Here is a 115,343-nt window from a genome sequence, read left to right as displayed (position 1 = left end):
ATAAGGATACCGACCTCTTTTTAGTAACAGGTTCGCTCTATTTTATTTCTGAAGTGAGAAAATTCTTAAAAAAATAATATTTATGTAGGAACAATTGTTGGTATAATGAAAGAAAAATAGTACTTTTGAAGGGGGGGAGGAGTGAGTGATACAGAGAAAAAACGCTTTCATGTTCTTTGGTTTCGTCATTATTCTCTTTAGTTTGTTTTTTAGCAATGGAAATACGGTTTTAGGAAGTAGTTCGGATAACGCTTCCTTAGTCTTTGATGTAACACCTTCACAAAATGAATACGCTAAGCCGGCAAATGAAGACGCTCAAGGAAGGTTAGACGTGACGTTAACCCCCCAAGGAAAAATTACCAGCATTGTCCGTCCGCCTATTGATGTTGTCTTTGTTTTTGACGTGTCAGGATCGATGGATGAATTAGGAACAAATCCGATGAAATTTCAAAGTGCCAAACAAGCGCTCAGCTCAGCCGTAGACTATTTCAAGGCCAATGCGAATTCTAGTGACCGATTTGCCCTTGTTCCTTTTTCTAGTGATGTTCAATACAATAAAGTCGTTCCGTTCCCTAGTGGAACGTATGATGTCAAACAGCATTTAGATAAGATTTTACAAACGGCTAATAGCCTCGTTGCAAATGGTGGAACTAACTACAAGCAAGCTTTGCAGCAAGCTCAATCGTTTTTCAACGATCCGACCCGCAAAAAATATATTATCTTTTTAACGGATGGGGTGCCAACGGTTTCTAAAGCGAAAGAGCCGGTTACGTATGAAGTTTGTGAAGGAATATGGCCGTGGAAAAAATGCAAACAAGTAACAGAAGATTTAGATGTCGAATATGTACTATACTCTGATGGAAGAACAGCGGATCGAACTATTTATTATCCAAGTGGTAAGCAAACAGCCACATACCGTAGTTATACAACTTACAAAAATTTCGAAGAAATAATCCGTACTCATGGAATTAATGTGGCAAAAGATCTTGGAATGAATAATATTACGCTTTATTCCATTGGCTTTGGTGACAATAAAGACGTCGATATGGATTATTTAGAGAAGCTATCATCGACAACAGGCGGGCAAGCGAAGCAAGGAACAGCTCAAAACTTAACGGAGATTTTCCAACAATTTTCGAAACTAGCAACCGACCCGGTATTAAGCGGAACGGTAAAAATTCCGTTAAAAGCGTTTAACGGAAAAGTACAGATTGTGGAAAATGAAAACGTTTGGCTTGACGATGCGAAAGAAAATGCATATATAACCTTTAACATCAGTTATAAAGTCGGGCAGCCGGCACCGCCACCCGTTAATATTTCGATTCCGGTCTTATTTAAAGAAAAAGGAACATATACATTTAATTTGGAACTAACGTATCGTGATGTGTATGGAGTGCTGCAGCCAGCAAAGACAAAATCGGTGACGGTAGTCGTGAAAGATGAAGTTCCCCCTTCATTTACAGGCAATGTTCGTTTACAAGGAATTTCAAGAAATGTTAGTGACTTAATCAAATACGGAAACAATAACAGCGACTCCAATCGGTTTACCGCCCAATATTCATTAACCGCCGTTGGATATGTGGGAAGCGGTGTGACGGGTAACTTGAGCAATATTAAAATTATTCAGCCTCTTCCTGAAGGAATTACCGTTGTTCCTTCACCCAATGTGAATGTTTATAGCAATAATGATGTAACGTATGCCGAAATCGATTTTCCGAACACCAATATTGATTATACAAAATTAAATAGCGCCAATCTTACAGCTAGTTTAACGTTGCAAGCGAACTGGGCGATGGAAGGGGTGCAATTGCCAATCGCAACTGTTTCGTTTACAGATAGTAAATATGGTGCGCGTACTTCAACATTGCCGGTAGCCCCGCAATTCATCAGCATGAAAGTGCGGCTATTAGAATTTCCTGACATTTATTATGAAGGAGATAGTCGCGGGCTTGTTTCAAAGTGGCAATCGTTAGCTGCATCTACTAATTTGCTTGCGACGACAAAACATCCGAACGACTATGGTCTGTTGATGTTACCAATCAAATCGATGGAATTTAAGCCAAATAGCAGTGACCTTGTCATCATCGTTACGTACAAAAATGATGAAATCGTTGAATTAAACCTAGCCCCTCGATTGAAAATTTTTAAAGAGAACGGTCAAGAAGTGGCGAGTGGCTCCGTTGTCACAGAACCGACAAAAGTGCGTGTAGTCGGCTTAGTGGCAGGAGAAGGGGTATCGTATGAATATCGAGTGGAAAATGCCAAACAAGATGCAAGTTGGAAACCGTTAAATGATCCTTATGAAATACCGATTACCTTCGATGGATATTCTGTTATTTCCGTCAAATCAAAAGGCGGTTTTACAAAAGGAGACGGCATTGCCACTGTATCTTTAACCTATAAAAAATTGATTAGCCAATTACAATTAGGAACGTATCAATCAACGATGAATGTGGGAGCCACCCAAACGATTCCGGTAACGATTGTACCGAATGACGCAACGGACCAATCACTTCAATGGACTTCAAGCGATCCGAACGTAGCAACGGTCAACGAAGGCCAAGTGGTTGCTGTTCATCCAGGTGTAGTCGATATTACTGTTAAAGCGCAAGACGGCAGCAATGTCACAGCTACAGCGAGAATAACGGTTATCGATCCAGTAATCCCGCTTGAAGCAATTCAATTCAAACAGCCGATTTTGTATGTTACAGTAGGAGAGCAAATAGAAATTAACTCAAAAATCACATTTATCCCAAGCAACGCGACAAACCAAAAAATTAAGTCTGTTCAATCTAGCGCTCCGGAATATGTTGAAGTGCGTTCGCAGAATGGAAAATGGTATATTGTTGCCAAAGATATCGGATATGCGACGATTACCGCAGTCGCTGACGAAAAAAACCCGCTCGGTCAGGACATTGATGATTCGATGATGGTCATCGTTCAAGAAAAAACATCTTCGGACGGTGAAAATGGAAAGAATAGATGGTAATAAAACGACATAGGGCACACCCTATGTCGTTTTTATTTCACTGTGAGCTTATCAACGATGACATCTAGTTTTTTTACAAATGGAAGTCCTAAGCCACGGTCGATAAACACAGATTTATCATGGCGAATGACAAAACGAGCTTGTTCTTTTTTGTCTAACGATGAAGGAGGAGTGAATGAAATCGTGCCATTTTGTTTTGTCGCTGAACCGCGATATGTGTTAATAACAAGACCGGATGTATCCGCATCCGTAACTGTTTCGTTTTCGTTTCCGCGGGCAAACAATCCACCTTTAATATTAATGTAAGACCCTACTGTGTAAAGAACGGCGTTGCTATCTGTATAAAAATATCCTTTGAGATTTGATTTATCAAATGAAAAAGAGTTATTAAACTCATTGATACGAGCGATTTCTAGAGGTCCTTTTGATAACAAAACAACTTGTTTGTCGTCCCAACCAGAAATGTTCGCGTTGTAAATAAACGTACGATTAAGAACGTAAATGGTTGAATCAAGTTGTACATTTCCGCTAATGGTTAGATTGCCAAAAACGAGAATATTTCCTCGCACTTTCACTGGTTTGTTTACGCTATTTCCTAAAAATAAATCACCGTTCACAACAAGCCATTTGTCTTTTAAGTTAATCTCTCCACTATCAATAAAAAATGATGGAAGCTCATTGGACTCAAGAAGGATGGATTGATTTGATGTTTCTGATAAGCCACTTTTAAGAGAATGGGCATTATCGAAAATAGTAAATTGTTTTTTAAACTCATTGAGTAGTTGCTCGCTACTTTTATCAATGTTTGCTTCATACTGTTGACTAAACGTTTCAATCCCTGCCGCATTCAGAAGTTTGTCTTTGAATGTCCAATCAAAATCGACATCGATAAATTCGTCTTGCTCTTTTTGTACGGAAGGTCCTTGAGATTGAAAATGGACATCGTTTGAATAGTTCGATAAAACACGTTCAAAGCGATTGTTCCTAATATCGTAGCAAGAATCTGCCCCATTCTTGTTGTCACAAGAGTAATGGCTACCGTTCACAAACAATATACTCGTTTCACTTGTTGTTGGAAACGAGGTTTGTTCGATATATTTTTGTGAGTTGTCAATGTAATTAGCAACATTTGTGACATAAAAATCCTTTCCTGCATAAATATTTCCGTCAATATATGCTCCGCCATTTAATGTAACATCCTCGTTTGAGCCGATAGCGTATTTTAAAAAGCTTGGTGTATTGGTTAAAATGACTTGCCGCGAGACGGTTTTTGCACCGGATGATTTCGAAATGATGTAGACGCGTGTAAATAGCTTTGTACGGTTGATTTGCTTATCATTCGTTATATCTTGAATCGTTACTTTATATTTTTCTTGTAAGGCTGGGAGAAATGTGGCCAAGTCCGCATCGAGCTGGAGGGGAGTTGACAGCTCTAGCTTCTCTATTTCAACTTTCATTTCCGCAATCGTTTCTTCAATCGCTTGCGTCGCTTCATGAAGCGATTCGACGTCCTGCACGCGCACTTCAGTGAATTTTGCCTGATAAATGGAGGCGGATAAAATAGTCAAGCCGAGAATGAAAAAAATCGTGATAATCAGCAAGGTGACTACTAAACTATATCCTTTATCATTCATGAGTCCACTTCCTTTAAAATCCGAATTCCGTTTTTAATGTAAATGGTTTTATATACAGGAAGTCACTTGGTGTTTCATGGTCACGGTCTTGGACGGTGAGCATGAACGTGACAATCCCGCTTTGACAAACGCTGCCTTCTTGTCTAACGCAGCTGTACGAAAGTTTCGATTGATTAGAAAGAATTTTTAAGTGATCTGAGTTTAATTTTTCATCGTTAATGAATACCGCATCGTTTTGTAATTCAATAGACAATGTTTCAGTAGCTGTCTCTTTTTCTTCGACAAGTCCAACAGATGGGTTAATGACTTTTTGTTTGTTTTTGATAAACTGAATTCGTTCATTCGTCGTTCCTTCCATATCAATCCCATCCGGCGAAAATTGATAAAGCCTATTCATGATTGTTGCGACCACATAATCCGCCTCGCTGCGCAGCTGATTTTCAATGCCGATTCGCTTATACGCATTTATGCCGCTTAGAAACACGCCGTAGATCGAAGCGAGTATGAAAGAAGAAATAGTAATCGCCGCTAATAGTTCGACGAGCGAGATTCCTTTCTCGTTATTAACGAATTGTTTCATTTGCGATCACACCTTCCAGCCATTCCGCGTCCTCCTCTTTATCTCCCCAGCGGACGATAACATAGATTTTAAGCAAGTAGTTTTGTAAGTTTGGATCTGTATTTTTGATACTTTCTCCTTTGATTTTTTGTTTCAGAGATGATGGAAATTCCGGCGGGGGAGAATTCTGTAATTTATTCCATGTTTCGGTATCGTTATAAGGAACGAGGAATAAGTGAACGCGCTTTTCGTCGTAGGTAACATTATTAATGGTCGGCCGAAGGAGCGCCTCGCAAACTTGTTGGTTCTCAAACAATGATGAGCTGCAGTGGGAGGCGTCAATCCGCGCAAACGGTTCGTCTGTGTTATGTATTTGTTCGTCGACATATTGCTTCAATGCTGTAAAATCGCGGTGTTCCATATATGCTAATATACCGCGGGCGATGTTGATGGCGACTGTTTTCCCTTGGTTGTATGTCGTGTATTTCATCGCGTTCGTAAAAAAGGAAAACATTCCTATTGCAACAGCGGACAAAATAACAATAGACGCTAATATTTCGATCAATGTAAATCCGGTTGAAGCATGGAGTGCAAAAAATTTCTTCCGCTCCATTTCGCATACCCTTCTTTCAAAATAGATAACTTTATTATACAATATGTTAGAGTCAAGTATTGTTTTATTTTTAGGAAATTTGTCTGATATTGTGTCGGGAAACGGGGTGAAACATTGAAACCGGTTTTATTTACGCTTGTTGCTCTTATGACTGTCATTCCTTTTTTATTCATGTTGCCCCTTGGGCTGAGCCGGCGTGGGAAAATCGTTGCACTTGTGGTTTCGTTATTGTTATCACTACTTGCAGTGATGGCGAAATCAGTTTTTCCACTTTGGCAGCTTGGACTGCTTTTATTGCTGCTCGCAATGGCAATGACGTATTTGCTCGATCGTCAACTTGGCCATGTTCTTTACGCGGCTGCGAAGGAAGAAGAGGACGAAGATGACTATGATCCTTTTTTATTTCATGTACAAAACGAAACGAACGCAGCAGCTGAAGAGCAGGAAGTTGTTCCCAGACATGATGATGTCATTTTACCGACTGAGTCAATGGTCCCGGTTGAAGAGCAGCCATCGATCGAGCCGTTAGAAAAAGAAGAAATTTTAAAAGAGCCTCTTCTATCTAACGATGAGACGAATGCAGAATTACTAGAAAATGATGATGACATTCAATTTCTTGAACATCGTTTTGAGTTGTTGGATGACATCGTCAAAGATGAAACAAAGCAGGAGAAACATGATTCATTTGCTGGAGAGGAGCCGTTTTTTGTTGAAGCAGAAGCGGCATCTTTATTGGAAGTAGACGAAATCGAGGATAAAGCTTTTCCAGAACAGGAAATGATGGAGCCATTACCGAACGATGAATGGCTTTCTGAATGGCATCCTGTCGACGAGCAGGCGGAAGAGGCAATGGCCGTTGAAGCGCTTCCCGACATCGAGATTGTTCAACATACCGCTGCTGGTAATAAGTCACCACTTCAAAAGCAACTGTTACATACGGTCATTACTGAGCTTCAGTTGAGCCGAAAGCATCTTGAAAAGGCGGAGTATGAACGCTGTATCCATCAATGTCTCCACCCTCATTTACCTGATGATGATTATTATGCGTTTGCGCGTTTGTTAATCGAGCATTATCTTTTAGAAAAAGATCATGACAAACTTGCTTTATGGCTTGCTCATTTGCAAGAAAAGTTCGCTCATTATCCGATTCTATTAAAAGAAATCCAGTTTCTTCATCATACATTGATGAAATCATAACAGACAGGTGTGGTGAAAGTATGAAAAATAGTGCGCAAATTGTAGGACTTCCGATTATTAGTATTTCTGACGGAGTGCAAATTGGAAAAGTGAACACATTAGTCATTAACCCGGAAAAAGGTTCGATTGACTTTTTAACCATTGAACAAGAAGATGCTCAATTAAGTTTAAAAGCGATTCCTTTTAAAAAAGTTGTCGGAATCGGTGAATTTGCTGTAACGGTCGAAAGTGAAAACGCTGTGATAGACTTAGCTGAAATCCCGATTGCCAATCAATTGGTCAACAAACAAATTCGTATTAAAAATACAAAAGCGATGACAAGAAAAGGGCAGTTGCTTGGCGAAGTGACCGAGTTTTTTGTGGATGAGGAAACAGGAGAAATTATAGGAATTGAGTTACATACGAATGGACGCCAAGTTGTGTTATCATCTGAATTTGTGCTGACATATGGAAAAGATATTCTCATTGTCAATGAAAATGCTTCTTCATCTTTGCTCGATGAAGCAAGTGCGCTCACTCAAAAAGAAGACGAACAAGAGGATGATATTCCGGAAAAAGGGCCGGAAAAAGGGAAAGAGGAGACAGCGGTTTCTGTCGATATCGAACATCGCGAGCGGCTTTCGGACATGGCAACCATCGAAGAAGAAGCGGAAGACGACGAAGCATTGCAAGCTTTGCGAAAAAAGCAAATTGAACTATTGCAAGGAAAACGAGTGACAAAAGATATTCTTGACCAAAATGGCAATGTGTTGATTGAAGCAGGGACAATTTTAACAGTGGAACATATTACAAAAGCACAAGAGGAAGGGCCGAGCGTCATTGTCGATGTATCGATGAACGTTGAGGCGTAGGCAAAGGGGGCTTTTGCTTGTGAGGCAAGCAGCTGCGGTAAGATTGTTCGTTGTCATTATCATTTGCACCGTCTATCTTATTAGTTTCTCACAAATCGGCGCCTTTGCTTATCAATCATTTTTCGAGGAGCCGAACCGCTTTGCTGAAGGAACAATGATTGGCACCGTTTCTGTATCAAAGCAATCAAACGACGAAGCAGTTCATGTTGTTCAAGAAAAGGTGAACCAATGGAAAGAGTCAGCAGCCATACAATTAATCTATCAGGAAAACAAAGAGACGATTCCTGCACAACTGTTTACCTTTCAAGTCGAACGAAGCGTCAAACAAGCCGTTAATGGGCAGCGCTCGTTGCTCATTGTTCAATTGGATGAACCGACGCTCATAAAACGTCTCAAAGAAATGCTTCCCCCATCAATATTCTCTTCTATTAATCTCGAAAAATTAAAACAAGATATGACAGCAATGGCTGCCAACTTGGTGGGGAAACAGTCGATTGATTTAGCCAACTACGTTGTCAGTCAGCCGACAGAACAACCAATTAGTGCGGCGACAATAGAAAATTTAGGGGAAAGCCGCGCGGAGATCATCGCATGGGTATCGAATCATCCAACGATTGAACTGAAAGGGAAAAGTGTTTTTTCGCTATCGGCTTATTTCCGCCAAACAAATGAACCGCTTTCTTCCGAAGCAATGAGCCTTATTGCTTCGGCTGTGTACGAAGCGGTTTTACCGACGAATTTTACGGTACTTGAGCGTCATACGAGCCGTGAGTTGCCGGATGGCATCCGACTCGGCTATGAAGCAAGTGTAGACCAAGACAAGCGCGATTTTTGCTTTTACAATCCGAACACAAGTACCTATACATTGCAGTTGAAGGCCGTTAATAACGGCTTCAGCGTCACGCTAACGGGACTTCCATTGATTCATAAATATGTAGTGAGCGTTGACGGAATTGAATACTTTTCTCCAAAAACGATTGTGCAATATAGTTCGCTGTTACAGCCAAATGAACGGCGGGTAAAACAAGAGGGCAAACAAGGCATGCTTGCAAAAGTAAAAAAAGAAATCTATGACGGAAACCATCATCTGCTCAAAACGGAAGTAGTGGCGGAAGATTTTTATCCGCCGGTGCCTGCTATTGAGGTTCGCGGATTAAAGCTTGGGATTGATACATCAAATAACGCAACAACTCCGACCTCTGGCACAAACGAGGAACAGCCTCCATCAGAACAAAACAGCCAACAAAGTGAGACCGAGACTACCACAGCGGTACCGCCAACACCTTCCAATCTTGATCAGTACGAAAAGTAGGGATGATCATGATGAAAAAACAAGAACGAAAGCGATTGGGTGATTTATTAGTCGAGGCTGGACTGATTACAGAAGAGCAGCTGCAAGAGGCGTTACGAGAAAAAGCTCCCGGACAAAAGCTGGGAGATGCGCTCTTGCAGCGCGGGTATATTACGGAACAACAATTAATTGAAGTGCTGGAATTCCAATTAGGAATTCCGCATGTCAGTCTATATCGTTATCCGATTGACCCGAAATTGACGAATCTTGTTCCAAAAGAATTTGCCAAGCGTCATATGGTCATGCCGTTAAAAGCGGAAGGGGATCGCTTGCTTGTCGCGATGGCGGATCCGATGGATTTTTTTGTGATCGACGATTTACGTCTTTCGACAGGGTTTCATATTGAAACTGCCATCGCTTCGAAAGATGATATTTTGCGAGCGATTAATAAATATTATGACATCGACGAGTCGATGGAAGATTTTTTACGCATGACTCCGACGCCCGAGACGGTGGAAGAAGAACGAGTGACCGAAGAAGATTCACCGATTGTTCGACTTGTCAACCAAATTTTACAATTGGCAGTCGAGCAACGGGCGAGCGATATTCATATTGATCCGCAAGAAACGAAAGTGTTGGTTCGTTATCGCATTGACGGCGTGTTGCGCACAGACCGCGCGCTGCCCAAGCATATGCAAAGTGTATTAACAGCGAGAATTAAAATTTTAGCAAATATGGATATAACTGAACATCGCATTCCGCAAGATGGTCGGATTAAAATGAATATAGACTTCCATCCAGTTGATTTGCGTGTTTCGACGTTGCCGACGGTATACGGGGAAAAAATTGTGATGCGTGTCCTTGATTTAGGAGCGGCGCTTAATGATATTCACAAATTGGGATTTAATAAATTAAATTTGCAGCGATTTATTGAACTCATTGAAAAGCCAACGGGAATTGTATTAATTACCGGACCAACTGGCTCTGGAAAATCGTCGACACTGTATGCCGCGTTAAACCGTTTAAATAGCGAAGAAGTGAATATTATTACAATTGAAGACCCGGTCGAGTATCAACTAGAGGGAGTTAACCAGATTCAAGTCAATCCGAACGTCGGGTTAACGTTTGCGCAAGGGTTGCGCTCGATTTTGCGCCAAGATCCGAACATCATTATGGTCGGGGAAATTCGCGACCGGGAAACGGCGGAAGTGGCAATTCGCGCGTCTCTGACAGGGCATTTAGTATTAAGCACGCTACATACGAATGATGCATTAAGCACGATTACGCGCCTCATAGATATGGGAATCGAGCCGTTTCTTGTTGCAACGTCATTAACGGGGGTTGTTTCGCAGCGGCTTGTTCGCCGCGTCTGCCGCGATTGTCAACAAGAACAAGAACCGACGAAACGAGAAATCGAAATTTTCGCCCGGCGCGGTATGAAAATCGAAAAATTAGTTCGCGGGCGCGGTTGCCCAACATGCAATATGACAGGCTATAAAGGGAGAATTGCTCTTCACGAATTGCTTGTGATGACGGACGAAATGCGGCGCGTCATTTTAAATCACGAACCGTTTTCGAAGTTGCGTGAGTTAGCGATCAAAAATAAAATGATCTTTTTAATTGATGATGGATTATTAAAGGTAAAGCAAGGGATTACGACATTAGAAGAAGTGCTGAAAGTGGCGATTTTAAGCTAAAGGTGAGGGCCATGAAACAAAGATTAGACCAGCTTTTACGCGCAGCATTTGAACACAAAGCTTCCGACGTCCATGTAACGGTTGGCGTACCGCCGATTATGCGTATTAACGGCGAACTCAAAAAATACGGTCAAGATGCATTACGGCCGGAAGATACGGAAGCGATGGCAAGATCGGTTATGCCTGATAGGTTGTGGAAGGAATTTCAAGAAAAAGGGGAGCATGACTTTTCATACGGCATTCCCGGTGTGTCCCGTTTCCGCATAAACGTGTATAAGCAGCGTTCCTGTATTTCGCTCGCCATTCGCGTTGTGCCGACAATGATCCCGACGATTGAAGAGCTGCGCCTGCCAGAAGTGTTAAAGAGGATTGCCGAAAAGCCACAAGGACTTGTGCTTGTGACAGGTCCGACGGGAAGCGGGAAATCGACAACTCTTGCGGCGATGATCGACTATATGAACAAAACGATGCGCAAACATATTATTACGCTTGAAGATCCGATTGAATATTTGCATAAACACGGCCAATGCATTATTGACCAACGCGAGGTCGGCTTTGATACGAACAATTTTGCCAACGGTTTGCGCGCCGCGTTACGGCAAGACCCGGATGTCATTTTAGTTGGAGAAATGCGCGATTTGGAGACGATTCATACAGCGATTACGGCGGCGGAAACAGGGCATCTTGTTCTTGGAACGTTGCACACGGCAAGCGCCCCAGCGACGATTGACCGGATTATCGACGTGTTTCCGCCCGCCCAACAATCGCAAATTCGTATTCAATTAGCGTCGGTGTTAGTGGCGATTATTTCGCAACGTCTGTTTCCGAACGCGCAAAAAACAGGGCGGGTCGCAGCCACAGAAATTTTGTTGAATAACGCGGCGGTGGCGAACTTAATTCGAAACGAAAAAATTCACCAAATTATCAATGTCATGCAAACGAGCCGCGCACTTGGGATGCATACGTTAACAACAAGCATTAAAGAGCTAGTACAAGCCGGGCTTATTGCGAAAGAAGCCGCTATGCCTTATCTCACTCAGGAGCGGGTGGACTGATATGCCGCAATTTAAATACGAAGGCCGCAATATAAAAGGGCGAAGACAAACAGGAACGGTCACAAGCACATCGAAGCGGGAAGCGATTCTCAAATTGCGGCAAAAAGGTATTAAAGTGCTCGACATTCATGAGGTGCCAGAGACGCTGCTAAACAAAGAAATTACGTTTGGCAACACCGTAAAATTACAAGATTTCGTCATTTATTTGCGCCAGTTTGCGACATTGTTAAAGGCCGGCGTGTCCGTTGTCGATTCAACGCGCATTTTAGCGAGTCAGACGGAAAGCAAGGCGCTCAAAAAAGCGCTTTTCGATGTCGAAGAAGAGTTGCGTGCGGGAAATCCATTATCCGCCGCAAGCGCCAAACATCCGCGCGTGTTTCCCCCGATGTTCGTCAACATGATGAAAGCTGGGGAAGCGGCGGGAAACATGGATGAAACGCTCGAAAGACTAGCCGATCATTTTGAAAAAATTCATCGCACACGGCAAAAGATCGTCTCTGCACTTGCCTATCCAATCGCTGTCGCCATCATTACCATAGCTGTCGTCATCTTCTTGCTCATTGGCGTCGTTCCGACCTTTGTACAAATGTTTGCTGACTTTCATGCGGAATTGCCGGCGATCACGAAATTCGTTCTCCGAGCAAGCGAGATCATGCAACGATATTGGTGGCTTGTTGTAATCATGCTTGTCGGAACGTATGCCCTATTTTCGATTATGAAAAAGCAAAAACAAACGAAATATTACATCGACTATATGATGTTGCGCATTCCGATTTTCGGGAAATTGCTGCAAAAGGCGGTGCTGGCGCGGATGACGAGAACATTAAGCTCGTTATTTTCAAGCTCCGTGCCGATTTTACAGGCGCTGTCGATCGTCGAAAACGTCGTCGAAAACGAAGTTATCGCCAAGGTGATGAAACAAGCGCGCGATGCACTCGAGCACGGACAATCGCTCACCGAACCGATGAAACGTCATTGGGCGTTTCCGCCGCTTGTCACGCAAATGATTGCAATCGGAGAAGAAACGGGATCGCTTGATGCGATGCTTGCCAAAGTCGCCGACTTTTACGAAGCGGAAGTCGAAACGGGCACCGATCGCCTTAAGTCGCTCATCGAACCGTTCATGATCGTTCTTTTGGCCGGTGTTGTTGGAACGATCGTGACGTCTATCATCGTTCCAATGTATGATATTTTTAATCATATTCAGCAATGATATTAAGAATTTATTTTCAAAAAAATGAAAAATATTGTAAAATAATAGATAAAAAGACTTATAAATACAGGAAAAAGGAGAGGAAATTATGTTAAAGCGCTTGTTGAAAAACGAACGGGGACTCACATTGATTGAATTGCTTGCGGTCATTGTCATTTTAGGAATTATCGCGGCGATTGCGATTCCAGCGATTGGCGGACTTATTGACAACTCGAAAAAAGATGCACATGTATCTAACGCACAGCAAATGATTAATGCAGCAAAAATCGCGGTAACGTCTGATAAAGATTTGCTTCCTCCTAGCGGCCAAACTAAACAAATTACATTGGAAAATTTAGAGAATGATGGATATTTAGAAACAGTGAAGGATCCAGATAAAACTAGTAACGGTTATGATGAAAGAGGATCTTATGTTGAAATTGAGAATACAAATAACAAATTATCATATAGCGTTAAGTTGGTTAATTCGGAACGAGGCGTCCAAACTGATTCTGGTGGGCCTGTTGATGAAGATGATTTAAAGCGTTCTGCAGTACGTCCGTAATGGTTTGATTTAGAATGAAACAAGTATTCATTTTTATATACTCCCTCCTCCTCGGCTCCTTTTTCAACGTCGTTGGACTTCGGGTGCCGATGGGAGAGTCGATTGTCAAGCCTCGTTCGCATTGCCCACGCTGTCAGCGTACGCTGACAGCGTGGGAATTAATTCCTGTCGTTTCTTATGTCATTCAAGGCGGGAAGTGTCGCGGGTGCGGTGTGCGTATTTCGCCGCTTTATCCGTTTGTTGAGCTTTCGACCGCGATTCTTTTTACGATTTCGCCGCTCGTGGTGGGATGGTCAAAAGAATTGATCGTTGGTTGGACGCTCATTTCGTTATTGATGATTATCGTTGTTTCTGATCTTCGCTATATGGTCATTCCTGATCGGGTGTTACTCGCTTTTGCCGCCATATTGATTCCAGAACGAATGTTTGTTCCTTTGTCGCCATGGTGGGATTCGCTCGTTGGTGCAGGTGTCGGTTTTTCTCTTTTGCTGCTTATTGCCGTCATTAGTAAAGGCGGCATGGGCGGCGGAGATATTAAATTGTTTGCGCTTCTCGGCTTCGTGTTAGGATGGAAGATGGTATTGCTTTCTTTCTTTCTTTCGACGCTTTACGGAACGATTTTTGGACTTGTCGGCATGGCGTTTGGCAGTGTTCGCCGCGGAGAGCCGATGCCGTTTGCCCCTTACATTGTATTGGGAACGTTAACCACTTATTTTTTCGGACAAGCGTTCATAGAGTGGTATAAGCAATTTATCTTGTTTTAGTACGAGGGGAACTGAATATGCTCAATATTGTAAAACCGCGACATAAAATAGCCAATCTTGTGATAAAAGACCATGTGATTCGCTATGTTGAGGTCAAGCCTCATGACCCGTTTTCGATTCATAAATACGGAGAGCGGGAGTTGCCGAGCGGAGTCATTCATGATGGGAAAATCCTCGATCGCGAAACACTTGAAATTATTTTGGAAGAATGCGTAAGTGAATGGAAGCTGAAACATCGTCGTATTCGTTTTATCGTTCCTGACTCGGTTGTTGTCATTCGGCAAATTCCACTTCCAAACGATTTAGAAGAAGATGAGATTCGCGGGTACTTGTTTATGGAATTAGGAGCGACGATTCATTTGCCGTTTGAAGATGCCGTTTTTGATTACGTTATTTTAGAAAAAACGGAGGAGAAGTTGACGATTTTATTGTTTGCTGCTCCGGAACAAGCCGTGATGAGCTATGCTGATGTATTGGATGTGGTAAAGCTGCGTCCAATTGCTGCTGACGTGTCGCCGTTATGCTTATATCGTTTATATTATGCGGCTGACCAAGTGAAAAAAGATGATCACTTATTGCTCGTACAGATGGATGTATCAGCGGTGAATGTGAGCGCATTTTATCAACATAAACCTGTTTTTATGCGCCACCTTTTGATGGAATGGCAGAGAGAGCAGCATGACATGAAACAGCTTGAAGAACTGCTTCAACCATTTGAAGACGTTTATAAAGAAATCGAGCGGATGATGAGCTTTTATCGCTTTTCTATTCATCAAGGAAACGAACAAATTAAGCGCGTGCTGTTAACGGGGGATCATCCTCATTTGTCATCGATTTATCAATCGATGCAAGAACGGTTTGATGTCCCGATTGAACGCCTTTCCGACAAAATAGCAAGCGTCATTGATTCGCGCTACCATTTAGCATGGGGACTAGGACTAAAAGAGGGAATTCATCATGTTCGTCGACATTAACTTACTGCCAAAAAAAGAGCCGAAAAATGTTGTTTTCCTTGTTAGCATAGCGATTGTATTGCTGTTTGCTGGGGCAATGGCTTTTGTTTTTTACATGTCGGTGCAAAAAACGGAAACGACCATTCATTCGCTCACACAAGAGTTAAAGAAAATCCGTGCGTTACAGGCAGTCCAACAAGAAAAATTAGTGAACGCTCAATCGTTGAAAGAAGTGCAAGAGTTAGAAAAAACGGTCAAATGGGCTGAACAATACCCGATGAAAACGGTTCTTCTTCTTCGCAGTATGACAAAGCTTTTGCCGGAAAGAGGCTTTATCATGAATTTTTCCTATGCAGAAAACGGAACGGTAAGCGTCACCGTACAGTTTGATACGAGCGAAGAAGCGGCATATTATTTAAAAAGGTTATCCGATGCTGATTTTGTGGCCGATGTACAATTGAAAAGCCTTACGACTGCGGAAGAAAAAAGCGATGAGGAAAAAGACGAGGAAAACATAGAACATATATTGCCGCGCTATATCGCTCAATATGAATTGCACGTGAACAAAAACGCTTTAAAAGAAGAAAAGGAGAAGAAACAATGACCGTCCGTTTTTCCAAACGCCAACTCGTTTTCCTTTTCACTTTTCTTATTGTCATCGCTGCTTTTTTTGCCGTTCTTTATGTTTATACACTCAAGCCGCTTTATAACCGGATGGATGAGCTAAGCGCGACCGTTGATAGTGAGAAACAGCTATTAGCAGCGACAAAAGCCCAAGTCAGTCAACAACAAACACAAAACACCGAAAGTGTCGTTGAACTAGAAAAAAAGGTACCAGTCAAACCGCTTGTCGAACAGCTTTTGCTTGATTTAGAGAAAGCAGAAGTCATTTCGGACAGCTTCATTTCGAACATGACATTTAATGAGGAAGCCGAAATCAATTCGTCTGAACAATCATCAACAACGAACGAAACGAATGAGCAAAAAGAAACGAAGTCGTCGACATCATCGAGTGAGTCATCTCTCTCATTGCCAAGCGGTCTTAAAAAAATTTCTGTTCAACTAACGGTCCAGTCACCGTCGTACTATCAGTTAGAACGATTTTTACAAACGTTAGAGGAATTGCCGCGTATCGTTTCTGTTGAATCGCTGTCATTTACCGGGAACCCAGAATTGACATCGATCGATACAGAAGTCAAGCCATTAACCTATTCACTCACGATTAGCGCGTTTTATCATCCGGGTTTAGCCCATTTACAAAATGAACTGCCGCCGCTTGACGTTCCTCCGCCGAGCGAGAAGCGGAACCCGTTAACAGAAATCACCCCGAATGACTCGCCAAAAGAAGAAATGTCACCGGGGCGGTAACATTGAAACGGAGAGGGATCGCATGCTGTTGCGCACAAATAGAGGGATGACGCTCATTGAACTATTAGCGGTCATTGTCATTTTCGGGGTGGTTTCCCTTATTGCAGTGATCGCTGTCCTTCACATCATTGAAAAGTCAAGAGAGCAAGCGTTTGTTTCCAATGCTTACGCGCTATATGAAGCAGCTCGTCTCCATGTCGGCGCAGAAAAAGTCGAGTTTCTTTCTCCCCGCTCGTCGGAAACATTAACGTACAAGCAACTTGTGGAGGACGGCATGCTCGAACCTATGCAAGACCCGTTCACAGGAAATGTGTTATCACCTGAGAATAATTCATCGTATGTGTTAGTAAAAAAACGCGAAGACGGTAACCTAGAATATTCTGTTTGTTTAAAAGGAGAAACGAAACAACTTTGTACGTACTCTGAACAGTCTCCTGAAGTGCCTATTGATGCCTTGTCAGTGAAAGAAATTCGCGATCAATAAGGAGCGAAATTTGACGAAAACCTTCGAGAACAAGACGACAAATGTCTTGTTCTTTTTTTCTTTCTTTATGATAGGATGAACGGAGAACGAAGGAAACGGGGATGATGAAAAGATGGACAAGCAAGGAAAAGAGATTTCGATTAAAATTAACGGTAAAGAACGGCCGTTTACAACAGAAACATCAACGTATATAGAAGCGGAAATAAGTGCGGCGAAGGAAGAAGAACCGCTCGCCTTGGAAGCTCCGCCGCTCGTTTCGTTTCCATCCGAAACAACGCCATCAAAGAAGCGGCCGAAGGTGAACAGGATGATAAAAACGCGCGTGAAATCCGCCGTTTTTTCGATTTTTATGGCTGTGATTATTGGGACAAGCTTCGGCTTTATTGTTCTCAATGTCATTCCGGAGAAAAAAGAGCCTATGTCTCTTCAGAAGGACCGCTCGCTTTCGGCGATTTCGCCAGCATCGTCGTCGAAAACAGCAAATGTTCCCCCGTCTTCAGCCGCTGAAGGAAACACAGAGTCAGCGTTTACCGTCAGTGTCATTCAAGCAGGTGTATTTAGCGATGAGAAAGCAGCAAAAACTTATGCAAAACAATTGCAGAATTCCGGAATTCCGATTGTAGTGGCGGTTGGCCAACAGCCGATATCATTATTCATCGCGGTGGGTGCCGATAAGGAAACGCTGCAGCCACTAAACGATTGGTACAAGCAAAAAGGACAAAGTACGTATATGAAATCACTATCTTTAGGGACCGTTAATGATCGGCAACTCCAAGATTTCCTAACCGCTAGCGAATCTTTATATGAAAAAGTTGCTGTCTTATCTGCTCGCTTGTTAGGAAAAGGAGAAGTAAAACCAAATGAGTGGGCATCTTTAAAAAATGCGTATAAGCAATTTGAATCACAATCACCTTCAAATAATCAGGCCAAGCAATACGTTCGACACTTAAAAAATGCTTATTTATCATTGGACGCTTATCAAGAAGAAGAGGATGATGCATTGCTGTGGAAAGCCCAACAAGAACTTCTTGAAGCATTAAACGATTATATTTCATTAACCTCGTGAAGAAGCGAATTTAGCTTCTTTTTTTTTGGAGAATTTTGTCGCATTTAAAAATTGTGTCTAAACGTGAGATTTGGTACGATACAATTGTATCTTCCAATTTGAAACGAATTGCAAAGGGTGATGTCAATGAAACGATTACTATTAGCTTCTAGTTCTCCTCGTCGCAAACAACTGCTTGAAATGGCGAACCTCTGCTTTGAAATCCTCCCTAGTCATATTGATGAACAATTTCAAGAAGACGAATCCCCTGAACAAATCGTTCAATCGCTTGCTTATCAAAAAGCAAAAGCAGTGGCTAGTACTAATCCTGACGCATACGTCATTGGTGCGGATACAGTCGTTGTTTACAACGGACACATTTTAGGAAAGCCGAAAACGAAACAAGAAGCAGCCAATATGTTATGCCTCTTATCTGGAAATACTCACGAGGTGCTAACAGGAGTAGCCATTGTCACACCGGACCAGGAAACAGTGTTTGTTGAACGGACAGCAGTAACCTTTTGGGACTTAACGGAGGAGGACATTTCCGCGTACATTGCCACTGGCGAACCAATGGATAAAGCGGGGGCATACGGCATCCAAGGACAAGCGGCACTATTTGTCAAACGAATTGAGGGAGACTACTTTTCCGTCGTCGGCTTACCGTTATCGCGTACTGTTCGTGAACTAAAGCGACTTGGTTGGTAAAAGATCATAAGGATTTGTTGTCTTAAGTTGTCTGGAAAAAAGCATGCTTTTGAAAAGGAATTTCGTCTGCAAGCTGGCTGTTGAAAAGTGCCAAAGCCAAAAAGGGGGTATTCATTCTGAAAACGATGTCGTTAATGATTCGAGATGTGCCAAAAGAGTCCCGTCCGCGTGAACGTCTCGTTATGAATGGACCAGAAAGTTTAGCGGACCATGAGCTGCTTGCAATTTTATTGCGGACAGGGACAAAAGAGGAATCAGCGTTGCAGCTTGCTCATCGTCTGCTTCATCATTTTGAAGGATTACGGCAGCTAAAAGATGCAACGATTGAAGAAATGACAAGTTTAAAAGGGATCGGTACAGCCAAAGCGATCCAAATTTTAGCGGCGCTTGAATTGGGACGGCGCATTAGTCGCCTTAGTTACCATGAACGATATGTGATTCGTTCTCCCGAAGATGGGGCAAAATATGTGATGAACGACATGCGTTTTTTGTCTCAAGAACATTTTGTTGCTATTTATTTAAATACGAAAAATCAAGTTATTCATCGTAAAACGGTGTTTATCGGTAGTTTAAACGCCTCTATTGTTCACCCGCGTGAAGTGTTTAAAGAAGCGATTAAGCGATCTGCTGCCTCTATCATTTGCGCTCACAATCATCCTTCAGGTGATCCGACCCCGAGCCGCGAAGATCTCGAAGTTACGAAACGACTCGTCGAATGCGGTCGAATGATCGGAATTGAAGTGTTAGACCATCTCATTATCGGTGATCAAAAATTTATCAGTTTGAAAGAAAAAGGATATATGTAGTAGTTCTCTTTTTTTGTCGAATAAGTTATAATAACAGTTATGAGTTTTTCATAGCCTTTTCTTAGGGCGGTGCTGTACAAAAACATATGAAAAATCGACAAAATTAGCGAATTTTTATAAAAAAGTATTCGTTTCAGAAAGGAAGATACGGACTATGTTTGGATTGGGGACAAGAGATCTTGGAATCGATTTAGGAACGGCCAATACTCTTGTATATGTGAAAGGAAAAGGAATTGTTGTCAGAGAACCATCAGTAGTTGCTTTGCAAAAAGATACGAAACAAATTGTTGCAGTTGGAAATGAAGCGAAAAATATGATTGGGCGGACACCGGGAAATGTAGTTGCGTTACGCCCAATGAAAGATGGCGTCATTGCTGATTATGAAACAACTGCGATTATGATGAAATACTACATTAATCAAGCAACGAAAAACAAAGGATTGTTTGCTGGTAAGCCATATGTGATGGTATGCGTACCGTATGGCATTACAGCAGTAGAAGAGCGTGCGGTCATCGATGCCACACGTCAAGCTGGTGCACGCGATGCGTATACGATTGAAGAGCCGTTTGCGGCAGCGATTGGTGCCAACTTGCCTGTATGGGAGCCAACAGGGAGCATGGTTGTCGATATCGGTGGCGGTACGACAGAAGTTGCCGTCATTTCTCTTGGCGGCATCGTTACAAGCCAGTCAATTCGCATTGCTGGCGACGAAATGGATGAATCGATTATTCAATACATTCGCAAAACGTATAACTTAATGATTGGGGAGCGTACAGCTGAAGCAATCAAAGTCGAAATCGGTTCTGCTGGAGACCCTGAAGGAATTGGTACAATGGAAATTCGTGGCCGCGACTTATTAACGGGGCTGCCAAAAACGATTGAAATTAGTGCAGAAGAAATTGCCGAAGCGTTACGTGACACCGTCTATGCGATCGTGGATTCCGTGAAAAATACCTTAGAAAAAACGCCACCGGAATTAGCGGCGGACATTATGGATCGCGGCATTGTCTTAACAGGTGGCGGCGCGCTCTTGCGCAATCTCGATAAAGTCATCAGTAAAGAAACGGACATGCCTGTGATTGTTGCGGAAAACCCGCTTGACTGCGTGGCGATCGGCACAGGTAAAGCATTAGACCATATTCATTTGTTTAAAAACAAGGCGAGGGACCATCGCTAATGGTAAGAGGGTGTCGACATCATGCCACAGTTCTTTTTGAATAAGCGATTAATTTTGTTACTCGTCAGCATCATTTTTCTCGTGGCATTGATTGGTTTTTCCTTAAAAGAACGGACAGAGCTCACATGGCCAGAACAGTTTATTAAAGATACAACTGGTTTTGTACAGCTTATCTTTCATAAGCCCGCACAACTTGTTGCGGGCTTCTTTGAGAATATTCAAGACATCAAAAATACATACAAAGAAAACAAGTTACTCAAAGAACGTCTTGATGAATATGTAACCTTAGAGGCACAGCTTCAAACGTTAAAAAAAGAAAATGCCGAGCTTCGGGCGATTTTGAAGAAAAAGGAAAGTTTGCGTGATTTTGTACCGATTCAAGCAACGGTGATCGGACGAAATCCGGATCGTTGGCAAGAAATTATCATTGTCAATAAAGGAGAACAAAACGGCGTTAAAAAAGACATGGCGGTCATTACGCCAGAGGGATTGGTCGGGAAAGTGCAACATGCTTCTCAATTTACATCAACTGTTCAGTTATTGAGCGCACTCGACCAAAAAAATCGCATTTCCGCTTATGTGCAAGGCAAAGAAAATGTATTTGGATTAATTGAAGGATACGATGAAAAGCGGAAGGCATTGCTTTTAAAGGAAATTCCGTTTGATGCCAAAATTGAGAAAAAGCAACTCGTCGTAACGTCTGGTCTTGGCGGTATTTTCCCAAAAGGGTTACCTATTGGGGAAGTCATGGAGGTTGTACCAGATCAGTACGGATTAACAAAAATGGTCTATGTGAAGCCGGCTGCCAATCTTTATGATATTGACGATGTCATTATTGTGAAACGAAAAATTGGTGAGACGTTACAAGAAAAGGAGGAAGCAAAGTGAAAAAACTCTTTCTTCCTTTTCTTGCAACAGTATTTTTCATGAGCGAAAGCATTTTTATTGATCTTTGGCCAAAAGATGAGTTGTACCAGCAGTATGTATTTGTGCCTCGCTTTTTACTTATTTTCCTTATTTTCCTGACTGTTTATGTCACGCAAACGCATGGAATGGTATATGGGTTGATTTTTGGCATGTTATATGACATCGTCTATACAGAAGTTCTTGGTATATATATGTTTTCATTTACCCTTATTGCTTATATGATGGCAAAAGCGATGAAAATATTTCATAATCATCTTTTTATTACTTGTTTTCTTAGTATGATGGCTGTCTCTGTTCTTGAGTTTTATGTGTACGGAATTCAGTTGCTTATTGGAAAAACCAACATGTCTTTTCACGATTTTTATTCACATCGCCTGCTGCCGACGCTGGTGTTAAATGTTATATTTATTATTTTATGTTCTTACCCATTAAAGCAGTGGTTAGTAAAAATCGGACGTCGCGAGCGGGAAGAATGAAAAAGGAAAACGGACGGGGTTTGTAGAATTATTCGTTGAGGTGAACGTTGTGAATAGGCAAAAACAATCATATGTAACGATTAAGGGAACGAAAGATGGGCTGACGTTACATCTCGATGATACGTGTTCCTATGATGACTTAATTGCCGAATTGGAAGAAAAGTTAACGGTGAATGAACCGAAGGAATCAGACGGTCCGCTCGTTTCTGTTCATCTCAAAGTTGGAAATCGTTACTTAACACCGAAACAGGAAGAAGAGCTTCGCGCGTTAATTCGAGGGAAAAACAATTTAGTCGTTCAATCCATTGACAGCAATGTCATCACGAAAGAGGAAGCGCTTCAATGGAAACGGAAAACCGAAATTGTGTCAGTGTCTAAAATTGTTCGTTCAGGTCAAGTGTTGCATGTGCAAGGCGATCTTTTATTAATTGGTGATGTGAATCCTGGAGGAACGGTTATTGCCGGGGGAAACATTTTCATTCTTGGTGCATTACGGGGAATTGCCCATGCGGGGTATTATGGAAATAAGGATGCGGTCATCGCAGCCTCGATTATGAAGCCGATGCAGTTAAGAATTAGCGACGTGATGAGCCGTGCTCCCGATTATAAAACAGATGAGCGGAATGAGATGGAATGTGCGTATATTGATGATGATAACCAAATTGTCGTTGACCGCTTGCAGTTACTTACGCATCTACGACCGAATTTGTCACGGTAAGAAAGGAGAATGTAGCAGTGGGAGAAGCTATCGTCATTACATCAGGAAAAGGCGGCGTCGGAAAAACGACAACGACCGCTAACGTAGGAACAGCGCTTGCGTTGTTAGGAAAGCGTGTCTGCCTTGTTGATACGGACATTGGCTTACGCAATCTTGATGTTGTCATGGGGCTTGAGAATCGTATCATTTACGACTTGGTTGATGTCGTAGAAGGTCGCTGCACCATTCAAAAAGCGCTAGTGAAAGATAAGCGTTTTGACGACCAACTTTATTTATTGCCGGCAGCGCAAACAAGCGATAAAACAGCGGTCACGCCGGAACAAATGAAACGTTTGGTTGAAGAGCTGAAACAAGATTATGATTATGTGCTGATTGATTGCCCAGCTGGAATTGAGCAGGGCTATAAAAATGCTGTGGCGGGAGCGGATGCAGCAATTGTCGTGACAACGCCGGAAGTGTCAGCGGTGCGTGATGCTGATCGAATTATTGGTTTACTAGAAAAAGAGGAACATATTAAGCCGCCTCGCTTGGTGATTAATCGGATCCGCGGTCATATGGTGAAAAACGGAGATATGCTCGATATTGACGAAATTGTCATGCACTTATCGATTGATTTATTGGGAATTATTGCCGATGATGAAAATGTCATTAAAGCGTCCAATAACGGGGAGCCGATCGTCCTTGACCCGAGCAGCAGAGCCTCCATCTCTTATCGCAATATCGCCAGAAGAATTCTTGGTGAATCTGTACCGTTACAACCATTAGAAGAGGAACAAAAAGGTCTCTTTGCAAAAATTAAAAAACTTTTTAGTGTGCGTTAACCCCTGCTAACTAGGTTAGTAGGGGTTTTTATCATATATTCATAGGTTGTCTAATAAACTAGTACAAACTACGTTGTAAGGGAATGGTGAGAGATGGATGAATAAGCGTGCTCGAGAGATTCGCAAGCGAATCGAAAAACGAAGACGAGATCGGCAGAATCATTATGAAGCACCACGACAAGCCCTATTTGATGTAACGGATGAAGAGCGATACGGACAACCGGTCATTACATATGACCGTTACTCGTTGGATGAAAAGCACCCTCTGTTTCGAAAAGAAGTATTTCTTTTCAAAACGCTTTTCTCTGTTTGTCTTGTATTAGTGACGGCAATTTTATTTAAACATCCATCAACAACGCTAGAACCGGCAAGAGATTTTGTTAAAAAGACGATGGAACAAGAATTTCAATTTGCTGCTGTGTCCCATTGGTATGAAAAACAATTCGGGGAGCCGCTGGCATTATTTCCAACGGAAAAAAAAGACACAAACGCCTCAAAAACGAAACAGTATGCGGTTCCTGCTTTAGGACGTGTGCTTGAAAACTTCCAAAAAAACGGTCAGGGGGTTATGGTGGAAACGACAAGTAACGCAAAGGTTGAAGCAATGAACGAAGGCATTGTGGTTTTTGCCGGAACAAAAGACAAGATTGGCAAAACCGTCATTATTCAGCATGCTGACGGAAGCGAATCATGGTACGGCAACTTAGGAAAGATTGCCGTGAAACTCTATGATTTCGTGGAAACGGGGAAAGAAGTCGGAACAGCGATGAATAATGCCGACAATACAAAAGGGGTATTTTACTTTGCGATTAAAAAAGGGGATCACTTTATTGATCCAATTCAGGTGATTTCCTTTGAATAAGTATGTATCGGTACTGACAAAAATCCATATTCATCCGCTGCTATGGCTCATGAGCGGAATTGCCGTTGTGACTGCCCATTTTCAACAATTGTTTCTGCTATTTTTCATTGTCTTTATTCATGAGCTCGGTCACGCTGTTGCCGCTCTTTTTTTTTCATGGCGCCTGAAACAAATATTGTTGTTACCGTTTGGCGGTGTTGCCGAAGTGGAAGAGCACGGGAATCGTCCGTTTCACGAAGAGTTGGTTGTCACTCTTGCCGGCCCGGTACAGCATATTTGGCTTTTAGGAGCTGCCTTTCTTCTATGGAAAAGCGGCATGATCACAACCGAGGGATGGAGGATGTTTGTCCATGATAACATCGCTGTACTTCTCATCAATTTATTACCGATTTGGCCATTGGATGGTGGAAAGCTATTGTTTCTTGCATTGGCGCGCCATCTCCCATTTAGTGAAGCGCATGAAAAAATGGTTTTTTGTTCGTTTGGGGTACTGGCTATTTTGGTAATAGCAATTGTTTTTATTGAACCGTCCCAACTCGATCTCTGGGTTATTGTTCTCTTTCTCATGGTCTCTTTATGGAAGGAATGGCGTCATCGTCACTATGTTGTCATGCGCTTTTTACTTGAGCGCTATTATGGAAAAAGAGGTGACTATATGAAATTGCAGGCGATTACCGTTGACGAAACAGAACCGATTCTACATGTGCTGCAAAAATTTTATCGCGGTCAAAAACATTCGATTGTCGTTGTGAAAAATAACAAAAAGCAAGCGACCCTTGATGAAAATGAACTTCTTCATGCTTTTTTTACCGAACGGCAAACCGACGAACAGGTAGGAAACCTTATATATAATATATGAGCCGGTTGGCTAATATATAGGAAAATTTTATAATATCAATGTCAATGAGAGCAGTCAAACATATTGACAGCTCTCGTTTAGTTATGGTACTATTTCTCGTGTTGTAGAAAATTTTGTACCGTTCAGCTAAACGGACAAAAAAGGCGGTGCAAAGGTTCGTCTTTGCAGCACCCGTACTACAACCGCTCAGCGCAGGTTCCAAGCTTTCGCAATCGCGAAACGCCTCGTTGCTGGCGAGTCTGAGTCTATGTTAGGAGGTGCAATGATGTACGCAATTATTGAAACTGGCGGTAAACAAATTAAAGTTCAAGAAGGTCAAGAAATTTACATCGAAAAAATCGACGTAGCAGAAGGCGAAACCGTGACATTCGACAAAGTGTTATTCGTAGGTGGCGAGACTGTAAAAGTTGGAAATCCTACGGTCGAAGGGGCAACGGTAACGGCGAAAGTGCAAAAACATGGTCGTCAAAAGAAGATCATCGTTTTCAAATATAAGCCGAAAAAGAACTATCGTCGTAAACAAGGTCACCGTCAACCTTACACAAAAGTAGTCATCGAAAAAATTAACGCGTAAGACACTAGCGATGATAAAGGTAGAAATTGAACGCACAGACGAAGGAAAAATCCAAGCGTTTACGATGAAAGGTCACGCGAATTTCGCGGAACGTGGACAAGATATCGTTTGTGCTGGAGCATCGGCCGTTTCGTTTGGCGCGGTGAATTCCATCATTGCGCTGGCGAACGTTCAACCGCGTATCATGCAAGGGGAGGAAGGCGGCTATCTTCGTTGCGAGCTTCCTGTTATTGAAGACCCGGCAATCGAAGAAAAAGTCCAGCTTCTCCTTGAAGCGATGCTCGTTTCTTTACAAACGATTGAGAGAGATTACGGGAAATATATTCGCATTATTCAACGATAACAGGAGGTGACATACATGTTAAGACTTGATCTTCAATTTTTCGCATCGAAAAAAGGTGTAGGTTCTACAAAAAACGGTCGTGATTCTATCGCGAAACGCCTTGGCGCAAAACGCGCTGACGGCCAATTCGTCACAGGCGGTTCCATCCTTTACCGTCAACGTGGTACAAAAATTTACCCAGGTGTAAACGTTGGTCGTGGTGGCGATGACACACTTTATGCGAAAGTCGACGGTATCGTTCGCTTTGAACGTCTTGGCCGTGACCGCAAAAAAGTGAGCGTTTATCCTGTCACACAAGAAGCATAAGTGAGCGTTGGGAAACTCTAACCTTTTGGTTAGGGTTTTCTTTTTGTCTAGCTTCAGCACTTCAGCAGCCAGCTTTCTTTTGCCCGATAACCTTCTTCTCGAGGCGGGAAACATTTCAGCTGAATTCGAGGAAATTAGGAAGGTGCATTTTTCCGCCACCTACAGGATGTGAACAGCTTTTAAGCAAAACTGGCCCGCCTCTTCTTTTCTTAAAATGCAAGCACTTCTCGGTCAGAAGAACATTTCTTTACGGCATTAGATACTCTCCTCCGCTCTTCTTTACTAGCCGTTTTATTTATCATTTGGTATAATTTTGCTAAAAACGAATGAGTAGGGGCGCCACACATGGAGAAACAATGGAGTATATTGGATGTGCTACGCCATTCCCGACATGATTGGTTAAATAAAATTCAGCTCATTAAAGGGAATTTGGCACTCAACAAGGTCGAACGGGTCAATGACATTATTGAAGAAATCGTTCGTGATATGCAACATGAAACGAAACTAACAAATTTAAAAGCGGCGCGCTTTGCTGAGATGCTAATGACATACAATTGGGAAGCGCGATGTGTTGTACTAGAATACGAAGTGATCGGGGATGAATGTGATTTATCCTCCCATGATGCGGAGTTAACACAATGGTGCCGCTCGTTTTTTGCTGTTATTGAGCAACAAGCGGATATAAATAGGGAAAATTATTTAGAGATTTCTATTGAAGTTGCCAAGAGAGAAATCAGATTGTTTTTTGATTACAATGGAACAATAAAGAATATGAACGCAGTTAAGGAATGGCTTGAAGAGCATAAAAAAGGAATCGCGATTCATATTGATCATTTTCATATACATAATGAAGAAATGACCGTGCTCATAAAGATTGACTTGTAAGCATCAAGAATAGATCGGAGGAAAAAGCATGTTTGTCGATCAAGTAAAAATTTATGTCAAAGGTGGCGACGGCGGAAACGGAATGGTGGCGTTCCGCCGCGAAAAATATGTGCCAAAAGGCGGTCCAGCCGGCGGTGATGGTGGAAAAGGCGGCGATGTCGTATTTGTCGTCGATGAAGGGTTACGGACGCTGATGGATTTTCGCTACCAGCGCCATTTTAAAGCGGCAAAAGGCGAAAATGGGATGTCGAAAAATCAGCATGGGAGAAATGCCGAAGATTTAATTGTCAAAGTTCCGCCGGGAACCGTCGTTATTGATGACGAAACGAAACAAGTCATTGCCGATTTGACAGAAAACGGCCAGCGTTTTGTCGTTGCTAAGGGAGGCCGTGGTGGACGTGGAAATACAAGGTTTGCGACACCGGCCAATCCGGCTCCGGAAATTGCCGAAAATGGGGAACCGGGAGAAGAACGTTATGTCATTCTTGAATTAAAGCTGCTAGCTGATGTCGGGTTAGTTGGTTTTCCAAGCGTCGGAAAATCAACGCTTCTTTCTGTCGTTTCCGCAGCGAAGCCAAAAATTGCGGATTATCATTTTACGACGCTCGTTCCTAATTTAGGGGTCGTCGAAACGGAAGATGGCCGCAGCTTTGTCATGGCCGATTTACCGGGACTAATCGAAGGAGCTCACCAAGGTGTTGGGCTTGGTCACCAATTTTTGCGTCATATTGAGCGAACACGTGTCATTGTTCACGTTATTGATATGGCGGCGATCGAAGGACGCGATCCGTATGAAGACTATTTAGTGATTAACGAGGAACTAAAGCAATATAATTTGCGTTTAACAGAGCGGCCGCAAATTATTGTCGCCAACAAGATGGACATGCCAAATGCCGAAGAAAATTTAAAGGCTTTTAAAGAAAAACTGCAAGAAGACGTACCGATTTTCCCGATTTCTGCCATTACAAGACAAGGACTGCGTGATTTGTTGTTTGCCATTGCTGATCTTCTTGAGACAACGCCGGAGTTTCCGCTTCATGAGGTGGAAGAACCAGCTGTGCAGCGCGTGGTGTATAAACTGGAAAAAGAAGCGCCAGCGTTTACAATCACGCGTGATAGTGATGGAACGTTTATCGTGTCGGGAGAAAAGGTCGAAAAATTGTTTAAGATGACCGATTTTTCAAGAGAAGAATCCATTCGTCGTTTTGCACGGCAATTGCGGGCGATGGGAGTCGATGATGCGTTGCGGGAACGCGGGGCAAAAGACGGCGATATTGTCAAATTGTTGGACTACGAATTTGAATTTATCGATTAATTCAGCGGGGAGGGGACGCGGTCTGTTGGATAAAAAATTTTATTTAGTGCGGGAAGACGTATTGCCAGAAGCGATGCGAAAAGTATTACAGGCAAAAGAATTGTTAGAACGAAAAAAAGTTGATTCCGTTGCCGAAGCAGTGCAAAGAGTGGATGTAAGCCGCAGCGTGTTTTACAAATATCGCGATGCGGTATTTCCCTTTCAAGCAGTTGTTAAAGAAAGCATTGTGACGTTATTTTTCCATTTGGAAGACCGTTCCGGTACGTTGTCGAAGCTGCTTGCTGTTGTCGCGGGGGCTGGATGCAACGTGTTAACCATTCATCAAACGATTCCGCTTCAAGGCCGCGCGAATGTAACTTTGTCCATTAGCACAAGCGATATGCAAGAGGACATTGACGACCTATTAGCAAAATTGCGCTGTCTAGAATTCGTCGAAAAGGTAGAAATCGTTGGTTCAGGGGCGTACTAAGTTAAGGGAGAGGCAAATGATGAAAATTGGTTATTTAGGACCGAAAGCAACATTTACCGATTTAGCAGTCACAACGATGTTTCCACAGGCAGAAAAAATTTCGTACGATACGATTCCCGAATGTATTGATGCTGTGAGTCATGGGAAAGTGGAATTAGGGGTGGTACCGCTTGAGAATGCGCTGGAAGGCTCAGTCAATTTAACGATCGACTACCTTATTCATGAGCAATCATTGCCGATTGTCGGGGAAATTATCGCCCCGATTCAACAACATTTAATGGTGCACCCTTATCATGTGAACGGTTGGAAAGACGTGCAAGAAATTTATTCACATTCTCATGCTATTGCGCAATGCCATAAATTTTTACATACCCATTTTAAAAAAGCGAAGTATGTGTATATGACTTCAACAAGCGCAGCCGCTAAGTTTGTTAGTGAACACCCTCACCTTCATATCGCCGCGATTGCCAATCGGCTAGCGGCGGAAGAATACGGCTTGACGATTGTTCGTGAAAATATTCACGATTACGATTATAACCATACACGATTTATTATTGTCCGTAGACAAAATGAGGAGTTAACGATTGATTCGCCGCTATATGCTGGTGATAAAACGACTTTGATGATCACGCTTCCGAAAGACCAAGCTGGAGCTCTTCATCAAGTGCTGTCTGCGTTTGCATGGCGAAAATTAAACCTAACAAAAATCGAATCCCGTCCCGCTAAAACCGGATTAGGCAACTACTTCTTTATCATTGACATTGATCAAAAAATGGACGACGTACTCATCCCCGGAGCGATTGCTGAACTCGAAGCACTTGACTGCACCGTTCAAGTGTTAGGGAGTTATCCATACTATATTGTTTAAAAACGTTCATAAACGGCAAACATCTTTGAAATCAAAGTGCTGTTTGTTTTGCCAAAAAGGTGAACAGCGAAACATGGATGTGTAAAGATAGTTTTTATCGTGGGTACAAAATCGGTCATAGCTTCAGATGAAAGGAAATCCCCGGCTGTGAAAATAATCACGGCTGCGGGGATGTTTTTACATGTTTGTATAAAATGCGCTGATGGCTCTGTACCATTTGTTTTGGGAGTTGCTCGACATGAAAAAAGCGAAGATCCAATGATTCGTTAGGGTCCATGTGCAGATCTCCGAGAAATTCGTTCGTTTCGTACACTATGGTGACCATATAGAATTCGTCTCCATTGGCTGCCTTCACGTAGTTATTAGCTCCTGAAATAACATCGATCATTTTGCATTTTCCTATTGTCAGCCCAGTTTCTTCTAACACTTCACGCCGTGCCGTTTCTTCTGTGGATTCCCCCAATTCCATCAATCCACCCGGAAGTCCCCAGAAGCCATGCGGATGTTTTCGTTGTTGTAACAATATTTCATCGTTTTTATTTTTGATAATCACCAATGAACCGACTAAGATTAATGGCCGATGTCCGACAAGGGAGCGAAGTTCTTCAATGTATCCCATTTCGTTCTCCTTTCCATTGGTTTAACAAATAAGGCCCTTACTATAAAGGTAAGGGACTTCGTTTCATGATTCAATCAGAAACCCAGCCTTTTTGAGGGCAAGGCAGGCCGCGTCGAGCTTGGCGATGGAGTCCGCTTCCAGCGTATGAAGGTGGGTACCGTCGGTAAGCTGTAATAAGTAAGAGGAATTTGTTTCCTCAATTTTTTGAATGAATTGTTCCACTTCCAGACGGTTGCTGACCATGACGGAAGCGGTTAAATCACCGTAAACGGGATGTTCGATTTTCACATCTTTGACAGTAACGCCGTGATCGACAATAAGCTGCAATTCTTCTTTTGTCTGTTCCGGAGCATGATAGCAAGCAACGACACGAGTATATGTTTCGTGTGGGACGTTGGTTGGAAGGTATAAATAGCCTTGGCTTGTCGCAATAATCGGCTCATTACGCGCTTTCAACAACGAAATGTCCTGCACAATCACTTGACGGCTGACATTTGTTTTCGCTGCCAATTCCGCTCCTGTTAATGGCTGTTCACTTTCTTTGAGCCACTGCAAAATGAGCTTGCGCCGCTGTTCTCCTAAAATTTTCTTCTCCTCTTTCAATCGTTTCTACCCCTTTCTATGTTGACAAATCTCTTCTAGTACGGCCACAAGTCGATCGATTTCCGCAACAGTTGTAAATCTTCCAAAGGAAATGCGCACAAACTGCTTTGCTTCTTCTTTTTCTTTTCCAATCGCCAACATTGTTCGAGAAGGTGCCTGTTTTCCTATTTGGCAAGCACTTCCGGTAGAAATTGCAATGCCATGGCGGTTGCACTCCAACATCGTATATTGTCCTTCGATTCCTTGGACAGAAAGACCGATAATATTCGGTAAATGGGCTTCTGGATGCCCTTCGATTGTAATGGGCAATCTTTTTTCATGAATCAGAGAAATAAAGTATTGCCGCAATTGTTCGAGCCTTGTTTGTTCGTTGATGAGATCGGCACAAATATGTTGCGCCGCTGTGACGAACGATGCGATTCCCGGAACATTGACCGTTCCCGGGCGAAAGCCGTATTCGTGCGTGGCGTTTGGAAAGCAAGCATTCCATTTTATGCGCGGATCGATGTAAACGGCTCCGACTCCTTTTGGACCGTAAATTTTATGAGCAGAAATCGAAAGACTGTCGATACACATTGCTTGGACATCTACATGTATTTTACCAAAGGTTTGGACGCAATCGCTATGAAAGATGACCCCATGTTGGCGCAATCGTTTTCCGATTTCTTGAATTGGCTGAACGGTTCCGATTTCGGGATTAGCATGATGAATTGAGGCGAAAATTGTTCTTGGGGTAATCGCATGTTCGAGTTCCTCGATATCGATCAGTCCAAACCGGTCAACCGGTAAATACGTTACGTCATATCCTTCTGTTTCTAGCTGTTGGAACAAATGATACAACGAGGCATGCTCAGTCGCGGTTGTAATAAGATGGTTCCCTTTATGACGATGTGCTTGAATGATCGAATGAACGGCGAGAATGTTGGACTCGGTACCCCCGCTTGTAAAATAAATTCCACGCTCGTCACCATGAATGAGTGCTGCGAGTTCTTTTCGGCAAATGTCTAACAAGCGATTCGCGGCGCTGCCAATATCGTGTAAGCTGCTCGAATTGCCAAAGTAGGATGTTGCTGCTTCGGTATAAGCGTGCAGCGCTTCTTTGCTCATTGGTGTTGTTGCGGCGTAATCGAAATAAATCATTAAAATCATTCCTTTTTAAAATGATTAAGAAAACTCTTGTCATCAGTTTAAATATATGTCAATATATGTGTCAAGACAGTTGAAAAATAGGAGGCACCTGTATGCCGAAAGAACATGTCATTATTGTCGGAAGCGGTATAGCCGCTTTAGTGACTGCATGGCACTTACATGAATATCGAAATGTGATAATTTTCACAAAATCCAAAAAGGAAGAAAGTAACTCGTGGTTGGCTCAAGGGGGAGTGGCCGCGGCTTTTTCCAAGCAAGATGACTGGCGGTTTCATTATGAAGATACGATGATCGCGGGTGGTTACCATAACGACGAGCGAGCAGTTGAGACGCTCGTTAAAGAAGGTCCGAAACGGATTCGCGAACTGATTGCTGCTGGCTTACAATTCGACACTGATAAAGATGGACGATTTCATCTTGGGAACGAAGGGGCACATCGGCACAGAAGAATTTTGCATGCAGGAGGCGACCAAACAGGGCGAGCGCTTGTTTCGTTTCTGTTGGAGCAGCTGCGCGGGAACGTGACGATCATTGAAGACGAATGTGTCATTGAGTTACTTGTTCATAACGGCCGCTGTATCGGAGTAAAAACGAAAAATCACTCTGGGATTATAGCGGCTCATTACGCGAGTGCCGTCGTTCTTTCGACGGGGGGATGTACGGGGATGTACGAATTTTCTTCGAACGCTTCGACCGTTACTGGTGACGGCATTGCTTTAGCCTATCGCGCAGGTGCGGTTATTACGGATATGGAGTTTATTCAATTTCATCCAACGATGCTTTGTGTTGACGGAAAAGCGGTCGGCCTTATTTCAGAAGCGGTGCGCGGGGAAGGAGCGGTGCTAGTCACCGAAGATGGAACAAGACTGATGGAACATGTCCATCCACAACAGGATTTAGCTCCTCGCGATATTGTTGCCAGAACGATTCATGGGGAGATCATCAAAGGAAATCGCGTATATTTAGACATTTCTAAGATCGCTAATTTTTCGGAGCGATTTCCGGCCATTACGAAGCTATGCAAATCTTATGGAATCAACATTGAGACAGGAAAGCTTCCTGTGGTACCGGGGGCCCATTTTCTCATGGGCGGCATTCAAGTTGATAGTCGCGGGCAAACGTCTATACCGGGCTTGTATGCAGTAGGGGAAGCGGCTTGTACAGGAGTTCACGGTGCGAACCGTTTAGCGAGCAACTCGCTGCTTGAAGGAATCGTCTTTGGCGCACGGGTAGCAGAAACGTTACGGCGGCATGAGCAAAATACGATCACATACGAGCATCTGGAAAATCGATTTGTGAAAAAAAGCAGAAAATTACTGCCAACGAAACAGCAAATTCAAACAATCATGATGCACTATGTCGGAATCGTCAGAGACGAACAACGTTTAACATATGCAAAACAATGGTTTGAGCAATTTTCAATTCCCGATTTCGTCAACACAAATGTCGACGACTTCAAGTTAGAAGAAATCACGATCATCCATATGCTCATTACAGGATGGTTAATCACAACTTCTGCGTTGCAGCGAACAGAAAGCCGCGGAGGGCATTATCGGCATGATTATCCACATGCAGATGAAAATTGGCAACAACGGCGCATTTTGCGGGTAAAACAGGAACTTATGGCCAAAGTGTGGGGGGAAAAATGATGAATACGATGAAATTACAGCAAATGTTGCAGCAATTTTTTCTAGAAGATATCGGTGATCGTGATGTGACAAGCGAAACGATTTTTCCGAACAAAAAACGAGCAACAGGGGAGTTTCTGGCGAAAGAGGAAGGAGTTTTAGCCGGAACGGACATCATCGCAACAGGCTATCATCTGTTAGACCGGGAGATAGAAATCACTTTGCACAAGAAGGACGGCGAACAGGTGAAAAAAGGAGAACTCATCGCTACGGTTTCTGGTCCGATTGCACCATTACTAACCGGCGAGCGTGTCATTTTAAACTTATTACAGCGAATGAGCGGAATCGCAACATTAACCCATCGCGCTGTTACGACTTTAAATAGCGCACACACACGCATTTGCGATACAAGAAAAACAACGCCAGGGTTACGAATGTTAGAAAAATATGCAGTCACATGTGGAGGCGGCTATAATCATCGCTTCGGTCTGTATGATGGAGTGATGATTAAAGATAATCATATTGCCTTTTGCGGCTCGATTACAAAAGCGGTAGAAGCCGTTCGCGGCAAGCTTGGCCATATGATCAAAATCGAAGTAGAAACAGAAACGAAAGAACAAGTGCTAGAAGCGGTTGAAGCGGGCGTCGATGTGATTATGTTTGATAATCGTACTCCAGAGGAAGTGTGTGAGTTTGTCCAGCTTGTTCCTAAACAGATTATTACGGAAGCGTCTGGAGGAATTACGTTAGAAAATCTTGCGCAATACGGAAATACGGGTGTTGATTATATTTCGTTAGGAATATTAACCCATTCAGCGAAAGCATTAGATATTAGCTTTAATATTGAAGGATGGAAATAGGGGGAGAGAAACGATGAATGTGTTAGAAATGATGAAACAGCATGATGACATGCCACAAGACTATAAAACGATGAGTGTCGGGGAAATGGAAGCGCGTGTCCGTGCCATTAAAGAAAAATTTGGAGAACGGTTGTTTATTCCGGGACATCATTATCAAAAGGATGAGGTCATTCAATTTGCCGATGCGACCGGAGATTCATTGCAGCTTGCACAAGTCGCAGCGAAAAACGATAGAGCGGAATATATTGTATTTTGCGGTGTTCATTTTATGGCAGAAACAGCGGATATATTAACAGGGGATCATCAAAAGGTGATTTTACCTGATATGCGAGCAGGCTGTTCGATGGCCGATATGGCGGATTTGGCACAAGTCGAGCGGGCATGGCCGATTTTGCAGGAGCTATTTGGGGATACGATTTTGCCATTAACATACGTAAACTCAACAGCGGCTATTAAAGCGTTTGTCGGGTGTCATGGCGGAGCCACTGTTACATCGTCCAATGCAGAAAAAATGGTTGCTTGGGCATTGACGCAAAAAGAGAGGATCTTTTTCTTGCCGGATCAACATTTAGGAAGAAACACTGCGTATAAGCTAGGAATCGGTCTCGATGAAATGGCTGTGTGGAATCCGCTCACCGACTCACTTGAATATAAAGGAGATGTGAAACGAATCAAGGTGATTCTTTGGAAAGGGCATTGCTCTGTTCATGAAAATTTCACTGTTAAAACTATTGAATACATTCGCCAAACAAAGCCAGATATGAACATTATCGTTCATCCGGAATGCAGCTGGGAGGTTGTTCAGCAGTCGGATTACGCAGGTTCTACGAAATATATTATTGAAACAATTCGAAACGCACCAGCGGGAAGCAAATGGGCGATCGGAACAGAAATGAATTTAGTCAACCGGCTCATTCAACAACATCCAGACAAAGAGATCATTTCGTTAAATCCTTATATGTGTCCATGTCTAACGATGAATCGCATCGATTTGCCGCATTTACTTTGGGCGTTAGAATCATTAGAACAAGGCAAAATCGTCAACCAAATTACCGTTCCATCTTCCATCGCCAAAGATGCCGTTCAAGCGCTTGAACGAATGTTAGCCCATGCATAAGAAAAGCGGAAGTGCTACGAATCGCTCTCAAAGCCAAATGTTCTCCAAGCAAGAGAATGGATTTCATGAATTTCTCTTACCCTATGCTTCGCTTTAAGGAGTTAAAGTAAAACAAGGTCTGATGGAGCATTTCCATCAAGCCTTGTTAATTTTTTATCATAAAATCATCGTTTCGTTCATAAGTTGTGTTGAAGGATCATGGTGACAACAAGCTGAAGCTGAAATACAATGCAAAGAGTTTGGGTGTAGGAGGGGAACGGAGTGAAAATCCATATCGTACAAAAAGGCGACACGCTTTGGAAGATTGCGCAAAAATATGGGGTCGACTTTGAACAATTGAAGAAAATGAACGGTCATTTAAGCAATCCGGATATGATTATGCCGGGGATGAAAATTAAAGTGCCGACAGCAGGAGTCCCTGTCAAAAAAGAAATGCAAAAGAAAGAGACAAAAATTAATATCGCTCCGAAGAAAGAAGTGCCGAATATAGAACATCCATATGCCAATGTGAAACCATTTGTTTCGTTTGACATCGAAGCGGAGGTCTCTCCGAATATTAACGTCAATCCGCCAACCCAAGTAACACCAAAAGAAACGCCGAAAGAAGCAGTGAATAAGATACCGAAAGAAAACATCAAAGAGACACCAAAATCAGTAATAAACGAGGAACCGAAAGAAACGCCAAAAGAAGCAGTGAACAAAGTACCAAAAGAAAATATCAACGAGATACCAAAGGAAAACAAAGTCGTCAATGAAAGTCCATCGAAAATCACTAATGAAGCGCCAAAACCATTAGAAACGAATAAAGAACCTCAAAAAGATTTGGAAAAAATAGTGAATGTATCACCGCTCACGCATACGATTCCACCAGTATCTCCTCAAGCAAATGTCAATTTTTCGAATGTCATACCGAATTTGCCGCCCCTTCCGCCAAAGCCAGCAAATATTTTACCAGGCATTATGAAGCATGATACAGAATTAGAAAGTCCGGAGGAAATAAAAGCAGAAAAAGAAAAAGATATAGATCATGAACAGCCGCCGGAGTTGCCAAAAATTCCTTATGTTCCGGTAATGCCGCAACAAACGTCACCGCAATATGGGATACCGGTACAGCCGAATGTTCAATTGCAAGAACCACCATGCGTTCCGGTTACTCCTGTTTTACCGGGGCACGGATTTTATTATTCGCCAATCTCACCAATAGGAGGATATCCGCCGTATCCACAGCCGCCGATGCCGGGATTGATGGAAAGCAGTTCACATCAGTTTCCGGGTATTCATGAAAGCAGCAGTGAATCGTCGGAGTTCGTACCACCAATGCCTAATGTAGCAGCACCCAATATATCACCAAATATATCACCGAATATACCACCGATGCCCAATGTAGCAGCACCGAATATAAGCCCAGAGACAAAAGAAAATGTACCGCCACAAGTACAGAGTCCTGTACCGTTGCCTTATCCAACAACACCGTGCGTACCTGTTACACCGATTATGCCTGGGTATGGATGGTATCCGCCAGCTTATCAAGGGCCGTATATGCCGGCTGCTCCATCTCATTATCCTGTCCCAACATATCCGGTACAACCGTTTCCTGTTTATCCAACACAACAGCAACCATCTATATATCCCGTTACACAAGCGCCGGGGCAACCGTATTTTCCACCAGCTCCACAGCAATTATTTATGATGCCCGAATATGGAGAGAGCAGCGAACATGACTAATAGAAACGGGAGAGACGATACCATTGATCGTCTCTCTTTTCTTCTTGAGGCGGAATATGGGTTGCATCTCGAGAAACTTACTGTTTTAAAGCCGCGAGTATGGCTCGTTCATACGGATGAAGGGAAGTGGATATTAAAGGGATATCAAACATTTTCAGAAGCGGCTCGGCAGCTGTTATTTCTTCATTCATTAAATCAAGCGGGGTTTTCCAACGCTCCCTCGATACGAACGACGACATTTCAGAACGGAATTTTTACGTTTCAACAAGCGTACTGGATATTACAAACCTACATTCCCCATGTGAAACGATTATCGTTCACTTATGAAAGTGATATTCGTGACGGTCTGACTTTATTGATGAAGTATCATACGTTTACTGAGCAATTAGTCAACATTCCGTTTTTTCGAGCTACGCTTCCTCATTATCATTTGTACGAGAAATGGTGGCAGCGTTATCATTATTTCTATTCTCATTTGCCGTTCATCGAACGAGTGATGGACAAGGAAGAGCTTGCTTTTATTCTTGAATGCGCCCAATATTTCCTGCATTCTTTTTCGCGATTTGCTCCTTCTCTAGCAGAAGAAGCGGTGACCATTATCCACGGAGATGTTGCGTCCCACAATTTTTTACGGACAGAGGAAGGAACGGTATACTTAATTGACTATGATTTAATTGTTATTGCGCCGTCAAGTATTGATTATTTGCAGTACGCGAGTCGCATTTTACCGCATTTACAATGGTCAATGGATCGTTTGCAGGAATTTCCGCCGTTTTCCTTATGGTTAACAAAGCCATGGTTTTTGCATGCACTTCTTTTTCCTGCAGATATTATGCGGGAATGGCGAATTATTTTACAAAACAACAGGCTGTGGACGATTCCCTATTTTCATGAACGTAAACAGTTTGTCCAAAAAATCGTTCATATGATAAGATAACGTATATGTCATTTTTCGTGAAAGGAAGTCGAATGATGGAAGAGAAAATTCAAAAACTGATTGAATGGCTTCGTGAACAAGTGGCAAATGCAGGGCTTAACGGCGCGATTGTCGGAATTAGTGGCGGAATCGATTCCGCAGTTGTAGCTCATCTCATTAAGCGAGCATTTCCTGACAACTCGTTAGGATTAATTATGCCGTGTAAAAGCAATCCGAAAGATAAGGAAGATGCCTTAAAAGTTGTTGAAAGTTGCGGAATTAAGCATTTTGTCATTGATTTAACGGAAACGCATCAAACGTTATTTCGCGAAATTGAAAAGCAGTTAAAAGAAAAAGGCGAGTGGAACGAAGAAGCAGCACGGTTAGGTGATGCGAATACGCGAGCACGCTTAAGAATGACAACATTGTATGCTGTTGCCAATAATTATGGTTACATCGTTGTCGGAACCGACAATGCGGCGGAGTGGCATACAGGATATTTTACAAAATATGGTGATGGCGGAGTCGATTTAGTGCCGCTCGTTCATTTTACTAAAGGAGAAGTTCGCGAAATGGCACGCATTCTTGGCGTTCCTGAAGAAATTATTACGAAAGCGCCAAGCGCAGGATTATGGGAAGGACAAACAGATGAGAGTGAAATGGGAACAACATATGAGATGATCGATAAATATTTAAAAGGCGAAGAAATCCCTGAAAAGGACCGACAAATTATTGAACGCCTACATAACCGCTCTCATCATAAACGTCAATTAGCGATTGCGCCGCCAAAATTCTAGTCTTACCGCTAACTAACAGCGATAAAATCCCCGCTTATTTGCCAAGCTAAGGATAGGTCAAAGGAAGTTTCTTTGACCTCGTTCGAAGGCAAATAAGGGGGGTTTTTTCCGTTGAGAAGAGTAATGACAGCAATTGGGATGGTTTGCCTTGCCGGAGGACTCGCTGCGTGTGCAAATTATGCAGACAATGACAATACGCGATATAACGATACGACCCGCCCGATCGGGTATTATTCCACTGACCGCTTAAACGATCAATATCGCTACGGCCGTTACGGAACGAACCGTGAAAATTATGATAATGCTTATATATTGAATGGTCAAAGCGGCCCAATAACGGATTTTCTAGGTACGGATAACAACCGCACGCGTATTCCAGGTCTCACTCGATTTGATACAGAAACACCAGCTCTTCCGCTTGATGATGATTTCGGTGATGCAGACCGAAATTATCATGGACATTTAAACTCAATGAACGCGAAAACGCATCCATCGTATTATAAACATTATGATGGACGACTAGCAGAAACAGTAGCTCGCCGCGCTGCTACGGTAAAGGAAGTTGGGGATGCGCGTGCCCTTGTCTATAACGACCATGTGTTAGTCGCCATTACAACGAACGAAAAAGACACGAATCGTGTTGAACGATTAGTGTCCAAAGCGATTGCGCCATATACAAAGGGAAAACATGTGCGTGTTGTGTCAAATCCAAGCATGTACAATCGCGTTCGGGTGATTGATAATAACATTCGCTATGGACGTCCGTCTGAAGAAATTGAACGGGATTTAAAAACAATTTTCTATAACGGGCAAATTATTGAGCGTCCAGCTAACCATCGATAAAATCATATAAGGGATGCCACTTGTTATAGGGCATCCCTTCTTGATGAAATTTTACCGTTTCGTGTTTTTTTGGTATAGTAATATCGGAAATTTCGTGTGATGAGAGGAGAAATTTAGAATGGCTGGACATTCTAAGTGGAAGAATATTCAACGCCGAAAAAATGCGCAAGATGCAAAGCGCGGAAAGCTGTTTATGAAGTTAGCGAAAGAGATTTATGTCGCTGCAAAAATGGGCGGAGGTGACCCGAGCACTAATCCGAGCTTACGCCTTGTCATCGAAAAAGCGAAAGCGGCCAATATGCCGAATGAAAACATTGAGCGCGCTATAAAAAAAGCAACAGGAAATCAAGACAATACGAACTATGAAGAGATTCGCTATGAAGGATATGGTCCGGGTGGCGTTGCAGTCATGGTTGTCTGCTTAACTGATAATAAAAATCGGACTGCCTCTAACGTGCGTGTAGCGTTTTCGAAAAACGGCGGCAACCTAGGTGAAACAGGCTGCGTATCCTACTTGTTCGACCGAAAAGGATTGCTTGTCATCGCGAGAGAAGGACTTGACATTGATGAAGACGAAATGCTTCTTCAAGCGATCGAAGCAGGCGCGGAAGAAATGGAAACAACTGAGGACTCATTTGAAATTTATACAGCGCCAGAAACGTTCGAAGACGTCAAAAATCAGCTGGAAGCGAACGGTTTTACATTTGTGAGTGCGGAAATTACCATGATTCCGCAAACATACACGACGCTAACCGGCGACGATTTAACGAAAATGCTCAAACTCATCGACACGCTTGAAGACGACGATGACGTGCAGGAAGTATATCATAATTTAGATGAGTCAGGGATTGAGTAATGATTGTTGATATATCAACGTGTTATGTCCTTATTTCCGCTTAAAACATCCAAAAAATCTGATGGATGATGACATACATTCTAAAAATCATCATCCCGCGTTACGATATCCATCCAATGCATAAGAAATTTACTTTTTATGCAAAGGATGGATTTTTTATGCTTTTACATGAGGTGTTGCAGGGATTTCTTTATTACATCCAAGTCAAGAATTACACAGGGCAAACGATAAAAACAATAATAAGGCATTTATTAAGTATCTACAGAACGAGTGGCAATTTGAAGAAGTTGAAGAGGTCAAGTCATCACATATTAAAGCGTATATGATGTATCTAAAAAACAAAGGCAGAAAAGAAACATACATCAACAGTATTTGCGCTCCCTATTTAATTACTGTGTAGAAGAAGGGGATCTTTCTCCAAAGGAAAATCCTTGTACACATGTAAAGAAGTTTAAATTTGATGTTGAGCACGGATGGTTTAAGTTTCTTTGATTGGGAGCGCTTAGCTATGGAGAAATTAAGCGAAAAGTGACTGAAAAGATTAGAAGGGAATGGATAAAACCTCTTTTATTGGTGAAAATAGAAGTAGATTTTATTTTTACCTTGAAAGAGGGGAAGAGATGGTGCGAGTTCATTCCATTTATGCTATGGCGATGATCGTATGGCTGCTTTCCACATCAAATGTTTTCGCGGAGCCGTCCCCCGTGAAAATGAATGTAATTTTAGAACGAATGTATTTAGATGGGGAAGTCAGTGAAGAAATTAGAGAAGAAACAGTTGTCTCTATGAAAGATATATGGAAAAAATATGAAGGATGGCAGCTTGTCGATATGGATGACGAGCAAATTGTCTTTCAAAAAACGATCAATGACATTTCGCCTCTTTTAAAAGCGAATGGGTATTTTGGGCTGACGAAAAATGGAACGCTGTCCATTTTTGAAGGAAAGCCCAATAAATCATCGCGCGTCATTCAATCGTTTTTCCAAATTGACATCAAAAAGTTAGAAAGCCGGCAACATGAACAATTAAAAAAAGGGATTCGCGTCATTTCGAAATCGCAGTATAAAGATATTATTGAAACATACCGGCATTTTGCGCTGATGCCGTAAAAAGACTTATCGCTACGATAGGTCTTTTTGTTTTGGACAAAGAGGAATATACATTCGCTTTTTTCTCATTGTATGGTACAATGAAAAGCAGTGAGAAAAAGGAGAGGAGTACGGTCTTGATTGAGTTTATCCGTGGATATATCGATTATGTTTGTCCTGAATATATTGTTGTTGAAAGCAATGGAGTAGGGTATCAAATTTTCACTCCAAATCCGTTTTCGTTTCACAAAAGTCATGATACAATCGTGACGGTCTATACATATCAATATGTGCGGGAAGATGCGATCGCCTTATACGGATTTCGCACGCGCGAAGAACGAACATTGTTTGCGAAACTTTTGCAAGTCTCTGGCATCGGGCCAAAAGGGGGACTGGCGATTTTAGCGGCTGGGCAGCCGCGGCAGCTTGTTGAGGCGATTGAACAGGAAGATGAAAAGTTTTTATGCAAATTTCCGGGTGTCGGCAAAAAAACGGCACGGCAAATGATTCTTGATTTAAAAGGTAAGCTGCAATCGGTCGTTCCAGACGCTTTTCCAGATTTGTTTACTTCACACGAAGAGTCGCTTTCTCCGCAATTATCGGCGCTTGAGGAAGCGATTGAGGCGTTAAAAGTGCTCGGATATGCAGAACGGGAAATTCAAAAAGTGATGCCGTCATTAATGAAAGAAAATCTGTCCACCGATCAATATATTAAGCTAGCGCTCCAAAAATTATTAAAATAGGGAGGGGAGGAGAATGGAAGAGCGTCTTGTCTCCAGTGATGCTCATCGCGAAGACGTTTCACTTGAATATAGTCTCCGCCCGAAATTTTTACACGAATATATTGGACAAGATGGAGTAAAAGATAATTTAAAAGTATTTATTGAAGCAGCGAAAATGCGCGGGGAAACACTTGACCATGTGCTTTTATACGGTCCGCCAGGGCTTGGGAAAACGACGCTGGCAACGATTATTGCTAATGAAATGGGAGGTAACATCCGTACTACCGCTGGCCCGGCGATTGAGCGTCCCGGTGATTTAGCGGCGATTTTAACTTCCCTTGAGCCCGGCGATGTGTTGTTTATTGACGAAATTCATCGCCTGCAACGCTCAGTAGAAGAGGTGCTGTATCCGGCGATGGAAGACTATTGTTTAGATATTGTTATCGGCAAAGGGCAAACGGCGCGTTCAGTTCGCATTGATCTTCCGCCGTTTACACTCGTTGGTGCCACGACGAGAGCAGGGGCATTATCGGCTCCGCTTCGTGATCGCTTTGGCGTGTTAAGCCGTTTGGAATATTACGCCCCAGCGCAATTGGCGCAAATTGTCAAACGAACTGCCGATATTCTTGAGGTAGGCATCGAAGAAGAGGCGGCATTTGAAATTGCACGGCGTTCGCGAGGAACACCGCGCATTGCCAATCGCTTATTGCGGCGCGTTCGCGATTTTGCCCAAGTGCGCGGCGATGGAACGATTACGTTTGCGTTAGCCCAAGAAGCGCTTGAGCTATTGCAAGTCGATCGACTCGGATTAGACCATATTGACCATAAATTATTAAAAGCGATTATGGAAAAATTCATGGGCGGGCCGGTTGGGCTCGACACGATTGCCGCTACGATCGGCGAAGAGGCACAGACAATCGAGGATGTGTATGAACCGTATTTGCTGCAAATCGGCTTTTTACAGCGAACATCACGCGGGCGCATCGTAACAAGTCTTGCTTATGAGCATTTTGGAATGGAGGTTCCCGAAAAATGAATAACCTTCCAAAAACAATTATGGTGATCGGGGTTGTATTGATTATCATTGGGTTTCTTATGCAGTTTATTAAACTAGGTCGACTTCCTGGAGATATTATTATTCGAAAAGGAAATACGACATTTTATTTTCCGGTTGTCACGTCGATTGTGTTAAGCGTCGTGTTATCATTCATTTTTTACGCGCTTAGTCGGTTTCGTTGAACATAACTGCAAAAAAGAGGTGAGCTACTGTGAAAGTAGACTTATTTGATTTTGATTTACCAGAAGAATTAATTGCGCAAACACCGCTTCCGAATCGCGAAGCGTCAAGATTGATGGTACTTGATAAACAAACGGGCGCGATCAAACATGAAACCTTTCGTGCGATTTTATCGTATTTACGTGAGGGAGATTGTCTTGTATTAAATGATACGCGCGTATTACCTGCGCGCCTTTATGGAGAAAAAGAAGATACAGGGGCAAACATTGAAGTGCTGTTATTAAAACAAGTGAAAGGTGATCGCTGGGAAACGTTAGTGAAGCCTGCGAAACGTGTGAAGATAGGAACGACGATTTTGTTTGGTGACGGGCGGTTAAGAGCGACATGTGTCGATACGCTCGAACATGGGGGGCGTGTGCTTGAGTTTGAATATGAAGGAATTTTTTATGAAGTGCTAGAGTCGCTTGGAGAAATGCCGCTCCCGCCTTACATTAAAGAGCAGTTAGACGACCGCGAACGTTATCAAACTGTGTATGCTCGAGAACGGGGCTCAGCGGCGGCACCGACCGCAGGACTTCACTTTACCGAACAGCTTCTTGACGATATTCGTGCCAAAGGAGTACATATCGCGTTTATTACGCTTCATGTCGGTCTCGGCACATTCCGCCCTGTTAATGTCGAAAATGTTGAAGAGCATGATATGCACGCCGAATTTTATCAAATGACAGAGGGAACGGCGAGATTGTTAAATGAAGTGAGACAGCAAGGCGGACGTATTATTGCTGTCGGCACGACGACGACGCGCACGTTAGAAACGATTGCTTCAAGACATAACGGTACTTTTGTCGCTGAAAGCGGCTGGACGAGCATATTCATTTATCCGGGCTATGAGTTTAAGGCGATTGATGGCATGGTGACGAATTTTCATTTGCCAAAATCGACGTTGATTATGCTTGTCAGCGCGCTCGCCGGGCGAGAAAACGTCTTGCATGCTTATGAAGAGGCAGTAAAAGAACGCTATCGTTTCTTTAGTTTTGGTGATGCCATGTTGATTATTTAAGAGAAGCGGAGGTGAGCCGCCTCCCCACCGAAAGGCGTTAGAGGATTAGCAAGGAGGCTCAATTCGGCTCTTGCTACGTCCTGTGATCCGCCGAGTGATAGACAATTGTATCCTCCCGCAGCGGGGACAAAGCGTCGCAAATCGCTCTCAAAACCAAATGTTTTTCGAGTATGGAAATGTTTGTAATTTAGAGACGGGAAGATAGAGAATTTGCATTTTTACTTTCCTACCTTTTTAGAAAGGAGATACTCATTTGACAGCAATTCGATATGAATTAATCAAAACATGTAAGCAAACCGGAGCACGGCTTGGGATCATTCATACTCCACACGGTTCCTTTGAAACGCCGATGTTTATGCCGGTTGGCACGCTGGCAACGGTGAAAACTTTGTCGCCGGAAGAATTAAAGGAAATGGGCGCAGGGATTATTTTAAGCAATACGTACCATTTATGGCTTCGTCCGGGGCATGACATTGTCAAAGAAGCCGGTGGGCTTCATTCGTTTATGAACTGGGATCGCGGTATTTTGACCGATTCCGGCGGCTTTCAAGTGTTTAGTTTAAGCGAATTCCGAAGAATTGAGGAAGAAGGAGTGTATTTCCGAAATCATTTAAACGGGGATAAGCTCTTCCTTTCTCCAGAAAAAGCAATGGAGATTCAAAATGCGCTCGGTTCGGATATTATGATGGCGTTTGACGAATGCCCGCCATATCCGGCAACATATGAATATATGAAGCAGTCGGTGGAGCGGACGAGCCGTTGGGCGGAGCGCTGTTTAAAAGCACATCAACGCCCGCATGACCAAGGATTGTTTGGTATTGTTCAAGGCGGTGAATTTGAAGATCTTCGAAAACAAAGTGCACAAGACTTAGTATCGCTTGATTTTCCTGGATATGCCGTAGGTGGATTGTCCGTTGGTGAACCAAAAGAAGTAATGAACCGCGTTTTAGAATTTACAACTCCGCTTTTACCGGCGAATAAACCTCGCTATCTAATGGGGGTAGGTTCTCCGGATTCGCTCATTGACGGAGTGATCCGCGGCATCGATATGTTTGACTGCGTCTTGCCGACACGCATTGGTCGCAACGGAACGGTCATGACAAGCGAAGGACGCGTCGTTATTAAAAACGCGCAATACGCGAGAGACTTTACACCGCTTGATCCAAATTGTGACTGTTACACATGCCGCAACTATACACGTGCGTACATTCGACATTTAATAAAATGTGATGAAACGTTCGGAATTCGTTTAACTTCTTATCATAATGTGTATTTTCTGATAAAATTGATGGAGCAAGTGAGACAAGCTATTCGTGACGATCGTCTTGGCGACTTCCGCGAAGAGTTTTTTGAACGATATGGGTTTAACAAACCGAATGCGAAAAACTTTTAATTCCATTGCTTAGAAAGGGGTGAAATCGATGGCAACGCTAGTCAATTTATTACCAATTCTTTTATTTTTCGTGATTTTCTACTTTCTGTTACTTCGTCCGCAGCAAAAACGCCAGCGTGCGATTCAACAAATGCAGGCGAACTTAAAGAAAGGGGATAAAATCGTCACGATTGGTGGATTGCACGGCATTATCGACTCAGTTGATGAAGATAAAATCGTGATCCGTGCTGGTGACGGTACTCGCCTTACATACGATCGCTCAGCGGTGCGTGAAGTAGTTGCAGAAAATAAGTAAACGAATAAGGCTGCTTCTTCATTTGAAGAAGCAGCCTTTGTTTTTTACATTTAACTTCGTGATGCGGTTATGTTCACTCCAAGAACTCCTCCAAGCATAGCTGCTGCTAAAAAGCCGAGATGGTAGAGCCATTGCTTAAGCGAGAATGATTGCTCTAGTCCTAAAAACTGGAACAAAAGGACAATCACTGTGAATAGTACACCCGTAGCCCCACCCATAAGCCAGCCTTTTTCTTTCCCTTTTCCACCGGCGACAAATCCTCCAATAAACATTGATAAAAGGGAGCTTGTGAAAATCATCCATGTCAATGACGACTCTTCGATACTTGTAAATTTCATCATTAAAGATAAAAAGAAACTGACGATAGCGGCAAGTAAAAAAATCGTCACAATTCCATAGACAATCGCTTTCCCTAACCTTGTCATTTTTTCTCCCCCCTCGTCCTATGGATGTTTTTAGCAAAAGTATATTCGCCGCAGGACATGTTTAGAAGTGGGCTTGATTATTTTTTTATCAGGAAAAAGACACGGAGAAACGGAATTCGCATCAATTCTTCACGTTTAATGAGCTTGAAGATGATTAAAAGCAACATGTAAACGATGGTAGTAATGATGATAGCAGCAGTCGTTCGTACATTGAGCGGAAATGTCGCAAAAGAATGGGAGAACGTCATATAGCCGACGATGCCAGCGATCAGCATTGTGATGGAAGCCTTGATATATTCTGTGACATAGACGGAATAGGACACAACTTTGACCATCGTTGCAAAATGAAGAAGTGTGACTAACACGGTGCCGATGGCGATCGCTAATGCGGCTCCCATAATTCCTAAACTTGGTCGCGTCGCTAATGCAAAAATACATACTGTTTTTACAACCGCTCCAATAAGGCTGTTCGTCATGGCTGCTTTAGCTAGATCAAGACCTTGTAAAACTGCTTGTAATGGACCTTGAAAGTAATAGAATAGGAAAAACGGCGCCATTACTTTTACGAAAATGGATGCCTCGCTTGTACCGTACATGAGTTGCATAAGTGGATCGGCGAATACGTATAAGACGATGACCGACAGCCCGCCTGTAACGAGGGAAAGACGCATTGCTTGTTGGATTCGATGTTCAATAAGAATCATTTGCTGTTGGGCAGCCGCTTCGCTAATCGCAGGAACGAGAGACGTCGATAACGAATATGTAATAAACGACGGCAGCATCAGCAAAGGAAGTGCATATCCTGTGAGTTCTCCGTATTGTTTTGTCGCAAGAGAGGTAGCGACTCCGGCAATCGCTAAACTGTTGGCGACGACAATTGGTTCAAAAAACCAAGCAATTGAACCGATGAGGCGGCTCCCGGTTGTCGGTAACGCGATGCGCATTAAGCTCACAAATGTTTCTTTTCCCGCTTTGACATGTTTAAAAAACTGCGTTCGTACTTTCATTCGCTTTTTCAGTTTAAACATATACAATAAATAAACGAGAGAAACGAATTCCCCGATTACGGAAGAAAGCATTGCTCCGGCAGCTGCGTACTCAATTCCGTATGGTAAAAAGGCTTTCGTGCAAACAGCGATTAAACTGATGCGAACGATTTGCTCAATCAATTGAGAATATGCGTACGGTTTCATTTGTTGTTTTCCTTGGAAATAACCACGCAATACGGAGGAGATAGCGACAATAGGAACAACTGGTGAAATCGCCAATAATGGATAATACGTGCGCGGATCAGTGAATAATGTTGTTGACAAAGTCGGAGCAAGCAAAATCATCGCCGGGAAAAAGATGATGCTTAGCCCTCCGGTGGTCGCTAAAGAAACGACAAGAATTTTCTTTACTTTCCGTTGGTCGCCGACCGCCTCTGCCTCGGCAACCAGCTTGGAAATCGCCACAGGAAGCCCCATTTGGGTAATCGTAATTGCTAATACGAGCGTCGGAACAGCCATCATGTACAAGCCGACGCCCTCTCCTCCAATAACACGTGCCACAACAATTCGATTGACAAATCCAAGAACTCTTGTAACGAGGCCGGCAACGATTAATATGAGCGTTCCTTTTAAAAATTTAGACATATCATCTCCCTACCTTCTCAAACGCGGTAATCTTTTATACAATTAACTATATGCATACCATGTGAACAAGCATGACAAGTACTGCCGTTCAATAAAAGGGGAGAAGGGGTCGATCATGGATAAAGAGAAAATAGAAGAGTTGCGCGAACAACTTATGCCGGTGTTAGAATGCAAATACGATGAGTTTCGGTTGCTTGGCTATGAACAAGTGGAGATCGAACAAATTTGGGAGTGTTTATTTTATAAAAAATGGAAAAAATTAAATGAGAAAAAAAAATTATTTGAGCTAGTTGAAGACATTCTGTCGCTTCGTATCGGTGATTATATGGCGTTTTTAACCATGAAAACGTATCAGCAACAGCGTTCGGCAGACGGTAACGACTTAGAGGTGGCGTTGAAAGAATTATTGTAATAATGTTTTGGCATTTGACAGCTCTCGGAAACTGTTTCATAATGGGAATATTGAGAGAACTCTGGCTCTTTTAGCCGGATTCTTTTATGTCGTAAGGAGGATTTTTTATTATGGTAAAAAGAAGTCGCATCGTTGCGTTTTTCCTGTTGCTCCTGCTTTTAGGTGGAACAATGGGAACAACCATTCAAGGAATTTTACATAATATGAAACTAGGGCTTGATTTACAGGGCGGCTTTGAAGTGCTCTATGAAGTAAAGCCGGCGAAAAAAGGAGATAAGGTTGACAAACATGCACTTGTGAGTACAGTGAGTGCCTTAAACAAACGGGTGAACGTACTGGGAGTGAGCGAACCGAACATTCAAATTGAGGGAAACAATCGCATTCGCGTTCAGCTCGCTGGTATAAAAGATCAAAACAAAGCGCGTGAAATTCTTTCTACTCAGGCGAAACTGACGTTCCGTGATGTTCACGATCATGTATTGATGGATGGCAGTGACTTAGTCCAAGGAGGGGCGAAACTTTCTTTTGACGAAAACGGAAAGCCAAGTGTGTCCATTAAGCTGAAAGATGCGGATAAATTTAAGAAAGTGACTGAAAAAGTGTACAAGATGGGCGCCCCGAATAACTTATTAGTCATTTGGCTTGATTTTAAGGACGGGGTTGATTCTTACGCGAAAGAGGCGGGAAAAGCAAAACCAAAATTTATTTCCGCCGCAGCAGTCAATCAAGTGTTTGACCAAACGGACGTCTCTATCGTTGGCAATTTTACTGTTAATGAAGCGAAACAATTGGCTGACTTATTAAATGCCGGTGCGTTGCCAGTTGAATTAAAAGAAATTTACTCCACATCTGTTGGTGCACAGTTTGGAGAAAACGCATTACAAAAAACAGTTTTTGCTGGAATCGTTGGCATTGCTGCAATTTTCTTGTTTATGATTTTGTTTTATCGCTTACCAGGTGTTATCGCTGTCATTACGTTATCAGCCTACTTGTATCTAACTATGCTTATTTTTGATTGGATGAATGGCGTTTTAACATTGCCGGGAATTGCTGCCCTTATTTTGGGGGCTGGAATGGCGGTCGATGCGAACATTATTACATATGAGCGAATTAAAGAGGAAATCAAGCTCGGCAAGTCGATTATGTCGGCATATCGCACGGGAATTAAAGGTTCGTTTGCGACGATTTTTGACGCGAACATTACGACGATTATCGCTGGGGTTGTGCTATTTATTTATGGGACAAGCTCTGTTAAAGGGTTTGCAACTACGCTCATTATTAGCATTTTAGTAAGCTTTATTACCGCTGTCTACGGGACGCGTTTATTGCTTAGTTTATTAGTGTACAGCCGCGTTCTTAATAACAAGCCGGGCTATTTCGGTGTCAAAAAATCGGAAATCTTAAATATTGCCGAAACGAACGAGCATACGGAAGTACCGACGAAGTTTGACCGTCTCGATTTCGTCAAACATAGCAAAAAGTTTTTCCTTCTTTCTGGAGCGCTTACCGTGCTCGGAATTGTTGCCCTGTTAACGATGAAATTAAATCCTAGCATTGATTTTGCTAGCGGAACGCGAGTCGAAGTGATGAGTCATTCGCCATTGAACGTGCAGCAGTTAGAGGATGAATTTAAAAAGCTCAATCTTGAGCCAAAGGACATTGTGTTGTCAGGGAACAAGAAGCAAATAGGCGTTGCTCGTTTTATTGGTGTTTTAAACAAAAAAGAAATTTCTGAGCTAAAAAGTCATTTTAAACAACAATATGGATTTGAACCGAACGTCAGCACTGTATCGCCGACAGTAGGTAAAGAATTGGCAAGAAATGCGTTTATTGCCGTGCTTATTTCATCGATCGGGATCATTATTTACGTCACGATTCGCTTTGAAATGTATATGGCGCTTGCTGCGATTATTGCTTTATTGCATGATGCGTTTATTATCATTACATTTTTCAGTTTAACGCGTTTGGAAGTTGATTTAACGTTTATTGCCGCGGTATTAACGATCATCGGTTATTCGATTAACGATACGATCGTCACATTTGACCGAATTCGGGATCTAATGAAAAAGCGGAAAGTCAAAACAGTGGACGATTTAAAATATATTGTGAACCGTGCATTGCAACAAACGCTTACCCGTTCGATTAACACCGTCTTAACGGTCATTTTCACTGTTGTTGCCTTGTTGATATTCGGAAGCGAGGCAATTCGTAACTTTAACTTAGCGTTATTAGTCGGTTTAGTGTCCGGTGTCTACTCTTCCTTATGCATTGCTTCGCAACTATGGATTATTTGGAAAGGAAAACAATTGAAAAAAGGAAAAGTCAAAAAAAGAACCGAAAAAGATTTAGAACCGCAAGTGTAAAGGCAGGGATGCTCCATGAAGAATGGGGCATCCTTTTTTAGTAGTGAGGAAGGGGAAATCGGATAAACTAACGATAAATAACGTTTCACGAAAGGAAGAGAATAGTGAAAAAGGAAGAGCGTTTTAAACAAGCGGAATTTGCAGCAATGGTGGGGATTGTCGGCAATATAGCGCTAGCGATTGTAAAATGGGTGGCGGGGACTGTTGGGAATAGTAAAGCTCTTATCGCGGATGCAGCACACTCGGCATCCGATGTCGCTGGCTCGCTTGCAGTATGGATTGGATTGCGCGCGGCGAAACAACCGCCTGATGAGGATCATCCGTACGGGCATGGCAAGGCCGAACCGATTGCCGCCATTATTGTAGCGGTTTTATTGTTCATGGTGGGGATAGAGATTGGCCGCTCTTCTGTTCAAGCGTTTTTTCAACCGCTCGAACCGCCGGGAATGATTACAGTATATGTCGTGATCTTTTCAATTATCGTGAAGGAAGCGATGTTTCGTTATAAATATCAGTTAGGAAAAAAAGTAAAGAGTAACGCTATCATTGTGAATGCTTACGAGCACCGCTCCGACGTCTTTTCATCGATTGCAGCACTAATCGGAATCGGAGCGGCGATTGCCGGAGGAGCATGGGGAGTGGAGTGGCTTGTTTATGCTGACCCGGTGGCGGGATTGTTCGTTTCTCTTCTCGTTTTGAAAATGGCGTGGACGTTAGGGAAAGAATCCATTCATGCGACGCTTGACCACGTGCTGCATGATGAAGAAACAATCCATCTCCGCGAGGCGGTTTTGTCGTTTCCAGACGTAAAGCAAATTCATGAACTGCATGCACGGGAGCATGGCCATTATGTTATTGTTGATTTAAAAATTGCTGTTGACCCATCGATTACCGTTGAGGAAGGGCATAGAATCGGAAAAAAGGTTAAAGAGAAACTGCTGACATTGCCTCACGTTCATAATGTCATGGTACATATTAATCCATATTATCCAGAAAAAGCGAAGTAAAGTCATTGACCGGATATTTGAAAAAACGGAATGATTTCATTGCCCACCCTTTTTTCCTTTTGTATAATAGGGAGAGTTGAGGTGGGAGACATGTTAACCGCGAAAACTCGCTGGGATGTAAAACATCCTGATGTTGATAAAAGCAATGAATTGGCAAAACAATTAAATATCGCTCCACTTGTTGCTTCATTGCTTGTAAATCGAGGGGTAGATACGGTAAAAGAAGCAGAGGTATTTTTATCTCCGATGAAACAACCGTTTCATGATCCGTTTTTACTTGATGGAATGGAGCAAGCAGTGGCGCGTATTCAGCAAGCGGTCCAAAGCAATGAGCGCATTCTTGTCTTTGGCGATTACGATGCCGATGGTGTGAGCAGCACAACCGTAATGGTCAGTGCTCTTAAAGAAATCGGTGCTATCGTTGATTTTTATATTCCGAATCGCTTTACGGAAGGGTACGGACCGAATAAAAAAGCGTTCTGTTGGGCGAAAGAACAAGGATTTTCTTTAATCATTACAGTCGATACGGGTATTGCCGCAATTGATGAAGTCGCATTAGCGAACGAGCTTGGAATTGATGTAATCATTACCGATCACCATGAACCCGGACCAACGTTACCGGATGCGTATGCGATTATTCATCCGAAAAAACCCGGAAGTACATATCCATTTCGTGAACTGGCAGGCGTTGGAGTCGCCTTCAAGGTCGCGCACGCGTTACTTGGGGATGTGCCTCGTCATTTACTCGATGTTGTCGCTATCGGCACTATAGCCGATCTCGTTTCTCTTACGGGAGAAAATCGTCTATTAGTCGCACAAGGGTTAGAGCAGTTACAGGCAACGACACGTATCGGGTTGCAGGCGTTATTGAAACAGTGCGGCATTCAAACGAAGGAATTAAATGAAGAGACAATCGGGTTTGTCATTGCTCCGCGCATTAATGCGGTCGGACGGTTAGGGGGAGCCGATCCCGCTGTACGGCTGTTGATGACAGAAGATCAGGACGAAGCACGAATGCTAGCGAAGGAAATGGACGAGCTGAATCGAGAGAGGCAGCGACTTGTGGCGGAAATGGCAGAAGAAGCAGCACAAATGGTCAACGAACAATTTCCACCTTCGGAACATAAAGTGCTTGTAGTGGCGAAGGAAGGTTGGAATCCAGGAGTTGTCGGTATCGTCGCTTCGCGGCTTGTTGAGCAGTTTTATCGTCCAACCATCGTCCTTAGTCTTGATCCTGAAAAAGGAATTGCGAAGGGCTCTGCGCGAAGCATTCATGGATTTGATATATTCACTCAGCTATCGGCATGTCGTGATATTTTACCGCACTTCGGCGGGCATCCGATGGCGGCCGGAATGACGTTATCGATTGAGCATGTGGATGAGCTGCGTCAGCGCCTCAATACATTAGCGAACGACATATTGACAGACGATGATTTTATTCCAATGACGACCATTGATGTTAAATGCTCGGTATCCGATTTGACGCTCACAGCGGCTGAGCAGTTGCAAAAGCTCGCGCCATTTGGAGTCGACAATCCGAAGCCGCTCATTTTAATTGAAGATGTCTCCATCCAAACGATTCGCCGCATCGGTGCCGATCAGTCGCACGTAAAAGCCGTATTTGAACAGGATGGCGCAACGATTGAAAGCGTGGGTTTTGGCTACGGCTATTTGTATGACGAAATTGCTCCTGATGCGAAAGTATCCGTCGTTGGAGAACTATCCATTAATGAATGGAACCATATTCGTAAACCGCAACTGATGCTATGTGATGTTGCTGTACATGAATGTCAACTGTTTGACATTCGCGGCATGCGTCATGTACATCCGCTGTTTTCCTCTCTTCCGCGGGAAAAGAGGCTGTTTATTGCTTTTCATGAGGAGACAATAGAAGCTTTACAGTTACACGATTATCGTGAAGAAATATGCTATCTTTCTTCGCTGAAAGAAGCAGAGCAGCTTCACATTGCTGATCGCTATGTCGTACTGCTAGACTTACCTCCATCGCTAGAAATGATGAAAGTTTTATTATGTTCTAGTTTACCTGCGCGCATTTATGCGTTATTCTATCAAAGGGAGACTCATTTTTTTAGCACGTTGCCCACGCGCGACCATTTTAAATGGTTTTATGCGTTTTTACGGAAGCGCGGGATTTTTGATTTAGCCAAATATGGCGATGAATTGGCGCGGGCACGCGGCTGGACAAAGGAAACGGTTCATTTTATGGTAAAAGTGTTTTTGGAACTAGAATTTATTACACTAAAAGATGGAATGGTTTCTCTTGTTCATGAGCCGGCTAAACGCGATTTAACTGAGTCACCTACATATCGTTTGAAACAAGCTCAATTCGAGCTGGAAAAACTCTTTTTATACTCATCGTATCAACAATTAAAGCGTTTCCTTTTCGAGATGAAAGGTTCGCGAACATATGAGGAGGCAAACGTGTAATGGACTTGAAACAATATGTGACGATCGTTCCTGATTTCCCAAAACCAGGAATCATGTTCAAAGATATTACAACACTTATGGATAAGGGAGAAGTATATAAGTACGCGACTGACCAAATCGTGCAATATGCGCGAGAAAAGAAAGTTGATATCGTCGTCGGTCCGGAAGCGCGCGGCTTCATTATCGGCTGCCCGGTTGCCTACGCGCTTGGTGTAGGATTTGCTCCGGTGCGCAAAGAAGGAAAGCTTCCGCGCGAAGTCGTTCGTGTCGAATACGGATTAGAATACGGAAAAGATGTGTTAACGATGCACAAAGATGCCATTAAGCCGGGCCAACGTGTATTAATTACGGACGATTTACTTGCGACAGGTGGAACGATCGAAGCCACAGTTAAACTTGTCGAACAGCTCGGCGGCGTTGTTGCAGGGATTGCATTTCTTATCGAGCTCACCTATTTAGAAGGACGTAAAAAATTGGAAGGATACGACATTTTAGCGCTTATGCAATTCTAACCATCGACATATGTCTGTCATTTCGCTAAAATAGTCATAAGAGATGTTTTCGCAGAGGGCACTCAAATGGGTGCTCTTTCTTATTAGTTTCACTATAACCCTTTACATCTGAAAAATTTTTCATGATAATAGTATCAATACGTTATTTTATTACACGCAAAGGTGATCCCATGGCCAATGAACAGGTGTTAACGGCGGAACAAGTCATCGAACAGGCAAGTCGATATTTGTCGGAAAAAGATGTTGAATTTATAAAAAAAGCATATGAATTTGCAAGCGACGCTCATCGCGAACAGTATCGCAAGTCGGGAGAACCGTATATTATTCATCCGATTCAAGTGGCGGGCATTTTAGTTGATTTAAAAATGGACCCGGCGACGATTGCCGCTGGATTTTTGCACGATGTCGTTGAAGATACGGACGCGACAAAAGAAGATTTGGAGCGAGAGTTCGGCAATGAAGTCGCGATGCTTGTTGACGGTGTGACGAAGCTTGGAAAAATTAAATATAAATCACATGAAGAACAGCAGGCGGAAAACCATCGAAAAATGTTTTTGGCAATGGCGCAAGATATTCGCGTCATTTTAATTAAATTAGCGGACCGTCTTCATAACATGCGAACATTAAAACATTTGCCGCTGGAAAAACAGCGAAGAATCGCCAATGAAACGTTGGAAATTTTCGCTCCGCTGGCACACCGGCTTGGAATCTCGAAAATTAAATGGGAATTGGAAGATACAGCACTTCGTTATTTAAACCCGCAACAGTATTATCGGATTGTCAACTTAATGAAGAAGAAGCGGGCAGAACGAGAACAGTATTTAGAAGAAGTCATTCAAGAGGTGCGCGAACGCCTAAATGAAGTGTCGATTAAAGGCGAAATTTCTGGAAGACCAAAACATATTTACAGCATTTATCGCAAAATGGTGCTGCAAAATAAACAATTTAATGAAATTTATGATTTGCTGGCGGTTCGCATTATCGTCAACAGTATCAAAGACTGCTATGCGGTATTAGGCATTATTCATACATGTTGGAAGCCAATGCCGGGACGGTTTAAAGATTACATTGCCATGCCGAAACCAAATATGTATCAGTCGCTTCATACGACCGTTATCGGTCCAAAAGGTGAACCTCTTGAAGTGCAAATTCGTACATTCGAAATGCATCAAATTGCCGAGTTCGGAATCGCTGCCCATTGGGCATATAAAGAAGGAAAAACGATCAAACCGAATTCATTCGAGGAAAAGCTATCATGGTTTCGTGAGATTTTAGAATGGCAAAACGATGCGAGCAACGCCGAAGAGTTTATGGAAACGTTAAAGATGGATTTATTTTCTGACATGGTGTTCGTATTTACACCGAAAGGCGATGTCATTGAGCTGCCAGCCGGCTCGGTGCCGATTGATTTCGCATACCGTATTCACTCCGAAATCGGAAATAAGACGATTGGCGCAAAAGTGAACGGGAAGATGGTTCCGCTTGATTATAAGTTAAAAACAGGCGACATCGTGGAAATTTTAACATCGAAACATTCCTACGGTCCAAGTCAAGATTGGTTAAAACTCGCACAAACGTCTCATGCGAAAAATAAAATTCGCCAATTTTTCAAAAAACAACGCCGCGAAGAAAATATTGAAAAAGGAAAAGAATTAGTTGAAAAAGAAATTCGCAACCTCGGTTTTGATGTCAAAGAAATTTTAACAGTAGAAAATGTGAAACGCGTTGCAGAAAAATTTAATTTTTCTAACGAGGAAGATATGTACGCAGCGGTCGGTTATCATGGTATTACCGCTGCGCAAATCGCCCACCGCTTAACAGACAAGTGGCGGAAGCAGCGCGATTTAGAAGAACAACAAAAGAAATTAGCAGAAACGATGCATGAAACAAAAATGCCGGTTGTCAAAAAACGAGACTATGGCATTCGTGTACAAGGGATGGATAATTTACTCATCCGCTTGTCGCGCTGCTGTAATCCGGTTCCCGGCGATGAAATTATCGGGTTTATTACGAGAGGGCGCGGTGTTTCTGTTCATCGATCCGATTGTCCAAATGTTCAGTCCGAAGAAGCAGAAGATCGCTTAATTTCCGTCGAATGGGAAAGTAATGCTAAGACGAACCGGGAATATAATGTGGAAATTGAAATTTCCGGCTTTGACCGGCGTGGATTATTAAACGAAGTGTTACAAGCGGTCAATGAAACGAAAACAGATATTTCCGCTGTTTCCGGACGGTCGGATCATCGAAATAAAATTGCTACAATCCATATGACGATCGCGATTCAAAATGTAAGTCACTTGCAAAAAGTGGTTGAACGAATTAAGCAAATTCCTGATATTTATTCCGTGCAGAGAATCATGAATAATTAGAAAGGAACACGTATATGAGAGTAGTTGTCCAACGAGCTAAAGAGGCAAAAGTGACAGTCAACGGGGAAGTGGTTGGCCGCATTGAATTCGGCCTTGTTCTTCTTGTCGGTGTGACGCACCGCGATACAGTAGAAGATGCGGTCTTTGTCGCTGATAAAATCGCTCATTTGCGCATTTTTGAAGATGATTCCGGCAAAATGAATTTATCCTTATTAGATGTCGGAGGCGCGGTTTTATCCGTATCGCAATTTACGCTGTATGGCGACTGTCGAAAAGGAAGACGACCAAACTTCATGGAAGCGGCAAAGCCGGATCATGCGTTGCCGATTTATGAGGCCTTGAACGATGAGTTGCGGAAAAAAGGGATTCAAGTGGAAACCGGTCAATTCGGAGCGATGATGGAAGTACAGTTGACGAATGACGGTCCGGTGACACTCATTGTCGAAAGTAAGGAAAAAAGCGAGTAACGAACATGTTGCTCGCTTTTTCTTTTTAAAATTAAAAAGGTCAGCTACTGAAAATAACTCCTTAAGCCGCTAGCGATTGCTTCTGTAATTTGCTGTTGATATTTGTTCGAAGCAACGATATTGACTTCAGCAGGATTGCTGATATATCCGAGTTCGAATAAAACAGATGGCAAGTCCGTTTCGCGAATGACGTGAAAATCTCCAAAGCGAATCCCGCGATACGGGACGGAAGTAATGCTAGATAACGGACCGGCAAACGACAATGCAAGCGGATAATCCGCAAGCGAGTCATAATAATAAATCGTCATCCCTCTTGTCCGCGAATCCGATGAGCTATCATAATGAATGCTGATAAAGGCATCGGCATGATAGCGATGAGCGATTTGCACGCGATCCGGTAAGGATACGTATTTATCGGTTGTTCGAGTGAGAATGACATTGGCACCGGCCTCTTTCAACCGTTGCTGTAACAATTGCGCCGTTTTTAACGTGAGCATTTTTTCCATTATTCCATTTTTGCCGATCGTGCCACTATCTTTTCCACCATGACCGGCATCAATGACAATCGTTTTATTGTACAGCGCATTTTTTGGATTTTGCTGAACAGCTGATACGAGCCAACTAGCAATATATCCGCTTCCCTTTCCCGGAACTTCGATTTTGTACCAATTTTCTATGCTTGTTATTATGCGATATTGTTGTCCACGATGTGCCGTTGCTTGTACTTTTGCTTGAAGCGATGGCATTGAGCGGATGTTGACTCCATCGTACAATACCTTGACATAAGAAGGAGATACGGATATGTATGCGCGAGAAACCCATCCGGTAAGTCCGCTATTGGTCGTAATTTGATACCATTGATCATTTTCAGCCATAATGCGAACTTGTTGACCGTGAGTTATTTTTCCGAGAACGTTTGCTTGTTGGGACGGCTGAGTTCGCACGTTTAACGTATCGGCTGTCACTATACCAGCCTGAATACTTGAATGAACATGTTCTTCATTGCCATTTGTAAGATAAGTGGATGACACCCATCCTGTAAGCGACGCCGTTTTCACTTTTGTCCAACCGTTTTTTGTCTCTATCGCCTCGACAGATTGTCCACGCTGCAAATAGCCAATGACGCTTGCTTGGCTATTTGGGGAGGAACGAACGCGCAGTTGATCGACGGTCGATATCATGCGTCGCTTTACTTCTGATACGTACTGCTTTGCCACCCAACCTGTTTCTGTCGCACTTAATTGTAACTGTACCCAACCGTTTGTTTCTGTAATGGCCGTATACGTTTCTCCCTTGTTTAGCATCTTTTTAACACGATAATGAGTACCTGGTCCTTCCCTCACATTGAGGCGATCTACTTGTGTGATCACTGTTTTTGTTTCCGCCCATGCTGTGGAAAAGTGAATCGAAAGTAGAAATATAGCGGTAATAAACAAATAAACCGCTTTTTTTGCCTTAAAACGGAACAACCAACCACCCTCCTTTCGATAAAATCCGAGAGATTATAGGAATTCTACAAAAGGGGAAAAAATCCTTTTATTTTTTCTGCAAACGGGAAAGATAGGTAATAAGGCTGAACGAGGGAAGGAAGGTTATGATGAGAAACAGTGCAAAAGGAGAGTTTGCGCAACGAAAGGCGAGCGAATTATTTCATGTCGACTTCCATGAATTTATGAGAAAGGAAGCGAACCATACGGCATTTGAGTTAGCGTCTGAATTTGGTTTAACATTAAAAGATGTGCAAAAATTAAAAAAACAATTATCCCGTTCATAAACATGCGTTCACTTCTTGACAAAATACGTGTTCATTCGTAAGATAAGTAGTAAAAATTGTTACATACGAAAACCAATGATGGAGAAGAGTAGTTAAGAGTACACATGGCCAGAGAGGAAATGCCGTAGGCTGAAAGCATTTCTCCATGATGACTTAACGAACGAACACTCCGTAGGTTTCTCTTTGAACGCGAACGCTAGTAGGAGAGAACGCAAGCCGGGCGTTATCGGTGAAAAGTGGAAGCACGTCAGCTTCAATTAGGGTGGCACCACGGGAACAACGCTCTCGTCCCTATGTTTTATAGGGGAAGAGAGCTTTTTATTTTTTCATAGGGAGGTTGGCACATGTCGTTTCAAATTCCAAGAGGAACACAAGATATACTGCCGGGTGAAACAGAAAAATGGCAATATATTGAACAAACTGCACGAGACCTTTGTCGTCGTTATAACTATAAGGAAATTCGCACACCGATTTTCGAGCATACGGAATTGTTTTTGCGAAGTGTAGGTGATACAACGGATATCGTGCAAAAAGAAATGTATACGTTTGAGGATCGCGGTGGCAGAAGCATCACTCTTCGTCCAGAGGGAACGGCATCGGTCGTCCGTTCGTTTGTAGAGAATAAAATGTATGGCGATCCGAATCAACCAATCAAACTTTATTACGTAGGACCGATGTTTCGCTATGAGCGTCCGCAGGCGGGACGATTCCGTCAATTTGTCCAATTTGGTGTCGAGGTGCTTGGAAGCCATGACCCAGCGATCGATGCCGAAGTGATTGCGCTAGCAATGGAAATTTATCGATCACTAGGATTGCAGAAATTAAAGCTTGTCATCAATAGCCTTGGGGATGCAGAAAGCCGAAAAGCGCATCGGGAAGCGCTCATCAACCATTTTAAACAGCGAATTGGCGAGTTTTGTGAAGATTGTCAAGCTCGTCTCGAAAAAAATCCGCTTCGCATTTTAGACTGTAAAAAAGATCGCGACCATGAATTAATGATGACGGCTCCATCCATTCTTGACTATTTAAATGATGAATCTCGGCGTTATTTTGAAAAAGTACAAATGTACTTAACGAATTTGGGAATAGAGTTTGAAGTCGATTCCCGTCTTGTTCGCGGGCTTGATTATTACCATCATACCACCTTTGAAATCATGAGCAATGCTGAAGGATTTGGAGCGATTACAACATTATGCGGGGGCGGTCGCTACAATCGATTAGTACAGGAAATCGGTGGACCGGAAACGCCAGGAATTGGTTTTGCGTTAAGTATTGAACGGCTGCTTGCTGCACTTGAAGCTGAGAACATTTCATTGCCAGTCGGCAAAGGAATTGATTGCTACGTCGCTGCATTAGGAGAAAAAGCGAAAGACGAATCTGTGATTATTGTGAACCAGTTGCGCAAAGCAGGGATTGTCGCAGACAAGGATTATCAAGACCGAAAAGTAAAGGCGCAATTGAAAGCGGCCGATCGCTTACAAGCAAAATATGTAGCCATTCTCGGGGATGATGAGCTGGATAGAAAGGTCATTAATGTAAAAGACATGAACACAGGCGAGCAAACAGAAGTGCCGCTTCATTCGCTAGTCGAATATTTGAAAGAAAGGTTACGATAGGAGGGACCGATGAATGTTTGGAAGGACGTACTATTGTGGTGAAATCACAGAGCAAGCAATTGGGGAAAAAGTAACATTAAAAGGTTGGGTGCAAAAACGCCGCGATCTTGGCGGACTCATTTTCATTGATCTTCGTGACCGAACTGGTATCGTTCAGGTGGTCGTAAATCCGGAAGTGTCCGAAGAAGCGTTAAAAGTGGCAGAAGCGGTGCGCAACGAATATGTGCTTGACGTAGAAGGAACTGTGGTTGCTCGTGGAGAAGGAACGATCAATCCGAACATTCCGACAGGAAAAATTGAAATCCAAGCAGAGCACGTTACGATTATTAACGAAGCAAAAACACCGCCGTTTGTCATTGCTGATCAAACCGATGTGGCGGAAGATGTGCGTCTAAAGTATCGTTATTTAGATTTGCGTCGTCCTGTCATGTTTCAGACATTAAAATTAAGACATCAAGTGACGAAAGCGATTCGTGACTTTTTAGACGAAGAAGGATTTTTAGAAGTAGAAACGCCGATTTTAACGAAAAGCACGCCAGAAGGAGCGCGCGACTATTTAGTGCCAAGCCGCGTTCATCAGGGGGAATTTTACGCTCTTCCGCAATCGCCGCAAATTTTTAAACAGCTATTGATGGTGGCTGGATTGGAACGCTATTATCAAATTGCTCGCTGTTTTCGCGATGAGGATTTGCGCGCTGACCGCCAGCCGGAGTTTACTCAGGTCGACATTGAAACATCGTTTATGAGTCAAGAAGAGATTATGGAAATGGTCGAGCGTATGATGGCTCGCGTTATGAAAGAGGCAAAAGGCGTCGATGTTGCTCTTCCATTTCCACGCATGTCTTACGATGAAGCGATGAACCGCTACGGTTCAGATAAGCCAGACACACGCTTTGGCTTAGAGCTTGTCGATGTATCTGAACAAGTGAAGGACTCTGGTTTTAAAGTATTTGCCAGCGCGGTAGAAAACGGTGGACAAGTCAAGGCGATTAACGTAAAAGGAGCGGCGGACAAGTATTCCCGAAAAGATATTGATGCGTTAACGGAATTTGTTGCTCGCTACGGAGCAAAAGGGCTTGCGTGGCTCAAAGTCGAGGAAGACGGTCTCAAGGGGCCGATTGCGAAGTTTTTTACAGAAGAAGAACAAAGCGGCTTAATAAAAACGTTGGAGGCAGAAACAGGGGATTTATTGCTGTTTGTCGCTGACAAGAAGACCGTTGTCGCTAGTGCGCTTGGGGCATTACGGTTAAAACTTGGCAAAGACTTAAAGATGATTGATGAAACGAAATTTAATTTCCTATGGGTTACAGATTGGCCGCTATTAGAGTATGACGAAGAAGAAGGGCGTTACTACGCGGCACATCATCCGTTTACGATGCCGGTGCGTGAGGATTTATCGCGATTAGAAACAGAGCCGGACAAAGTTCGTGCTCAAGCGTATGACCTTGTGTTAAACGGCTATGAACTCGGTGGCGGATCACTTCGCATTTTTGAGCGCGATGTGCAAGAAAAAATGTTTAAAGTGCTAGGATTTACCGAAGAGGAAGCGCGCGAACAGTTTGGCTTCTTATTGGAGGCGTTCGAATATGGTACTCCGCCGCATGGAGGAATCGCGTTAGGACTAGACCGTCTTGTTATGTTGCTGGCTGGTCGTTCAAACCTTCGCGATACGATTGCCTTTCCAAAAACGGCCAGTGCGAGCTGCTTGTTAACCGAAGCGCCAAGTCCAGTCAGTGACAAACAACTGGAAGAACTACATTTAGCGGTTGTTTTGGAAAAAAATGAGTAATTTCCGACTATTCCCTTCTTGAAAAGGCTTTAAAAGTGTGCTATCATACATTCAAAAGCCGGCAGTCCTGATGTGTTCGTCGTATAACCTATTGTTTTGACCGAACAATATGTTATACGGGAGCCCGGGGTTTTCAAGCGGCGTACATGCCTCTTGGACCGGAGGACGTGCAAACCTTGGAACAGGGCACCCACCTGCTGAGGGCGGGTTTCAAAACGAAGGCATCGACGGCACGATTGGGACTTACATATGAGTTATCAATTCCCTATGTAAAGCCAATGCTTTACATAGGGTTTTTGTTGTGTACAATAATCAAAAAACGATGAGATTGTTACTGGAGGATGAACATGCTACATCAGTTCTCACGCAATGAATTAGCGATTGGAAAAGAAGGATTAGCAAAGCTAAAAAATGCTACTGTCGCCGTTTTAGGGGTGGGCGGAGTTGGTTCCTTTGCCGTTGAGGCATTAGCGCGATCCGGAGTAGGACGGCTCGTTCTTGTGGACAAGGATGATGTTGATATTACGAATATTAACCGACAAATTCATGCACTTCTTTCAACGATTGGTCGCTCGAAAGTGGAACTCATGAAAGAGCGGATTGCGGATATTAACCCAGAGTGTGAAGTCATTGCTTTGCAAATGTTTTATACAGAAGAGACGTATGAACAATTCTTTAGTTACGGACTCGATTTTGTCATTGACGCTTCTGATACGATTACGTATAAAATTCATTTGATGAAGGAATGCTTAAAACGCAATATTCCAATTATTTCGAGTATGGGAGCGGCCAATAAAATGGATCCTACCCGTTTTCGCATTGCCGATATCTCCAAAACGCATACCGATCCGATTGCGAAAGTCATTCGTACCAAATTGAGAAAAGAAGGAATTCGCAAGGGGATTCCAGTTGTCTTCTCCGATGAAAAGCCAATTATTATCCGTGAAGATGTTCGCAAAGAGGTAGGCAATGACCAATCAGCGATTCGGAAAGCACAAATGCCCCCTTCTTCTAATGCATTCGTACCATCGGTGGCAGGACTGATTATGGCATCTTACGTCGTTCGCGAATTATTAAAAGATATCAAAATTTATCGTGTTGGTGAAGAGTAAATAAGAAAAGTGGAAGCCGTGCAAATCGTTCGCGAAGCTAAATGTTCTTTGCTTTGAGGGCTCATTTGGCATAAGAGTGCTAGACAAATAAAGAACAGTGCTCGAATAAAAAACGTCGCAGATGATGTGCCTGCGACGTTTTTCTAATAAGTAAAATTTGAATTGCTATGCCCAATCGCTCTGGGGGAAATAATCTTCTCTCTCAAGAGGACAAGCCGTCTAGAGAGAAGGACATTTGCCCATTGAGGGAACTGGGATGACAACATTTCGCCGTTTGCCCACAGGATGTGGAAAGGTTTTAGGCGAAATGGGGGCGCTTGTGCTTTGCTTGATTAATGATGAGCAATTTGTTCTAAATTCCCGTTTTTATCCATTCGGAATATCTGGGCTGGTTGCGAACCATGCTCTTCTTCTAATACGAGTTTTCGAGCGCGTTCCATAATTTTCACAAGCGCTTGGTAATCTTCTTGAATGGTTGTTTGTTGTTCATGGAGACGATCGAGTTTTTTCTGTAACTCTTGGTTACGCTGTCGGAACTGTGCATTTTCTTTTTTCAGCTGTTCATTCTCTGTCCGCAATGCTTGAGCGTGATAATCGCTCGTCTGTAATGTTTGCAAAAAGGCGATACATTGCTCAAGTGTAATCGCATTTGGTGCAGGCAGAAGGGAAACTGTTGCATGGCGAGGAGAATTCAAGCTTTCTCCTGTAAGAGAAGCGGCTTGCATCACGCCCGTTTTCTGTAGCTTTTTCGCCTGTTCTAATGCTCTCTTTCGTTCTTTTCGCTGTTTTTTCGCTAGCTCAATTGCTTGAACGTATTGTTTTCTAACTTCTGCGTTCCAGCGAAATCCACAAGCAGCTGCCGTTCGATTTAGCTGATCTCCTACTTCTTCAAACGCAGCAAGCTGGGTACGACCTTCACGAATATAGCGCAATACCGTTTCTGCTAATAACAAATCTTCTTCATGAGACCAAGCATCTTGTCTTGTTTTCATATTGTCACTCCCTAAGGCGCATAATTTCGTAGAGTTTCTACCATTTTCTCCAAATAGTATTCATTTTAAACACTTTCGAATGTTTTTGATCGTTACAATGGTGATGAACAAAGTCTTCTACGGCAGATTGAATATACATTTTAGGTGAATAGGCGCTCTCCTTTGCTTCAGTATACGTCTTAAGACTTAGATAAAAATATAACTTAGGTTTATTATGGAGGGTTCAATGATAATGTAAGATACAGATGCTAATGATTTACATTTAGATTACTAGTGAAATTCTTTATGCTTTCGATGAGAAATCTATTATTGTGTTATTGATTGAAAAAATTTCGTTATTCGACTATATTTTGTATATGACGACCGGTCGGCTTAGAAAAATATCAACCGATCGGTCATACATAAATTTTATTTTTAGGGAGGAAAGGATTGAACAATGAATTTTTTAACAAGGTTTAGTTTAAAAAATGCAGTTGCGGTATTCATTATTTCTTTTCTACTGATTCTGGGGGGATTGTATTCATTTTCTTCCTTGAAAGTAGATTTACTACCGAACATCGAGTTTCCTCAGCTATCGATTGAAGTTACTTATCCAGGAGCGTCTCCTGAGGATATTAATAATCAAGTGACTTCCAAGCTTGAAGAAAAGTTCAAATCGCTTGAGGGACTAAAACAAATGCAAAGCTCTTCCTTTGAGAGCATTGCCATTATTAATCTCGAATTTCCTTTTCATACCGATATGGATGAAGTGGAACGTCAAGTTGACACATTGATTAAAGATACAAAGCTTCCGGACAATGTCCAAACAAAAGTAAATCGTTTTTCGTTTGGAACTTTCCCGATTTTTAATATTTCTTTGTTTGCCAAAAAAGATGTTGATTTACAAAAATTATTAGAACAAGACGTGATCCCGGAATTAAATAAAATTGATGGCATTAACTCCGTTTCCGTCGGCGGAATGAAAGAAGACGTTGTTCAAATTACTGTCGATAAACAAAAGGCGTTACAAGCAGGGCTAAGCTTATCGCAAATTAAGGACCAAATTAATGAGAAGTACGTTTCTTTCCCAGCTGGAAATGTCAACACGGATACGTTGCAAATTCCTGTACGCATTCAAGAGAAGCTTGAAACAGTTAGGGCTCTGGAAAACATGACATTAACGTCACCACTCGCTCAAACAACGACCCAATCGTTTCAAAGCGGAGCAATTCAGTCAGGAACACCTTCGCATCCACCATTAAAGTTAAAAGATATTGCTAAAATTGAAACCGTGACAGATCGTCCGGAAATTACACGCTACAACTTGAATGAATCGCTTTCGATGGCGATTACGAAAAAGCAAGATGCCAATACGGTCGAAGTAGCGGATAAAGTCATAAAAGTGCTAGATGCCCACAAAGATGAGTTTGATTATGCGATTGGTTTTGATTCTGCTGAAGGCATAAAACAATCGGTTGAATCGCTCGTTCGCGAAGGACTATTAGGTGCTTTGTTTGCTTCTATTGCTGTGCTTGTGTTTTTGCGCAACGTTCGCGCTACAGTTATTGCCATTGTTTCGATTCCGCTTTCGCTATTAGTTGCATCGATTTTCTTACATCGAATGGATATTTCGTTGAACGTCATGACCCTTGGGGGAATGGCGGTAGCTGTTGGACGTGTTGTTGATGACAGTATCGTTGTCATTGAAAATATTTTCCGACGCGTCCGCAAATCGAAAACAGGTATAACGGATGAGCTTGTTCAAGACTCTACAAAGGAAATTTTAAAGGCGATTACGTCATCCACGATTACAACCGTTGTTGTCTTTTTACCGCTTGGCTTTGTCGGCGGAATTACCGGGGAGTTTTTCTTACCATTTGCCTTAACGATTGTATTTGCGCTGCTTATGTCATTAATCGTTGCGGTTACAGTCGTACCGATTTTAGCGAAATTTTCATTTAAAAAAGTTCCGCCTGAAGAGAAAGAAGGGGCATTGCAACGCGTTTATGGGCGAATCATTGCTTGGTCGTTAAACCATAAGGCAATCATCTTAGCGTTGTCTATTGTATTGCTTGGCGGTTCGCTTGCGCTCGTACCGAAATTAGGATTCACCTTCTTACCGAACGAAGAGCAAAAAACGCTTGTTGCAAGCATTGAATTGCCTTCATCTACATCGCTTGAAAAAACAAATGATGTTTCTTTAAAAATCGAAAAAATGTTTGATCAGCAAAAAGAAATTAAGGAAGTCACTGCAGGAATTGGAAGCCGCGACTTCCGTACCGGCTTAAAGCGACCAAATCAAGCAAGCTATTTCATTAACTTAAAAGAAGGAGTAAATGTCGCGTCATTTATTAAAAAGCTGGAGAAAAATATGCAACATATCGCTGACAAAGAAGCGCCTGGTACGAAGCTCGGGGTGCAAGAATTGGACGCAGGGGGACCGCCATCAAACAACAATATTAATATTGATTTATACTCCAATGATTTAGCGGCCTTACAAAAGGCGGCAAAACAAGTAGAAGATTACTTGAACAAGCGGAAAGATTTAAAATATGTGACAAACAATTTCTCTGATAAACAAAAACAAGTGATTGTTAATATTGATCCGGAAAAAGCAGCTGCTTACGGCGTATCTGGTTTCCAAATTCTCGGAACGATTGCCGATGAAACAAAGCCGGTTGAAGTCGGAACGCTGACGCTCGACGGCGTTGACCGAACTGTTCAACTATCGTATGATAAGAGTCTTGATTCTGTTGATGCATTAAAGAATACGTTGATTTTTACAAAACAAGGACTTGTTCCTATATCTGAACTTGCCACAGTCAAAGAAGTTGAGACGTATACATCAATTCAAAAACTAGACGGAAAAGTATTTGCACGTATATCGGCACAAATTGTTGGTGACGATATTCAAAAAGTAACGAACGATATCATTAGTCGTGTGAAAAAAGATATCGACTTGCCAAAAGGCGTCTCGTTTGAAGTCGGCGGCGGTAGTGACGAAACAGTCCAAACGTTCCAAGAGCTTGGATTAGCGATGATTGTCGCCATCGGTCTTGTGTATATCACTATGTTGATCACATTTGGAAAAGCAAGAATTCCATTTATCATTTTATCATCGCTCATTTTCGTTCCGATTGGTTCGCTTCTTGGTTTATATATGGCGAACGAGCCAATGTCTATCAGCGTCATGATCGGGTTGTTAATGTTAATTGGAATTGTCACAACGAATGCGATTGTCCTTGTTGACCGCATCGGACAAAACCGTGAACAAAAAGGGATGACGATTCGTGAAGCACTCGTGGAAGCAGGAAAAACGCGCTTGCGTCCGATTTTAATGACGGCGTTTGCAACCGTGACCGCTCTCATTCCGCTTGCGCTAACGAAAGCGTCAGGAACGTTAATCTCAAAAGGACTAGCGATTACGGTTATTGGTGGTCTTACTTCTTCAACGTTATTGACGCTGATCATCATTCCAGTGATGTATGAACTGTTCTTTCTTCGCCAAGCAAAAGCGGAACGAACCATAAATAGCAACTAAATATAAAGGGATGCCTCATTGCCGATGAGGCATCCCTTTTTCCATTATCATGGGCCCAATTTATTTTGAAACCGAAATGCATTATAATAAAGATAACGAATGAAACGAGGAAGGAGAAGACATTGAGCAGAAGAGAAGAGATTATTCAAGCTGCGACGAAGCTGTTTGCGCAAAAGGGGTATTACGCGACTTCCATGCAGGAAATTGCCGAACAGAGCGGAATGGCGAAAGGCTCGATTTATAATTATTTTAAATCAAAAGAAGAAATTGCGGTGTGCATTTTTCGCTATCATTATGAAAAGCTATTTAGAAAGATGGCTGAAGTCAACGAAGATGAAACGTTATCACCAAGAGAAAAATTTGAAAAGCAACTGTCGATTCAAATTGAGGAGTTCTATCGCCATAAAGAACTGGTACAGATGCATATGGGAGAACAAGCAGTGAAAGTAAATGATGAAGTCCATCATCTTGTCTTTCTCATTCGGGCTAAAACGCTCAATTGGTACCGACAAGCGATTCAAGATATATATGGAGAGCGGGTCAAGAATTTTGCGTTAGATTGCGCAACGATATTAAATGGCATGTTGAAAGAATATATGTTTTATATGGCCATTGACCAAAAAGAGCTTCAAGTGACAAAAGTAGCTCCGTTTCTTCTTCGTCGCCTTGATGCGATTGTGGAAAGCATGACGGAAAGAGAAAGCCCTTTACTAACAATTGAGATCATGAAGGACTACCTTTGCGTGGAAAAGACCAATGAGCAAACAAAACGACAGCGAATTATTGACTGCATTGATGAAATATTGGAGACACTTGAAGAAAGGGATAGGAATGAAAGCGATATCATTCGTTCGTTAGAGATGTTAAAGCAAGAATTTAGTCAGAAAGAAGAAGCGAGAAAATTTATCGTAGAAGCGTTATTGCTTTATTTAGAAAGTTTGCAAGTGCCATTATTAAGAGAATTGAAAGCAGCCATACAGCACTATTTCAGAACATAAAAGTTCTCTGTCATTGGCAGGGAGCTTTTGCTATTTTCATCTACGATTTTGAACGAAATGAGGGATGTTCTATGCTTTTTGTACAAGAGCCGCTATCCGTGCGGATGAGACCGCGAACGATTGATGAACTAATCGGACAGCAACATATCATTGGTCCGCATACCGCCTTATATAAAATGATACATAACGGTTATGTTCCTTCTATGCTTTTATATGGTGAGCCGGGGGTGGGAAAAACATCGTTGGCTTATGCGATCGCCGGCACGGTCGAACGGGAATTTTTTGCGATGAATGCGACAACATCTGGAAAGAAAGAGATGGAAGAAGTAGTAGCGAAGGCGAGAATGACGGGAAATGTCATTTTATTTATCGATGAAATTCACCGCTTTAACAAGGCGCAACAAGATTATTTGTTGCCGAATATCGAAAACGGGCTCATTACGTTAATCGGTGCCACGACAGAAAATCCATTTCATGAAGTAAACCCGGCGATCCGCAGCCGATGCGGTCAAATTAAACAACTAAAACGTCTGACGAAGGAAGACATTCTTCAGTTATTGCAACGAGCATTAAGCGACCGCGAGCGCGGATTAGGGATGCTATCCGTTCGTATCGCCGAGCCGCTGCTTGCCCTGATTGCCGAGGCGACAAACGGTGATGCTCGTTCCGCATTGAATGTGCTGGAATCAGTTGTGTACGCTTCAGAAGAACGGAACGGTGAAGTAATTGTTGATGAGCAAACTGTATTAGACTGTGTAGAAAATAAAGGATTTACCCATGATAAAGAAGGGGATATCTATTACTCATTATTATCGGCTTTTCAAAAAAGCATTCGCGGTAGCGATGTCGATGCGGCCCTTTATTATTTGGCGCGGCTGTTGGAAGGCGGCGATTTGGCAGCCATTTGCCGTCGTCTTCTTGTTATTGCCTATGAGGATATCGGCTTGGCAAACCCGCTCATGGGTGTAAAAGTTACCGCAGCCATTCAAGCAGTTGAACGATTAGGTCTTCCGGAAGCACGAATCCCGCTTTCCGTCGTGACGATTGAATTATGCTTGAGCGCTAAATCCAACTCCGCATATAAGGCGCTTGATGAAGCGATTAGCGATGTGCGAAGCGGAAAGATTGGTGACATTCCTGATCACTTAAAAGACGCCCATTATAAAGGAGCAAGCGTACTTGGCCACGGAAAAGGCTATCAATACCCGCACGACTATCCAAATAGCTGGGTGGCTCAACAATATTTGCCGAACGAACTTGTCGGTACGCACTACTACGTCCCAAAAGAAAACGGTGAAGAAAAATATTATGCGAAAGTATATGCAAGACTTAATGAACTAAAACGCCAACACGAAAGTAAGAGGAAATGAAAGTGCAATATGTTTTATGTTATAATGACAAAGGCTTCTCATTATTTTTTATACATGGAGCGTGCCTGTTAACTACCCACCCCTTAAGCGAGCGCTTTTTGAAGTGGGAGCTTGCCAGTGTCCAGCAGTACGAACGTGCGTGCAGCGTACTGCTGCCTTGTCTTGGTCTCTGCATCGGGACAGGTTGACAACTTACCCGACTTACAAGAGACATGCTCAAGTAGCCACCGCAAGCAGTACTTCTATTTCCAAGCATTGCGGATTCTTGCTGTACACTCAACGTTTTACGGTTGCAACGACTTCCTGCAACCGCCCTCATACTTTGAGCTGGCAAATAGTTTTTACGAGTACCTTGTCCAACGGTTTTCTTATATTTTCATTATACCACGAAAGGGGGAACACAAGGGGATTTTGTCAGAACATTAACGTAGCTAAAGCTACCTCTTTTCTGACGCACATTCCTCCCCCACTTATGGGAGTAGGGGTCTCCTGTGCGAAATGATGAAAAACTCTCATAACCTTTCTTTACTGTTCCGTTGGATCGTGTATTTTATCGGGCTACTCATTATGTCGTTTGGCATTGTATTAACAATTAAAGCCAACATTGGGTGTGCACCGTGGGATGTGCTTCATATTGGATTATACCGGCAATTTGGCTTCACGATTGGCACATGGTCCATCATTGTCGGCGTTATGATTTTAACGATTTCTGCGCTTCTTTCCAAACAGTTCCCAAAAATCGGTGCATTTCTCAATATGATATTTGTTGGGCTGTTTATTGATTTATATATGATGATTCCGTATCTTCATACGCCACATACATTCGGGGCAAAATTGATCATGTTGCTTGTTGGCATCGTCATTACTGGATACGGAATGGGTTTTTATATTTCCGCAAACATGGGTGCCGGTCCGCGCGACAGTTTAATGCTTGCTTTAATGGAGCGAACCGGCTGGAAAGTGCAACATATTCGAATTATAATGGAAATATTTGTCCTTTTGCTTGGTTGGCTATTAGGTGGTCCAGTGTCGCTAGGCACACTCATTTTTTGCATCACCATCGGTTCTGTTGTTGGAATTTCGTTACCACAGTGTCAACGAATGACAGAACGAATCATCACTAAACCAATCAAAATAGAAACGAACGGTCTAAGTCGTTAGGAGGAATACAATGAAGATTTCAACAAAAGGCAGATATGGATTAACAATTATGATTGAACTTGCCAAAAAATATGGCGATCGACCAATTTCATTAAAATCGATTGCGAAAGCGCATAATTTATCCGAACATTATTTAGAGCAGCTCGTTTCGCCATTGCGGAATGCAGGACTTGTCAAAAGCATTCGCGGGGCGTATGGCGGCTATGTATTGGCAGATCATCCTGCAAAAATTACGGCTGGAGATGTCATTCGAGTTCTTGAAGGGCCAATCAGTCCGGTTGAAGAATTGGAAGAAGAAGAGCCAGCAAAGCGCGAGCTATGGATTCGCATTCGCGATGCGGTGCAGGAAGTGCTAGATAGCACAACGATTGAAGATTTAGCGAAATATAGCAACGGCGATGACGAAGCATATATGTTTTATATTTAATTGACGAATGAAAGGAGAATGCATAGTTGGAGCGGATTTACTTAGATCATGCCGCTACGTCGCCTACCCATCGCGATGTGGTGGAGCGAATGGTGCCGTTTATGACTGAAGTATTTGGTAACCCGTCCAGTATTCATTTTTTTGGCAGACAAAGCCGTCAGGCGATTGACGAGGCAAGGGCAGTGGTGGCCAATAGCATTGGAGCAAAAGAAACAGAAATTATTTTCACAAGCGGTGGAACAGAAGCGGACAACTTTGCTTTGGCTGGAACGGCAATGGCCAATCGTAACAAAGGAAACCATATTATTACAACCTCTATTGAACATCATGCGGTATTGCACACATGTCACTACTTGGAGCGACAAGGATTTGATGTGACATACCTTCCGGTGGATGAACAAGGAAACGTCTCCCTTGATGATGTCAAAGCAGCGCTTCGGGATGAGACAATTCTTGTTTCCATCATGTTCGGCAACAACGAAGTCGGTGTATTACAACCGATTAAAGCCATTGGTGAGCTCGTAAAAGATCACCAAGCCTACTTTCATACGGATGCGGTACAAGCATATGGGCTCGTTCCAATTGATGTGAACGATTATCACATTGATTTATTGTCTGTTTCTGCTCATAAAATTAACGGTCCAAAAGGGGTCGGATTTTTATATGCACGAGAAACGGTAAAATTGTCTCCGCGGCTGTATGGCGGTGAGCAAGAGCGAAAACGCCGGGCGGGAACGGAAAACGTCGCTGGAATTGTTGGGCTCGCCAAAGCGGTAGAAATCGCGCAACAAACGATGTCAGAAAAGCAAATGATGTACCGCGAATTAAAAGAAACGATGCTATCCGTTTTCGATGAATCAGGAATTTCGTATTTCGTCAACGGCAACCAGAACGCATGCCTTCCTCATATATTAAATGTCGCGTTTCCGGGAACAAACGTTGAATCAATGCTCGTGAACTTAGATTTAGCTGGGATTGCCGCTTCAAGCGGGTCAGCTTGCACAGCGGGGTCAGTTGATCCGTCTCACGTTCTCGTTGCCATGTTGGGGAAAGAATCGGAGCGGATTCGCTCTTCCATTCGCTTTAGTTTCGGGCTTGGAAATACGGTAGAACAAGTTAAAAAAGCTGCTTATGAAACCGTACAAATTGTTCGGAGACTTACAAATCGCTGAGGAGAGAGGTGACATCAGTGAAAAAAGCACCAAAAGATACTCGCGTCGTCGTCGGTATGTCGGGAGGCGTCGATTCTTCCGTCGCAGCGCTGCTTTTAAAGCAGCAAGGATATGACGTCATCGGCATTTTTATGAAAAACTGGGACGACACCGATGAAAACGGAGTATGTACAGCGACGGAAGATTACGAAGACGTCATGCGCGTCTGTAATCAAATCGGCATTCCATATTATGCAGTTAATTTTGAAAAGGAATATTGGGATAAAGTATTTACGTATTTCCTAGATGAATATAAAGCGGGCCGAACACCGAATCCGGATGTACTGTGCAATAAAGAAATTAAATTTAAAGCCTTTTTAGAGCATGCGATGTCGCTTGGGGCGGATTATTTAGCGATGGGACATTATGCACGTGTAGAATATCGCGATGGCGAATATAAAATGTTGCGCGGCGTTGACCAAAATAAAGACCAAACATATTTCTTAAATCAACTAGGACAAGCTCAACTTTCTAAAATCATGTTCCCAATCGGCAATATTGAAAAAGCGAAAGTACGGGAAATTGCAAAAGAGGCAGGACTTGCCACAGCAACGAAAAAAGATAGCACCGGCATTTGTTTTATCGGCGAACGCAACTTCAAAGAGTTTTTAAGCAACTACTTACCGGCTCAACCTGGAACAATGCAGACGTTAGATGGCGAAATTAAAGGAAAGCATGACGGATTAATGTATTATACCATTGGGCAACGCCATGGTCTTGGCATTGGCGGAAGCGGCGAACCTTGGTTTGTCGTCGGAAAAAATGTAAAAGAAAATATTCTTTATGTTGCACAAGGATTCAATAACGAATTGCTCTATTCCGATTCCATTATTGCAACAAACATTAACTGGGTCTCTGGCCGCATTCCAACCGAACCGCTCAAATGCACGGCGAAATTCCGCTATCGCCAGCCAGACACAGGAGTAACGGTTCATGTCATTGATGAGAACACGGTAAGAGTCGTTTTTGACGAACCTGTTCGTGCGGTCACACCAGGTCAAGCGGTTGTCTTTTATAACGGTGAGGAATGTCTTGGCGGCGGAACGATTGACGAAGTGTTCCGAAACGGTGAAAAGCTTTGGTACGTCGGGTAAACCGAAAAGCGAAGGCAGTATAAATTCGACTAAAATTTCCCACGTCCTGTGGGTAAACGGCGAAATGTCGCCATCCTAGCTCTGCGATGACCAAATGTTTTTCAGACGTCGAGGTGCTTGCCACCTCAAGGACGAAGGTGATTTGGCAGAAGAGAGCTAGCCGCCGAAGTTAGACAAGAAAAGAGCGGAGGCGCCCCTCCATAAGTAGTAATGAAAAGCCTCAACTCCAATGTGGGTTGGGGTTTTCCTGCCATATGAAGGAATTTTTATAGAAGTTATCGAACGTATGTACTATAATGAAGCTAAGGAGTGATCGTGGCGTGGAAGATAAAAATCAAGTCGGAATTGCCTATATGCAGCAAGGAAACTATGAGGAAGCCGTGAGATGTTTTCATGAAGCGATTGAAGAAAATCCAAATGACCCCATCGGCTATATTAATTTTGGCAACGTATTAGCTGCTGCCGGGGAAGAAGATAAGGCGCTGAATTTTTTCAAAAAAGCGCTGGAGCTAGATGACAACGCCGCTACTGCTTATTACGGGATCGGTTCTGTTTATTACAACCGCCAGCAATTTGCTCAGGCGAAAGATATGTTTGAACAAGCGATAAAAAAAGGCTTACAAGATAGTGATGTCTTTTTTATGCTTGGGATGTCGCTCATGTATTTAGAGCAACCACGTCTGGCCCTTCCGTATTTGCAGCGCGCGGTAGAACTTAATGAGCGCGATGTGGAAGCGGTATTTCAGCTTGGCCTTTGCCTTGCCCAATTGGAATTTGTCGATGAAGCGATGAACTATTTTCAACGAACGATTTCTTTAAATGAACGCCATGCTGATGCGTATTATAATTTAGGCGTTGCTTATGCGTATAAAGACGATATTAAGACAGCACTTGATATGTTTACAAAAGCGCTTGACATCCAGCCGGATCACTTGTTAGCCGGACATGGAAAAAAGTTGATGGAAAAAACGTTACAACAATCATAAAAAAGGGTAGGGGATTCCATTGCAACAACAAGAATCGTTTGCCTTAGGGGAAAAGTCGTTTATTAAAGGAACGCATGTCGTGACCATTTTTCATAATGAAAACAATCTTTATTCCGTTGTTCGTGTTCGCATCGAAGAAACGAATGAAGCGTGTGATGAACAAGAAGTTGTTGTAACTGGATATTTCCCTCGCATGAATGAGCATGATACGTATATTTTTTACGGCGCGTTTAAAGACCATCCGAAATTTGGACGGCAGTATGTGGCGGAGCATTTTCGCAAAGAATTTCCGCACACCAAGGAAGGCGTGATTCATTATTTGTCGAGCGATTTATTTAAGGGAATTGGCAAAAAAACGGCGAAAGCGATTGTCGATGCGCTCGGAGAAAACGCCATCTCAAAGATTTTGGCAGACCCTCACGTGTTAGACGATGTTCCGAGACTTTCAAAAGAAAAGGCAAAGGAGCTATATGATTCCTTACGGGCGCATGAAGGGCTTGAACAAACGATGATCGCCCTTTCTCAATTCGGTTTTGGTCCGCAGCTGTCGATGAAAATTTATCAAGTGTATCAAGACGAAACGCTTGCGATTATCCAACAAAATCCGTATCAACTCGTCGAAGATGTCGAAGGAATCGGATTTGGACGAGCGGATGAATTAGGGTATCAACTAGGGATTTCTGGAAATCACCCTGCCCGTATCCGCGCAGCCTGCTTATTTGTATTGGAACACGATTGTTTGCAAGAAGGACACGTCTATTTAACGGAGGAGCAGCTGATCACAAACGCCAAGCAACTGCTTGAAGCAAAACGGGACGAAAAAATTCCTGAATCGGCCATTTCCCATGCAGTAATGATGCTTGTGGAAGAGGGAAAACTTATGTGTGAAGATGGCAAGTTTTACGTTCCCTCGCTTTATTTTGCGGAAAAAGGAATCGTAACCAATATAAAACGGCTATTGCAACAAACGGAGGCGGTAACTACGTTTCCGGAATCGGAATTTTTACTGGCGCTTGGCAGATTAGAGGAACGTCTCTCTGTTCAGTATGCCCCTTCACAAAAGGAGGCAATTCAAAAAGCGCTGGCCTCCCCGCTGTTCATTTTGACAGGCGGACCTGGAACAGGAAAAACGACCGTCATTAAAGGCATTGTTGAAATTTTTGCGGATTTGCATGGATTTTCTCTCGATCCGAAAGATTATAGCAAAGATGACCCGTTTCCGATTTTGCTTGCTGCTCCAACAGGAAGAGCGGCAAAACGGATGAGTGAAGCGACTGGGTTGCCGGCAGTGACCATTCATCGCTTGCTTGGCTGGAACGGGGTAGAAGGGTTTACTCATGATGAGGACGAGCCGATTGACGGGAAGCTGTTAATCGTCGATGAAATGTCAATGGTTGATACGTGGTTAGCCAACCAGCTGTTTAAATCTCTTCCTGATGGCATTCAAGTCATTCTTGTCGGCGATGAGGATCAATTACCGTCTGTTGGGCCGGGACAAGTATTAAAAGATTTGCTGCAAGCTGGCATTATTCCAACCGTTCGTCTCACAGAAGTATATCGTCAGGCAGAAGGTTCGTCGATTATTGAATTAGCACACCAAATGAAAAACGGGACGCTGCCGTCAGATCTTACCGCACCGAAAGCCGATCGTTCGTTCATTCGCTGTCAAACAGGACAAATTGCTGATGTTGTTCGGCAAATTGCTGATAATGCGCGCAAAAAAGGATATGCGGTGAAAGATATCCAAGTGTTAGCGCCGATGTACCGTGGTCCTGCCGGGATTGACCGCCTCAACCAAACATTGCAAGACTTGTTTAATCCAAAATCGGAGAAAAAGCGGGAACTTTCCGTTGGTGATGTCGTATATCGCGTCGGTGATAAAGTATTGCAGCTTGTCAATCAGCCGGATGAAAACGTCTTTAACGGTGACATTGGAGAAATTGTCGCGATTTTTTACGCGAAAGAAAATACGGAAAAACAAGATTTAGTTGTTGTTTCCTTTGATGGAAACGAAGTAACGTATTCACGTCAAGATTTATCACAAATTACTCATGCCTATTGCTGCTCGATTCATAAATCACAAGGAAGCGAATTCCCGATTGTTATTTTGCCTGTCGTCAAAAGTTATTACCGCATGTTAAAACGAAATTTACTCTATACAGCAGTGACAAGAAGCAAACAATTTTTAATATTATGCGGCGAAGAAGACGCCTTTCAATTAGGGGTTGCCCGCTGCGATGACGGGGCACGGCAAACGACATTAGCGGAAAAATTACAGCAATCCCTACTGCCCCTAGCAGAAGGCGAACTTCCGCTTGATGACGCTAACATCGGGATGGAAAACGTTTCACCGTATGACTTCATGAACGAACAGCCAAGCTAAAAATGTCTGGAAAGGTGGAGAGATCTTTGCGGACATTTTCTCATCTGAAAGGTCTTCCTGTATACGAGCAGCATACAGGAAAGACGATTGGAAAAGTAAGCGATATTTGCTTTACGAATACGGGGAAAGTACAAGGGCTGATCATCGAAAGCAAAGGATGGTTTTCTCGACATCGTTACATCCCGCTTAGCGCCATTCAAGCGATTGGAGTGGACGGGGTGTTCATTACTGATTTTCATGCTCTGCAACCGACTGCGTCTTTCCAAACAGGCTACTCTCTTTACAGTCAGCGAGGAATTGCCGGAAAACCGGTCATCACTACTAATGGCAAGAAACTTGGTTTATTGGAGGACGTATATTTTCATGAGCAATTGGGCATAATCGGAGGATATGAGATTACAGATGGCTTCTTTGCTGATTTGATGGAGGGAAAAAAGCGAGTGAATACCGTCCCGTTCACAGTTGGAGAAGAGGCTATTATCGTAAATACGACGATGTAAGGAGAGTGGCCTTTTGTGCTCATATGCCCGAATTGCAAAAGTAAAAATTTAGGTAAAATCGGTGTGAACCAGTATTATTGCTGGGATTGTTTTATCGAGCTTTCTGTTTCCAAAGGCATGATTTATACCCATCAAGTAGAAGAAGATGGGACGTTAAGTTCATTAGATGATTTATTTGACGAACATGAGCGCACGATTCATTTTTAGGAGGGAAAGAGCATGAACCGCACAACGACCTCTCTTTTAGCTGTTGGTTTGGGGGTAGCCGCTTACCGGTTAGCGCAGCGCAATAACTGGATAAACAATCGTACGATGAAAAAAATGCGTCGTCGCCTAACTAAATCAATTTTTTAAACGTAGTTGCCAATTCTCGCACTTTTTCGCGAGAATTGGCTCTTTTTTGTATAATTAGCCCCCATTCTCCTACACTAACGGGTAGGGGGTGTTGGCGTGAGTGAGCAACAGTGGTTCTCGTTCATTCGGTTAGGAAAATTTTTATTAATGGTCATTATTGTTTATCTTATCATTCGGCTGAAAGCGGTATGGCTGCCTGTTCTTGATTTATTTGTAACCGCACTCATTCCGTTTCTCATTGCTGCGTTTATTACGTATTTGTTACATCCGATTATTGAATACATTCATGAAAAAGGAATTCCACGCTGGCTGGCCATTTTAATGATTTATTTTCTGTTTTTTGGCGGGGTCGGATACGGTATCTATAAAGGGGTGCCTCTGTTTATCCAACAGCTAAAAGACTTAAGCGAAAGTTTACCAACGCTCATCGAAACATATAGAGGCTGGACGAGGCATATTCATAATGAAACTTCCGCTTGGCCTGTGGAAATTCATACACGGATAGAAACGATGTTAGCACAGGCGGAACAATTAGTCGGAAACGTGTTAACAATGGTGTTGAACGGAATAAAACGCTTTGTAAATTCTGCTGTCGTGTTTGCTTTAATTCCTTTCATTGTCTTTTACATGTTAAAAGATATTGACCAAATTAAAAAGGCAGTTTGGTATGTAACCCCAAAGCGATGGCGCTCGCCCGGTCTCGCTTTTTTAAAAGATGTCGATGAATCGCTCGGCAACTATATTCGTGGTCAATTATTTGTCGGTCTTCTTATCGGCATTGTTGCCACCATCGCTTTATGGCTTGTCGGAATGGATTATCCGCTTTTGCTCGGCTTCATTATCGGAGCGACGAACATTATTCCCTATTTTGGACCTATTATTGGTGCGATTCCAGCGGTTATTTTGGCGGTGACCATGTCCTTAAAAATGGTACTCATTGTGACAGTGATCATTTTTTTATTGCAATTTTTAGAAGGGAATATTTTATCGCCGCTGATTGTCGGAAAAAGCTTGCATATGCATCCGCTTGTCATTATGTTCGCCTTATTTCTTGGTGGAGAAATTGCTGGGGTCATTGGATTAATTGTAGCAGTTCCGTTTGTCGCTGTGTTAAAAGTGGCGATTTTGCATGCGAAAGAACATTTCAGCCCGCGTTGACAAACAAAGGCAGCTTGTCTATAATCTGTGAGTGAAAAGATAAATACATAAGGCGATGACGGATCGAGTATGTTACAGTCCATCTTAACGCGCGTGCTCGCGCACAGAGAGGAATTTCCGAGGCTGAAAGAAATTCCAGATGAAGGGTAACAGAACGCTAATCCTGAGCGCAGGCAAAACCTGACGGATCAGCCACGTTACGGCTGTTGAGGTGATGAACGGTTTTCGTTCATAAACAGGGTGGTACCGCGAGCACAACTCTCGTCCCTGAATAGGGATGGGAGTTTATTTTTTATATAATAAATAACGAGGAGGAAGGGATATGAAGAAGCTTACGTCAGCACAAGTTCGCCAAATGTTTCTTGACTTTTTCAAAGAAAAAGGTCATGCTGTTGAACCGAGCGCTTCATTGATTCCAGTTGATGATCCATCGCTATTATGGATTAATAGCGGTGTAGCGACATTAAAAAAATATTTTGATGGGCGTGTTATTCCTGATAATCCACGTATTTGTAATGCGCAAAAATCGATTCGAACGAACGACATCGAAAACGTCGGAAAAACAGCACGTCACCATACGTTTTTCGAAATGCTCGGAAACTTTTCCATCGGTGATTATTTCAAGCGGGAGGCCATTCATTGGGCATGGGAATTTTTAACAAGCGACAAATGGATCGGCTTTGATCCAAATCGTTTATCGGTCACGATTCACCCGGAAGATGATGAGGCATTTGAAATTTGGCACAAAGAAATTGGTCTTCCAGAGGAGCGGATTATTCGCCTCGAAGGAAACTTCTGGGACATTGGCGAGGGACCGAGTGGACCGAACACAGAAATTTTCTATGACCGCGGAGAACAATTTGGCAACGACCCGAACGATCCAGAGCTATATCCAGGCGGAGAAAACGATCGTTATTTAGAAGTATGGAACCTCGTTTTCTCACAATTTAACCATAACCCTGATGGTACATACACACCGCTACCGAAGAAAAACATTGATACCGGTATGGGGCTAGAGCGGATGTGCTCAATTTTGCAAAATGTTCCAACCAACTTTGATACTGACTTATTTATGCCGATCATTCGTGCTACCGAGCAAATTTCTGGTGAAAAATATGGGATTGACACCGAAAAGGACGTCGCGTTTAAAGTGATTGCGGATCATATTCGGACTGTTACATTTGCGATTGGCGATGGGGCACTTCCGTCGAACGAAGGTCGCGGTTATGTGTTACGCCGCTTGTTGCGCCGTGCTGTGCGTTATGCGAAACAACTCAATATTCATCGCCCATTTATGTACGAATTAGTTCCAGTCGTTGGCGAAATTATGGTCGACTACTATCCGGAAGTGAAAGAAAAAGCCGCGTTTATTCAGAAAGTCATTAAAAACGAAGAAGAACGTTTCCATGAAACGCTTCATGAAGGTCTTTCTATTTTGGCAAGCGTCATTCAAAAAGAAAAAGCGCGCGGAAGCAATATAATTTCCGGAGAAGACGTGTTCCGGCTTTATGACACATACGGCTTCCCTGTCGAATTAACGGAAGAGTATGCGCAGGAAGAAGGAATGGAAATTGACCACGAAGGATTCGAACAAGAAATGGAACGCCAACGCGAACGCGCTCGTGCTGCCCGCCAAGATGTCGATTCGATGCAAGTACAAGGCGGCGTGCTCGGCGACATTAAAGTAGAAAGCAAATTTGTTGGTTACGATCAGCTTCGCACTCAATCGACAGTGACGGTCATCGTCAAAAATGGCCAGCTTGTTGAGGAAGTAAACGAGGGTGAAGAAGCGCAAATTATGTTAGACGTCACACCGTTCTATGCGGAAAGCGGAGGACAAATTGCCGACCAAGGCTGGATCGAAAACGAGGCAACGAAAGCGTACGTGAAAGATGTACAAAAAGCGCCGAATGGTCAACATTTACATCATATCGTCGTCGAAAAAGGAACGCTCAAAAAAGGTGAAATCTACACAGCCCATCTCAATGAAGAAAAACGCGCCAACATTATTAAGAATCATACAGCGACACATCTTTTACATCAAGCATTGAAAGATGTCCTCGGCGTTCATGTCAACCAAGCAGGTTCATTAGTTACGCCGGAACGGTTGCGCTTCGACTTCTCGCATTTCGGTCAAGTAAAACCGGAAGAACTTGAGCAGATTGAAGCGATTGTCAACGAAAAAATTTGGCGCAGCATTCCGGTTGAAATTTTCTACAAACCTCTTGAAGAAGCAAAAGCGATGGGAGCGATGGCGCTATTTGGTGAAAAGTACGGTGACATTGTTCGCGTCGTCCAAGTTGGCGACTATAGCCTTGAGCTTTGCGGCGGTTGCCATGTGCCAAACACAGCTGCAATCGGCTTGTTTAAAATCGTCTCCGAATCGGGAATCGGAGCAGGTACACGCCGAATCGAAGCAGTAACGGGAGAAGCAGCGTATCGATTCATGAACGAGCAAATCGCCCTGCTGCAAGAAGTTGCTCAAAAATTAAAAACGAATCAAAAAGACATCATTGGACGCATTGACGCTCTCATGAACGAAATCCGTGAGTTGCAACGCGAAAACGAATCATTGGCAGCGCGTCTCGGAAATATGGAAGCCGCTAACCTTGTGAACAAAGTGAAAGAAATTAACGGCGTCAATGTACTAGCAAGCAAAGTCAATGCCAACGATATGAACAACTTGCGCACAATGGTTGATGAATTAAAGCAAAAATTAGGATCCGCTGTCATTGTATTAGCATCTGTCCAAGGAGAAAAAGTAAGTCTTATCGCTGGTGTGACCAATGACTTAATCGAAAAAGGGTATCATGCTGGCAAACTCATTAAAGAAGTAGCAACCCGCTGTGGCGGTGGCGGCGGAGGTCGTGCCGACATGGCGCAAGCAGGTGGAAAAGACCCGAATAAAGTCGGAGAAGCACTTCAATTTGTTGAAGAATGGGTAAAATCCGTTTTATAATTTGCGTCATATAGTGTACAATGGATGTAAGATAGGGAGATGCCAGATTTCGGTGAATTGGAGAGCGAGGTGTATAACGGTGAGCTCATTTGACCAGACGATGCAATTTAACTTTTCGGAAGAGCCTGTGGAAACGGATATTCGTGAAGTGCTGTTAACCGTATACGAGGCTCTGCAAGAGAAAGGGTATAACCCGATTAATCAAATTGTTGGCTATTTACTATCTGGCGACCCAGCTTACATCCCTCGTCACAAAGATGCACGCACATTAATTCGCAAAATTGAACGGGATGAATTAATCGAAGAATTAGTGAGATTCTATTTACAGAAGCAACGAAAGGATTGACGTATGCGCGTATTAGGATTGGATTTGGGGACAAAGACGCTTGGAGTAGCTGTCAGTGACGAATTAGGCTGGACCGCGCAAGGGCTTGAAACAATTTCAATCGATGAAGAAAACGGAGAATTTGGCTTGAACCGGCTCCGTGGCATTATCGAGGAGTACAACGTCGATACGATCGTGCTTGGTTTTCCGAAAAACATGAACGGAACGGTGGGACCTCGTGGCGAAGCGAGTCAACGTTTTGCCAAGATACTGGAGCGCGAATTTTCGTTGCCTGTCATTTTATGGGACGAGCGTCTTTCGACAATGGCAGCCGAGCGCATGCTTATCGCTGCCGATGTCAGCCGCAAAAAGCGGAAACAAGTTATTGATAAGATGGCAGCTGTCGTCATTTTACAATCTTATCTTGACAGCAAACAGTAAACGGAGGTAAAAGAAAATGGAACATGGCGATAAACATATTACCATTGTCGATGAAGATGGCAATGAACAACTATGCGAAGTATTGTTTACATTTGAATCAGACGATTTTGGAAAATCGTATGTATTTTATTACCCGATCGGTGCTGAATACGACGATGAAGAAGAAACAGAAATTCACGTATCGGCTTTTATCCCTGGGGAAGACGATCAAGAAGGAGAGCTTCAACCAATTGAAACAGAAGAAGAATGGGATATGATCGAAGAAGTATGGAATACTTTCTGCGCTGAAGAAGAGGGAGAATAAACAAGCGGAAGCGCCCCCTTATCCCTGAGGTATCACAAGGGGATGAGTTGCCGGACATTCAGAAAAGCAGAGAGGCGTGTATTGTGCACGAATGCAATCATTAAGATGAAAGAAGTGAAAAAGATGGCCCGCGATAACGGGCTGTCTTTTTTTGTGGAAAAAAGCAAAGAGATAGCGAAAAATGCGAAAGTTTGTAGTATAATATCACGAGTGAAGGGAGGATTCCAATGCAATATAACCAATTTTTCCAAAAAGATGTACAAATTGTGAGGAAAGTTGTTTTCATCGTATGCACCGTTATGTTGATTGGCTTTATCACGATCTTAGCAGGAAGTTATTTATATATAAAATCGGCTCTAAAACCAGTAAATCCAAAAGATCGTACTGCTGTTCACGTATCGATTCCAATTGGGTCTTCCGTCAATGATATTGCTGCAACGTTAGAAAAAAAACATCTCATTAAAAGTGCGACTGTATTCCGCTATTATGTGAAATTTAAAAATCATGCTGATTTTCAAGCGGGAGAATATGAATTAAATCGAGCAATGTCACTTGAAGACATTATCGCTACTTTAAAAACAGGAAAAGTAATGGAGAAAATGAAATTAAAAATTACGATTCCTGAAGGAAAACAATTGACACAAATCGCGGAAATTATTGCTAAAAAAACAGGATATAAACAAGAAGATGTTATGAAACAATTAAATGATCGTCAATATATTCAACAGTTGATTCAAAAATATCCGACGGTTTTGTCAAAAGACATTTTAAACCAAAACATTCGTTATCCGCTCGAAGGATATTTATTCCCGGCAACATATTCATTTAAAGAGAAAAAACCGCCGATTTCAACGATCATTGAAGCGATGATTGCGAAAACAGCTGAAATAGTAGCGAAATATGAGGGGGAAATGAAAGAGAAAGAATTTACTCCTCATCGCCTGTTAACAATGGCGTCGTTAATTGAAGAAGAAGCAACAGAAAAAGTTCAACGTAAAAAGATCGCAAGCGTTTTTTATAATCGTCTGCGTGTTGGGATGCCTCTTCAGACCGACCCGACTGTTCTTTATGCGCTTGGAAAACATAAAGAACGAGTTTATTACGAAGACTTGAAAGTAAATTCACCATACAATACGTACATTCATAAAGGATTGCCGCCCGGCCCGATTGCCAATGCCGGCGAAATGTCGATCCAAGCGGCGCTTCAACCAGCTCAAACCGACTATTTATATTTTCTTGCTACTCCGGCGGGGGAAGTTATTTTTACAAAAACGTTAGAGGAACATAACAGGGAAAAGGAGAAACATATTGGAAAACAATAGATATAGATATAAATGAGTGGTTTTTGGGTAAAACATTTCGCATTTCACTTCTTTTTATGATAGTATATATAAAGTTATGGATAAGTCTAAAGCCATATGATCCTGTTTATAAGAGTCTGCTTTTAGGGACTCTTATTTTTACGAGGAGGAGCACGGTTGTTGTCGAGCGAAGTTGGACGTTATTTAGAAACACTGATTCCGGAGCGGGAACAAGAAATTCGGGAGATCGAAGCATATGCGAAACAAAACGATATCCCTATTATGGAATTAACCGGAATTGAAGCGATGTTACAAATATTAAAGTTCATCCAGCCGAAGAAGATTTTAGAAATCGGAACAGCGATCGGCTATTCGGCGATTCGCATGGCTAAAGCGTTGCCGAATGCAAAAATTATTACGATAGAACGAGATAAAGAGCGGTATGAACGGGCGCTTTTTTATATAGAGCGAACGAATACAAACAAACAAATTGACGTGCTGTTTGGCGATGCACTTGATTTATATGAGGAAGTTGCTAAGCACGCACCGTTTGACGCTATTTTTATTGATGCGGCAAAAGGGCAGTATCAGCGCTTTTTTAACATGTATGAACCGCTTTTGAGTAACGGTGGTGTCATTATTACCGACAACGTACTATTTAAAGGGCTTGTCGCAACAGAGGAGCCGATTGAAAATAAACGGATTCGTCAATTAGTCAAAAAAATTCGCAGCTATAATGAGTGGCTGGTACATCGCGATGATTACGAAACGGTCATTTTTCCGATTGGTGATGGAATCGCGATATCACGAAAACGAGGTGAAGGAGAATGAAAAAACCGGAATTGTTAGTGACGCCGACGAGCGTTTCTCATATTCATGACTTGGCGAGCGCAGGCGCAGATGCGATTATCATTGGCGAACAGCGTTACGGTTTGCGTCTAGCGGGAGAATTTCGACGCGACGACATCGTTGAAGCGGTCAAAATCGCTCGGCAATACGGGATCAACGTATATGTAGCCATGAACGCGATTTTTCATAACGACAAAGTCGATGAACTCGGAGATTATGTTCGCTTTCTTGCTGATACAGGGGTCGATGCGATTGTATTTGGCGACCCGGCGGTATTAATGACCGTGCGCGAAGTAGCGCCGCATATGAAACTGCATTGGAATACGGAAACGACGGCAACGAACTGGTATGCATGCAACTATTGGGGGCGCAAAGGGGCCAAACGCGCCGTGCTTGCCCGTGAGTTAAACATGGATGCTATTATCGAAATTAAGGAACATGCCGAAGTGGAAATCGAAGTACAAGTACACGGGATGACATGTATGTTCCAATCAAAGCGTTCCTTAATCGGCAACTACTTTGAATATCAAGGAAAAGTGATGGAAATCGAAAGACGAAAATACGATAAAGGAATGTTTTTGCATGATAAAGAACGTGACAACAAATATCCGATTTTTGAAGACGAAAACGGTACTCATATTATGAGCCCGAACGATATTTGTATTATTGATGAGTTAACAGAAATGGTCGATGCAGGCATTGACTGTTTTAAAATCGACGGAGTACTTCACGCGCCGGACTATATCACGGAAGTGACGAAAAAATATCGTCGCGCCATCGACCTATGTGCAGAAAATCGCGGGCAATATGAAAAAGAAAAAGATCAACTGCTAGCGGAAATTGAAGCGATTCAGCCAAAACATCGTCCGTTAGATACAGGGTTTTTCTTTAAAGAAACGGTGTATTAAAATGAAAAGGAGGTTGAACATCATGCTTTTAAAAAATGACAACATTTCCGAAATCATTAACGGAAAGCGCGTCATTACGAAAAAGCCGGAGCTTCTTGCTCCAGCAGGCAACCTTGAGAAACTCAAAGTGGCGGTTCATTATGGCGCGGATGCTGTATTTATTGGCGGACAAGAGTACGGACTTCGCTCTAACGCCGATAACTTTACACTAGAAGAAATCGCAGAAGGCGTTCGCTTTGCGAATCAATATGGAGCAAAAATTTATGTGACGACGAATATTTACGCCCATAACGAAAATATTCCGGGGTTAGACAACTATTTAAAAGGACTTCAAGAAGCTGGTGTGCACGGCATTATCGTGGCAGATCCGCTCATTATTGAAACGGCTCGCCGTGTGGCACCAAAGCTTGAAGTGCATTTAAGTACGCAGCAGTCGCTCACGAACTGGAAAGCGGTGCAGTTTTGGAAAGAAGAAGGGCTTGAGAGAGTCGTGCTTGCACGCGAAACAAGCGCAGAAGAAATTCGTGAGATAAAAGAAAAAGTGGACATTGAAATTGAAGCATTCATTCATGGCGCGATGTGTATTGCCTACTCCGGTCGCTGTGTATTAAGCAACCATATGACCGCACGCGACTCGAACCGCGGTGGGTGCTGTCAATCATGCCGCTGGGACTACGATTTATACAAATTGGACGGTGGAAAAGAAATTCCATTATTTGACGAAAAGGATGCTCCGTTTGCAATGAGTCCGAAAGACTTAAACTTAATTCAATCCATTCCAAAAATGATTGAGTTAGGTATTGATAGTTTAAAAATTGAAGGACGCATGAAGTCGATTCACTATGTAGCGACAGTCGTAAGTGTTTATCGCAAAGTGATCGATGCGTACTGTGCTGATCCTGACAATTTTGTCATTCGAAAAGAATGGCTAGAAGAACTCGATAAATGTGCCAATCGCGATACAGCTCCAGCCTTTTTCGAAGGAGTTCCGGGATATAAAGAGCAAATGTATGGCGTTCATAGCAAAAAGACAACGTATGAGTTTGCCGGGCTTGTATTGGATTACGATAAAGAAACGAAAATGGTCACACTGCAACAGCGGAACTTCTTTAAACCGGGCGATGAAGTCGAATTTTTCGGTCCGGAAATCGAAAACTTTACACAAGTGGTCGAAACAATTTGGGATGAGGACGGAAACGAGCTTGATGCGGCTCGTCATCCATTACAAATTGTTAAATTTAAAGTCGATCGCGAAGTCTTCCCATACAACATGATGAGAAAGGAGAACTAAGATGGGGAAGAAACCGGTTGTTATCGGAGTCGCTGGCGGCTCCGGTTCGGGGAAAACAAGCGTGGCTAAAGCCATCTATGAGCATTTTAAAGGTCACTCGATTTTAATGCTTGAGCAAGATTTTTATTATAAAGATCAAAGCCATCTTCCATTTGAAGAGCGATTAAAAACGAACTACGATCACCCGCTTGCCTTTGACAACGATTTGTTAATTGAGCACCTTCAAAAATTGCTTAATTACGAACCGATTGAAAAGCCGGTTTACGATTATACGCTCCACACAAGAGCGGATAAAGTTATTCATGTCGAACCGAAGGACGTCATCATTGTAGAAGGAATCCTTGTATTAGAAGATGAACGATTACGCAATTTAATGGATATTAAGGTATATGTCGATACTGATGCCGATATTCGCATCATTCGTCGCTTGCTACGTGATATTAATGAACGAGGTCGCACGTTAGAATCGGTCATTGAACAATATGTCTCCGTCGTTCGTCCAATGCATAATCAATTTATTGAACCGACAAAGCGATATGCCGATATCATCATTCCAGAGGGCGGACAAAATTATGTGGCGATTGATTTAATGGTCACAAAAATTCGCACAATTCTTGAACAAAAGTCTTTTTTGTAATAACATAACATAGATAATATAACAAACTTTCCCCGCATGTTTGTACGAACGGATAAACCCGTTCGTATTCTACATAGCCAGGAAAAGCGGAGGCAAGTAGGTAACACGGTATTATACAAAATTCTGATAATAAAAATAGAGGAGTGAACCGTTATGGCAATGGAAAAAGAATACCCGATGACAAAAGAAGGGAAAGAGAAGCTGGAACAAGAGCTTGAGTATTTGAAAACGGTTAAGCGGAAGGAAGTTGTGGAACGCATTAAAATTGCACGTGGTTTTGGTGACCTTTCCGAGAACTCTGAATACGATGCAGCGAAAGACGAGCAAGCTTTCGTTGAAGCGCGCATTCAAACGCTCGAAAACATGATTCGTAATGCTAAAATTATCGAAGAAGATACGGAAAACCCAGATGTCGTCTCATTAGGAAAATCCGTTACGTTCATCGAACTACCTGATGGTGAAGAAGAAACATATACGATTGTCGGGAGCGCTGAAGCGGACCCATTTGAAGGAAAAATTTCAAACGACTCGCCGATTGCCAAATCACTTCTCGGCAGAAGAGTTGGAGAAGAAGTGATGGTACAAACTCCTGGCGGCGAAATGTTTGTAAAAATCGTTGCCGTGAAATAGGTTTTAAAATTTAACACCTCGTCGAAAATGAAGACGAGGTGTTTTTTATGTGGAAAAAAAGAATGTTTGTTATTTTGGCACTCATTCAACTCTGTATCTTTCTATTAATCGGACGACTCATTCAAATTCAATTAGTAAGCACAGAAACGTTTTCGAAAAAGAAAGTGAATTTAATCGAGGAAAGCGTCGCGCAACGGACGCAAGAAATGGTCATTGACGCAGGAAGAGGCACGTTTGTCGACCGAAATGGCAAACCGCTCACGAATGAATATATTCCTTCACTTGTTCTTTTTCCATTTTTAAAAACGATGAATTGGCCGATGGAGAAATTGGCAGCGATTCTTGACATTTCCCCAAGCATCATCGCTTCAAAACTGCAACAAGCGAAAGAACCGTTCATTTTTTCACTCGGAGGAGAGCCGTTTGCATTGACAGAGACACAAATGGAGGAGATTAATCGCCTTCACATTCCGGGCGTGCTCGCGGTAAAAAAACAGTATCCGCTCGAAAAGGTGTATGCTGAGCACCTCATCGGCTTTACTCGCGAAGATGCCCAATTATTGCACTCTCGCTACCCAGACCGTCATCTTTCTCCCCACACGGAAGTAGGGATCCATGGATTACAAAAAGCATTTGATGAATTTTTAATTCCAGAAGGAGAAACGAAGCTATTGTATCACGTCGATGCAGAAGGCAGGCCTTTATTTGGCATTGATGTGAAATATAGCGACCCTGGCAATCCATTTTATCCTGTTTCTGTCCAAACAACGATCGATCGCGATTTGCAAGAAATTGTTGAATCTGTTGTGCAACAGCATCAATTAAAAAAAGGTGGGGTAGTTTTACTTGATATTCAAACAAACAGCGTGCTAGCGATGGTGAGCCGTCCTGACATGGACCCGCGCGATCCATACAAAAATAATGCGGCAGAAAATCAAATGATATTGCCGCAAATCCCCGGTTCGGTGTTTAAAACGGTTATCGCTGCTGCGGCGATAGAAAAGGGGATTGTTTCCAAAGAAAGAACCTTTGACTGCAGTAAAAAAATTGACGGAATTACTCCAGAGAATGAGCATTTATATGGAATGCTCAGCTTTGAAGAGAGCTTTTCAGTGAGCTGTAATAATACATTTGCCACATTAGGAAAAGAGCTAGTCGACCAAGATCCAAATATCATCGAACAATATGCACAAAAACTAGGATTATCTCCGCTCGCTGGTTGGCAAGGTGATGTTTATCATTTGACGAACTTCAGGCAATTTCCTGAAGAAAAAAGGGCAACGATTTGGTATGACAATAGCGACAAATCCGTGCCGCTTGCCGTTGCACAGACATCGATTGGGCAAAAAAACGTTCGCGTGTCGCCGCTTTCAGTCGCAAATATGATGGCAACGATCGCGCGAAACGGGGAAGCAAAGCAAGTGAGGGCAGTGAGCAAAATTGTATACAAAAACGGCACAACGTTATTCTCATTCCCAGAACAACGCTTTTCGGACGAGGACCCGATTTCTCCAATGACAGCGATGAAATTGCAACAATTATTGCGAAAGGTCGTTACCGATGAGCGCGGCACAGGGCGGCGATTTCAAACGCTTCCGTATGCGGTCGCCGGCAAATCCGGGACAGCACAAACAGGAAAAACAACACCACAAGAAGGAGAATTGGTAAATAAATGGTTTGCTGGCTATTTTCCAGCCGAATCACCGAAGTATGCGCTCGTTGTCGTCGATTTAGAACGTCCAAGTTCGCAAGCTGTGACAAACGATGTATTTTATGACATTGTCAAGAGAATATATGAGTTTAATGAACAGCAGAAACAATAGGACATAAATCGGAAACGGTGACGAAACAGTTTATTAGGAGACATAACAATGCTACAATAAGAACGATTGGAAGAACACAGGGAGGGATCGCGGTTGGCGAAAGAAATGGGACCTCGTTTTGAACAGCGAGCAAAACGCCGGAAAATTAATCGTATGTTAAATATGGCGATTGCTTTCGTATTTATATTGATTCTATTTTTTGGCTGGCAATTGCTTTTTGCTGATGATCATCCAAGCGAACAAGCGACACAGTCAGATAAAAAAATAGAAAAGAAGAAAAATGATGATGATCATGGTCATGATCATGATCATGAGAAAAACGTTGAGGTCGAAATCGGAAAAACAGAGAAGCCAAAGGAAGAAGTGACGGAAGAAACAACAGAAGAAACAGATGAGCCAGAAGAGAAGCAAGAAGTGATTGAGACAGCAGGAGATCCGTCATCAAACATTCTCAAAGAAATTGTTAATCCGTCGTGGCAGCCGGTTGGCACGACACAATCCGAACCGCATGTAACAACGTTTGATGAAAGCTCTGTAGACTGGAAAGAAATGCTCGATGCGGTCAGTTATGCCACTGGGTTGGCACAGTCTGATATGATTGTATGGTTTATCGGCAACAATGGACCGAATAAAGCGGTCGCGACGATTTCGACAAAAGATAAAAGCCAATATTACAAAGTGTATATCGAGTGGGTGGAAAACCAAGGATGGAAACCAACGAAAGTGCAACAACTAAGGCAGAAGGAATAGCAAGCTGACACATCGAAACTAAACAACACGAAACGGATCTCCTGACGCGGTAAAGAACACGTGCATTTCGCTGAAAGAATTACTAGCTGCGCCTGAGATGATCCGGTGCATGTCAGCAAAGACGTTGGTTCAAACAGTAGAGAGCCGAAACTAGGCAGGAAAGTGGTAACCACCTGCTTACGGGAAAAAAGCGGATTTTCTCATCAGACGAGAAATCCGCTTTATTTTTTCGCCTTAAAATGGACGACGGCGCTATAAAACCTCTGTCCGTTCTCCGCCACATGCATTTGATGGGACACATGATGAACGTGCAATAAAATCGCCTTATTATTTTCAATTTGTTCATTAATTTTTTTCTCTAATGTTTGCAAATCATCCGCTTCAAAAAATTCGATTTTATCTTCAATGAGATCGAAAGAAATATTCATGATCATTCTCCTTTCCACGTTCAGTGTAACAAATTTTCGCTGCATATTCTACAATCATGCGGAGATAGTGATTGAAGAAAAAGAAAACTTATGATACATTGAGAACAGATTATCTTGTAAATTCATAGTATACTTATAGGAATTATAAAAATGTGGAGTGTGACATCATGGGTAGAGAGTTTCTTGATTTGTTTGAAGCATGGGCAGATTCCTATGATCAATCTGTAGAAGGATATGATCAAGAGTATCGAGAAGTGTTTGCTAATTACGAAGAAATTTTAAATACAGTAGCAACTAAGGCCGGAAAGGTAGTCCTAGAATTTGGCGTTGGGACGGGAAACTTAACGAAAAAATTGCTCGAACAAGGCAAAAAAGTATATGGAATTGAACCGTCCGGGCCGATGCGCAAAAAAGCATACGAAAAGTTAGGCGAGCATGTATCTATTGAGGATGGTGATTTTTTACAATTCCCTCTTCCACAAGAACCGATCGATACGATTGTTAGCACCTATGCCTTCCATCACTTAACCGATGAAGAAAAAAGAGAAGCCATTGCCAACTATGGAAAGCTATTAGCGAAAGGTGGTAAAATAGTGTTTGCCGATACGGCATTTCGCGATCGGCAAGCATTTGAGCGTGCGATTGAGGAAGCAAAGAAGCGTGGCTTTCATAATTTAGCGGACGATTTGCAGCGCGAGTATTACACGACGCTCGATGTACTCACCAATCTATTTGAAACGAACGGATTTACCGTTACATTTGCGCAACATAACGCGTTTGTATGGGTGATGGAGGCAATAAAACAGTAAGAGAAAGAGGGAGACAGAATTGAAAATAGCAATCATTGGTGCAATGGAAGAAGAGGTAACAATTTTACGCGAAAAAATGGAAGACCGAACGGAAACGACGATTGCCAATTGCGAATTTTCGACAGGCCGCATTCACGGAGCAGATGTGGTGTTATTAAAGTCAGGAATCGGTAAAGTCAATGCAGCAATGGCGACGGCGATTTTGCTTGACCGCTTTCAACCGCAATATGTCATTAACACAGGTTCCGCAGGTGGATTCTCCGCAGCACTTAACGTAGGAGATATTGTCATTTCAAGTGAAGTGGTGCATCATGATGTTGATGTGACTGCCTTTGGCTACGAATACGGTCAAGTGCCGGGAATGCCTGCGCGTTACAAAGCGGATGAAACATTGGTGAAAATCGCGGAACAAAGTGCTCAACACCTCACCGACGTTCAAGTGGTCAAAGGATTAATTGCGACAGGCGATTCGTTTATGAACGACCCATCGCGCGTCGAGTTTGTTCGCAGTAAATTTCTAGATTTATACGCCGTTGAAATGGAAGCAGCAGCGATTGCCCAAGTGTGTACACAGTTTGCGGTTCCATTTGTCATCATCCGTGCGTTGTCTGACATTGCCGGAAAAGAATCGAATGTTTCGTTTGAACAATTTTTGCACACAGCTGCCCTCCATTCCTCTAATTTAGTACTATCAATGTTAACAGCGTTACAGGGCTAATCAAAAGAGGAAGGGAATCCCTTCCTCTTGCCATGTACATGAACGAAAGAACGGAGTGACATCATGAAAGTATTTAAAAATGTTCATGAGCTAGTAGGGAATACGCCTGTTGTGGAAATTACGCAGTTTTCGCTGCCTGATGGTGTCCGTTTGTTTGCTAAGCTCGAATACTTTAACCCCGGCGGAAGCATTAAAGACCGCCTAGGACAAGAGTTATTACGCGATGCGCTAGAAACGGGAAAGTTAAAAGAAGGCGGAACCATTATTGAACCAACGGCCGGGAATACTGGAATCGGGTTAGCACTTGCAGCGATTGGAAAAAATATTAACGTCATTTTTTGCGTTCCAGAAAAATTCAGTCTGGAAAAACAAGAGATGATGAAAGCATTAGGTGCCACGATCGTTCATACGCCAACGAGCGAAGGGATGCAGGGAGCGATCAGAAAGGCTCAGGAGCTTGTCAAAGAAATTCCGAACTCGTATTGCCCGCAGCAATTCGCTAATCCTGCCAATCCGAGAACGTATTATAAAACGCTCGGTCCTGAACTTTGGAACGACCTAGACGGGCACATTGACGTGTTTGTCGCCGGTGCCGGTTCGGGCGGTACGTTTATGGGAACGGCACGGTTTTTAAAAGAAAAAAACCCGAACATTAAAACGGTCATTGTCGAACCAGAAGGATCCATTTTAAATGGAGGCGAACCTGGACCGCATAAAACAGAGGGGATTGGCATGGAATTTTTGCCAGACTATATGGATCCGAGTTATTTTGACGCCATTCATACGATACGCGATGAAGATGCTTTTGGGCGTGTGAAAGAGCTTGCGGAAAGAGAAGGATTGCTTGTCGGTAGTTCCTCAGGAGCTGCGTTTCATGCGGCGTTACTCGAAGCGGAAAAAGCGAAACCTGGAACGAATATTGTCGTTATCTTCCCAGACAGCAGTGAGCGTTATTTAAGTAAAAAAATTTATGAAGGTGGGATATAAGAATGAGACAGAAAACGAAACTGATTCATGGCGGCATTTCCGGTGATCCGCATACAGGAGCGGTCTCTGTTCCGATTTATCAAGTAAGCACATACAAACAAGAAGGTATCGGCGGACATAAAGGATTTGAATATTCGCGTACCGGAAATCCAACGCGTCATGCGCTAGAAGAGCTGATTAAAGATCTTGAAGAAGGTTACGCCGGATTCGCGTTCAGTTCCGGGATGGCGGCAATTACGGCGGTCATGATGTTATTCAACAGCGGTGACCATGTCATTTTAACAGACGATGTATATGGCGGTACATACCGTGTTATGACAAAAGTGTTACGCCGATTAGGGATTGAATCAACGTTTGTTGATACAAGTGATTTGACAAACGTGGAAAAGCATATTCAACCGAACACGAAAGCCATCTACATTGAAACACCAACAAACCCGTTATTGAAAATTACAGACATTCAAGCCGCTTCTGCGATTGCAAAAGCACATGGGCTGCTCACGATTGTGGATAATACGTTCAGTACACCGTACTGGCAGACACCGATTGCACTTGGTGCTGATATTGTTATCCATAGTGCTACGAAATATTTAGGTGGTCACAGCGATGTCGTTGCAGGCCTTGTCGTTGTGAATTCGCAAGAGCTTGCTGAAAATCTTCACTTTATTCAAAACTCAACCGGCGGTATCCTCGGCCCGCAAGATTCATGGCTTCTCATGCGCGGCATAAAAACATTAGGCGTTCGCATGGAAGAACATGAGGAAAACACGCGCAAAATTGTCGAGTTTTTAGTGAATCATCCGGCTGTGAAAAAAGTGTACTACCCGGGGCTAGAAACACATCCAAACCACGAAATTGCGAAAAAACAGGCGCGCGGGTTTGGCGGCATGGTATCGTTTGACGTCGGAAGCGGGGAAAAAGCGGATCAACTATTAAACAGCGTACACTATTTTACGCTTGCTGAAAGTTTAGGAGCGGTTGAAAGCTTAATTTCGTTACCAGCGAAAATGACGCATGCTTCCATTCCGAAAGAACGCCGCGAGGAATTAGGAATTACCGATGGATTAGTACGCATTTCCGTTGGGCTTGAAGATGTCGAAGATTTGATCGAAGATTTGGAACAAGCGTTAAAATAGAAACTTGGTTAAAATTACATCCCCCATTTTTTTCATATATATGCTACATTTAAAGTGGAAAGCGGGGGATACGATGGATTACCAACAAAAGCAATGGAAAGAAAAAGCAGCGGACTATAAAATGTATGCAGGGGTGTTAGTCGCATTAAGCGTCTTTTTGTATATCGGGACGCTTCTTCCGATTACACCAGAAAAGAAACCGTATTTAATCGGCGTTATTATGATCTTGTTAACCGGATCTTTTTTCTTTTACCAAAAAGCAATCAAATATATTCGCTTACTGCGGGAGTTTGAGCAATGAACCTATCCTTTCATATCGAAAGGATAGGTTTTTTGATTTATTTTTACAGAAAAGATGTTTACAAATACATTTCATTTGGATATAATTACCTCTGTAACATGATTTCGGAAGGAGGTCGAAAACAATGACTATCTTAACAGCAATGATGAAAAGTGTAGATAACGATACAAGTGAACGTATAAGAACTATTCGACCTTCTGATCGTGTTATAGAGATAATGTTCTGTAATATGTAGATAACGCCGCAGGGAGAATAGTTCATCTTCCTGTGGCTTTTTTGTGTCCAAAGCCGCAGGAGATGCTCTCACTGCGGCTTTTTTACTGAAGGAGGTGAAAAATGATGACGATTAACTTGTTTTTTATTACCGTAACCATTCAATGGAGAAAGAAGACAAGGGAAGAAATCGAACATGAACGCCTTGTTAAACAAATTGAAGAAGAAATTATGGACCGTAAATGTTCGATGCACAAACTATTTTAATGCAAGGAGGTTTTTTCAATGATGACAGTGAAAAATCGAATGATAATGTGGCTATGGGGGACGGGAGATTCCACCTAACCGATGGGAGAATGCCAATGATGCTGCGAGTTTTACTATTGACCATTGAATTTCATAAATTGTTCAAAACCTTGCTACGAAACTTGCTGCCTCTTCGTATAAAATAAAAACAAAGAACGCTAAGGGGAGGAACAAGGGATGTTCGCCATAGTAATGGGGATTGTAATTACAGTGTCAATTGCGTTAATTATCAGCGCAGAAGTCAGTGTAGAAGCTAAATAATTTTGCATAAAAGAGGGAATCGCAAATAATCGAGATTCTCTCTTTTTCTTATTGAAATTTATAGATTGATGCCTTGACACTGAGTAATATACTGAATATTATAAAAATAAAGATATTATTGGTGACAATTTGAGGGCAATGCTTGTTTTCATTGTTCGGATGGAAACACAACCCCGGCGTATCTTTAGGATATGACGGGGTTTTTTATATGCAGGAGGTGAGGGTTATTCTTAGCACTATACAACTTTAAGACCTATTATTGAAGGAGGATAACTGAATGAGAAGATGGCTTTCGCTAGTCTTGAGCATGTCATTTGTATTTAGTGCAATTTTTATAGTATCTGATACGCAGAAAGTCACCGTTGAAGCAGCTGGAAATCTTAATAAGGTAAACTTTACATCAGATGTTGTCTATCAAATTGTAGTGGATCGATTTGTGGATGGAAATACATCCAATAATCCGAGTGGAGCATTATTTAGCTCAGGATGTACGAATTTACGCAAGTATTGCGGTGGAGATTGGCAAGGCATCATCAATAAAATTAACGATGGGTATTTAACAGATATGGGTGTGACAGCGATATGGATTTCTCAGCCTGTAGAAAATGTATTTTCTGTGATGAATGATGCAAGCGGTTCCACATCCTATCATGGTTATTGGGCGCGCGATTTCAAAAAGCCAAACCCGTTTTTTGGTACCCTCAGTGATTTCCAACGTTTAGTTGATGCCGCACATGCAAAAGGAATAAAGGTAATTATTGACTTTGCCCCCAACCATACTTCTCCTGCTTCAGAAACGAATCCTTCTTATATGGAAAACGGACGACTGTACGATAATGGGACATTGCTTGGCGGTTACACAAATGATGCCAACATGTATTTTCACCATAACGGTGGAACAACGTTTTCCAGCTTAGAGGATGGGATTTATCGAAATCTGTTTGACTTGGCGGACCTTAACCATCAGAACCCTGTTATTGATAGGTATTTAAAAGATGCAGTAAAAATGTGGATAGATATGGGGATTGATGGTATCCGTATGGATGCGGTGAAGCACATGCCGTTTGGATGGCAAAAATCTCTGATGGATGAGATTGATAACTATCGTCCTGTCTTTACGTTTGGGGAGTGGTTTTTGTCAGAAAATGAAGTGGACGCGAACAATCATTACTTTGCCAATGAAAGTGGAATGAGTTTGCTCGATTTTCGTTTCGGACAAAAGCTTCGTCAAGTATTGCGCAATAACAGCGATAATTGGCATGGCTTTAATCAAATGATTCAAGATACGGCATCAGCATATGACGAGGTTCTCGATCAAGTAACATTCATAGACAACCATGATATGGATCGGTTTATGATTGACGGAGGAGATCCGCGCAAGGTGGATATGGCACTTGCTGTATTATTGACATCCCGTGGCGTACCGAATATTTACTATGGTACAGAGCAATACATGACCGGTAACGGCGATCCAAACAATCGTAAGATGATGAGTTCATTCAATAAAAATACTCGCGCGTATCAAGTGATTCAAAAACTATCTTCTCTCCGACGAAACAATCCGGCGTTAGCTTATGGTGATACGGAACAGCGTTGGATCAATGGCGATGTGTATGTGTATGAGCGACAGTTTGGCAAAGATGTTGTGTTAGTTGCCGTTAATCGTAGTTCAAGCAGTAATTACTCGATTACTGGCTTATTTACAGCTTTACCAGCAGGAACATATACGGATCAGCTTGGCGGTCTTTTAGACGGAAATACAATTCAAGTCGGTTCAAATGGATCAGTTAATGCATTTGACTTAGGACCGGGGGAAGTCGGTGTATGGGCATACAGTGCAACAGAAAGCACGCCAATTATTGGTCATGTTGGACCGATGATGGGGCAAGTCGGTCATCAAGTAACCATTGATGGCGAAGGATTCGGAACAAATACGGGCACTGTGAAGTTCGGAACGACAGCTGCCAATGTTGTGTCTTGGTCTAACAATCAAATCGTTGTGGCTGTACCAAATGTGTCACCAGGAAAATATAATATTACCGTCCAATCATCAAGCGGTCAAACGAGTGCGGCTTATGATAACTTTGAAGTACTAACAAATGATCAAGTGTCAGTGCGGTTTGTTGTTAATAACGCGACTACCAATCTAGGGCAAAATATATACATTGTTGGCAACGTATATGAGCTCGGCAACTGGGACACTAGTAAGGCAATCGGTCCAATGTTCAATCAAGTGGTTTACTCCTATCCTACATGGTATATAGATGTCAGTGTCCCAGAAGGAAAGACAATTGAGTTTAAGTTTATTAAAAAAGACAGCCAAGGTAATGTCACTTGGGAAAGTGGTTCAAATCATGTTTATACGACACCAACGAATACAACCGGAAAAATTATAGTGGATTGGCAGAACTAATAGAAGCCCCTTGAAATCAAGCAATTATGCGTGATCTCAAGGGGCTTGATGACGCTATGGCTGCTTCTCTGTTTCATTCGGCAAAAAGTATGAAACATTTTTATAATTGCCCGCTTTTCAATGCATGATACATAGATTCCTAATATGCCCAGCTCTTTGGCGATTTCCCGATATGTGTTTCTCTCTGCAAATCCAACCTGAACCGGCTAATCATCACTTCTTTTTCCCGTTCATCCAATACGTCAATGTATTTTGACTTGTTCCAACTCCATGTTCAATTGGGTTTCATCGACGACATCTTTTCTCGGATTTTAGTAAGTATGAGGCTAAATTCATTTACACTAGTACCACACACAAATTCAAATACACCAAAACAGCTGGAATTTTGGATCATAAACTCTTAGACGCACATCGCTTGGTTGAACGTTTCACATAAAATAGGACATATCATTAGCCAACCAAAACGATAGAGTTCTAGAAATGATCCAAACAGCTTTTACGAAATATTTTCTTTTTACTCTTTAACTGACTTATCTGTTAACCGCCTATGCTGTATTTTGCGATTCCACAGATTATAGAAAAAGTTTTTTTCATGGGAGACATCCTGCCGCATCTATGCAGCACCATCAGAAGGATGATGAATTTTCAGGATAGTTATTAGGGAACTATGGGGTTGTTTATGACGTTTATTTAAGTAATGCCGCTGGAAAACGAATTAAAATTACACCGAACTTAACTTAGGAGCTACACAAGCATAAATTGTATTATGGACAGCTGCTAATTCTTGGTGTAGAACCACTTATGTAAGTCGTTCCAGCTCTGAACCACTTTGGTATATGTCTGTACCTAGCGATGGCCATTTTAGATTTATCCTTCCTGGCGGAAACTTTGGAAATGTTTTATTTGAAGTAGTCAACTAATATAGTATCAGCCCCTCCAATAGTTATTGTTGGCAGATCAGCTTGTCGGCTTTGTCGACAAGCTGAAGACAAATAGTTAACTAATGAGATAAAGGGTTATGAGATTAGCTGTCGAATCACTTCTGAAAGACGAAAGATTCCTTTTTCCAAGTCAGCTAAAGAAGCATAGGAATAAGAAAGACGAAGGTACTGGGTCGCATGTTGATCATAGACATTTCCCGGGTTCAATAGAATTCCTCGCTCTAATGCTTTTTCAAAAAGTTCCTTTATGGAGAGTGAAGGTAATAAGCGTAGCCATATATAAAAACCGCCCTTGGGAACAGACCAGGTCGCAATGTCGGAAAAATACCTCTGCAATGAATCGATCATGATCTCTCTGCGAATCTTCAATTCCTTTCTGACCTCTTCTAAATGTTGATGATAGAACCCAATTGATAGCCATTCCGCAACAGTCCACTGAGACAAGGAACTGGATCCGTAATCGGTTTGCATTTTAATATCCGCCAATCGTTCAATGACAGGCTTCGGTCCGACTACCCAGCCGATTCTCAAACCTAGACTCAATGTTTTCGACATGCTTCCCAGGTATAGAACAAGCCCATTTTTATCGATGGCTTTTAAAGGTGGAGGAGGCGGTGAATCGAGCCAGAGTTCCCGGTATACGTCATCTTCAATAATCGGCAGTTGCTCTTGTTCGCATACATCAATCAGTTCTCTCCGTCTTTCTTCGGACATCAAGATTCCCGTTGGATTATGGAAGGACGGAATCGTATAAAGTAACGAAGCATTTTGCCGCTTTTTTTGTTCCGTAATCGTTTTTATTTGAACTCCATCTTCATCTAAAGGAAGTCCGAATAATCGCATCCCGGCAGATTGAAACACATGCAGGGAATACAGATACGATGGTTTTTCCAGAAAAATCGTAGCCCCCCGCTGCAAGAGACCTAATGAAATCAATTGCAATGCTTGCAAAGCTCCTGACACAATCAAAATGGAAGAAGGGGAAGCCTCAATCCCGATGGTTTTCAAATATCCACTAAGCTGTTCTCTAAGAAAAAGCAGCCCTTTCGGTTCTTCGTAGCCAAGTGAATCAATGCGGTCCGGCAACCGCTTAAATACTTGTTTCATCATCTTGCGTGGAAATAAATCAGGAGAAAGCTCTCCCGTTCCCAACCGGATGATAGCTGGATCAAACTCTGCTTTGTTGATTTCCTGTATCGTAGGCAAATTGGGGTAATGGCTCCCCGCTTGCACATAGGAGTTCCAGTCCGGGGGAGGGGTAGAAGTCATCAAGGACCATGTATTGTTAATCACTTTCGTCCCGCTTCCGCTTTTTCCTTCGAGCAATCCCTCTGCGGTCAATTCTTCCAAAGCCGCAACGACCGTGCTGCGGTTCACTCCCCATGCTTGGGCCAATGTGCGTTGGGGAGGGATTTTCATCCCTACAGTCCATTCTCCTGTTTCAATCTTTTCTTTTATATATTCTTTGATCTGGATATAGAGGGGGATTGGAGATGATTTGTCTGGTTTCCAATCTACTTCGATCATGAAAGATTCTCTCCCATATAAATATAAAAACTTTTGAATTCATATATTTAAACGAGTCTGTAGATAAGGTAAGGCATTAAACAAAAAGCTCACCTTTCAAAACTGTGACCGCCTTACCTGATAATAGGACATGATTGTTTGACATTTTGACCTTTATCATTCCGCCTCTAGCTGAGGCCTGATAGGCAATAAACTCGTCTTTGTTTAACCGGCGCTTCCAGTAAGGTCCCAAACAGCAGTGTGCCGAACCGGTAACTGCGTCTTCGACAATCCCTTGTGCGGGAGAAAAAAATCGAGAAATGAAATCAAACTTTCCAGAACTTGACCGGCTTGTCACGATTACTCCACGAATCGGGAGTTGCGCAATGGAACCTATATCAGGTGTGAGATTTTTTACTATATCCTCTGACTCGACTTCGACGATATAATCAAGTTGATTTTTTCCCACGTATTTTGGTACAACTCCCAATGCTTTAATCAGTTTGTCCGGGGCAGTTATTTCGTGATCCGGAGCGGATGGAAAGTCAAGTTCAATCCAACCATTCTTTACAGTGGCAGTGAGTATCCCGCTTTTTGTACTAAAACTTACTGGATTTTCTGCTTTTATGTATCCCATCTCCCATAAAACGTAGGCGCTAGCCAAAGTTCCATGCCCACAGAGCGGTATTTCAGTAGTCGGAGTAAACCAACGCAAGCTGAATCCGCCATTTGTATATTCGAGAAAAGCAGTTGTTGGTAAATTGATCTCCTTCGCTACCTTTTGCATCCATTCGGCATCCTTTGATCCCGGTAAAACACAAACAGCAGCAGGATTTCCTGTAAATGGTTGATCCGTAAAAGCATTTATTAGAAAAATTTTCATTTTTCCCCTCCCTATCATTCTTGTTTCGATTATACAATTTGGTTGGTATAAAATCCATCCAATTGGTTGGAGACAACGATAGATATCCAAGTATAATTGTATTCATATAGCACGCAATAGGAGGGATTGGAATGATAGAAGCCTTCATTCACGGACTGATTCTTGCGTTTGGACTCATTCTTCCTCTTGGCGTCCAAAACGTTTTTGTTTTTAATCAAGGAGCCCTTCAGAAACGCTTCATCCATGTGCTTCCGGTCGTTCTTACTGCTTCACTATGCGATACTCTTTTAATTACCCTTGCTGTTTTCGGGGTATCTCTTGTGATTTTAGGTTCGTTTTGGCTCAAAACGATACTACTGAGCGTCGGGATAGTGCTTTTGCTATATATGGGATGGAACACCTGGAAAAGTACCCCTGAAAATAGCAACAACGAAAATATAACCAAAGAAACGTTTACTCCTCTCAAACAAATTGCGTTTTCGGCTTCAGTCTCGCTGCTGAATCCTCATGCGATCATGGATACGGTTGGGGTGATCGGAACAAGTTCACTTCAATACAATGGAGGGGAAAAAGCAGCTTTTGCACTTGCCTGTATTCTGGTTTCTTGGGTCTGGTTCATAGGATTGGCTGTGGCAGGCCGAATAACAGGGGAGCTAGATAAATCTGGACGTTTGATGATGGTCCTCAACAAAATTTCTGCCCTAGTGATGTGGGGAGCAGCGGTTTATATTGGATTAACACTGGCGAAATAAAAGCCGGGTTTTCGGATTATTGCGTGGAATGTTAAGGAATAGAGGTTTCATTATTCCCCGCCAGTGATGTATTCGAATAAAATTTAGTGATGATTCAGTAGTATCGTATAGCGTAGTTTTAGATAACTCTTGTAGAGTCATTTAAACATAGTAGTAAACTAAAAGGAGGAGTCCAGTTAATAATAGGGAGACCGAGAAGCAGGAGAAATGATTTACGCGGAATCGAAAGGAGGAACTAGGATTGAATCATCCGTACGCTCATTATCGTTCCTTATTTCCGGTTTTAGCATCTAAGATCCATCTTGCGAGTTGTTCACAAGGTGCAATATCCAAAGCTGTTTCTGAGTCTATGGAAGAGTACCTGAATAGTTTACTTACGATGGGAGTTAATTGGAATCCATCCATCCAAGAAGTCGAAAAAGCAAAAAACGGTTTTGCAAAATTAATCGGTGCTGATCCGAATGAAATTGCTGTATTAGGATCGGTCTCTGATATTTTTTCCGCTATTGCTTCTTCTCTTTCTTTTGAAAAAGGGAAAAATAGAATTGTTACTACAGATATGGATTTTCCAACCGTAGGTCATGTATGGCTTGCCCAGGAAAAGTTTGGTGCGAACGTGAGTTTTATCCCTTCACACCATGGAGTTATCCCTATAGAGTATTACGAACGTTTTGTAACGTCTGATACGCTCATCACATCCATCTCTCATATTTGTTATTACAATGGATTCAAGCAAGACATTAAAGCTATTGCAGAAATTGTTCATCGTAAAGGTTCTCTTTTATTTGTTGATGCTTATCAATCAGCAGGACAGGTTCCCATTGATGTAAAGAAAATGGATATTGACATATTGGCAGCAGGAACTAGGAAATACATGTTAGGTATTCCAGGGATGTCCTTCTTATATATGAAAACCGAGCTTGCAGAGAAATGGAAGCCACGTGTAACAGGATGGTTTGGCCAGGAGAATCATTCGAAATTCGATGTTCATCAACTAACACAAGCGCCTGGAGCACGTCGATTTGAGACTGGAACACCATCTTTCATCAGCGCTTATGCCGCTACTGCCGCTATTCGTTTGCTTCTTGAGATAGGAGTAGAGAATATATCTTCTTATTTAAATCAATTAGCTCAATTCACATTAGATTATGGACAAGAAAAAGGATTACGCGCTGTTGGTCCGCTATCTGCTGATCAACGAGGCGCCATGACTGCTTTTTATGCAGAAAATGCTGGGCAGATAGAATCTATCATGAAAGAGAGAAATATTATTGTTTCTGCCAGAAACGATGTAATCCGAATCGCTCCCCATTTTTACAATACACAGGATGATGTTCGGCAGGCGATTGACGAGCTAACAACTGTTCTTAATACTAAGTAACGGATAGCTTAACAAGATGGGCATTAGAGGAAAACTGTCATGAACAATGTACCAAAAGAGTCGCAACTGTTCCACTCTTTTATTAAGGAAAGGACTTATCCCCATCGACATCAAGTGAAGCAAATGCTTTTTCTATCTCTAATCACATCGATGTTAGAAAGGATGTTTTATAGAACATTTATGAATCAAATCATGAAGTGCTCTGTCATCTGTTTTCATCGCAACAACTTCAACCAATCGCAAAAGATATCGGATTTATGCAACGAAAAAAAGCTACCGAAATAAAAACGAAACTCAGATAGAGAATCCACATAAAAGGACAAGCCCATCCATTGTCCTGTAGACAGTATCTTTCCTGCTTGCTTTGACCATCGAAAGGTTGTATACAGATTTTATCATGTTTTAGTACGTTTTGGATAAATCGTCTGTACGAACGCGAATCCGCCAGCGTAGAAACAGCATCACACAAAAAAGGGGCAATCCCAGAATGATTGCTCCCTTCTTTTGGAAAGTATTATGATTATCGACGTTTCTCCTTTTCGTTGCGATAAAATTCATGAAACATTTTCATGAGTGCCCGCTTTTCAATGCGCGATACGTAGCTTCTTGAAATGCCTAGTTCTTTAGCGATTTCCCGCTGTGTTTTTTCCCGTTGCAAATTTAGCCCGAACCGGCTGATGATCACTTCTTTTTCTCGTTCATCCAGCACATCAATATATTTTTTGACTTGTTCTATCTCCATGTTCAATTGAATTTCATCAATGACATCTTCTCCCTCGGATTTTAATACATCAATGAGGCTGATTTCGTTTCCTTCCTTATCTTGGCCGATCGGCTCGTGAAGGGAGACGTCCTTTTTTGTTTTCTTTAACGAGCGCAAATGCATCAATATTTCATTTTCAATACAGCGAGCCGCGTATGTTGCGAGTTTTGTTCCCTTGCCTTGTGAATAGCTTTCAATCGCTTTAATGAGGCCGATGGTTCCGATCGAAATTAAGTCTTCGACGTCTTCGCCTGTGTTCTCAAATTTCTTGACAATATGAGCGACAAGTCGTAAATTATGTTCAATTAAAATGTTGCGAGCCTCTTCATCGCCTTCTGCCATGAGCTGTAAGTATTTTTCCTCTTCTTTTACGCTTAGCGGTTGGGGAAATGCGTTATTTTTAATATATGACACTAAAAACAATAACTCTTTAATGATGAACGTAAATGCAGACAAGATGCCAGACATTTTCTCACCCCACCCCATGTTGTTGTAGGCATGCGCCTATTACTTATATGTATGAAAAGGCGAAGTTGTCCGTGTTTGGACATAAAAAAATAATGGTAGTAAATGACAATATTATGCGAATATTCTTGACATAATTCCTTAATGAGGATAAAATAAGTTTGTCGTTTTATGTCTAAAAAGGGGGGAAGTCAATGAAAAAAATTGGACTTGCTTGGCAAATTTTTATCGGATTAATTCTTGGTATTGTTGTAGGAGCGATTTTTTACGGAAACCCTACCGTAGCGACATATTTGCAACCAATTGGAGATATTTTCCTTCGTTTGATAAAAATGATTGTTATTCCAATTGTTGTGTCAAGTCTTATCGTTGGCGTAGCAAATGTTGGGGATTTAAAGAAGCTCGGAAAATTAGGTGGAAAAACACTCATTTATTTTGAAATTATTACAACGTTCGCGATTGTGGTTGGTCTATTAGCGGCGAACCTTTTCCAACCTGGAGAGGGTGTCAATATGAAGAATCTGGAAAAAACGGATATTCAAAGCTATGTGGACACAACGAATGAAGTAAAACATCATTCGATGGTCGAAACCGTTGTGAATATTGTGCCAAAAAATATTGTTGAGTCGCTCGCGAACGGTGATATGTTAGCAATTATTTTCTTCTCTGTAATGTTTGGATTAGGTGTTGCAGCGATTGGGGAAAAAGGAAAACCTGTTTTGCAATTTTTCCAAAGCACTGCAGATGCGATGTTTTATGTGACGAATCAAATTATGAAGTTTGCACCATTTGGTGTGTTTGCGTTAATTGGTGTTACCGTTTCTAAATTTGGTGTTGAATCGCTTGTTCCATTAAGTAAACTAGTGCTTGTAGTCTATGGAACAATGATTTTCTTTGTGGTTGTTGTCCTTGGAATTGTAGCTAAATTAGTGGGTGTGAATATTTTTCATGTCATCAAAATTTTGAAAGATGAGCTTGTGCTTGCGTATAGTACAGCTAGCTCGGAGACGGTACTTCCTAAAATCATGGAAAAGATGGAAAGATTCGGATGTCCGAAGGCGATTACGTCGTTTGTTATTCCAACAGGTTATTCGTTTAATCTAGATGGTTCAACGTTATACCAAGCATTAGCAGCTATTTTCATCGCACAATTATACGGAATTGATATGTCGATTACGCAGCAAATTTCCCTTTTATTAGTATTAATGGTAACATCGAAAGGAATCGCTGGAGTACCTGGTGTTTCATTCGTTGTCTTATTGGCAACGTTAGGAACAGTCGGAATCCCAATCGAAGGATTAGCATTTATTGCAGGAATTGACCGGATTTTAGATATGGCTCGTACAGCTGTGAACGTAGTTGGAAACTCTTTGGCAGCGGTTGTCATCTCCAAATGGGAAGGACAATATAACGAAGAAAAAGGAAAACAATATGTCGAAGAAGTTGTACGAAGCGCGTAATGGAAAGGCGGCTATCCTCATCATAGATGAGGCGGCCGCTTTTTTATGTGAGATGAACATTGTCTAGCACAAGCACCCGACTCGTTTGTTTCTTGAATCAGCATTGATGCAAAACTCGAACAAAACATGGCTTAAAACGTAACGATTTAAGCTGCTCTGGATGGAAAGCTGTTTTGCAGGCGAAGAACATTTGCCGATCACGGGAGTCATGGTGGTGACATTTCGCTGTTTGTCCGCAGAATGCAGGCAGTTTTTAGGCGGAATTGAGGCGTTTACGTCTTTTTATTAAGCCTACAGACTTATTTTTTTATATGTACTTAGTATAGTATAATGTTGCTTTGAATATGGTTAAATTGGGAGCCTGTCTGATACATAGGAGGGAAAAAGATGCACGAACTAATTCAAAATATTTTCGCTTTTTTAGCAGATTTAGGTTATCCCGGAATTGCGCTTGCGTTAATGATCGAAGTCATTCCGAGCGAAATTGTATTAGCTTATGCGGGGTATTTAGTTTCACGTGGAGAAGTTTCATTTGTCGGTGCAGTGATTGCCGGAACAATCGGCGGAACAATTGCTCAACTTTTTCTTTATTGGATGGGGTATTATGGAGGTAGACCATTTCTTGATAAATATGGGAAATATTTATTAATTAAAGAGAAACATCTTCGTTTATCAGAGGAATGGTTTGAGAAGTACGGCTCGGGGGTTATTTTTACAGCCCGTTTTATTCCTGTTGTTCGTCATGCGATTTCCATCCCTGCCGGAATCGCCAAAATGCCGTGGTCGAAATTTACGCTATATACCACATGTGCCATCATTCCTTGGTCGATTTTCTTTATTTTTCTTGGAGACCGTTTAGGAAGCAATTGGCAACGTATTGATGAAATGGCACGGCCATATTTACAGCCTATCATCATCATTGCTGTTGTCGCTATGATCGTTTATATTGCTTTTCATGTTTATCGACGCAAAAGAAGTGCGTAAAAGAATGGAGAGGGCCAACAATCGTGAAAACTAAGGAAAAGTTTTCACGAAAGAGGGAGATGAATGATGACGATTGATCAAATTTGTACGATTGGCCCAGCTACTAACAATCCAGAAATGATTCGCGCACTTATGGAACACGGAATGACGATTGTACGTCTGAACCTGTCTCATGGGGATCATTTGGCTCATCGCCAAGTGATAGAAACTGTTCGTTCTTTCAACAAGCAGCTTGGAAAGCAAGTGAAAATTTTAGGCGATTTACAAGGTCCGAAAATTCGTCTCGGAGAAATCAAAGAGGGAAAAGCCGTCCTTCAAAAAGGAGAGACATTTGTGTTGTGGACGACTCTATGCATGGGGACGGAGAAGGAGGCGAGTGTTGACTACCCGAATATAGTCAACGATGTAAAAGTAGGAACGAAGATATTAGTTAATGATGGGGAAGTAGAGCTTGTTGCTAGGCGGGTTACCAATCAGTATGTTGAAACTGAGGTAGTCAGAGGCGGAACCATTGGAAGCAGGAAAAGCGTGAACCTCCCTGGTGCAAAGCTATCGATCCCTGCATTAACGGAGAAAGATAAGCGTGATTTGCAATTTTTGCTGGATGAACAAGTCGAAATGATTGCTTGTTCGTTTGTCAGAGAAGCTGATCATGTCCGTGACATCCGTGATATAATTTCTTCTTTCAGCTGCACTTGTCCTATGGTGATTGCGAAAATCGAAACATTAGAAGCAGTAAGAAATTTTACTGATATTCGCAACGAAGCGGAGGGTATTATGATTGCGCGCGGAGATTTAGGAGTGGAGTTGCCGTTTGCTTGGGTACCTTTGTTACAAAAGGCAATGATTTATGAGTGCAATCGCTTTAATACGTATGTTATTACCGCGACACAAATGTTGCAGTCCATGATCGAACATGAAAGGCCGACTCGCGCTGAAGTGACCGATATTTTTCAAGCGGTGCTAGATGGGACAAATGCGGTGATGTTATCAGCGGAAAGCGCATCCGGAAAGCATCCGATTGAAAGTGTCACAACATTGAAAACGATTAGTTCATTTGCGGAAAACATGAAATGTGAAGCGCCATTTGATTTTCAAGATATGATAAAACTGTTAGACACGGTATAAATGATTATGGGGAGAGGGGAGCATGACAAAATTTGAAGCATTTATTTTGGGGATGATCCAAGGGTTAACAGAATTTTTACCCATTAGCAGTACCGGTCATTTATATTTAGGAAGACATTTATTTGGCCTTGATGAAGCAGGATTGTTTCTCGATACGATGCTTCATATTGGCACATTGTTAGCGGTGTTTGTCATTTATAAAGAGGAATTGCTTTATATTATTCGAAAGCCGTTTAGTAAATTAACGTTTTTACTAATTATTGGTACGATTCCTGCCGTTGTGATAGGTCTGTTATTCAAAGATTATTTTGAGGAAATCTCGAAAACGGGTGTAACGATTGGATGGGAGTTTTTAATTACCGGTATGTTTCTGTGGTTAGCTGATGGCGTCAAAAATGGATATAAACGAATGGATGATATTACTTATACGGATGCGCTTGTCATCGGTACGTTTCAAGCAGCCGCCATTTTTCCAGCAATTTCACGTTCGGGACTTACAATTGTCGGCGGATTGATTCGCAAGCTCGATCGGGAAACAGCTGCCTATTTTTCGTTTTTGTTATCAATCCCAGCAATTGCTGGAGCGATTGTATTGCAGTCTCTTGATTTATTAGAGGGGAAAGTGGAGGCGATCTCCGTTAGTGCGCTCGTTATCGGAGCAATATCTTCCGCATTATTTGGCTACGTAGCTGTACGATGGATGATTAATTACTTACAAAAGCATTCATTGAAGGGATTTGCTGTATATGTATGGATTCTCGGTATCGTCGTTCTCACCTTCCAATTGACCGGAAGATTTTAAACACGGCCTATTAGAAAAGGTCGTGTTTTTTATTGATTGTCTTTTTTTCATTCGTTATATTTATTAATAGAGATCGATGATGATGCAGAAATGAGTTGAATGAGGGACAATGGTGAAAAAATTTTTCATACTTGCTGTTATTATTGCTATTGGTTTATTTTTAGTTCCATATAGCTTACCGCTTATTTTTGCGCTAATTACTGCGCTTTTATTAGAGCCTGCTGTGCAAAAGTTGCAGCGAAACTATCATTTAAAGCGAATTCATGCAGTGACGGCTGTTTTCTCCCTATTTCTTATCATGTTTGGATTTGTTTCTTACTTTATGGTAGTCATTCTTGTTCAACAATTTATGACGTTTTCGCAAAAATTGCCATCTTTTTTAGCGGAAACAACCGAAGTAGTCAATCGCTTTATCCAAACATGGGAATCGTATTCCAGTTCGATTCCAAAAGAAATTATCTCATCATTAGAAAATAGCGTAGAAACAATTAAAAATTTACTTCTTGAATTTGCGACAAACTTGACTCAATCGATTATTCACTACATTACGATGGTTCCAGAGTTTGTCATACACTTTTTAGTTTATTTAGTCGCGTTGTTTTTAATTAGTTTAGATTTGCCAAGGTTAAAAGCGGGAGTCAAAAAGCATTTATCGCCTCGTACGGAAGAGAGAGTAACGTTTATTGTCACACAGTTAAGTAAAGCGGGAATTGGTTTCATCAAAGCGCAATTTTTATTAAGTGTCATTACGTTTTTACTCGCACTAGGCGGACTTTTGCTTTTAAAAGTAGACTACGCTGTCATTTTGTCACTTCTCATTGTTATTGTTGATATTTTACCGATTTTGGGAACTGGTTCCGTTCTTGTTCCGTGGGGAATCATTAGTATCGCAAACGGTAACGAAACGCTCGGGATTGGGCTCATTATTTTATTTGTCGTGATTACAGTTATCCGGCGGATTATTGAGCCAAAAATTTTCTCATCAAATTTAGGCATTACACCTTTAGCCGCGTTAGTCAGTGTGTATTTGGGCTTTCAGCTACTAGGATTTATCGGTCTTTTCCTTGGTCCAGCACTTGTTATTATTATGGAAGCGATGATCAAAGCAGGAGTGATTAAATTTTCATTTAAGTTGTGATAAACAAAGGAGAGGTAAGTCACTTTCCTGCAAGGTTTCACCAAAGAAACGCTTAGAGCAGGCTAGCTACTGAGCTACATAAAGTCTTTCTTGTTCCATTCATGCTTTTATGAAGTATTGCGCAGTTGCTATATAATTTGTTAATTAAAAAGAGCTGACGGAAACTCCGTCAGCTCTTTACTCATTTTTGCTTTGGTTGTTTGGTAAAATCAAAATTTCGACACGGCGATTCTTCATCCGTCCTTCTGCTGTGTCGTTGGAAGCTACAGGCTTAAATTCACCGTATCCTTTTGCGCTAAACCAGCGTGGGTCTAGCTGTTTGTTTTCTAATAAAAGCTTCATAAAATTGACAGCACGCATGACGCTCAATTCCCAGTTTGAAGAAAATTTGGAATTGCGAATTGGCACATTGTCCGTATGTCCACTGACAATAATATTGCGTGGTGGATTCATGACAAGAAGGCGAGAAATTTCTTTAGCCAACTTTTGATCCTGTGGCCGCACATCTGCACTTCCTGAATCAAATAAGATGTCATTTAGGATGGTAATCAGTAACCCTTCCTCTGTCAACGTCGTTTTTAATTCGCCGGTTAAATGTTGCTTTTCAATATATTGATTAATTTTTGCCTGAATTTCTTGCAGTTCTTTTTGTTCTTGCCGCTGTTGTTCGTTTTGTTGCTGTTTTTTCTTGTTTATCGATGGCGACTGAGGCTGCTCTTCTTCAATCGGGCTTGGAAAATCAAAAACACCGATTCCCCCCGATATGGCACTATTAAACGAACGGGCAATCTCTTCGAATTTTTTCTGATCAAGCTGACTACTGGCAAATAGGACGATAAACAGCGCCAACAAAAGCGTCAATAAATCCGCATACGGAATGAGCCATGTTTCATCAATATGATCTTCATGATGATGCTTCTTTTTTTTACTCATCTTGTTTCTCTCCCTGTTCCATGATTCGTTTTCGTTCGCTTTCCGGGAGATACGAAGCTAACTTTTGCTCGATAGCGCGAGGAGCTTGTCCCTCTAAAATCGAAAGCACTCCCTCAATCATTACTTGACGTATTTTTACTTCCTCTTTTGATTTTCGTTTGAGCTTATTGGCAAATGGGTGCCACAATACATAACCGGTAAAAATACCCATTAATGTCGCGACGAATGCGGCACTGATCGCATGACCAAGCTCACTTACATTGTCCATATTTCCTAACGCGGCAATTAAACCAACAACCGCTCCAAGTACCCCGAGAGTCGGAGCGTATGTACCTGCTTGAGTAAAAATCGCTGCATTGGCTTGATGGCGTTCTTCCATTGCTGCAATCTCTTCGGTCATCACATCGCGGATAAAATCCTGGGTTTGTCCGTCGATCGCCAAGTTTAATCCATTGCGTAAAAACGGATCTTCGATTTCCGATACTTTTGCCTCTAATGCCAATAATCCTTCGCGGCGTGCAATATTCGCCCATTCTACAAACATTGGAATTAATTCTTCAATCGTAGGAATGTTTTGCTCTTTAAAGATGACACCAAATAGTTTAGGTACTTTTTTTATGTCGCGTGTTGGAAAGGCAATCGTGACTGCCGCTGCGGTTCCAACAAGAATAATCAAAATCGCCGCAGGGTTAATTAATACGCTTGGGCTGACTCCTTTAAAATACATTCCCACCCCTACAGCAATAATGCCAAGTATAATTCCAATAATAGATGTTTTGTCCAATGTAATCCCTCCGTTACTTGTAAAAATTAGCTGTTAGGTGTTGTGGCTGTGTTTGATTTCTACTATATTCTTATAATCAATCCAGATTTATCATATAATTAATCCAAGGAATTGAAAAGGGAATTTGGTATGAGTCAAAAATAAAAGGCTGTTCCTTTCATCGCCTTTTGCCTTGAAAGGACAGCCTGTTTCCCTTTATACTTTTTTCAATTTAAAGGTTCCCACCATTAAAAACGATAAAATCATGATGAAGAAAATAAAAAATTGTGGAG

General features: G+C 42.3%; 113 protein-coding genes, 1 other RNA gene, 1 pseudogene and 2 other annotated features (2 of these 117 cut by a window edge). Of the genes and pseudogenes, 97 read left to right on the top strand and 18 right to left on the bottom strand.

Annotated features, from left to right (window positions below; translation table 11 throughout):
• On the top strand, positions 1-77 hold the 3' portion of the coding sequence (locus tag HNR31_RS02105; RefSeq protein ID WP_181554591.1) for a bifunctional folylpolyglutamate synthase/dihydrofolate synthase. The gene continues 1,219 nt to the left of window position 1, outside the view; the window shows 77 of its 1,296 coding nt (coding positions 1,220-1,296); its start codon lies off the left edge, out of view; the stop codon is at positions 75-77.
• A 68-nt stretch (positions 78-145) separates the two neighbouring features.
• Positions 146-2,989 carry a VWA domain-containing protein gene (locus tag HNR31_RS02100; RefSeq protein ID WP_308806340.1) on the top strand — a complete coding sequence of 948 codons (2,844 nt, stop codon included), beginning with the start codon at positions 146-148 and terminating at the stop codon, positions 2,987-2,989.
• A 32-nt stretch (positions 2,990-3,021) separates the two neighbouring features.
• Here the strand turns inward: HNR31_RS02100 and HNR31_RS02095 are convergent, their stop codons facing one another.
• Genes HNR31_RS02095 through HNR31_RS02085 form a run of 3 tightly spaced genes read right to left on the bottom strand, consistent with a single transcriptional unit; the run spans position 3,022 to position 5,795 of the window.
• A complete protein-coding gene (locus tag HNR31_RS02095; protein ID WP_181554590.1) occupies positions 3,022-4,623 on the bottom strand; it encodes a hypothetical protein in 1,602 nt (533 codons plus the stop codon).
• A gap of 13 nt (positions 4,624-4,636) precedes the next feature.
• Positions 4,637-5,203 (bottom strand): PilW family protein, encoded by a 567-nt coding sequence (locus tag HNR31_RS02090; RefSeq protein ID WP_181554589.1) that lies wholly within the window; start codon positions 5,201-5,203, stop codon positions 4,637-4,639.
• Complete coding sequence (locus tag HNR31_RS02085; RefSeq protein ID WP_181554588.1) at positions 5,187-5,795, bottom strand: type IV pilus modification PilV family protein; 609 nt, start codon at positions 5,793-5,795, stop codon at positions 5,187-5,189. The genes HNR31_RS02090 and HNR31_RS02085 overlap by 17 nt, the downstream gene beginning before the upstream one ends.
• A gap of 114 nt (positions 5,796-5,909) precedes the next feature.
• On the opposite strand from HNR31_RS02085, the gene HNR31_RS02080 reads away from it, so the two are divergent.
• The 29 genes from HNR31_RS02080 (at position 5,910) to pheA (ending at position 30,371) form a co-directional block, all read left to right on the top strand.
• Positions 5,910-6,992: a hypothetical protein gene (locus HNR31_RS02080; RefSeq protein ID WP_181554587.1), complete on the top strand. Its 1,083-nt coding sequence runs from the start codon at positions 5,910-5,912 to the stop codon at positions 6,990-6,992.
• 20 nt (positions 6,993-7,012) lie between these two features.
• Complete coding sequence (locus tag HNR31_RS02075; RefSeq protein WP_181554585.1) at positions 7,013-7,843, top strand: PRC-barrel domain-containing protein; 831 nt, start codon at positions 7,013-7,015, stop codon at positions 7,841-7,843.
• A 19-nt stretch (positions 7,844-7,862) separates the two neighbouring features.
• Positions 7,863-9,155: a G5 domain-containing protein gene (locus tag HNR31_RS19065; protein WP_181554584.1), complete on the top strand. Its 1,293-nt coding sequence runs from the start codon at positions 7,863-7,865 to the stop codon at positions 9,153-9,155.
• A gap of 8 nt (positions 9,156-9,163) precedes the next feature.
• Entirely contained in the window at positions 9,164-10,831 is a 1,668-nt protein-coding gene (locus tag HNR31_RS02065; protein ID WP_181554583.1) for a GspE/PulE family protein, read from the top strand.
• 11 nt (positions 10,832-10,842) lie between these two features.
• A complete protein-coding gene (locus HNR31_RS02060; protein WP_181554581.1) occupies positions 10,843-11,886 on the top strand; it encodes a type IV pilus twitching motility protein PilT in 1,044 nt (347 codons plus the stop codon).
• Between the two features lies 1 nt (position 11,887).
• The gene (locus HNR31_RS02055; RefSeq protein ID WP_181554580.1) at positions 11,888-13,099 is read left to right on the top strand and encodes a type II secretion system F family protein; all 1,212 of its coding nucleotides are present in this window, start codon (positions 11,888-11,890) and stop codon (positions 13,097-13,099) included.
• A gap of 88 nt (positions 13,100-13,187) precedes the next feature.
• Complete coding sequence (locus HNR31_RS02050) at positions 13,188-13,643, top strand: prepilin-type N-terminal cleavage/methylation domain-containing protein (RefSeq protein ID WP_181554578.1); 456 nt, start codon at positions 13,188-13,190, stop codon at positions 13,641-13,643.
• A 14-nt stretch (positions 13,644-13,657) separates the two neighbouring features.
• On the top strand, positions 13,658-14,407 hold the full coding sequence (locus tag HNR31_RS02045) for a prepilin peptidase (RefSeq protein ID WP_181554577.1): 750 nt from the start codon (positions 13,658-13,660) through the stop codon (positions 14,405-14,407).
• 17 nt (positions 14,408-14,424) lie between these two features.
• Positions 14,425-15,381 carry a type IV pilus biogenesis protein PilM gene (pilM, locus tag HNR31_RS02040; protein ID WP_181554576.1) on the top strand — a complete coding sequence of 319 codons (957 nt, stop codon included), beginning with the start codon at positions 14,425-14,427 and terminating at the stop codon, positions 15,379-15,381.
• A complete protein-coding gene (locus tag HNR31_RS02035; protein ID WP_181554575.1) occupies positions 15,365-15,964 on the top strand; it encodes a PilN domain-containing protein in 600 nt (199 codons plus the stop codon). Before pilM ends, HNR31_RS02035 begins: the two co-directional genes overlap by 17 nt.
• Positions 15,961-16,728, top strand: a complete 768-nt coding sequence (locus HNR31_RS02030; protein WP_181554574.1) for a pilus assembly protein PilO — start codon at positions 15,961-15,963, stop codon at positions 16,726-16,728. The genes HNR31_RS02035 and HNR31_RS02030 overlap by 4 nt, the downstream gene beginning before the upstream one ends.
• A 22-nt stretch (positions 16,729-16,750) precedes the next feature.
• The gene (locus HNR31_RS02025) at positions 16,751-17,212 is read left to right on the top strand and encodes a type II secretion system protein (RefSeq protein WP_181554573.1); all 462 of its coding nucleotides are present in this window, start codon (positions 16,751-16,753) and stop codon (positions 17,210-17,212) included.
• Between the two features lie 112 nt (positions 17,213-17,324).
• Positions 17,325-18,278, top strand: coding sequence for a stage II sporulation protein B (locus tag HNR31_RS02020; protein ID WP_181554571.1), 954 nt, complete (start codon positions 17,325-17,327; stop codon positions 18,276-18,278).
• A 126-nt stretch (positions 18,279-18,404) separates the two neighbouring features.
• Positions 18,405-18,965, top strand: coding sequence for a Maf family protein (locus HNR31_RS02015; protein ID WP_181554570.1), 561 nt, complete (start codon positions 18,405-18,407; stop codon positions 18,963-18,965).
• A 125-nt stretch (positions 18,966-19,090) separates the two neighbouring features.
• Positions 19,091-19,771, top strand: a complete 681-nt coding sequence (gene radC / locus HNR31_RS02010) for a RadC family protein (protein WP_181554864.1) — start codon at positions 19,091-19,093, stop codon at positions 19,769-19,771.
• Positions 19,772-19,925: 154 nt separating this feature from the next.
• Positions 19,926-20,948: a rod shape-determining protein gene (locus HNR31_RS02005; protein ID WP_181554569.1), complete on the top strand. Its 1,023-nt coding sequence runs from the start codon at positions 19,926-19,928 to the stop codon at positions 20,946-20,948.
• Positions 20,949-20,969: 21 nt separating this feature from the next.
• Positions 20,970-21,836 carry a rod shape-determining protein MreC gene (gene mreC / locus HNR31_RS02000; RefSeq protein ID WP_181554568.1) on the top strand — a complete coding sequence of 289 codons (867 nt, stop codon included), beginning with the start codon at positions 20,970-20,972 and terminating at the stop codon, positions 21,834-21,836.
• Positions 21,833-22,351 carry a rod shape-determining protein MreD gene (gene mreD, locus HNR31_RS01995; RefSeq protein ID WP_181554567.1) on the top strand — a complete coding sequence of 173 codons (519 nt, stop codon included), beginning with the start codon at positions 21,833-21,835 and terminating at the stop codon, positions 22,349-22,351. Before mreC ends, mreD begins: the two co-directional genes overlap by 4 nt.
• A 40-nt stretch (positions 22,352-22,391) precedes the next feature.
• Positions 22,392-23,069, top strand: a complete 678-nt coding sequence (minC, locus tag HNR31_RS01990) for a septum site-determining protein MinC (protein ID WP_309505583.1) — start codon at positions 22,392-22,394, stop codon at positions 23,067-23,069.
• A 17-nt stretch (positions 23,070-23,086) separates the two neighbouring features.
• A complete protein-coding gene (minD, locus tag HNR31_RS01985) occupies positions 23,087-23,890 on the top strand; it encodes a septum site-determining protein MinD (RefSeq protein ID WP_181554565.1) in 804 nt (267 codons plus the stop codon).
• A 97-nt stretch (positions 23,891-23,987) separates the two neighbouring features.
• Entirely contained in the window at positions 23,988-24,752 is a 765-nt protein-coding gene (locus HNR31_RS01980; protein WP_181554564.1) for a M23 family metallopeptidase, read from the top strand.
• A complete protein-coding gene (locus HNR31_RS01975; protein ID WP_181554563.1) occupies positions 24,745-25,611 on the top strand; it encodes a site-2 protease family protein in 867 nt (288 codons plus the stop codon). Before HNR31_RS01980 ends, HNR31_RS01975 begins: the two co-directional genes overlap by 8 nt.
• Positions 25,612-25,781: 170 nt before the next feature.
• Positions 25,782-25,862 (top strand) — a sequence feature (ribosomal protein L21 leader region).
• 14 nt (positions 25,863-25,876) lie between these two features.
• Entirely contained in the window at positions 25,877-26,185 is a 309-nt protein-coding gene (rplU, locus tag HNR31_RS01970; RefSeq protein WP_181554562.1) for a 50S ribosomal protein L21, read from the top strand.
• A gap of 10 nt (positions 26,186-26,195) precedes the next feature.
• Positions 26,196-26,528: a ribosomal-processing cysteine protease Prp gene (locus HNR31_RS01965; protein ID WP_181554561.1), complete on the top strand. Its 333-nt coding sequence runs from the start codon at positions 26,196-26,198 to the stop codon at positions 26,526-26,528.
• Positions 26,529-26,543: 15 nt separating this feature from the next.
• Complete coding sequence (gene rpmA / locus HNR31_RS01960; RefSeq protein WP_181554560.1) at positions 26,544-26,834, top strand: 50S ribosomal protein L27; 291 nt, start codon at positions 26,544-26,546, stop codon at positions 26,832-26,834.
• 345 nt (positions 26,835-27,179) lie between these two features.
• Complete coding sequence (locus tag HNR31_RS01955; RefSeq protein ID WP_181554559.1) at positions 27,180-27,719, top strand: sporulation initiation phosphotransferase B; 540 nt, start codon at positions 27,180-27,182, stop codon at positions 27,717-27,719.
• Positions 27,720-27,747: 28 nt separating this feature from the next.
• A complete protein-coding gene (obgE, locus tag HNR31_RS01950; RefSeq protein ID WP_181554558.1) occupies positions 27,748-29,034 on the top strand; it encodes a GTPase ObgE in 1,287 nt (428 codons plus the stop codon).
• 25 nt (positions 29,035-29,059) lie between these two features.
• Positions 29,060-29,503: an ACT domain-containing protein gene (locus HNR31_RS01945; protein WP_306465154.1), complete on the top strand. Its 444-nt coding sequence runs from the start codon at positions 29,060-29,062 to the stop codon at positions 29,501-29,503.
• 19 nt (positions 29,504-29,522) lie between these two features.
• Positions 29,523-30,371 (top strand): prephenate dehydratase, encoded by an 849-nt coding sequence (pheA, locus tag HNR31_RS01940; RefSeq protein WP_181554557.1) that lies wholly within the window; start codon positions 29,523-29,525, stop codon positions 30,369-30,371.
• A gap of 157 nt (positions 30,372-30,528) precedes the next feature.
• Here the strand turns inward: pheA and HNR31_RS01935 are convergent, their stop codons facing one another.
• The 3 genes from HNR31_RS01935 to HNR31_RS01925 form a co-directional block, all read right to left on the bottom strand.
• Entirely contained in the window at positions 30,529-30,990 is a 462-nt protein-coding gene (locus tag HNR31_RS01935) for an NUDIX hydrolase (protein WP_181554556.1), read from the bottom strand.
• 63 nt (positions 30,991-31,053) lie between these two features.
• A complete protein-coding gene (locus HNR31_RS01930; RefSeq protein WP_181554555.1) occupies positions 31,054-31,593 on the bottom strand; it encodes a transcription repressor NadR in 540 nt (179 codons plus the stop codon).
• Between the two features lie 6 nt (positions 31,594-31,599).
• Entirely contained in the window at positions 31,600-32,733 is a 1,134-nt protein-coding gene (locus HNR31_RS01925; protein WP_181554554.1) for an IscS subfamily cysteine desulfurase, read from the bottom strand.
• A 101-nt stretch (positions 32,734-32,834) separates the two neighbouring features.
• Here HNR31_RS01925 and nadB point away from each other — a divergent pair, with 101 nt between their 5' ends.
• From nadB to yajC, 15 genes are all read left to right on the top strand, one after another.
• Positions 32,835-34,391, top strand: a complete 1,557-nt coding sequence (gene nadB, locus HNR31_RS01920; RefSeq protein ID WP_181554553.1) for an L-aspartate oxidase — start codon at positions 32,835-32,837, stop codon at positions 34,389-34,391.
• Positions 34,391-35,230, top strand: coding sequence for a carboxylating nicotinate-nucleotide diphosphorylase (gene nadC, locus HNR31_RS01915; protein ID WP_181554552.1), 840 nt, complete (start codon positions 34,391-34,393; stop codon positions 35,228-35,230). The genes nadB and nadC overlap by 1 nt, the downstream gene beginning before the upstream one ends.
• 13 nt (positions 35,231-35,243) lie before the next feature.
• Positions 35,244-36,347, top strand: a complete 1,104-nt coding sequence (gene nadA / locus HNR31_RS01910; protein ID WP_181554551.1) for a quinolinate synthase NadA — start codon at positions 35,244-35,246, stop codon at positions 36,345-36,347.
• Positions 36,348-36,608: 261 nt separating this feature from the next.
• Positions 36,609-38,072, top strand: coding sequence for a SafA/ExsA family spore coat assembly protein (safA, locus tag HNR31_RS01905; protein ID WP_181554550.1), 1,464 nt, complete (start codon positions 36,609-36,611; stop codon positions 38,070-38,072).
• Positions 38,065-39,009, top strand: coding sequence for a phosphotransferase (locus HNR31_RS01900; RefSeq protein WP_181554549.1), 945 nt, complete (start codon positions 38,065-38,067; stop codon positions 39,007-39,009). Before safA ends, HNR31_RS01900 begins: the two co-directional genes overlap by 8 nt.
• A 35-nt stretch (positions 39,010-39,044) precedes the next feature.
• A complete protein-coding gene (nadE, locus tag HNR31_RS01895; protein WP_181554548.1) occupies positions 39,045-39,785 on the top strand; it encodes an NAD(+) synthase in 741 nt (246 codons plus the stop codon).
• A gap of 111 nt (positions 39,786-39,896) precedes the next feature.
• On the top strand, positions 39,897-40,628 hold the full coding sequence (locus tag HNR31_RS01890; protein WP_374058284.1) for a YhcN/YlaJ family sporulation lipoprotein: 732 nt from the start codon (positions 39,897-39,899) through the stop codon (positions 40,626-40,628).
• A 118-nt stretch (positions 40,629-40,746) separates the two neighbouring features.
• Positions 40,747-41,484 carry a YebC/PmpR family DNA-binding transcriptional regulator gene (locus HNR31_RS01885; RefSeq protein ID WP_181554547.1) on the top strand — a complete coding sequence of 246 codons (738 nt, stop codon included), beginning with the start codon at positions 40,747-40,749 and terminating at the stop codon, positions 41,482-41,484.
• A gap of 653 nt (positions 41,485-42,137) precedes the next feature.
• A complete protein-coding gene (locus tag HNR31_RS01880; protein WP_374058287.1) occupies positions 42,138-42,593 on the top strand; it encodes a BofC C-terminal domain-containing protein in 456 nt (151 codons plus the stop codon).
• A gap of 116 nt (positions 42,594-42,709) precedes the next feature.
• The gene (gene ruvA, locus HNR31_RS01875; protein WP_181554546.1) at positions 42,710-43,315 is read left to right on the top strand and encodes a Holliday junction branch migration protein RuvA; all 606 of its coding nucleotides are present in this window, start codon (positions 42,710-42,712) and stop codon (positions 43,313-43,315) included.
• Between the two features lie 13 nt (positions 43,316-43,328).
• Positions 43,329-44,330 carry a Holliday junction branch migration DNA helicase RuvB gene (gene ruvB / locus HNR31_RS01870; RefSeq protein WP_181554545.1) on the top strand — a complete coding sequence of 334 codons (1,002 nt, stop codon included), beginning with the start codon at positions 43,329-43,331 and terminating at the stop codon, positions 44,328-44,330.
• The gene (locus HNR31_RS01865) at positions 44,327-44,533 is read left to right on the top strand and encodes a DUF2905 domain-containing protein (RefSeq protein WP_181554544.1); all 207 of its coding nucleotides are present in this window, start codon (positions 44,327-44,329) and stop codon (positions 44,531-44,533) included. Before ruvB ends, HNR31_RS01865 begins: the two co-directional genes overlap by 4 nt.
• A 29-nt stretch (positions 44,534-44,562) precedes the next feature.
• Entirely contained in the window at positions 44,563-45,591 is a 1,029-nt protein-coding gene (gene queA / locus HNR31_RS01860; protein ID WP_181554543.1) for a tRNA preQ1(34) S-adenosylmethionine ribosyltransferase-isomerase QueA, read from the top strand.
• 253 nt (positions 45,592-45,844) lie between these two features.
• A complete protein-coding gene (tgt, locus tag HNR31_RS01855) occupies positions 45,845-46,984 on the top strand; it encodes a tRNA guanosine(34) transglycosylase Tgt (protein WP_181554542.1) in 1,140 nt (379 codons plus the stop codon).
• A gap of 28 nt (positions 46,985-47,012) precedes the next feature.
• Entirely contained in the window at positions 47,013-47,279 is a 267-nt protein-coding gene (gene yajC, locus HNR31_RS01850) for a preprotein translocase subunit YajC (protein ID WP_181554541.1), read from the top strand.
• Between the two features lie 50 nt (positions 47,280-47,329).
• Here yajC and HNR31_RS01845 read toward each other — a convergent pair whose 3' ends face one another.
• Both HNR31_RS01845 and spoVB read right to left on the bottom strand, forming a co-directional pair.
• Positions 47,330-47,704, bottom strand: coding sequence for a TIGR04086 family membrane protein (locus HNR31_RS01845; protein ID WP_181554540.1), 375 nt, complete (start codon positions 47,702-47,704; stop codon positions 47,330-47,332).
• A 77-nt stretch (positions 47,705-47,781) separates the two neighbouring features.
• Complete coding sequence (gene spoVB / locus HNR31_RS01840) at positions 47,782-49,338, bottom strand: stage V sporulation protein B (RefSeq protein WP_181554539.1); 1,557 nt, start codon at positions 49,336-49,338, stop codon at positions 47,782-47,784.
• Positions 49,339-49,453: 115 nt separating this feature from the next.
• Between spoVB and HNR31_RS01835 the strand changes: the two genes are divergently transcribed.
• The 7 genes from HNR31_RS01835 to dtd all read left to right on the top strand — a co-directional run bounded on the left by HNR31_RS01835 (position 49,454) and on the right by dtd (position 58,916).
• Positions 49,454-49,750 (top strand): post-transcriptional regulator, encoded by a 297-nt coding sequence (locus HNR31_RS01835; RefSeq protein ID WP_181554538.1) that lies wholly within the window; start codon positions 49,454-49,456, stop codon positions 49,748-49,750.
• 110 nt (positions 49,751-49,860) lie between these two features.
• Positions 49,861-52,113, top strand: coding sequence for a protein translocase subunit SecDF (gene secDF / locus HNR31_RS01830; protein ID WP_181554537.1), 2,253 nt, complete (start codon positions 49,861-49,863; stop codon positions 52,111-52,113).
• 146 nt (positions 52,114-52,259) lie between these two features.
• Positions 52,260-53,120: a cation diffusion facilitator family transporter gene (locus tag HNR31_RS01825; protein WP_220129379.1), complete on the top strand. Its 861-nt coding sequence runs from the start codon at positions 52,260-52,262 to the stop codon at positions 53,118-53,120.
• 90 nt (positions 53,121-53,210) lie between these two features.
• The gene (gene recJ, locus HNR31_RS01820; protein ID WP_181554535.1) at positions 53,211-55,568 is read left to right on the top strand and encodes a single-stranded-DNA-specific exonuclease RecJ; all 2,358 of its coding nucleotides are present in this window, start codon (positions 53,211-53,213) and stop codon (positions 55,566-55,568) included.
• Complete coding sequence (locus HNR31_RS01815) at positions 55,568-56,080, top strand: adenine phosphoribosyltransferase (protein WP_181554534.1); 513 nt, start codon at positions 55,568-55,570, stop codon at positions 56,078-56,080. The genes recJ and HNR31_RS01815 overlap by 1 nt, the downstream gene beginning before the upstream one ends.
• 170 nt (positions 56,081-56,250) lie before the next feature.
• Positions 56,251-58,449 carry a RelA/SpoT family protein gene (locus HNR31_RS01810; protein WP_181554533.1) on the top strand — a complete coding sequence of 733 codons (2,199 nt, stop codon included), beginning with the start codon at positions 56,251-56,253 and terminating at the stop codon, positions 58,447-58,449.
• A gap of 14 nt (positions 58,450-58,463) precedes the next feature.
• A complete protein-coding gene (gene dtd, locus HNR31_RS01805) occupies positions 58,464-58,916 on the top strand; it encodes a D-aminoacyl-tRNA deacylase (protein ID WP_181554532.1) in 453 nt (150 codons plus the stop codon).
• A gap of 44 nt (positions 58,917-58,960) precedes the next feature.
• Here the strand turns inward: dtd and HNR31_RS01800 are convergent, their stop codons facing one another.
• Positions 58,961-60,385 carry an N-acetylmuramoyl-L-alanine amidase gene (locus HNR31_RS01800; RefSeq protein ID WP_181554531.1) on the bottom strand — a complete coding sequence of 475 codons (1,425 nt, stop codon included), beginning with the start codon at positions 60,383-60,385 and terminating at the stop codon, positions 58,961-58,963.
• A 125-nt stretch (positions 60,386-60,510) separates the two neighbouring features.
• Between HNR31_RS01800 and HNR31_RS01795 the strand changes: the two genes are divergently transcribed.
• The 5 genes from HNR31_RS01795 to HNR31_RS01775 all read left to right on the top strand — a co-directional run bounded on the left by HNR31_RS01795 (position 60,511) and on the right by HNR31_RS01775 (position 65,207).
• The gene (locus HNR31_RS01795) at positions 60,511-60,690 is read left to right on the top strand and encodes a hypothetical protein (RefSeq protein WP_181554876.1); all 180 of its coding nucleotides are present in this window, start codon (positions 60,511-60,513) and stop codon (positions 60,688-60,690) included.
• 66 nt (positions 60,691-60,756) lie between these two features.
• Positions 60,757-60,986: a binding site (T-box leader), on the top strand.
• Between the two features lie 48 nt (positions 60,987-61,034).
• On the top strand, positions 61,035-62,306 hold the full coding sequence (hisS, locus tag HNR31_RS01790) for a histidine--tRNA ligase (RefSeq protein WP_181554530.1): 1,272 nt from the start codon (positions 61,035-61,037) through the stop codon (positions 62,304-62,306).
• 13 nt (positions 62,307-62,319) lie between these two features.
• Complete coding sequence (gene aspS, locus HNR31_RS01785; protein ID WP_181554529.1) at positions 62,320-64,095, top strand: aspartate--tRNA ligase; 1,776 nt, start codon at positions 62,320-62,322, stop codon at positions 64,093-64,095.
• Positions 64,096-64,156: 61 nt separating this feature from the next.
• A non-coding RNA gene (gene ssrS / locus HNR31_RS01780) (6S RNA) lies at positions 64,157-64,342 on the top strand.
• Positions 64,343-64,442: 100 nt separating this feature from the next.
• A complete protein-coding gene (locus HNR31_RS01775) occupies positions 64,443-65,207 on the top strand; it encodes a tRNA threonylcarbamoyladenosine dehydratase (RefSeq protein WP_181554528.1) in 765 nt (254 codons plus the stop codon).
• A 332-nt stretch (positions 65,208-65,539) separates the two neighbouring features.
• Here HNR31_RS01775 and HNR31_RS01770 read toward each other — a convergent pair whose 3' ends face one another.
• Positions 65,540-66,199, bottom strand: coding sequence for an RsfA family transcriptional regulator (locus HNR31_RS01770; protein WP_181554527.1), 660 nt, complete (start codon positions 66,197-66,199; stop codon positions 65,540-65,542).
• 436 nt (positions 66,200-66,635) lie between these two features.
• Here HNR31_RS01770 and HNR31_RS01765 point away from each other — a divergent pair, with 436 nt between their 5' ends.
• From HNR31_RS01765 to HNR31_RS01645, 25 genes are all read left to right on the top strand, one after another.
• Positions 66,636-69,719: an efflux RND transporter permease subunit gene (locus HNR31_RS01765; RefSeq protein WP_181554526.1), complete on the top strand. Its 3,084-nt coding sequence runs from the start codon at positions 66,636-66,638 to the stop codon at positions 69,717-69,719.
• Between the two features lie 122 nt (positions 69,720-69,841).
• Positions 69,842-70,717, top strand: a complete 876-nt coding sequence (locus HNR31_RS01760; RefSeq protein WP_181554525.1) for a TetR/AcrR family transcriptional regulator — start codon at positions 69,842-69,844, stop codon at positions 70,715-70,717.
• Between the two features lie 71 nt (positions 70,718-70,788).
• Positions 70,789-72,087: a replication-associated recombination protein A gene (locus HNR31_RS01755; RefSeq protein WP_181554524.1), complete on the top strand. Its 1,299-nt coding sequence runs from the start codon at positions 70,789-70,791 to the stop codon at positions 72,085-72,087.
• 501 nt (positions 72,088-72,588) lie between these two features.
• Positions 72,589-73,248 carry a YczE/YyaS/YitT family protein gene (locus tag HNR31_RS01750; RefSeq protein ID WP_181554860.1) on the top strand — a complete coding sequence of 220 codons (660 nt, stop codon included), beginning with the start codon at positions 72,589-72,591 and terminating at the stop codon, positions 73,246-73,248.
• Positions 73,249-73,258: 10 nt separating this feature from the next.
• Positions 73,259-73,675: a cysteine metabolism transcriptional regulator CymR gene (cymR, locus tag HNR31_RS01745; protein ID WP_181554523.1), complete on the top strand. Its 417-nt coding sequence runs from the start codon at positions 73,259-73,261 to the stop codon at positions 73,673-73,675.
• Between the two features lie 26 nt (positions 73,676-73,701).
• Positions 73,702-74,847: a cysteine desulfurase family protein gene (locus HNR31_RS01740; RefSeq protein ID WP_181554522.1), complete on the top strand. Its 1,146-nt coding sequence runs from the start codon at positions 73,702-73,704 to the stop codon at positions 74,845-74,847.
• A 17-nt stretch (positions 74,848-74,864) separates the two neighbouring features.
• Positions 74,865-75,980 (top strand): tRNA 2-thiouridine(34) synthase MnmA, encoded by a 1,116-nt coding sequence (gene mnmA / locus HNR31_RS01735; RefSeq protein ID WP_181554521.1) that lies wholly within the window; start codon positions 74,865-74,867, stop codon positions 75,978-75,980.
• Positions 75,981-76,300: 320 nt separating this feature from the next.
• Entirely contained in the window at positions 76,301-76,966 is a 666-nt protein-coding gene (locus HNR31_RS01730; RefSeq protein ID WP_181554520.1) for a tetratricopeptide repeat protein, read from the top strand.
• Between the two features lie 19 nt (positions 76,967-76,985).
• Positions 76,986-79,349, top strand: coding sequence for an SF1B family DNA helicase RecD2 (gene recD2 / locus HNR31_RS01725; RefSeq protein WP_181554519.1), 2,364 nt, complete (start codon positions 76,986-76,988; stop codon positions 79,347-79,349).
• Positions 79,350-79,375: 26 nt separating this feature from the next.
• Positions 79,376-79,849, top strand: a complete 474-nt coding sequence (locus HNR31_RS01720) for a PRC-barrel domain-containing protein (RefSeq protein ID WP_181554518.1) — start codon at positions 79,376-79,378, stop codon at positions 79,847-79,849.
• A gap of 15 nt (positions 79,850-79,864) precedes the next feature.
• On the top strand, positions 79,865-80,056 hold the full coding sequence (locus HNR31_RS01715) for a hypothetical protein (RefSeq protein ID WP_181554517.1): 192 nt from the start codon (positions 79,865-79,867) through the stop codon (positions 80,054-80,056).
• A gap of 12 nt (positions 80,057-80,068) precedes the next feature.
• The gene (locus HNR31_RS01710; RefSeq protein WP_181554516.1) at positions 80,069-80,203 is read left to right on the top strand and encodes a YrzQ family protein; all 135 of its coding nucleotides are present in this window, start codon (positions 80,069-80,071) and stop codon (positions 80,201-80,203) included.
• 96 nt (positions 80,204-80,299) lie between these two features.
• A complete protein-coding gene (locus HNR31_RS01705; RefSeq protein ID WP_181554515.1) occupies positions 80,300-81,361 on the top strand; it encodes an AI-2E family transporter in 1,062 nt (353 codons plus the stop codon).
• Between the two features lie 322 nt (positions 81,362-81,683).
• Positions 81,684-84,320, top strand: coding sequence for an alanine--tRNA ligase (gene alaS / locus HNR31_RS01700; RefSeq protein WP_181554514.1), 2,637 nt, complete (start codon positions 81,684-81,686; stop codon positions 84,318-84,320).
• A 79-nt stretch (positions 84,321-84,399) separates the two neighbouring features.
• The gene (locus HNR31_RS01695) at positions 84,400-84,666 is read left to right on the top strand and encodes an IreB family regulatory phosphoprotein (protein WP_181554513.1); all 267 of its coding nucleotides are present in this window, start codon (positions 84,400-84,402) and stop codon (positions 84,664-84,666) included.
• 3 nt (positions 84,667-84,669) lie between these two features.
• A complete protein-coding gene (ruvX, locus tag HNR31_RS01690) occupies positions 84,670-85,086 on the top strand; it encodes a Holliday junction resolvase RuvX (protein ID WP_181554512.1) in 417 nt (138 codons plus the stop codon).
• Positions 85,087-85,102: 16 nt separating this feature from the next.
• Positions 85,103-85,390 (top strand): DUF1292 domain-containing protein, encoded by a 288-nt coding sequence (locus tag HNR31_RS01685; RefSeq protein ID WP_181554511.1) that lies wholly within the window; start codon positions 85,103-85,105, stop codon positions 85,388-85,390.
• A gap of 227 nt (positions 85,391-85,617) precedes the next feature.
• Entirely contained in the window at positions 85,618-86,712 is a 1,095-nt protein-coding gene (mltG, locus tag HNR31_RS01680) for an endolytic transglycosylase MltG (protein ID WP_181554510.1), read from the top strand.
• A gap of 156 nt (positions 86,713-86,868) precedes the next feature.
• Positions 86,869-87,522: an O-methyltransferase gene (locus HNR31_RS01675; RefSeq protein ID WP_181554509.1), complete on the top strand. Its 654-nt coding sequence runs from the start codon at positions 86,869-86,871 to the stop codon at positions 87,520-87,522.
• A complete protein-coding gene (locus HNR31_RS01670; RefSeq protein WP_181554508.1) occupies positions 87,519-88,448 on the top strand; it encodes a peptidase U32 family protein in 930 nt (309 codons plus the stop codon). The genes HNR31_RS01675 and HNR31_RS01670 overlap by 4 nt, the downstream gene beginning before the upstream one ends.
• A gap of 22 nt (positions 88,449-88,470) precedes the next feature.
• Positions 88,471-89,739 (top strand): peptidase U32 family protein, encoded by a 1,269-nt coding sequence (locus tag HNR31_RS01665; protein ID WP_181554507.1) that lies wholly within the window; start codon positions 88,471-88,473, stop codon positions 89,737-89,739.
• 1 nt (position 89,740) lies between these two features.
• Complete coding sequence (gene udk, locus HNR31_RS01660; protein WP_181554506.1) at positions 89,741-90,376, top strand: uridine kinase; 636 nt, start codon at positions 89,741-89,743, stop codon at positions 90,374-90,376.
• Between the two features lie 153 nt (positions 90,377-90,529).
• Positions 90,530-91,006, top strand: coding sequence for a transcription elongation factor GreA (gene greA / locus HNR31_RS01655; RefSeq protein WP_181554505.1), 477 nt, complete (start codon positions 90,530-90,532; stop codon positions 91,004-91,006).
• Positions 91,007-91,053: 47 nt separating this feature from the next.
• On the top strand, positions 91,054-92,829 hold the full coding sequence (locus HNR31_RS01650; RefSeq protein ID WP_181554504.1) for a peptidoglycan D,D-transpeptidase FtsI family protein: 1,776 nt from the start codon (positions 91,054-91,056) through the stop codon (positions 92,827-92,829).
• A 105-nt stretch (positions 92,830-92,934) separates the two neighbouring features.
• Complete coding sequence (locus HNR31_RS01645; RefSeq protein ID WP_181554859.1) at positions 92,935-93,579, top strand: YrrS family protein; 645 nt, start codon at positions 92,935-92,937, stop codon at positions 93,577-93,579.
• A 221-nt stretch (positions 93,580-93,800) separates the two neighbouring features.
• Here the strand turns inward: HNR31_RS01645 and HNR31_RS01640 are convergent, their stop codons facing one another.
• On the bottom strand, positions 93,801-94,007 hold the full coding sequence (locus tag HNR31_RS01640) for a YrzA family protein (protein WP_181554503.1): 207 nt from the start codon (positions 94,005-94,007) through the stop codon (positions 93,801-93,803).
• 167 nt (positions 94,008-94,174) lie between these two features.
• Here HNR31_RS01640 and HNR31_RS01635 point away from each other — a divergent pair, with 167 nt between their 5' ends.
• The 7 genes from HNR31_RS01635 to HNR31_RS01605 all read left to right on the top strand — a co-directional run bounded on the left by HNR31_RS01635 (position 94,175) and on the right by HNR31_RS01605 (position 101,151).
• Positions 94,175-94,816 (top strand): class I SAM-dependent methyltransferase, encoded by a 642-nt coding sequence (locus HNR31_RS01635; RefSeq protein WP_181554502.1) that lies wholly within the window; start codon positions 94,175-94,177, stop codon positions 94,814-94,816.
• Positions 94,817-94,835: 19 nt separating this feature from the next.
• Positions 94,836-95,534: a 5'-methylthioadenosine/S-adenosylhomocysteine nucleosidase gene (mtnN, locus tag HNR31_RS01630; RefSeq protein ID WP_181554501.1), complete on the top strand. Its 699-nt coding sequence runs from the start codon at positions 94,836-94,838 to the stop codon at positions 95,532-95,534.
• Positions 95,535-95,597: 63 nt separating this feature from the next.
• Positions 95,598-96,521, top strand: a complete 924-nt coding sequence (locus HNR31_RS01625; protein ID WP_181554500.1) for a PLP-dependent cysteine synthase family protein — start codon at positions 95,598-95,600, stop codon at positions 96,519-96,521.
• 2 nt (positions 96,522-96,523) lie between these two features.
• On the top strand, positions 96,524-97,657 hold the full coding sequence (locus HNR31_RS01620) for a bifunctional cystathionine gamma-lyase/homocysteine desulfhydrase (RefSeq protein WP_181554499.1): 1,134 nt from the start codon (positions 96,524-96,526) through the stop codon (positions 97,655-97,657).
• Positions 97,658-97,730: 73 nt separating this feature from the next.
• Positions 97,731-97,958 carry a YrhC family protein gene (locus tag HNR31_RS01615; RefSeq protein ID WP_181554498.1) on the top strand — a complete coding sequence of 76 codons (228 nt, stop codon included), beginning with the start codon at positions 97,731-97,733 and terminating at the stop codon, positions 97,956-97,958.
• Positions 97,959-98,294: 336 nt separating this feature from the next.
• Positions 98,295-98,438: a YrzI family small protein gene (locus HNR31_RS01610; protein WP_373367351.1), complete on the top strand. Its 144-nt coding sequence runs from the start codon at positions 98,295-98,297 to the stop codon at positions 98,436-98,438.
• 577 nt (positions 98,439-99,015) lie between these two features.
• Entirely contained in the window at positions 99,016-101,151 is a 2,136-nt protein-coding gene (locus HNR31_RS01605; protein ID WP_181554497.1) for an alpha-amylase family glycosyl hydrolase, read from the top strand.
• Here the strand turns inward: HNR31_RS01605 and HNR31_RS18520 are convergent.
• The 3 genes and pseudogenes from HNR31_RS18520 to HNR31_RS01595 all read right to left on the bottom strand — a co-directional run.
• Positions 101,148-101,453, bottom strand: a pseudogene (locus HNR31_RS18520) (sigma factor-like helix-turn-helix DNA-binding protein); the annotation flags it as partial. The gene HNR31_RS01605 and the pseudogene HNR31_RS18520 sit on opposite strands and share 4 nt — an antisense overlap.
• Before the next feature lie 714 nt (positions 101,454-102,167).
• Positions 102,168-103,619, bottom strand: a complete 1,452-nt coding sequence (gene pdxR / locus HNR31_RS01600) for a MocR-like pyridoxine biosynthesis transcription factor PdxR (RefSeq protein WP_181554496.1) — start codon at positions 103,617-103,619, stop codon at positions 102,168-102,170.
• A gap of 76 nt (positions 103,620-103,695) precedes the next feature.
• Positions 103,696-104,481: a PhzF family phenazine biosynthesis protein gene (locus HNR31_RS01595; RefSeq protein ID WP_181554495.1), complete on the bottom strand. Its 786-nt coding sequence runs from the start codon at positions 104,479-104,481 to the stop codon at positions 103,696-103,698.
• 131 nt (positions 104,482-104,612) lie between these two features.
• On the opposite strand from HNR31_RS01595, the gene HNR31_RS01590 reads away from it, so the two are divergent.
• A complete protein-coding gene (locus tag HNR31_RS01590; protein WP_181554494.1) occupies positions 104,613-105,233 on the top strand; it encodes a LysE/ArgO family amino acid transporter in 621 nt (206 codons plus the stop codon).
• A gap of 241 nt (positions 105,234-105,474) precedes the next feature.
• The gene (locus HNR31_RS01585) at positions 105,475-106,614 is read left to right on the top strand and encodes an aminotransferase class V-fold PLP-dependent enzyme (RefSeq protein ID WP_181554493.1); all 1,140 of its coding nucleotides are present in this window, start codon (positions 105,475-105,477) and stop codon (positions 106,612-106,614) included.
• 520 nt (positions 106,615-107,134) lie between these two features.
• On the opposite strand, the gene sigK is transcribed toward HNR31_RS01585, so the two are convergent.
• Positions 107,135-107,845 carry an RNA polymerase sporulation sigma factor SigK gene (gene sigK, locus HNR31_RS01580; protein WP_181554492.1) on the bottom strand — a complete coding sequence of 237 codons (711 nt, stop codon included), beginning with the start codon at positions 107,843-107,845 and terminating at the stop codon, positions 107,135-107,137.
• Positions 107,846-108,036: 191 nt separating this feature from the next.
• Here sigK and gltP point away from each other — a divergent pair, with 191 nt between their 5' ends.
• The 5 genes from gltP (at position 108,037) to ytvI (ending at position 113,354) form a co-directional block, all read left to right on the top strand.
• Entirely contained in the window at positions 108,037-109,302 is a 1,266-nt protein-coding gene (gltP, locus tag HNR31_RS01575; RefSeq protein WP_181554491.1) for a glutamate/aspartate:proton symporter GltP, read from the top strand.
• A gap of 387 nt (positions 109,303-109,689) precedes the next feature.
• Complete coding sequence (locus tag HNR31_RS01570; protein WP_181554490.1) at positions 109,690-110,286, top strand: DedA family protein; 597 nt, start codon at positions 109,690-109,692, stop codon at positions 110,284-110,286.
• Between the two features lie 66 nt (positions 110,287-110,352).
• Positions 110,353-111,414: a pyruvate kinase gene (pyk, locus tag HNR31_RS01565; protein WP_181554857.1), complete on the top strand. Its 1,062-nt coding sequence runs from the start codon at positions 110,353-110,355 to the stop codon at positions 111,412-111,414.
• Between the two features lie 22 nt (positions 111,415-111,436).
• Positions 111,437-112,216, top strand: coding sequence for an undecaprenyl-diphosphate phosphatase (locus tag HNR31_RS01560; RefSeq protein ID WP_181554489.1), 780 nt, complete (start codon positions 111,437-111,439; stop codon positions 112,214-112,216).
• Between the two features lie 109 nt (positions 112,217-112,325).
• Complete coding sequence (gene ytvI / locus HNR31_RS01555; RefSeq protein ID WP_220129352.1) at positions 112,326-113,354, top strand: sporulation integral membrane protein YtvI; 1,029 nt, start codon at positions 112,326-112,328, stop codon at positions 113,352-113,354.
• Positions 113,355-113,531: 177 nt separating this feature from the next.
• Here ytvI and motB read toward each other — a convergent pair whose 3' ends face one another.
• The 3 genes from motB to pssA all read right to left on the bottom strand — a co-directional run.
• A complete protein-coding gene (gene motB, locus HNR31_RS01550; RefSeq protein WP_181554487.1) occupies positions 113,532-114,287 on the bottom strand; it encodes a flagellar motor protein MotB in 756 nt (251 codons plus the stop codon).
• The gene (gene motA, locus HNR31_RS01545; RefSeq protein WP_181554486.1) at positions 114,280-115,071 is read right to left on the bottom strand and encodes a flagellar motor stator protein MotA; all 792 of its coding nucleotides are present in this window, start codon (positions 115,069-115,071) and stop codon (positions 114,280-114,282) included. Before motA ends, motB begins: the two co-directional genes overlap by 8 nt.
• 195 nt (positions 115,072-115,266) lie before the next feature.
• Positions 115,267-115,343: the end of a CDP-diacylglycerol--serine O-phosphatidyltransferase gene (pssA, locus tag HNR31_RS01540; protein WP_181554485.1), read on the bottom strand. It continues 463 nt past the right edge of the window; only the last 77 of its 540 coding nucleotides appear in the window; its start codon lies beyond the right edge, outside the window; its stop codon occupies positions 115,267-115,269.

It is taken from the genome of Thermaerobacillus caldiproteolyticus, from assembly GCF_013761245.1.
Classification (GTDB): Bacteria; Bacillota; Bacilli; order Bacillales; family Anoxybacillaceae; genus Thermaerobacillus; species Thermaerobacillus caldiproteolyticus.
Note: the sequence above shows the minus strand (reverse complement) of the source record. Positions and strands in the feature narration are given on the sequence as shown.

What these genes read in the sequence shown, in the direction of transcription:
- HNR31_RS02095 (WP_181554590.1), bottom strand. Translation starts at nt 4,623, where the DNA reads ATGAATGATAAAGGATATAGTTTAGTAGTCACCTTGCTGATTATCACG.
- HNR31_RS02090 (WP_181554589.1), bottom strand. Translation starts at nt 5,203, where the DNA reads ATGAAACAATTCGTTAATAACGAGAAAGGAATCTCGCTCGTCGAACTA.
- HNR31_RS02085 (WP_181554588.1), bottom strand. Translation starts at nt 5,795, where the DNA reads ATGGAGCGGAAGAAATTTTTTGCACTCCATGCTTCAACCGGATTTACA.
- HNR31_RS02075 (WP_181554585.1), top strand. Translation starts at nt 7,013, where the DNA reads ATGAAAAATAGTGCGCAAATTGTAGGACTTCCGATTATTAGTATTTCT.
- HNR31_RS02065 (WP_181554583.1), top strand. Translation starts at nt 9,164, where the DNA reads ATGATGAAAAAACAAGAACGAAAGCGATTGGGTGATTTATTAGTCGAG.
- HNR31_RS02060 (WP_181554581.1), top strand. Translation starts at nt 10,843, where the DNA reads ATGAAACAAAGATTAGACCAGCTTTTACGCGCAGCATTTGAACACAAA.
- HNR31_RS02055 (WP_181554580.1), top strand. Translation starts at nt 11,888, where the DNA reads ATGCCGCAATTTAAATACGAAGGCCGCAATATAAAAGGGCGAAGACAA.
- HNR31_RS02050 (WP_181554578.1), top strand. Translation starts at nt 13,188, where the DNA reads ATGTTAAAGCGCTTGTTGAAAAACGAACGGGGACTCACATTGATTGAA.
- HNR31_RS02045 (WP_181554577.1), top strand. Translation starts at nt 13,658, where the DNA reads ATGAAACAAGTATTCATTTTTATATACTCCCTCCTCCTCGGCTCCTTT.
- pilM (WP_181554576.1), top strand. Translation starts at nt 14,425, where the DNA reads ATGCTCAATATTGTAAAACCGCGACATAAAATAGCCAATCTTGTGATA.
- HNR31_RS02035 (WP_181554575.1), top strand. Translation starts at nt 15,365, where the DNA reads ATGTTCGTCGACATTAACTTACTGCCAAAAAAAGAGCCGAAAAATGTT.
- HNR31_RS02030 (WP_181554574.1), top strand. Translation starts at nt 15,961, where the DNA reads ATGACCGTCCGTTTTTCCAAACGCCAACTCGTTTTCCTTTTCACTTTT.
- HNR31_RS02025 (WP_181554573.1), top strand. Translation starts at nt 16,751, where the DNA reads ATGCTGTTGCGCACAAATAGAGGGATGACGCTCATTGAACTATTAGCG.
- HNR31_RS02020 (WP_181554571.1), top strand. Translation starts at nt 17,325, where the DNA reads ATGGACAAGCAAGGAAAAGAGATTTCGATTAAAATTAACGGTAAAGAA.
- HNR31_RS02015 (WP_181554570.1), top strand. Translation starts at nt 18,405, where the DNA reads ATGAAACGATTACTATTAGCTTCTAGTTCTCCTCGTCGCAAACAACTG.
- radC (WP_181554864.1), top strand. Translation starts at nt 19,091, where the DNA reads ATGTCGTTAATGATTCGAGATGTGCCAAAAGAGTCCCGTCCGCGTGAA.
- HNR31_RS02005 (WP_181554569.1), top strand. Translation starts at nt 19,926, where the DNA reads ATGTTTGGATTGGGGACAAGAGATCTTGGAATCGATTTAGGAACGGCC.
- mreC (WP_181554568.1), top strand. Translation starts at nt 20,970, where the DNA reads ATGCCACAGTTCTTTTTGAATAAGCGATTAATTTTGTTACTCGTCAGC.
- HNR31_RS01980 (WP_181554564.1), top strand. Translation starts at nt 23,988, where the DNA reads ATGAATAAGCGTGCTCGAGAGATTCGCAAGCGAATCGAAAAACGAAGA.
- rplU (WP_181554562.1), top strand. Translation starts at nt 25,877, where the DNA reads ATGTACGCAATTATTGAAACTGGCGGTAAACAAATTAAAGTTCAAGAA.
- HNR31_RS01965 (WP_181554561.1), top strand. Translation starts at nt 26,196, where the DNA reads ATGATAAAGGTAGAAATTGAACGCACAGACGAAGGAAAAATCCAAGCG.
- rpmA (WP_181554560.1), top strand. Translation starts at nt 26,544, where the DNA reads ATGTTAAGACTTGATCTTCAATTTTTCGCATCGAAAAAAGGTGTAGGT.
- HNR31_RS01955 (WP_181554559.1), top strand. Translation starts at nt 27,180, where the DNA reads ATGGAGAAACAATGGAGTATATTGGATGTGCTACGCCATTCCCGACAT.
- obgE (WP_181554558.1), top strand. Translation starts at nt 27,748, where the DNA reads ATGTTTGTCGATCAAGTAAAAATTTATGTCAAAGGTGGCGACGGCGGA.
- pheA (WP_181554557.1), top strand. Translation starts at nt 29,523, where the DNA reads ATGAAAATTGGTTATTTAGGACCGAAAGCAACATTTACCGATTTAGCA.
- HNR31_RS01935 (WP_181554556.1), bottom strand. Translation starts at nt 30,990, where the DNA reads ATGGGATACATTGAAGAACTTCGCTCCCTTGTCGGACATCGGCCATTA.
- HNR31_RS01925 (WP_181554554.1), bottom strand. Translation starts at nt 32,733, where the DNA reads ATGATTTATTTCGATTACGCCGCAACAACACCAATGAGCAAAGAAGCG.
- nadB (WP_181554553.1), top strand. Translation starts at nt 32,835, where the DNA reads ATGCCGAAAGAACATGTCATTATTGTCGGAAGCGGTATAGCCGCTTTA.
- nadC (WP_181554552.1), top strand. Translation starts at nt 34,391, where the DNA reads ATGAATACGATGAAATTACAGCAAATGTTGCAGCAATTTTTTCTAGAA.
- nadA (WP_181554551.1), top strand. Translation starts at nt 35,244, where the DNA reads ATGAATGTGTTAGAAATGATGAAACAGCATGATGACATGCCACAAGAC.
- HNR31_RS01900 (WP_181554549.1), top strand. Translation starts at nt 38,065, where the DNA reads ATGACTAATAGAAACGGGAGAGACGATACCATTGATCGTCTCTCTTTT.
- nadE (WP_181554548.1), top strand. Translation starts at nt 39,045, where the DNA reads ATGGAAGAGAAAATTCAAAAACTGATTGAATGGCTTCGTGAACAAGTG.
- HNR31_RS01885 (WP_181554547.1), top strand. Translation starts at nt 40,747, where the DNA reads ATGGCTGGACATTCTAAGTGGAAGAATATTCAACGCCGAAAAAATGCG.
- HNR31_RS01880 (WP_374058287.1), top strand. Translation starts at nt 42,138, where the DNA reads ATGATCGTATGGCTGCTTTCCACATCAAATGTTTTCGCGGAGCCGTCC.
- ruvB (WP_181554545.1), top strand. Translation starts at nt 43,329, where the DNA reads ATGGAAGAGCGTCTTGTCTCCAGTGATGCTCATCGCGAAGACGTTTCA.
- HNR31_RS01865 (WP_181554544.1), top strand. Translation starts at nt 44,327, where the DNA reads ATGAATAACCTTCCAAAAACAATTATGGTGATCGGGGTTGTATTGATT.
- yajC (WP_181554541.1), top strand. Translation starts at nt 47,013, where the DNA reads ATGGCAACGCTAGTCAATTTATTACCAATTCTTTTATTTTTCGTGATT.
- HNR31_RS01845 (WP_181554540.1), bottom strand. Translation starts at nt 47,704, where the DNA reads ATGACAAGGTTAGGGAAAGCGATTGTCTATGGAATTGTGACGATTTTT.
- spoVB (WP_181554539.1), bottom strand. Translation starts at nt 49,338, where the DNA reads ATGTCTAAATTTTTAAAAGGAACGCTCATATTAATCGTTGCCGGCCTC.
- HNR31_RS01835 (WP_181554538.1), top strand. Translation starts at nt 49,454, where the DNA reads ATGGATAAAGAGAAAATAGAAGAGTTGCGCGAACAACTTATGCCGGTG.
- secDF (WP_181554537.1), top strand. Translation starts at nt 49,861, where the DNA reads ATGGTAAAAAGAAGTCGCATCGTTGCGTTTTTCCTGTTGCTCCTGCTT.
- HNR31_RS01825 (WP_220129379.1), top strand. Translation starts at nt 52,260, where the DNA reads ATGGTGGGGATTGTCGGCAATATAGCGCTAGCGATTGTAAAATGGGTG.
- recJ (WP_181554535.1), top strand. Translation starts at nt 53,211, where the DNA reads ATGTTAACCGCGAAAACTCGCTGGGATGTAAAACATCCTGATGTTGAT.
- HNR31_RS01815 (WP_181554534.1), top strand. Translation starts at nt 55,568, where the DNA reads ATGGACTTGAAACAATATGTGACGATCGTTCCTGATTTCCCAAAACCA.
- HNR31_RS01810 (WP_181554533.1), top strand. Translation starts at nt 56,251, where the DNA reads ATGGCCAATGAACAGGTGTTAACGGCGGAACAAGTCATCGAACAGGCA.
- dtd (WP_181554532.1), top strand. Translation starts at nt 58,464, where the DNA reads ATGAGAGTAGTTGTCCAACGAGCTAAAGAGGCAAAAGTGACAGTCAAC.
- HNR31_RS01795 (WP_181554876.1), top strand. Translation starts at nt 60,511, where the DNA reads ATGATGAGAAACAGTGCAAAAGGAGAGTTTGCGCAACGAAAGGCGAGC.
- hisS (WP_181554530.1), top strand. Translation starts at nt 61,035, where the DNA reads ATGTCGTTTCAAATTCCAAGAGGAACACAAGATATACTGCCGGGTGAA.
- aspS (WP_181554529.1), top strand. Translation starts at nt 62,320, where the DNA reads ATGTTTGGAAGGACGTACTATTGTGGTGAAATCACAGAGCAAGCAATT.
- HNR31_RS01775 (WP_181554528.1), top strand. Translation starts at nt 64,443, where the DNA reads ATGCTACATCAGTTCTCACGCAATGAATTAGCGATTGGAAAAGAAGGA.
- HNR31_RS01770 (WP_181554527.1), bottom strand. Translation starts at nt 66,199, where the DNA reads ATGAAAACAAGACAAGATGCTTGGTCTCATGAAGAAGATTTGTTATTA.
- HNR31_RS01765 (WP_181554526.1), top strand. Translation starts at nt 66,636, where the DNA reads ATGAATTTTTTAACAAGGTTTAGTTTAAAAAATGCAGTTGCGGTATTC.
- HNR31_RS01755 (WP_181554524.1), top strand. Translation starts at nt 70,789, where the DNA reads ATGCTTTTTGTACAAGAGCCGCTATCCGTGCGGATGAGACCGCGAACG.
- HNR31_RS01750 (WP_181554860.1), top strand. Translation starts at nt 72,589, where the DNA reads ATGAAAAACTCTCATAACCTTTCTTTACTGTTCCGTTGGATCGTGTAT.
- cymR (WP_181554523.1), top strand. Translation starts at nt 73,259, where the DNA reads ATGAAGATTTCAACAAAAGGCAGATATGGATTAACAATTATGATTGAA.
- HNR31_RS01710 (WP_181554516.1), top strand. Translation starts at nt 80,069, where the DNA reads ATGAACCGCACAACGACCTCTCTTTTAGCTGTTGGTTTGGGGGTAGCC.
- alaS (WP_181554514.1), top strand. Translation starts at nt 81,684, where the DNA reads ATGAAGAAGCTTACGTCAGCACAAGTTCGCCAAATGTTTCTTGACTTT.
- ruvX (WP_181554512.1), top strand. Translation starts at nt 84,670, where the DNA reads ATGCGCGTATTAGGATTGGATTTGGGGACAAAGACGCTTGGAGTAGCT.
- HNR31_RS01685 (WP_181554511.1), top strand. Translation starts at nt 85,103, where the DNA reads ATGGAACATGGCGATAAACATATTACCATTGTCGATGAAGATGGCAAT.
- mltG (WP_181554510.1), top strand. Translation starts at nt 85,618, where the DNA reads ATGCAATATAACCAATTTTTCCAAAAAGATGTACAAATTGTGAGGAAA.
- HNR31_RS01670 (WP_181554508.1), top strand. Translation starts at nt 87,519, where the DNA reads ATGAAAAAACCGGAATTGTTAGTGACGCCGACGAGCGTTTCTCATATT.
- HNR31_RS01665 (WP_181554507.1), top strand. Translation starts at nt 88,471, where the DNA reads ATGCTTTTAAAAAATGACAACATTTCCGAAATCATTAACGGAAAGCGC.
- udk (WP_181554506.1), top strand. Translation starts at nt 89,741, where the DNA reads ATGGGGAAGAAACCGGTTGTTATCGGAGTCGCTGGCGGCTCCGGTTCG.
- greA (WP_181554505.1), top strand. Translation starts at nt 90,530, where the DNA reads ATGGCAATGGAAAAAGAATACCCGATGACAAAAGAAGGGAAAGAGAAG.
- HNR31_RS01650 (WP_181554504.1), top strand. Translation starts at nt 91,054, where the DNA reads ATGTGGAAAAAAAGAATGTTTGTTATTTTGGCACTCATTCAACTCTGT.
- HNR31_RS01645 (WP_181554859.1), top strand. Translation starts at nt 92,935, where the DNA reads ATGGGACCTCGTTTTGAACAGCGAGCAAAACGCCGGAAAATTAATCGT.
- HNR31_RS01640 (WP_181554503.1), bottom strand. Translation starts at nt 94,007, where the DNA reads ATGAATATTTCTTTCGATCTCATTGAAGATAAAATCGAATTTTTTGAA.
- HNR31_RS01635 (WP_181554502.1), top strand. Translation starts at nt 94,175, where the DNA reads ATGGGTAGAGAGTTTCTTGATTTGTTTGAAGCATGGGCAGATTCCTAT.
- HNR31_RS01625 (WP_181554500.1), top strand. Translation starts at nt 95,598, where the DNA reads ATGAAAGTATTTAAAAATGTTCATGAGCTAGTAGGGAATACGCCTGTT.
- HNR31_RS01620 (WP_181554499.1), top strand. Translation starts at nt 96,524, where the DNA reads ATGAGACAGAAAACGAAACTGATTCATGGCGGCATTTCCGGTGATCCG.
- HNR31_RS01615 (WP_181554498.1), top strand. Translation starts at nt 97,731, where the DNA reads ATGGATTACCAACAAAAGCAATGGAAAGAAAAAGCAGCGGACTATAAA.
- HNR31_RS01610 (WP_373367351.1), top strand. Translation starts at nt 98,295, where the DNA reads ATGATGACGATTAACTTGTTTTTTATTACCGTAACCATTCAATGGAGA.
- HNR31_RS01605 (WP_181554497.1), top strand. Translation starts at nt 99,016, where the DNA reads ATGAGAAGATGGCTTTCGCTAGTCTTGAGCATGTCATTTGTATTTAGT.
- pdxR (WP_181554496.1), bottom strand. Translation starts at nt 103,619, where the DNA reads ATGATCGAAGTAGATTGGAAACCAGACAAATCATCTCCAATCCCCCTC.
- HNR31_RS01595 (WP_181554495.1), bottom strand. Translation starts at nt 104,481, where the DNA reads ATGAAAATTTTTCTAATAAATGCTTTTACGGATCAACCATTTACAGGA.
- HNR31_RS01590 (WP_181554494.1), top strand. Translation starts at nt 104,613, where the DNA reads ATGATAGAAGCCTTCATTCACGGACTGATTCTTGCGTTTGGACTCATT.
- sigK (WP_181554492.1), bottom strand. Translation starts at nt 107,845, where the DNA reads ATGTCTGGCATCTTGTCTGCATTTACGTTCATCATTAAAGAGTTATTG.
- gltP (WP_181554491.1), top strand. Translation starts at nt 108,037, where the DNA reads ATGAAAAAAATTGGACTTGCTTGGCAAATTTTTATCGGATTAATTCTT.
- HNR31_RS01570 (WP_181554490.1), top strand. Translation starts at nt 109,690, where the DNA reads ATGCACGAACTAATTCAAAATATTTTCGCTTTTTTAGCAGATTTAGGT.
- pyk (WP_181554857.1), top strand. Translation starts at nt 110,353, where the DNA reads ATGACGATTGATCAAATTTGTACGATTGGCCCAGCTACTAACAATCCA.
- HNR31_RS01560 (WP_181554489.1), top strand. Translation starts at nt 111,437, where the DNA reads ATGACAAAATTTGAAGCATTTATTTTGGGGATGATCCAAGGGTTAACA.
- ytvI (WP_220129352.1), top strand. Translation starts at nt 112,326, where the DNA reads ATGGTGAAAAAATTTTTCATACTTGCTGTTATTATTGCTATTGGTTTA.
- motB (WP_181554487.1), bottom strand. Translation starts at nt 114,287, where the DNA reads ATGAGTAAAAAAAAGAAGCATCATCATGAAGATCATATTGATGAAACA.